The following is a 111376-nucleotide window of genomic DNA, read 5'->3' on the forward strand; positions in this document are numbered from 1 at the left end:
GGCGCATGGTCGAGACCTGCACCCCGTCGAAATCGAACGCGACCGCCGAATCGAAGGCGGCGGAAATGTTCGACGAACCCACGCCGCGCAGGCTCAGCTGGCCGCCGGAACCCGAACCGCCGACCTGCACGTTGAGAGTCGGCACGCGGCTCACCACGTCGGCGACCTGGTCGATGTTGTAGCGCGACAGCGTGTCGCCGCCGATCGCGGTGACGGTGACGGGGACTTCCTGCAGGGTTTCGTTCTGGCGGCGGGCCTGGACGATGATGACCTGCTCTTCGGGAGCCGCGGCCTCATCGGTTTCCATGTCCTGCGCGTGGGCCGCCTGCGGCATCGCGGCGAGGCACGAAAGCGCGGCCCCGGCGAGAAGCGCACGGCGCAGGTGCGCGCCGCGGGCGGATACAACTCGGGTATGTCGGATGCTCATCAGATCTCTCCCTTCGCGACGGGCCGCCCCTGGCCGGCCCCGGTTCCCCAACCCGGGCGCTTTGGATTGCGCCTCTTGGTAGGCTGTCACGTGTATGGTGGGGGTATCACGCGCTCATCTAGCAAAACCGCTAGGCAGCCTGCGAAAGTGCGGCAAATTCGTCACAGCGCGCGCCAAAAGCAGCTTTGCCGTAGCGTCACAGGCGGCTCGCCGCGCCCCTATTCGGCCGCGTCGCGGCTCTCTCCGGCCTCTTCGCTGAGCAGCGCATCGCGCGGTTCGTTGGGCCAGGTCCACTCCTCGCCGATGACCTGTTCGACCCGCAATTCCTCGGGCACGTCGTCGACCCCGATCATGCGGTCGAGCGACTGGTGGAAGGAATAGATGCGCGCCTCCTGGTAGGACAGCGGGACGCTCTTGAAGGCGGCGCTTTCCATCGATTTCTGGATCGCCTCGCCGAACTGCGTGTCCTCGAGGATGATCGGGCTCATCTGCCGCCCGTTCGGCTGCGTCTCGTCGGGCACGGTCCACAGGTCGGGCGCGGGCTCGTCGCCCCAGTCGAGCGCCATCGTCACCAGTTCGAGCCGCGTCGTCGTCAGCGAGGTCGGCCAGAACACCAGCGGCGGCACGAAGTAATTGGACAGCGGCGAGACCCAGTTGGGAAACAGCGTGTAGCTCTGCGTGCAGGTGCGGCCCAGCTCGCCCACGCTCTCGATCTGTTTCCACCCCGGCGGCGAATCGATCGCGCGCACGTGTTCGCGGTCCGTCGTGCGCGGCGGCGGGGCGAGCATCCGGGCGTGGCCATTGGGATACATGGTGTTGAGATTGCGCTTGGGATCGACCAGCGGGGCGACCGTTTCGGGATGGATGAAGGGCACATGGTAGACTTCCATGTTGGCCTCCATCGCGACCTTCCAGTTGCATTGCAGGTCGAAGGAATGGCGCGCGGCGAGGCGGATGCGGTCGAAGGCGAATTCGGCCCATTCGTCCCACAGCGGCCCCATCCACTCTTTGAGCGGCATGGCCTCGTCGTCGAAATTGACGAAGATGACATTGCCCAGCCGCTCGCAGCGCACCGGGATGAGCCCGCGGCAGCTCATGTCGAAATCGGGCGGAAAATCCTGCCGCTCGGGCACGCCGACCAGAGTGCCGTCGGTCTTGTAGGTCCAGTTGTGATAGCCGCACATCAACCGGCTCGACTTGCCGAAATCCTCGGTCACGACCGGTGCGCCGCGGTGGCGGCAGGTGTTGTAGAAGGCGCGTACGACGCCATCCATGCCGTGGACGATGACGATCGGATCGCCCGCATTGTGCCAGCGCATCCAGCAGCCCGGCTCGGGGATCTCGTCGATGTGCCCTGCGAAAAGCCAGCTCTTGCGGAACACGCGTTCCTTCTCGAGCGCGTAATACTCGGGCGAGGTGTAGCGCGCGGCGGGCATATCGGGGAGCTTGGGGAAACCGCGCGGCGGCGACGTGCGGCGGCCTTCCCATTCCATCAGCGCCTTGAGGCGGGCGATTTCGGCTGCATCCATCGGCTCTCTCCTTGCCGCAGCCATACCGCGCGCGCCCGGCCTGGCGCGACTGGCACTTTTCAAGGGGAGCCCTGCCGCCTCATCGCTTTAGTCAGTGGCGCGCGCGCGGCCGCGCAATAGGTTCGGCTGCCAAACAGACAATGCTTGGGAGAGAGGCATGACGGGAAGGGTAGCGGGCCGCGTCGCGCTCGTGACGGGCGGCGCGATGGGGCTGGGCCGGGCCGATTGCGAGGCGCTGGCAGCCGAGGGCGCGAAAGTGATCGTGACCGACCGCGAGGTCGAACAGGCGCACGCGGTCGCGGATGCGATCGGCGGCGATGCGATGGCGCTCGACGTGACCGACGAGAGCCAGTGGCAGGACGTCATGCAGGCGGTGCAGGAGCGCCACGGCGGGCTCGACATCCTTGTCAACAATGCCGGCAATGTCATCTTCGAGGACATCGAGACCGTCTCGACCGAGCATTTCCGGCTCCATCTCGACATTCACGTGATGGGCACCTTCTTCGGCTGCAAATACGCTATCCCGCTGATGAAGCATCGCCACAAGGCGGTCGGCGGGGGCGGTTCCTCGATCGTCAACATGGCCTCGACCGCGGCGCTGATGGGCTATGGCAACATCCCTGCCTACACCGCCGCCAAGGGCGCGATTTCGTCGATGACCCGCTCGATCGCGGTGCATTGCCAGGATCAGGGCTACGGCATCCGCTGCAATGCGCTCGCGCCCGGCGGGATCGAGACGCCGATGGTGATGGGCGTGTCCGGCCGCGCTGGCGAGACGCCGATGGAGATTCCCGAAGGCCCGCTGCCCGCCGACGCGCTGGGCCATCCGAAGGACGTTGCGGGATGCGTCCTCTTCCTCGCCTCGGACGAGGCGCGGTTCCTCAACGGGCTGACGATCCCGGTGGACAATGGCCTCGACGCCCGACCCCACCACTGAGGCTCCCACCACCGGGCCTCCAGCCGCCGCGCCGGGCGAGGGCAGCGCCTATCGCTGGTATGTCCTGTTCCTGCTGATCCTGACGCTGCTTTTCAGCGTTGCCGACCGGCTGGTGTTCTCGATCCTGCTCGAGGACATCAAGGCCGAGTTCGACTTTTCGGACGCCCAGCTCGGCCTGCTCGGCGGGGTCGCGTTCACGCTGACCTACGTCATCGCGGGCTTTCCCGCCGCGCGGCTGGCCGACCGCTCGGTGCGCAAGAACATCGTCGCGGGCGCGATTTCGTTCTGGAGCGCGATGACCGCGCTGTGCGGCGCGGCGACGGGGTTCTGGACGCTGTTTTTCGCGCGCACCGGGGTCGGCGTGGGGGAGGGGTGCTCCGGCCCGGCCTCGCAGTCCATGCTGGCCGACTACTTCCCCCGCCGCGAGCTGGCCCGCGCGATGGGGTTCCTGACGCTTGGCTCGACCCTCGGCACCGCGACCGGCCTCATCGCGGGCGGCTTGCTGGCCGAAGCGTTCGGCTGGCGCTGGGCCTTCGTGCTGATGGCCGCGCCGGGGTTCCTGATCGGGGCCGCGCTCTATCTCACCGTGATCGAGCCGCGCCGCGGGCGCTATGCCCCGGCGGGGATGAGCACCGACCAGACGCCGCTGGGCGAGACGATCCGCTCGCTGCTCGCCAACCGGGTCTTTCTCGGCCTTGCATTGGGCTGGGCGGTGCAGATCATGATCGGCTATGCGCTCGCCTTCTGGATGGCGCCCGCGATGATCCGCCTGTTCGAGGTGTCGGTCGGCGACGTGGCGCTCTATCTCGGCCTTGCCTTCCTGATCGGCGGCGTGCCCGGCCCGGTGCTGGGAGGCGTGCTGACCGACTGGCTGACCCGTTTCGACGAGCGTTGGCGCGCCTGGTTTCCGGGCATCGTGAGCCTTTTCTGCCTGCTGCCGCTGTGGCTCGCTTTCCGCTCGGGCGATTTCGCGGTCTTCCTTGCCCTGTTCGCGGTCGGCTATGCCATCTTCGTCGCGAGCCAGGCGCCGATCATGTCGGGCATCCAGTCCGCCGTTGCGCCTTCCCAGCGGGGTTTCGCGGTCGCGGTCGCGCTGTTCTTCAACAACCTGTTCGGGCAGGCCGTGGGCCTCTACCTGATCGGCTGGCTCAGCGACACGCTCGAGCCGGTCCGGGGCAAGGAGGCGCTCGCCCTGTCGGTGCTGGGCGTTTCGCTCGGCGCGGGAATCGTCGCGCTCGCGATCTTCGCGTGGACCGGGCGCGAAATGACTCGCTCGGGCTATGTCGATCGGATGAAGGCCGAGGGCTGAACCGGCTTCAGAAGCCGGGATGAATGGACAGCGCCCCGCCGTCGACCAGCATTTCCGCGCCCGTCATGAAGGGGCATTCGTCGCTCGCGAGGAAGGCGATCGCCGCCGCGGTTTCCGCAGGATCGGCAAGGCGGTTCATCGGAGAGGTCGCCGCCACCGCCGCCTTGAGGCCGGGCATATCGACCTCGGCGGCATCGAGGATGCCCGTCTCGGTCGCGCCGGGAATCACGGTGTTGCAGCGGATGTCGAAGCCCTGCTTGGCGCACCACGTGGCGACGGATTTCGACATGACCCGCACCGCGCCCTTGCTCGCCGAATAGCCGACATCGGTGGGGAGCGGGGCCATGGCGGTGGTCGAGGCGATGTTGATGATCGAGCCTTTCGCCCCGCCCGGATTGCCTTTCATGGCGGCAATCGCGGCGCGGCACCCGGCCATGGTCCCGGTGAGGTTCACGGCGAGCACACGGTCCCACGTGTCGTCATCGACCTCGCCGATGCTCTTGCCCGTCACCATGCCCGCATTGTTGACGAGAATGTCCAGCCGCCCGAAGGCATCGACCGCTTGCGCCACGATCTCCGGCCACAGCGCCCGGTCCGAGACGTCCTGCACGGCGAAACGCGCGCCGACTTCCTCGCACAGCGCCTTGCCCCGGCTCGCGTCGAGGTCGGTCCCGAACACCTGCGCCCCGTCCGCCGCCAGCCGCCTTACGGTGGCCGCGCCGATCCCGCTGGCGCAGCCGGTGACGAGCGCGGCCTTGCCCGACAGGTCCGGCATTATTCGGCCTGCTGCCAGATGCCCGCGCTCTCGCGGCATTTATGCGTCTCGATGAAGCGGGCGAGATTGTCGGTCCCTTCGGGCAGTTTCCAACCCACGGTGAAGCCGAAATTGGCGAAGCAGAAAACGATGAGGTCGGCGAAGGTGAAGCGGCCCAGCGCGAAGTGATCGCTTGTCCCCAGCGTCTTGTCGAACCAGCGCCATTTCTCGTCCGCCATCGCGGAAAGCTCCGCCCCGGCTTCGGGCGAGACGACGCTCATGCGCGGCTCGAACATCGGACGGCCCGCGCCCGCGCGGAAGCCCATGGTCATCGGCACGACCACTTCCTGGTCGAACAGGCGCGCCCACTTGCGCACCGTCGCGCGCTCCACCGGCGTTTCGCCGAAGAGGTTGGGCTCCGGATGCATCTCCTCGACATATTCGCAGATCGGCCAGCTTTCGGTGAGGCAGGTGCCGTCGTCGAGTTCCAGCGTCGGGATCGTGCCGAGCGGGTTCTTGGCGAGATAGCCTGCGTCCTGCCGGTTCTCGCCGGTGATGATGTCGTAATGGACGCGCTCGAAATCCTCGCCTTCTGCAAGGCCCTTTTCGACCATGAACATCCGCACGAGGCGCGGGTTGGGGCCGAGGCTGGAATAGAGTTTCATCGCGCGTTCTCTCCCTCTTTGCGTGTGGGCCAAGGCTTACGCGAAAAGCGGCTTGCCCGTCGCCCTCACAAATGCGCTAGGGGACGCGGAAGAGCATAAAGGGGATCGAGGGACCATGGATTTCACACTCACCGACGACCAGCGCGAGCTTCAGGAAACCGCGCGCAAATTCGCCCGGGCCGAATTGCCCGAACTCGCCCGCGACATGGAGGAAAAGGACTACCCCGTCCCGCGCGAGATGCTGCGGACCTATGGCGAGATGGGCTTTCTCGGCGTCAACCTGCCGACCGAATACGGCGGGCTCGGCCTCGGCCATCTCGAAGCGCTGCTGGTGCTCGAGGAATTCGCGCAGATCTCGAACGCGGTCGCTTTCCCGGTGTTCGAGGCGCTGGTCGGCCCGGTGCGCACGATCGAGCGCTTCGGCTCCGACGAAATGAAGGCGCGCGTGCTGCCCGAGGTGATCCGGGGCGAGAAGGTCGTTGCGGTGTCCATGTCCGAACCCGACGCGGGAACGGCGCTGACCGACCTCAAGACCCGCGCGGTCGCCGACGGCAACGGCTATGTCGTCAACGGCTACAAGCGCTGGACCTCCGGCGGCGGCCATTCCGACTATTACGTCACCTATTGCCGCTTCACCGACGATCCGGGCGCCAAGGGGATCGGGGCGATCCTGCTCGAGAAGGACATGGAGGGGATGCAGTTCGGCAAGCGCGAGGAATTGCTCGGCTTTCGCGGCATTCCCACCGCCGACTACGCGATCGAGGACGTGAAGGTGCCGGGCGCGAACGTCATCATCGGCGCGGGCGGTTTCGGCAAGCTGATGAGCGCCTTCGGGCTCGAACGCTGCGGCAATGCGACCCAGAGCCTCGGCGTCGCCGCCGCCGCGCTTGAGGCGGCGACGCAGTATGTCCAGGAGCGCGAGGCATTCGGCAAGCCGATCATCGACTTCCAGGCGGTGCAGTTGAAAATCGCGGAAATGGCGATGAAGGTCGAGGCCGCGCGCCTCCTCATCCACCGCGCCGCCGCCAACGCCGCGCACCAGCCCGACGGCCTGCCGACGGTCTACGAAAGCTCGGTCGCGAAATGCTACGCCAACGAGATCGTGCGCGAGGTCACCGCGATGGGCGTTCAGGTGATGGGCGGATACGGCTATCACAAGGAGTACGGCATGGAGCAGCGCCTGCGCGACGGGTTCGGCTGGGGCATCGCTGGCGGCACGACCGACGTGCAGAAGACCAACATCGCCGCGGCCCTGATCGGTCGCCGCTTCAACCAGCGCGCCTGAGCCGCGCCGGTCGGGGGAAAGGCGCTTCCGGCAGAGAGAGAGGGCTTGCGCCGCCGCGCTGCGGCCCACATTGTCGCTCGCATGGAATCGACCCTCTCTCCCGCCGCCGCTGCCCCCGGCACGAACCTGCCTTCGGACCGGATCCAGCCGGTCGCCGAGGGCGAGGAGCTGACGCCGCTGCACCCGAGCTACAAGACGGTGCTGCGGCTGCAGACCCTGTTCGTCTTCATCCCGATCCTGATCGGCGCGCTGATTGCCGAAGCCGCGCTGGCGGCGAATGATGCGCCGATACCCTCGGGCGTGATCGCCGGGCCGCTGCTGCTGCTTGCGATAATCCTCATCATCCGGATCCCTCAGCGCCGCTTCGCCGCGCGCGGCTACCAGATGAGCGCCGACCGCCTGCGCGTCGTGCGGGGCATATTGTGGCGCTCGGACACGGTGGTCCCGTTCGGCCGGGTCCAGCACATAGACGTCGACCAGGGGCCGCTCGAGCGCTTCTTCGGCATCGCCACCATGACGCTCCACACCGCGGGCACGCACAATGCCTCGGTCGATCTGCCGGGCCTCGGCGAGGAACACGCGCGCGAGATGCGCGAGGAAATCCGCGCCCATATCAAGCGCGAGAGCCTGTGACCGCAGACAGCCCCGCTTTCCCCGCGCAGCCTGCAGGCGGCGGTGTCGAGGACGCCGCGCGCAGCGGCGAGCCGAAACGCACCGCGCCCTTGAGCGTCATCGTCGGCTCGTTGTCGAGCGCACAGGGCGCGATCATCCCGGCGATCTTCGCCGCCTTCTCCACCGGCGCGGCCGGGCTGCTCATCGGGCTCGGTGTCGGCCTTGCGATCACGCTGATCGGTTCGGCCTTCGCCTATGCGCGCTGGCGGCGGCTGACCTACACCGTTGGCGAACAGGACATCCGAGTAGAAAGCGGCCTGCTGTCGCGCGCGGCCCGCTCGGTTCCCTATGAGCGCATCCAGGACGTGAGCCTCGAGCAACCGCTGCTCGCGCGGCTGTTCGATCTCGTCGCGGTCAAGTTCGAGACCGGCGCGGGCGGGGCGGACGACCTCGCGCTCGCCTTCCTCTCCAGCGCCGAGGGCGAACGCCTGCGCCAATTGGTGCGTGAGCGGCGGGACGAAGCGCAGGAGGAGGGGCCAGCGAGGCCGACCGATGGCGAGGCGCGCGCGGCGGCTGCGGAGGAGGAAGGCGAAGTCCTGTTCGCGATGGACACGGGCCGTATTTTCACCTTCGGCCTGTTCGAATTCTCGCTCGCGGTGTTCGCCGTGCTGGGCGGCCTGTTCCAGTATGCCAACAGCTTCTTCGATTTCGACGACATCGACCCCGACGTGGTCGAACAAGTGGTCGAGCGGCAGGGCGGGTGGCTGTTCGAGCTCGGCGCTTACGGGCAGGCGATCACGGCGCTGATCGGCCTTGTCGCGGTGCTGTTCATCGGCTCGGCGACCGGCATCGCGCGGACATTTGCGCGCGAGTGGGGCTTCGTGCTCGAACGCACGGCGAGGGGCTTCAGGCGGCGGCGCGGGCTGTTCACGCGGACCGACGTGGTTATGCCGGTCCACCGGGTGCAGGGACTGCAATTGGCGACCGGCTGGCTGCGCTACCGTTTCGGCTGGCAATCGCTGAGCTTCGTCAGCCTCGCGCAGGATGCGGGCCAGTCGAGCCATGTGGTCGCGCCTTTCGCCCAGATCGAGGAAATCGAGCCCATCGCCAGCGCTGCCGGCTTCCGCCTGCCCGGCGCGGACGAGGACTGGCACCGCGCAAGCGTGAAATACCGCACCGACGCGATGATCTGGGATTCCCTGTGGTTCTTCCTCGCCGCGATCATCGCCGGGGTCTCCACCGCGATTTTTGCGCCCGAATGGACCTGGCTCGCGGCGGGCGGGCCGTTCCTGCTCGGCCTGGTCAACATGGGTCTGCAGGCGCTCGCGTGGCGGTTCAAGCGGCACGCGCTCGACGATGCGCAGATCATGGCGGTGAGCGGGATCCTCTCGCCGAAAACGCAGGTCGCGACCCGGCTCAAGCTTCATTCGGTCGAGATCGCGCAGGGGCCGATCGCGCGGTGGCGTGGCTATGCGACGGTGCATCTCGGCCTTGCCGGGGGCGAGTTCGCAATTCCGGGCGTCCCGCTCGAGCGCGCGCGCGAAGTGCGGGCGAAAGTGCTCGAGACGATCGCGGCGACCGATTTCTCGCGCCTCGACGGGGCGGGGCGCTAGGCCCTGAGGTCGGCCCAGTCGGGGTTTTCCTCGAACTTCTTCGCGACATAGGAACAGTCGGGACGGATGCGAAAGCCCTCGCGCCGCGCGTCCTCGACCATGCGCCGGGTCAGCTCTGCGGCGACCCCGCGCCCGCCGATGGGGCGGGGGACGACCGTCGTGCGCGCGACGCGCACGTCCTCCTCGTCGCCCGGCTGCCATTCGAGATAGCCTTCCTCCGGCTCGCCCTCGATTTCCGCGATATAGACCCCGCCCTGTCCCTGGACGTGGTGGGTGATCGTAACCGCGCCATGTTCGTGCGCTCTTGTCATGCGTGCTGCTCCTCCTTGCCATCAACGCCATGGCGGCTAGAGGCGTTCCGTGATGACCAAGCCCTTCCTCTCCGACAATGCCGCCGCCGTCCACCCCAGGGTGTGGGAGGCGATGCGCGCCGCCGACAGCCCGGACAATCCCTATGACGGGGACGCGCTGTCGGCCGAGCTCGACGCGCGCTTTACCGACCTGTTCGGGAGGGAATGCGCGGCGCTGTGGGTGGCGACCGGGACTGCGGCGAACTGCCTTGCGCTGGGCACGATGTGCGCGCCCCACGGCGCGGTCGTGTGCCACGAGGAAGCCCATATCGAAGTCGACGAGGGCGGCGCGCCGGGCTTTTTCCTCCACGGGGCGAAGCTGATCCTCGTCCCCGGCGAGGGCGCGCTGCTCAGCCCCGAGGGCATCGCCGCAGCGATCGACCCGATCCGCGACGACGTCCACCAGGTCCAGCCGCACGCGATTTCGATCACGCAGGCGAGCGAATACGGCCGCGCCTATGCGCTTCCCGAGCTGGAGGCGCTGGGCAAGTTCGCGGCGACGCGTGGGCTCGGCCTGCATATGGACGGGGCGCGCTTCGCCAATGCCGCCGCCGGCCTTTCGCAAGATGCGGGCGAGGCCGCGCGCGCTGCCTGCGGCCCGGTCGACAGCCTCGCCTTCGGCTTCATCAAGAACGGCGGCATGGGGGCGGAGGCCGTGGTCCTGTTCGACCCCGAAAAGGCCGCCGAGGTGCGCTATCGCCGCAAGCGCGCAGGGCACCTCCAGTGCAAGGGCCGCTACCTCGCCGCGCAGGTTCTCGCCATGCTGGAAGGCGACCTGTGGCTCGCCAATGCGGCCCATGCCAACGCGGCGGCTCAGGAGGTCGCGAGCGGCTGCGGCGAGCGGCTGATGCACGCGGTCGAGGCGAACGAGCTGTTCGTGCGGCTTTCCCCGCAGGAGCGCCAGGCGCTGCGCGAACAGGGCTTCGCCTTCTACGACTGGGGCGCGGATGCGGCGCGCTTCGTCACCGCGTGGAACACGCGTGCCGAGGACGCGCAGGAACTCGGTAAGGCGATCGCCGCCCTGTGAGCGCTTCGACAACCGAAATGCTCAGCTGGAGGGTCATCCTCCCCTTCGTGCTGACCGGCGCGATCTGGGGTTCGACCTGGTTCGTCATCACCGGGCAGATCGACGGCGTGCCCGCGGCGTGGAGCGTGTTCTACCGCTTCGCCCTCGCCACCCCGGCGCTGTTCTGCGTCGCGGTGCTGATGAAACGGCGGCTGCGCCTGACAGGTGCGGAACAAAGGCTCGCGGTGCTGGTCGGCCTGTTCCAGTTCTCGGGCAATTTCCTCTTCGTCTATCACGCCGAGCTTTATGTCACCTCGGGCATCGTCGCGATGATGTTCGCGCTGCTGATGGTCCCCAACGCCCTGTTCGCGCGCCTTTTCCTCGGCGAGAAGGTGCAGGGCGGCTTCATCGCGGGCAGCGCGGTGGCGATCGTGGGCGTCTCCTTCCTTCTGGTCCACGAATGGCGGGCGAACCCCGATGCGGGCGTGGTCGGCGGCAATGTCCTGCTCGGCATCGCGCTCGCCATGCTCGGCATCCTCGCCGCCTCGGTTGCCAACGTCATCCAGGCCAACCCCACGGGCCGCGCCGTGCCGATGGTGAGCCTGCTCGCCTGGGCGATGCTCTACGGGACGCTGTTCGATCTCGGCTACGCATTCGCGACTGCGGGGCCGCCGCCTTTCCCGGCGAAGCCGACCTACTGGGCGGGCATCGCCTATCTCGCCCTCATCGGTTCGGTCGTGACCTTCCCGCTGCATTACAACCTCGTGCGCGAGATCGGCGCGGGGCGGACGGCCTACAATTCCATCCTCACCATCGCAGTGGCGATGGCGCTCTCGACCCTGTTCGAGGACTATCGCTGGACGTGGCTGACGATGCTCGGGATGGCGCTGGCGGTGCTGGGCATGGTGATCGCGCTCAGGGCCCGGCGGCAGAAGGCGATCCAGGTCGAGGAATCGGCGCGGCTTCGGAGATGATTTTTTGTTTGCCGCGCACCCATCCGGGCGCGCGGTCCTCGCTAGACGCGCAGCGGAGCTGCGCCCGCTGCGGGCGGGCGGTCGCCCTTGCGGCTGCTGCGCAGCCGGGCCTCGCTCCTCAGGTCAGGCTTGCCAGTCCCTCCAAATAGGTCGGGTATCGCGGCCTCCACCCCAGTACCCGCTTGGCCTTGCCGTTCGCGACGCGGCGGTTCTCCATGTAGAAGCCGCGCGCCATTTCGGAGAGGTGCGCCTCTTCCAGCGTTTCGAGCGGCGGCGGTTCGACGCCCAGCAGGCGGCAGGCGTGTTCGGTCACTTCATTGCCGCTCGCGGGCAGGTCGTCGCCGATATTGTAGGCGCCGGGCGGTGCGTCCTGCGTCAGCGCGGCGACCACGGCGCTGGCGATATCGTCGACGTGGATGCGGCTGAAGACCTGTCCCGGCAGGTCGATCCGCCGGGCCTTGCCCTCGCGCACGCGGTCGAGCGCGCTGCGTCCGGGTCCGTAGATGCCGGGAAGGCGGAACACCCGCGCGCCCATCTCCAGCCACGCAAGGTCCGCTTCGGCGCGGGCGTTGCGGCGGCCTTGCCCGGATTGCGCGATGGTCGGTGTGGCCTCGTCTACCCATGCGCCCTGCCGGTCGCCATAGACGCCCGTCGAGGAGAGGTAGAACAGCGGCTTGCCGGAAAGCGCCTCGCCATAGGCTTCGAGCACCGGGTCGGTTCCGGCGGAGCGGTCGGGCGGGACCGATGAGAGGACATGGCTCGCCTCGCCCAGCGCCGCGAGCACGCCAGCGCGGTCCGCGAAATCGAGATCGCCCGCGCTCCCCGTCGCCTGCACAGTCCAGCCCTTTTCGCGCAGGCGCGCTGCGATGCGTTTCGCCGTGTAGCCGAGGCCGAAGATCAACAAATGCGACATGGCCCTGCCTCATGCGGTTGGACGCGGTCGCGAATCAATCTAAATCGCGCATCATGGATGCAGCCAAGACCCCGACGAACCCCGACGGCAACACCTATGTGGCGGATGCCGCGCCGACCCCGCACGACCCGCCGGTGATACGGCGCGAGGATTACCGGCCCTTTCCGTGGCTTGTCCCGACCACGCATCTCGCCTTCGAACTCGGCCTCGAAAAGACGCGCGTCACCGCGACCCTTCGCATCGAGCGCAACCCCGCCTCGGGCGAAGCGACGCAGGAGGTGCGGCTCGACGGCGACGGCCTCACGCCGGAGCGGGTGACGATCGACGGGGCCGAAGTCGCCGATTACCGCATGGACGGGCCGGACCTCGTCCTCACGCTTCCGGGCGAGGGGCACGAGGTCGAGGTCGTCACCGAGGTCGACCCCGCCGCCAACACGCAATTGATGGGACTCTACGCCTCGGGCGGGATGCTGTGCACCCAGTGCGAGGCGGAGGGCTTCCGCCGCATCACCTTCTTCCCCGACCGGCCCGATGTCCTGTCGACCTACACCGTGCGGATGGAGGGACCGAAAGATACCTTCCCGGTCCTGCTCGCCAACGGCAACCGCACGGCGGAAGGCGAGAACGGCGACGGCACGCACTGGGCCGAATGGCACGACCCCTGGCCCAAGCCGTCCTATCTCTTCGCGCTGGTCGCGGGCGACCTTGTGGCCAATTCCAAGCCCTTCACCACCCGTTCGGGACGCACGGTCGAATGCAATGTCTGGGTCCGCCGCGAAGACCTCGCGCTGACCGACCACGCGCTCGAATCGCTCCACCGCTCGATGAGGTGGGACGAGGAGACCTTCGGGCGCGAATACGACCTCGACCTCTACAACATCGTCGCGGTCTCGGATTTCAACATGGGGGCGATGGAGAACAAGGGGCTCAACGTCTTCAACACGAAATACGTGCTCGCCGACCCCGACACCGCGACCGATGCCGATTTCGACGCGGTCGAGGGCGTGATCGCGCACGAATATTTCCACAACTGGTCTGGCAACCGGGTGACCTGCCGCGACTGGTTCCAGCTTTCGCTCAAAGAGGGCTTCACCGTGCTGCGCGACCAGCTCTTCTCGCAGGACATGAGAGGCGAGGCGGTCAAGCGGATCGAGGACGTGCGCATCCTGCGCGCCGCGCAGTTTCCCGAGGACGCGGGCCCGCTCGCCCACCCCATCCGGCCCGACAGCTACCGCGAGATCAGCAACTTCTACACCGCGACCGTCTACAACAAGGGCGCCGAGGTGATCCGCATGATGCGGACCATGGCGGGCGTGGAGCGGTTCCGGGCCGGCACCGACCTCTATTTCGACCGCCACGACGGCGAGGCCGCGACCTGCGAGGATTTCGTGCGTGCCATCGAGGACGGGGCGGGGCTCGACCTTTCGCAGTTTCGCCTGTGGTATCGGCAGGCCGGCACGCCGCGGGTGAAGGTGGCCGCCGAAGTGAACGGCGACACGCTCGCGCTGACCCTGACGCAGACCGTGCCCGCCACGCCCGGCCAGCCCGACAAGCAGCCGATGCCGATCCCGCTGCGCGTCGCGGTCCATTCGCGCGGCAACGCCCCTGACGGCGGCGCGCTGGGCGAGGAACGGCTGGTGGTGCTCGACACCGCGGAGCAGACCTTCGACCTCCCGCTCGTCGGGCCCGATCCGGTCGTCTCGATCAATCGCGGCTTTTCCGCCCCCGTCATCATCGAGCGCGAGCTGGCGCACGAGGATCTCGTCTTCCTCGCCGCCCGCGACGACGATCCCTTCGCCCGGTCCGAAGCGATGCAGGAACTCGCGCTCTCGCACCTCGTCGGCGCGGCGAGCGGGGAGCTGTCGGACACCGCCGCCGCCGAAGGGCGCGCGGCGATCGTCGCGGCGATGCGCGCGGTGCTCGCGGACGGCGATCTCGACGATGCGATGCGCGGCGAGCTGATGCTGCTGCCGAGCGAGACCTACCTCTTCGAAGCCATGGCCTCGCGCAGCGGCAAGGCCGATCCCGGCGCGATCCACCGCGAGCGCGAGGCGCTCAAGGCCGCGCTCGGCAGCGAACTGGCGGGCGAGCTCGCAGCGATCCACGAGCGCGCGAGCGGCATCGCCTTCGATGCGCCCGAGGGTCGCGGCGCGCGCAAGGTCAAGACGCAGGCGCTCGTCCTGATCGCCGCAGCCGACCCGGCCAAGGCCGCCCGCCTTGCCGCCGCGCAATACGATGCCGCCGACAACATGACCGACCGGCAGGGCGCGCTGATGGTCCTCGCAGGGCTCGACTGCCCCGAGCGCGAAGAGCGGCTCGCCGCCTTCTACGAGCGGTTCCGGGGCAATGCGCTGGTGATCGACAAATGGTTCACCCTGCAGGCGCTCTCGCTCCACCCGGACGTGATCGAACAGGTCCGCGCGCTTTCGGGCCATCCCGATTTTACTCTCAAGAACCCCAACCGCCTGCGCTCGCTCTACATGGCCTTCGCGGGCAATCCGCAGGGCTTTCACGACGCGAGCGGGGAGGGGTACCGGATGATCGCCGATGTCATCATAGAGGTCGACCGGATCAATCCGCAGACCGCGGCGCGCTTCGTCTCCCCGCTGGGGCGCTGGCGGCGGATCGAGCCGGGGCGCGCCGCGCTGATGAAGGGCGAGCTCGAACGCATCCTCGCCGCGGGCAACCTGTCGCGCGACACCTATGAACAGGTGACGCGCAGCCTCGAGGACTGAAGGTGACGCGCTTCGCCATAGAGCGCGCCGAGGCGCTCGACGGCGTCCCGCACGGCTTTTTCGGAAGCGCGGGCGGCGCGCACCAGTTCGGATATGGCGGGCCGGGCGAGGCTCAGGCCATCGCCGCGCTGAGGGCCGAAGCTGCCGAAGCGATCCGGCCCGGCGCGGTGCTGGTCGCGCCGCACCAGGTCCATTCGCCCGATGCCGTGACCGTAACGGAAGGCTGGGAGGATGCCGCCGAGGGCCGCCCGGTCGCCGATGCGGTGGTGACCGACCGGCCCGGCCTTGCGCTCGGCATCGTCACCGCCGATTGCGCGCCGGTCCTCCTTGCCGACGCGGAGGCGGGCGTGATCGGCGCGGCCCATGCCGGCTGGCGCGGGGCGAAAGGAGGGGTGATCGCGAATACCCTCGCCGCGATGGAAGCGCTCGGGGCGAACCCCGCGACCATCGCCGCCGCGATCGGGCCGACCATCGCGCAGCAAAGCTACGAGGTCGACGAGCCCTTCCGCGCCCATTTCGCCGCCGCCGACGAGCCGCATTTCGCCCCTGCCCCGCCGCGCGAGGGCACACCGCGCTGGCATTTCGACCTGCCGGGCTACGTCGCCGCGCGCCTTACGCAAGCGGGCGTGCGAAAAATAAATTATGTTGGCGGGGATACATTCTCACATCAGCAGAGTTACCACTCCTACAGGAGGGCTTCCTCGCTTGGGGAGCCGGGTTACGGGCGTCAGATCAGCGTGATCGCGCTGCCCTGACGCGAAAGCGTGAACCGGCTTGCACGTATCCGAACGGGGAATGCTCAAAACAGTGTTGGATTCGTCGTTCTTTCTGGGTAAGGGCGCGGTTCCGTCGACGATGCGGCACGATGCGTCGTGCCCGGGCAGGCGGTGCCGGGAGACATCTTGAGAGCAGATCGGCAGGCCCCTTGCGGGATCGAGCCGGCAGCAGAAAAGTTTCGAGAACCAAGCCGCGCCGGGTCGCTTCCCGCTGCGGCGAGGCGGGCAAGACAAGACCAAGGGCAAGGTAGAGACACATGGCCAATTCTGGTGCTGACATGGGTGGGGCCGCGACGGCGGATCCGAACCTGCTGGACGAGGAAGGCGTTCGCCGCCGCGACTGGATCCACATTGCCGCGCTGAGCGCGGGCGGGGTCGCCGCGATCGGCGCGGTCTACCCGCTGGTGAGCCAGATGGCGCCGTCGGCCGACGTTCTCGCCGCCTCGACCACCGATGTCGACCTCGCCACGCTCGAACCCGGCATGGCGATCAAGGCGACCTTCCGTTCGCAGCCGCTGTTCGTGCGCCGCCTGACGGCCGAAGAAGTGACCGAGGCCGAGCAGGTCGACGTCTCGAGCCTGCGCGATCCGCAGTCGCTCGCCGACCGCACCAAGGAAGGCAAGGCCGAATACCTCGTCACGCTGGGCGTTTGCACCCACCTCGGCTGCGTCCCGCTGGGCGCCGGCCAGGGCGAGGAAAAGGGCGAGTTCGGCGGCTATTTCTGCCCCTGCCACGGGTCGCACTACGACACCGCCGGGCGCATCCGCAAAGGCCCCGCGCCGACCAATCTCGTCGTGCCGGAATACGAATTCACCTCGGACACCACCATCCGCGTCGGCTGATCGCACGTAACTTCGTGCGGGCATTCACCGCCGCCAAGAAACGATAACCGACCCGACCAGCAACGCAGTAACCGAAGAGAACGCCATGAGCTTCGCCTGGGCAAAACAATACGAGCCGAAATCCGCTTTCACGAAGTGGATCGACGAGAAATTGCCGGTGCCGCGGCTGGTCTACAACGCGGTGGGTGCGGGCTATCCCGTGCCGCGCAACCTCAACTATATGTGGAATTTCGGCGTTCTGGCCGGGTTCTGCCTCATGCTGCAGATCATCACCGGCGTCGTGCTCGCGATGCAATACGAATCCGACACCGGCGTCGCCTTCGCCTCGGTCGAGCACATCATGCGCAACGTGAACTGGGGCTGGGCGCTGCGCTATGCCCACGCGAACGGGGCGAGCTTCTTCTTCATCGTCATCTACCTGCACATCTTCCGCGGCCTGTACTATTCCAGCTACAAGGCTCCGCGCGAGATGATCTGGCTGCTGGGCGTCGTGATCTTCCTGCTGATGATGGCGACCGCCTTCATGGGCTACGTGCTTCCCTGGGGCCAGATGAGCTTCTGGGGTGCCAAGGTCATCACCGGCCTGTTCGGCGCGATCCCGCTGATCGGCGAGCCGCTGCAGGTCTGGCTCGTGGGCGGCTATGCCCCGAACGACGCGACCCTTTCGCGCTTCTTCTCGCTCCACTTCCTGCTGCCCTTCGTGATCGCGGGCGTCGTGATCCTCCACATCTGGGCGCTGCACATCCCGGGTTCGTCGAACCCGACCGGCGTCGAGGTGAAGCAGGAAAGCGACACCGTGCCGTTCCACCCGTACTACACGGCGAAGGACGGCTTCGGGCTGGGCGTGTTCCTGATCATCTATTCGCTGTTCGTCTTCTTCCTGCCGAACGTGCTGGGCCACCCGGACAACTACATCGAGGCGAATCCGCTCTCGACCCCGGCGCACATCGTTCCCGAATGGTACTTCCTGCCGTTCTACGCGATCCTGCGCGCTTTCACCGGCGACCTCGCGCTGTTCGGCATCACGCTGGTCCCGGCCAAGCTGCTCGGCGTGATCGCGATGTTCGGCTCGATCCTGGTGTGGTTCTTCCTGCCCTGGCTCGACAAGAGCCCGGTGCGCTCGGGCAGCTATCGCCCGCTGTTCAAGAAGTTCTTCTGGTTCGGCCTCATCCCCTGCATGATCCTGCTGACGATCTGCGGCGGTTCGCCGGCGGAAGAACCCTGGGTCATCCTGAGCCAGATCGCCACTGCCTATTACTTCCTGCACTTCCTCGTGATCCTGCCGATCGTGAGCCAGATCGAAGTGCCCAAGCCGCTGCCCTTCTCGATCACCGAGGCGGTGCTCGGCTCGGACGACAAGCCGGGCAGCACGCCGGGCGGCGGCGACAAGCCCGAAGCCGCGGTCAAGCCGCTCCCCGGGAGCGATCCCGACGGTTCGCTCGCCCCCGCAGAATGAAACCGGTGAGGGGCGGCCCGCGCCGCCCCCGCCCCGCCTTCAACTCGACCCGATAACGAGAAAGAGTTCGGTCATGACCATCCGCCTCGCAGGCATCATCATCGGCCTCGTGATCACGGGCGTCCTCGTCCTGTGGTCGCTCCTGCCCGGTGCCCTCAATTATTCGTCGCCGGAAAAGCCGGATTACTACGCCTTCAAGGAAGAGCTGATCGCGCCCGCGGGCGGGTTCTCGTTCGAAGGCCCGCTCGGCAAGTGGGACGAGGCCCAGCTGCAGCGCGGCTATTCGGTCTACAAGCAGGTCTGCTCGAGCTGCCACTCGCTCAAGTATGTCGCCTTCCGCAACCTTGAGGAAATCGGCTTTTCCGAAGAGGAAGTCCGCGCCGAGGCGGCGAGCTGGCAGGTTCCGGGCATCGACCCCAACACCGGCGAGGAAGTGCTCGTGCCGGCCAAGCCGACCGACCATTTCCCGGCGCCCTATCCCAACGAGACCGCGGCACGGCTGGCGAACAACAACGCCTATCCGCCGGACCTTTCGCTCATCACCAAGGCGCGGCCGGACGGCGTTCACTACGTCTATTCGCTCAATCTCGGCTACAAGGAGCTCGATCCGGAGCTGCTGGAGAAGACCGGCTTCGAAACGCCCCCGGGCCTCTATGCCAACGTCTACTTCCCGAACGTGAACCTCGCCATGCCGCAACAGATCTATGACGGCCTGGTGACCTATCCCGACGGGACCGAAGCGACTGCCGAGCAGATCTCGGCCGACGTCACCGCTTTCCTCGCGTGGACGGCGGAGCCCAAGATGATCCAGCGCAAGCAGACCGGCTGGGTCGTGATCGGCTTCCTGCTGTTCATGACGGCGCTGGCCTTCCTGTCCTACAAGCAGGTCTGGGCCGGGAAGAAGCCCAAGAAGAAATAAGCGCGCAGCGCCCCGCGGCGCAGCATTGCAGGCACCGGCGCCCCATCGTCCCTTGCGGATGGTGGGGCGTCATGCTTTCTAGGGGGCAGCGCAGGCGACGGGGACAGATGATGACCGGGACGACGACCATGGAGCCGCGGCTTTCTCCGCAAGAGATCAAGGCGCTGGTGCGCACCGTGCCCGACTTTCCCCTGCCCGGCATCCAGTTCCGCGACATCACCACGGTGATCGGCCACCCGCGCGCGCTCGCCTCGAGCGTGCACCATCTCGCCGACATGGCGAAGGACGGCGGCGCCGAGGACATCGCGGGCATGGAAGCGCGCGGCTTCATCTTCGGGGCGGCGGTTTCCATTGCGCTCGGCACGGGCTTCATCCCGGTGAGGAAGCCGGGCAAGCTGCCGGTCGAGACGATCCACGTCGAATACGACCTCGAATACGGCAAGGATCGGCTCGAAATGGACCCGGGCGCGATCCGGCCGGGACAGAAGGTGACGATCGTCGACGACCTCATCGCCACCGGCGGCACGGCGCTCGCCGCGGTCGAACTGCTGCGGCGCGCGGGCGCGGTGGTCGAGCAGGCGCTGTTCGTGATCGACCTGCCCGACCTCGGCGGCGCGCGCCGCCTGCGCGAAGCCGGCGTCGAGGTCGGCACGCTGATGGAATTCGAGGGCGACTAGGCCGCAGCAGCCGCCCCTAGCCATTCCGCCGCCCCGGAACGCGCGCGCGCGCGGGGCATTGATCCCACGGGAGGAGGAGACCGAACCCCGGCATGGAATCGCAAGCACTCGTCATCGCCGCGATCGGCATCCTCGGCATCGGGGCGCAGTGGCTCGCCTGGCGCACGGGCTGGCCGGCGATCGTCCTGATGCTCGCCGCCGGCTTCCTCGCAGGGCCGGTCGCGGGCGAGCTGGGCTATCGCATCATCGATCCCGAAGCGGCCTTCGGAGACCTGCTCGATCCTGCCATCGGCATCGGCGTCGCGCTGATCCTGTTCGAAGGCGGGCTGAGCCTCGACCTCAGGGAATTGCGCGATTCCGGCAGCGCGGTGTGGCGGCTCGCCACCGTCGGCGTCGCGGTCGGCTGGGCGCTCGGCGCTTTCGCTGCGAACTACATCGCCGGGCTCGCCTGGCCCGTCGCGGTGCTGTTCGGCGGCATCCTGATCGTCACCGGTCCGACCGTCGTCATCCCGCTGCTGCGACAGGCGAACATCCAGACGAGGCCGAGCAACATCCTCAAGTGGGAAGGGATCGTGAACGATCCCACCGGGGCGCTTTGCGCGGTCGTCGCCTATGAATATTTCCGCCGCATCAACGAATTTCCCGACGCGACGCTGGTCGATGTCGTCCCGCCGCTGATCATCGCCGCGATCATCTCGGGCCTGATCGGCTATGCCGCTGCGCGCGCGGTCGCCTTCGTCTTTCCGCGCGGGGGCATCCCCGAATATCTCAAGGTCCCCGTCCTGTTCTCGAGCGTGATCGGGGTCTTCGTCTTCACCAACCAGATCGAACACGAGGCAGGGCTGGTCGCGGTGACGGTGATGGGCGTGACGCTCGCCAACACCGATTTCACCTCGCTGCGCTCGATCCATCCCTTCAAGGAGAACGTCGCGGTCCTGTTGGTGTCGGGTATCTTCATCCTGCTTTCGGCCAGCCTGACGCCAGCCGACCTCGCCTATCTCGACCCGCGCGAGCCGGTCGGCCAGCGCTTCGCCCTGTTCATCCTCGTCCTGCTGTTCGTGGTGCGCCCGGTGACCGTGCTGGTCAGCCTGCTGGGATCGCGCGTGCCTTGGAACGAGCGGCTGTTCGTCGCCTGGATCGCCCCGCGCGGCATCGTGCTGGTCGCGATTTCGGGCCTGTTCGCGCTGCGCCTCGCCGATCTCGGCTATGGCAGCGGGCAGGTGCTCACCGCCTTGAGCTTCGCCGTGGTCTTCGCGACCGTCGTCGCGCACGGCTTCAGCGTCGACATCGTCGCGCGCTGGCTCGGGGTGAAGGGCACTTCGCGCCCCGGCCTGCTGATCGTCGGTTCGACCCCGTGGACCATCGCGCTCGCCAAGGAGATGCAGGCGCTCAAGACCCCGATCATGATCGTCGATGCGAGCTGGCAGCGGCTCGGCGCCGCGCGGCGCGAGGGGCTGCCCTTCTACCACGGCGAGATCCTGAACGAGGCGACCGAGCACAATCTCGACCTCTCGCCCTACCAGGTGCTGGTCGCGGCGACCGAGAACGAGGCATACAACGCGCTCGTCTGCAATGAATTCGCGCACGAGATCGGGCGCGACAGCGTCTACCAGCTGGGCGAAAGCCGCGACGAGAACGACCGCCACTCGCTGCCCGAATCGATCCGCGGGCGGGCGCTGTTCGAAAGCGGCTTCGGCGTCGACGACGTCCAGGAACGCCAGCAGCAGGGCTGGGTCTTTCGCAAGACCAAGCTGTCCGACGCCTTCGCCTTCGAGGACGCGCAGCAGAAACTGCCCGACAGCGCCAATATGCTGCTGCTGGTGCGCGAGGGCGGAACGCTGCGCTTTTTCACCCACGCCGCAAGGCCCGAGCCGCGCGCGGGCGACGTGATCATCTCCTTCTCCCCGCCGCAGCTGAAGACGCCCGAGGAAAAGGCGGCGAAGCGCGCGGTCAAGGAGGCCGGGCGGCAGAAGGCCGAAGGAAACGCCGAGAAGGGGTCTCCCGGCAAGCCCCAGCCCGGATGACTTATATAGCGCGGGGGGACAAGGCCAAGAAAACGAAACGCACATGAGGAGCAGATGAGAACTACGAAGACCCTGGCCCCGCTGGCGCTGGCCCCGATCCTGGCCCTCGCCCTTGCCGCGTGCCAGGACAGGACCGACGACGCCGAAGACCCGCAATCCGCAAGCACGTCCGAGGCCGATGCCGCCGAAGAGGACGAGGAAGAACCGGCCCCGGTCTCGATCTTGCGGCCCGACATCGAACCGCCCGAATTGCCAGACCTGCCCGAAGTCCCGCTTGAACCGCTCGATCTGACCATCGGCTTTCCCGAGGGCGGCATGGAGCTGGACGAGGAGGCCAAGGCGACGCTCGAGCAGGTGCTCGAATCCGAACAGGTCGCGACCGGTGCGCCGATCGTGCTGCGCTCCCACACCGATTCCGAAGGCAGCGACACAGGCAATATGCGCGCGTCCGAAAAGCGCGGGGAACTGGTCAAGGCGTGGCTGGTCGAAAACGGGATCGCGGCGGATCGCATCCGGGTGATCCCCTTCGGAGAACAGAACCCGGTCGCGCCCAACGCGCTGCCCGACGGATCGCCCAACGAGGCCGGGCGGGCGCGCAACCGACGGGTCGAGGTCGCCGTGGTCCCGGTCCCCGAGGAAACCGTGCCGGACGACCCGGCGGACGCGAGCGCGGAAGACGCGGACTAGCTAGCCCAGCGCGGCGACCCTGCGCAGCACTTCCCCGGCGTATTCCGGGCGGCAGATCAGGAGGTCGGGGAGGTAGGTGTCGGCGTTGTTGTAGCGGATCGGCGAGCCGTCGATGCGCGAACAATGCAGGCCGTGCGCCGCCGCCACCGCGACCGGCGCGCAGCTGTCCCATTCGTATTGCCCGCCCGAATGGAGGTAGATTTCCGCCTCGCCGCGCACCACCGCCATCGCCTTGGCCCCGGCGCTGCCCATCGGCACGAGCTCGCCGTCCATCGCGGCACAGACGTCCTCCGCCTCGCGTGCGGGGCGGGTGCGGCTGACGAGGAAGCGCGGTTTCGCGGCGGCCTCGGCGAGCGGGGCGGGGCGGTCGGAGCGCAGCACCACGCCGCCGCCCAGCCCGGGTAGAGCGACTGCGCCCACTTTCGCCTCGCCGCCGATGGATAGCCCGACATGGACCGCCCAGTCGGCGCGCTGTTCGCCATATTCGCGCGTGCCGTCGACCGGATCGACGATCCACACGCGCTCCTTGTCGAGCCGAGCCGTGCCGTCCTTTTCCTCTTCGGAAAGGAGCCCGTCGTCGGGCCGCGCCGCGCGGATCGCGTGGCACAGGAATTCATTGGCCGTGGCATCGCCGGCAGCGCCAAGCGCCTTGCCCTCGAAGACGCCGCTCGCGCGGACCTCTACAAGGATGCGGCCCGCGACTTCGGCGAGATGCGCGGCGAGCTGTGCGTCGGTCATTCTTGCCCCCAATGCTGCCCCGTTTTCTGCGCTCACTTGAGCGGCAGGATCGCGTCGATGATGTGCTGCGCCGCTTCCGCGGGCGTCATCTCGACCGTGTTGACGATAATCTCGGGGTTTTCCGGCGGCTCATAGGGGCTGTCGATCCCGGTGAAGTTCTTGAGCTTGCCGCTGCGCGCCTTGGCATAGAGCCCCTTCACGTCGCGCTGTTCGGCGACTTCGAGCGGGGTGTCGACGAAGATCTCGATGAATTCGCCTTCGGGCAGCATCTCGCGCACCATCCGCCGCTCGGCGCGGAAGGGGCTGATGAAGGCCGTGAGCACGATCAGCCCCGCATCCGCCATCAGCTTGGCCACCTCACCGACGCGGCGGATGTTCTCGATCCGGTCGTTCTCGGTGAAGCCGAGATCGCGGTTGAGGCCGTGGCGGACATTGTCCCCGTCGAGCAGGAAGGTGTGGCGGTTCATCACCGCGAGGCGCTTTTCGACCTCGTTGGCGATGGTGCTCTTGCCCGAGCCCGAAAGCCCGGTGAACCACAGCACGCGCGGCACTTGGTTCTTGAGCGCCGCATGGTCCTCGCGGGTGATCGTGGTCGGCTGCCAGTGGACGTTCTGCGCCCGGCGCAGCGAATACCGGATCATCCCCGCGCCCACCGTCGCATTGGTGAACTTGTCGATCAGGATGAAGCCGCCCAATTGCCGGCTTTTCTCGTATGGCTCGAAAGTGATCGGCCGGTCGGTCGAGAAATCGGCGACCCCGATGGAATTCAGCTCCAGCGTCTTGGCCGCGAGGTGATCGAGCGAGTTCACGTCGATCTCGTATTCGGGCTCCTGCACGTTGGCCGTGACCATCTGCGTGCCGAGCTTCAGCCAGTAGCCGCGTCCCGGTTTGAGCGCGTCCTCCGAAAGCCACACGAAGGTCGCGCGGAACTGGTCGGAAGCTTCCGGCGGATCGCCGGCCGCCGCGATCACGTCGCCGCGCGAGCAATCGACCTCGTCTTCGAGCGTGAGCGTGACCGACTGGCCCGCGACCGCTTCGTCGAGATCGCCGTCGAAGGTGACGATGCGTTTCACCGTGCTGGTCTTGCCCGCCGGCACGATCCGCACCGGGTCGCCGGGACGCACCGTGCCGCTCGCGATCAGGCCGGAAAAGCCGCGGAAGTCGAGGTTCGGGCGATTGACCCATTGCACCGGCATCCGCAGCGCGCGGTCCTGGGCGGCGGTGGCGGCGACCTCGACGGTTTCGAGATGTTCGATCAGCGAAGGGCCGCCATACCACGTCGTGTTGTCGGACGGTGCACGGGTGATGTTGTCGCCCCGGAAGCCCGAGATCGGGATCGCGGTGAAGTCCTCGATCCCGATGTCCTTTGCAAAGGCGCGGTAATCGGCAACGATGTGTTCGAAGGTGGACTGGTCGTAATCGACGAGGTCCATCTTGTTCACCGCCAGCACGATGTGGCGGATGCCGAGCAGGTGGACGAGGTAGGAATGGCGCCGCGTCTGCTGCAGCACGCCCTTCCTCGCATCGACCAGGATCACGGCGAGGTCCGCGGTCGAGGCGCCCGTCACCATGTTGCGGGTGTATTGCTCGTGCCCCGGCGTGTCGGCGACGATGAACTTGCGCTTTTCGGTGGTGAAGAAGCGATAGGCGACATCGATGGTGATGCCCTGTTCGCGCTCGGCCGAAAGCCCGTCGACCAGCAGCGCGAAGTCGATTTCGTCGCCCTGCGTTCCGTGGCGCTTGCTGTCGCTTTCGAGCGCGGCGAGCTGGTCCTCGAAGATCATCTTCGAATCGTAAAGCAGCCGCCCGATCAGCGTCGACTTGCCGTCGTCGACGCTGCCGCAGGTGATGAAGCGCAGCAGCCCCTTGTGCTGGTGCTGGTGAAGATAGGCGTCGATGTCCTCGGCGATGAGCGCGTCGGCGACGAAACCGGAAGCGGGCGCGGCGGGGCTGGAGCCTTCCATCAGAAGTATCCTTCCTGCTTCTTGTCTTCCATCGAGGCCGACTGGCCCTTGTCGATGGCGCGGCCCTGCCGCTCGGAACCGGTGGCAAGCAGCATTTCCTGGATGATCGCGTTCATGTCAGTCGCTTCGCTTTCCGTCGCGCCGGTCAGCGGGTAGCAGCCCAGCGTGCGGAATCGGACCGAACGTTCGACCACTTCCTCGCCCTCTTCGAAACGGAAGCGATCATCGTCGACCACCAGGATAAGCCCGTCGCGCTCCACGGTCGGGCGCTTCTTCGAGAGGTAAAGCGGGACGATGTCGATCTTTTCGAGCGCGATATATTGCCAGATGTCGAGCTCGGTCCAGTTCGAGATCGGGAAGACGCGGATGCTCTCGCCCTTGTTCTTCTTGGCATTGTAGAGGTTCCACAGCTCGGGCCGCTGGTTCTTGGGATCCCAGCGGTGCGCGGCGTTGCGGAACGAGAACACGCGCTCCTTCGCGCGCGCCTTTTCCTCGTCGCGCCGCCCGCCGCCGAAGGCCGCGTCGAAACCGTGCTCGGTGAGCGCGCGCTTCAATGGCTCGGTCAGCTGGGCCTGCGAATAAAGCGCGCTGCCGGTGTCGAAGGGGTTGATGCCCTGCGCCTCGGCGTCCTCGTTCTGCGCGACGATCAGTTCGAGCCCGTATTCCTTCACCGTGCGGTCGCGGTGGTCGAGCAGATCCTGGAAGTCCCACCCGCTCGCGACGTGCAGCATCGGGAACGGCGGCGGCGAGGGGTAAAACGCCTTGCGCGCAAGGTGCAGCATGACCGAGCTGTCCTTGCCCACCGAATAAAGCATGACGGGATTTTCCGCCTCGGCCACGACTTCGCGGAAGATATGGATGCTCTCGGCCTCGAGCCGCTGGAGATGCGTGAGCGTGGTCGTCATGGGCCGCTTTCCTAGGGTATGGTGCGGGAGACGCAAACAAGTTTTTGCACCTGCACAATGAAGCGCAGCTATGGCGGAGGAGGGCCGGAAACTGCGGGTCGGGAGGTGAAGGTCGCGCGGGTAAGGGGGACTCTCAGAGCAACGAGCGCAGCGAGGACAATCGAACCCCTCTCCGGCCATGTCTCGCGCATCGGCGAAAGTATGGAGCGGGTAAGGGGGAGTCGCAGACGAACGAGCGCAGCGAGGACAATCGAACCCCTCTGGGGCCGCGTATCGTTCACGGGTGAGAGTATGGAGCGGGTAAGGGGAATCGAACCCCTCTAGCCAGCTTGGAAGGCTGGAGCATTACCACTATGCTATACCCGCCCGCGTGCCGCTTGGCAGAGCAGCGCCAATGCCACCGAAACCGCGCTGTCGTCAACGCCGATATGCGCCCGGTCAGGCCGGCCGGGGGCTTACCGCCATGTTGTCGATCAGCCGCGTGCCGCCGATCCGCGCGGCGACCAGCAACCGGGCGGGCGCGGTCCCGAGCGCATCGAGCGGCGCGAGCGAGGCCGCATCGGCGAGCGCGACGTAGTCCGGTCGGTCGAAGCCTGCGGCCTCCAGCCGCTTTTCCAGCGCCGCAAGGGCCGGGGCGACCGGTTCTCCCGCCTCGATTCCCGCCACCGTCTCGCGCATCGCGGCGGGCAGGGTCGCGGCGGCGGCGCGCTGCTCAGGCGAGAGGTAGCGGTTGCGGCTCGACATCGCGAGCCCGTCCGCCTCGCGCACGGTCGGCACGCCGATGATCGCGTCCGCGTGGGGCCGGGTCAGGTCGAGATCGCGCGCCATGGTGCGGATGACGGCGAGCTGCTGGTAATCCTTCTCCCCGAAGAAGGCCCGGTCGGGCATGACCTGGTTGAACAGCTTGGCGACCACGGTCGCGACCCCGTCGAAATGGCCGGGCCGGGCAGCGCCGCACAGCCCCTCGCTCACGCCCTTGACCGAGATGCTGGTGGCGAAGCCTTCCGGATACATCGCCTCGACGCCGGGCGCCCAGAGCAGGGCGACACCTTCGGCCTCGAGCATGGCGGCATCCTCGGCGAGCTGGCGTGGATAGGAGTCGAGGTCCTCGCCTTCGCCGAACTGGGTGGGGTTGACGAAGATCGAGGCCACGACGTGGTCGCATACCTCGCGCGCGCGGCGCACCAGCGTGAGGTGGCCTTCGTGCAGCGCGCCCATGGTCGGCACGAGCCCGACCGTCGCGCCGCCTTTCCTGAGCGCCGCGAGCGCCGTTCTCAACACATCGAGCGTGCTTGCCGTTTGCACCCGTTCCTCTCCACCTCTAAACCTTGGACCGTAACTGGCCCTTTCGCCCCCTAGGCCAGCGCAAGCCCGCTTCACAAGCCGGCGTGCGCGCGCGGGCGGGGCCGCACCAAGGGAAGCACCGCCGCCATGTCAGACGAAACCCACGACCCGAGCGCCGCCGCCCGAGGCAAGCCCGCGCACCGTATCGTCTTTGCCAACGAAAAGGGCGGCACGGGCAAGTCGACCACCGCGGTCCATGTCGCGGTCGCGCTGGCCTATCTCGGGGCGCGGGTGACGATCCTCGACCTCGACCCGCGCCAGCGCACCAGCTTTCGCTACATGGAAAACCGCGTGCGCACGATGGAACTGCGCTCCATGACCCTGCCGACCCCGGCCTGCGAGGTCTTCACCGGGGACAGCGTCGAGAAGCTGCTTGCGGCGATGGCCCGGCTCGAGGCGGACTGCGATTTCCTGATCGTCGACAATCCCGGCCGCGACGACCCTTTCGCCCGCGCGGCGGTGGAGAACGCCGACACGCTGGTGACGCCCCTGAACGACAGCTTCGTCGATTTCGACCTCATCGGGCAGGTCGACGGGGAGACGTTCAAGGTGCGCAAGCTGTCCTTCTTCGCCGAGCTCGTCTGGGAAGCGCGGATGCGCCGCAGCCGGGCGACGCTCGAGCAGAAGCGGCCCGAGATGGACTGGATCGTGGTCCGCAACCGCACCGGCCACGTCGAGGCGCGCAACATGGCGCGCATCGAAAAGGCGCTCACCGAAATGTCGAAGCGGGTCGGTTTCCGCGTGACCAAGGGGCTGTCCGAGCGCGTGATCTACCGCGAGCTGTTTCCCTCGGGTCTCACCCTGCTCGACAAGGGGCACCTCGGCGAACTGGGCACCAGCCACCTTGTCGCACGGCAGGAACTGCGCGCGCTGATCAAGGTGCTGAACCTGCCCGAATTCGCCGGGGCCGAGCCGCGGCTGGAGCTCGCCTGAGGCCATGCTCAAGGCGGCGATCATCCTCCTGCTGATCGTGATCGTCTGGCGCTGGGCGCTCGGCAGCTGGCCGTGGGACGGGCTGTTCGCGCAGCCTGGGCGCGAGCGGGAACTGGCGCAGGCGCGGCTCCTGCTGGGCGTCGGCAAGCGCGCGGGGCGCGGCCAGATCCTCGCCGCGCACAAGCGGGTGCTTGCGCGGGTCCATCCCGACCGGGGCGGCTCGTCCGCGGCGGTGCACGAGGCGAACGCGGCGCGCGACCTCCTTCTGGCCGAGCTTTCGGATGGCGGAGCGAGCGGGGCGAACGGCGACCCGGGTGCGGGCGGGGATGGCGGCGGGGGCGATTGAAGCGGCCCGCGCCGGCGCGGCCAATCCCGTCCCCACCAGCCACGGCCTCCAAGGGCGCGCCCCCGGCGCTGCGCCGGGCCGACGCATCCCCGAGCGGGACGGAGCAGCCTCTCCATTTGCGCGAGCGGCGCATCGCGGTATTGACACAAATCGCGTCCACGACGCGCGCAATCGCGCGCCGGGGCGCGTGGCGGGGGGAACAGGCGCGCGCTCGTCGGTCGGACGGCGGGGCGGGCGAACCGGCATTTCCCGCGCGCGAGAACGACATATCCGACCCCGTCCGGCGCGGGGTCGCAAGCACAGGGCAGGAAAAGAACCCGATATGAGCCACCACTTCGACCCGAGCGTGCTGCGCGAATACGACATCCGCGGAATCATCGGCCAGACCCTCGGCCCCGACGACGCGCGGGCCATCGGCCGGTCCTTCGCCACCCTGCTGCGCGAGGCCGGCGGCGAAACGGTCGCGATCGGCTATGACGGGCGGATGAGTTCCCCCATGCTCGAACACGCGCTGTGCGAGGGGCTCACCTCGGGCGGGTGCAATGTCGTGCGGATCGGGCTCGGCCCGACCCCGATGCTCTATTACGCCGAGGCTTCAAGTGAAGAGATAGATGGCGGCATTCAGATAACTGGCAGCCACAATCCCCCCAACTACAATGGCTTCAAGATGGTATTTCAGGGGCGTCCGTTCTTCGGCGCCGACATCCAGAAGCTCGGGAAAATCGCTGAAGAGGGGGTCTGGTCCAGTGGCTCGGGCGAGGTCACCGAACGCGATGTCATGGGCGAGTATGTCGAGCGCCTGCTCGAGGGTCTCGCCGGAATCGACACCGGCGAACTCTCCACCCTCAAGGTCGGCTGGGATGCGGGCAACGGGGCCGCCGGGCCCGCGCTCGAACGGCTGGCCGCACGGCTTCCCGGGGAACATCATCTGCTGTTTACCGATGTCGATGGACATTTTCCAAACCACCATCCTGATCCGACTGTCGAAGCCAATCTGGCCGATCTTCGGGCGTTGGTCGCGGAGAAGAAGCTCGATTTCGGAGTGGCTTTCGACGGCGACGGCGACCGCATCGGCGCGATCGACGGCGAGGGCAGGGTGATCTGGGGCGACCAGCTGCTGATGATCTATGCCGAGGACGTCCTCGAACGCCACGCCGGCGCGACGATCATCGCCGATGTGAAGGCGAGCCGCGCGCTGTTCGACGCGGTCGCGGCGCATGGCGGCAAACCGCTGATGTGGAAGACCGGCCATTCTCTCATCAAGTCCAAAATGAAGGAAACGGGTTCGCCGCTCGCGGGCGAGATGAGCGGGCACGTCTTCTTCGCGGACGAATATTACGGGTTCGACGACGCGCTCTATGCCGGCGTGCGCCTGATCGCGGCGAGCGCGCGACTCGGGAAATCCGTGACCGAGCTGCGCGAAGCCATGCCCGCCATGCTCAACACGCCGGAAATGCGCTTCCAGGTCGACGAGAGCCGCAAGTTCGCCGCGATCGCCGAGGTGTCCGAGCGACTCAAGACCAACCCCGGCCCCGATGTCGAGGACGTCAACGCGACCGACGGCGTGCGGGTGACGACCAAGGACGGTTGGTGGCTGCTGCGCGCCTCGAACACGCAGGATGTGCTCGTCGCGCGCGCGGAAAGCGACAGCGAGGACGGGCTCGAGCGGCTGATGGCGCAGATCGACGAACAGCTCGCGCTCTCGGGCCTCGAACGCGGCGAAAGCGTCGGGCACTGAGCGCAACGGGGGAGGGACCGCAGGGATGAGGAAGATCGTTTTCGCACTGGCGCTTTGCTCGGCGTCGCTCGGTGGGCCGCTCGCCGCGCAGGACGCGCCGGCGGAAGAAGGAGTCGATCTCGCCGCCGAGGGCGAGACGGGGGAATGGGACGCAAACGCCGATCCGCTCCGCGAGGCGATGGCGCAGATGGAGGCGCTGTTCCCGCGCGAACCCCTCACCGCGGAGCAGGAGGCGCGCCTGCCCGCCGCCGAGCGGATCGTCGCGGCGATGATCCCGGAAGGCACGATGGGCGACATCATGGGCCAGATGATGGACGACCTCGTGCGCCCGATGATGGAGATGGGCCCGTCGCCCGCGCGCGCGACGGCGGCGCGCGGGCTCGGCATGGTGCCGTTCGAGCTCGACCTCGACGACGCCGAGGCGGCCGAACTCGCCGCCCTGTTCGATCCCGCCTGGCGGGATCGCCAGGAGCGCGAGATGGCCGTCATCCCGCAAGTCATGCGCGAGATGATGACGGTGATGGAGCCGCCCATGCGCAAGGCCATGTCCGAACTCTACGCGATCCGCTTTTCCGCCGCCGAACTGGCCGAGATCGAGGGCTTCTTCTCGACCCCGACCGGGCGCCGCTATGCCAGCGAGAGCTTCGTCATGGCGAGCGATCCGCGCATGATCGGGGCGAGCATGGAGGCGCTTCCGGCGCTGATGGAGAGCATGGAGGACATCGAGGCGCGCATCGCCGAGGCGACCGGGGACCTTCCCGAACGCCGCGCCTACGAGGAACTGGACGCGGCCGAGCGCGAGCGGGTGCGCGCGCTGACCGGCCTTTCCGAAGAGGACATTCTCGCCAACCTTTCGGGCGATGCCGGGGACGACATCGGAGCGGCGGCCGAAGCCGCGGCGCTGGAAGGCGAAGAATAGGCCGACGATCCGCACGGCCGGAACGGGCGAACCGGACGCGCGAAGCGAAAAGGCCAATTCCTACAATCGCACCGACCGGCGAACTGGTAGAGAACCCCTAGACGCCAAGGCCATTCGAGGAAGCGGACCATGCGCAAACTGATCGCCGCCGGCCTGTTCGGCGCGACCCTCGCGCCCGCCGGGCACGCCGCCACCGAGCCGCAGGAGGGCGGAAACGCCGTCCAGCAGGACAAGCAGGCGGGCTCCGACACTCCGGACGAGGACAGCGTCGGGGGCTAGGACGCTCACGCGAAAAGGCCCCCGCCGCAAGGCGGGGGCCCTCTCCTCCCGTCGAGTGCGGGCGCGGTTCAGGTGCGCGCGGTTTTTGAACCGCCACCACCCGTAATCTGCTCGTCACGCTCCGCGATCCGCAGGTTGTTCTGGACGTGCTTCACGCCCGATACCTCGTGGACGCAGTCCTCGGCATCGCGCTTCTCGCCGCGGCTCCAGACATGGCCGTCGAGCGTGATCTCGTTGTCCTTCGCCTTGACCGTGATCTGCCGGGCGTCGATCGCAGGGTCGTGGGTCAACCGCTCGCAGGCGTCTTCCATCAGCCGCTCGTCCGAGCGCTTGTAATTGGCCGGGCCGTGGCCCCGGTGATCGGGTCGGGAACGATCCGCGCGGTCGTCCGACGACCGGCGCGAGCCGCGCCGGTCGTCGTCGAACGCGCCGGGGCTGCGGCGCGAATCCGAAGGCCGCTGGACCGGCGGGACGGGATCGGGGTTGCGGCGTCCGGAATGGCGCGAGCCGCCGAGGCGGTCCCATTCACGCCCTTCCATCGTGCCCCAGCGGGCATCGTCGTCATAAGGGCTGCGCTCGCCGCGCGTCGAGCGCCGGCGCAGGCGGTCGCGGTCTTCGGGATAGCTGCGCGTGTTCGTGCGGTCGTGGCGGCTGCGGCCGCGTTCGTCTTCGAAGGCATCGTCGCGATAGCCGCGCGGCCCGCCCCGGCGTTCGTCTTCGTAGAAGCGGTCGGAGCGGCCATAGCCGCGCTCGTCGAAGCGGTCGCTGCCTTCGCCGTATTGCCCGTGGCCGCGTTCGTCGCGATAGGGTTCGAACTGGCTTTCCTGGTGCGAGCGGGGCGCGTCGTCGTATTGGTCGTCGCGATAATTGTGTCGGGGGTGGTCGTTATACTGGTCTGCCATGGTCGGGGTCCTCCATCCTGCCCTTGGCGATAGCCCCGCCGGGCGGGCAGCATCCCGGCACGGGCGCCTTCGCGGGATTCGGGGACGAAGGCAGTGTTGAAACGCGCGGGGGCCGGGGCAATATCCACGCCTCGGCGCGGAGCGGACGCGATCTGGCGAAAGTCAAGCAATTGAAACATATGTTGAAATCATCGATTCCGGGCGGGCCGTTCGCGGTTCGCGGCGGGCCTGCGAGTCGCGTGCTTGACGCCTCGGCCAGTGCGCGCGGCTTGGCGGCAAGGGGGCGCGCCTGACCGCCCCGCCTTCCCCGCAGGTCCCGCCCGAGATCGCCGACTGGTTCGCGGGCCGCGGCTGGCGCATCCGCCGCCACCAGCTCGAAATGCTGGCGAAAGCGCGCGCGGGCCGCGACGCGCTGCTCGTCGCGGACACGGGCGCGGGCAAGACGCTCGCGGGGTTCCTGCCGACGCTGTGCGATTTCGCCCCTTCCGCGCTCGGTGGGAAGGCGCCGCCCGAGGGGCTGCACACGCTCTACGTCTCGCCGCTGAAGGCGCTGGCCCATGACGTGCGGCGCAACCTGCTGATTCCCGTCGAGGAAATGGGCCTGCCGCTGCGGGTCGAGACGCGCTCGGGCGATACCTCCTCGGACGCGAAGAAGCGCCAGCGCGAAAAGCCGCCGCACGTGATGCTGACGACGCCCGAAAGCCTTTCGCTGCTGTTGTCCTACCCGGAGAGTTTCGAGCTCTTCAAAGGTCTCAAGCGCATCGTCATCGACGAAATCCACGCCTTCGCCACCGGCAAGCGCGGCGATCTGCTCGCGCTCTCGCTCGCCCGGCTCCACGCCATCGCGCCCGAGGCCCGCCGCGCGGCGCTGTCCGCGACGCTCGCGAACCCACGCGCCTTTCGCGAATGGCTCGCCCCGCAGCCCGCCGACGAGACGGGCGAAATCCTCGCCGCCGACCTCGTGCTGGGCGAGAAGGGCGCGGAGCCCGATGTCGAAATCCTGCTCCCCATAGAAGAGCGCGTGCCGTGGGGCGGTCATGCCGGGCGCTGGGCGGTCGGGCAGCTCTACGAAGCGATAAAGGCGAACCGCACGACGCTCGTCTTCACCAACACGCGCTTCCTCGCCGAGTTCATCTTCCAGTGCCTGTGGGAGGCGAACGAGGATCACCTGCCGATCGGCGTCCATCACGGCAGCCTGTCGAAGGAAGCGCGCCGCCGGGTCGAGGACGCGATGGCCGCGGGCGAGCTGCGCGCGCTGGTCTGCACCGCGAGCCTCGATCTCGGCGTGGACTGGGGCGACATCGACCTCGTCGTGCAGATGGGCGCGCCCAAGGGTTCCTCCCGCCTGTTGCAGCGGATCGGGCGGGCAGGGCACCGGCTCGATACGCGAAGCCGCGCGGTGCTGGTCCCCGGCAACCGCTTCGAATTCTTGGAGGCGATGGCGGCGAAGGACGCGGTCGACGAAGGCCAGCGCGACGGCGAGGAATTCCGCCCCGGCGGATTGGACGTGCTCGCCCAGCACGTCATGGCCTGCGCCTGCGCGGGCGAGTTCCACGAGGACGCCTTGCTCGCCGAAATCCGCACCTCATTGGCTTATGCATGGCTCGGCAAGGAGGAATTCGCGCGCGTCCTCTCCTTTGTCGAGAGCGGCGGCTATGCCTTGCGCGCCTACGACAAGTTCAAGCGCATCGTGCGCAGCCGGGACGGCGTCTGGCGGCTCGCCCATCCGAACCAGGCCCAGCGCCACCGGATGAACGCCGGGATCATCGTCGATTCCGAAATGCTCAATGTCCGCTTCAGGAACGGACGCAGCCTCGGCAAGGTCGAGGAACGCTTCGCCGCGCAGCTAACGCCGGGCGATACCTTCTTCTTCGCCGGCATGAGCCTCGAGGTCGAAAGCCTCAAGGACATGGACGTGATCGTGCGCGGGGCGAAGAAGAGCGCTACCATCCCGAGCTACGGCGGGTTGCGCCTGCCGCTCACCACGCATCTTGCGACCCGCGTGCAGGAAATGCTGACCGACCGCGCGGGCTGGGCGCGCTTTCCCGACGACGTGCGCGAATGGCTCGAAATGCAGGATTACCGCAGCCGCCTGCCCGCGCCGGGCGAGCTGCTGGTCGAGAGCTTCCCTCACGGCGGCAAGCATTACAGCGCCTACTACACCTTCGAAGGCTGGAACGCGAACCAGAGCCTCGGGATGCTGATAACCCGGCGGATGGAGGATCGGGGGCTGCTGCCGGGCGGGTTCGTGGCGAATGATTACTGCCTCGCCGTATGGGGGCTGAAACCGGTGACGGATCCCGCGCCGCTGTTGTCGCCAGACATCCTGACGCAAGAATTCGTGGACTGGGTGACCGAGAGCCACCTCCTGCGCCGCGCCTTCCGCGAGGTCGCGGTGATCTCCGGCCTTGTCGAGCGGCAGCATCCGGGCAGGAAGAAGACCGGCAAGCAGGTCACCTTCTCGACCGATTTGATCTACGACGTGCTGCGCAAGTACGAGCCGGACCACGTGCTGCTGGAGGCCGCATGGCAGGACGCGCGGGCGCGGATGACGGATGTGGGGCGGCTGGCGGACCTATTGGAACGTTCCGAACGCGAGCTGGTCCATGTCGAGCTGGAACGCGTCAGCCCGCTCGCCGTGCCGGTGATGACAATGATCGGCCGCGAGGCCGTGCCGCAGGGCGCGGTCGACGACGAATTGCTGATCGAGGCCGAGGGGCTGGTTGCCGAGGCGATGCGGATCGCTCCCGGAGAAGGACCGGAGCGCGAGGCGGGGGATCAGTAAAGCGGCGGCGGCTGGAACTGGTTGCAGGGGTGCGGGGGGCGTTCGAGCGGCTCCGGTGGTTCAGGGTCCTCCATCAGGGTCATCGCTGGCTGGAACGCGATCCGCTGGAGGCGGCGGTGGAGGGCGAGTTCGTCATTGTCGAAGCAAATGCTGTCCCGCGCGATCCCCGCCTCCGTAACGCGGGCGAGCACCTGCGCGAGTGTGCCGTAGGGCGCGTCGGCCTCGGCTTTGAGGAGGACGATGTGCCGCCCGCTCGCCTCGATCCAATCCGCCAGCTCGCCGAGCGCCACCTCAGCCCCTTCGAGCCGGATCGAGGCATCCGCGCCGACCTCGACGGTGAGGTAGGGCAGCGTCTCGGGCGGGGCGTCCGGCCAGCTCCACGGCAGGTCCACCATGATCGCATGGGTCCGCACCTGCGTCATGGGCATGAGGAAGACCACCGCGACGAACAGGGAGACGAAGACCAGCGGGTGCGAATCGATGCCCGCGATGGGTTCGCCGTGGTCGAAGCGGGACCGGCTGGCGGCAGGGCGGGCGGGGCGGCGGGGCATCGCGATCTCTCCCTTGGGCGCGGCGGGCCGGAGCATAGCGCGAAAGCGGCGACCTACAAAACTGCTGGTCCCGCAGGGCCGAGATGCCGTGCGCTCCACGAAAAAGGGGCGGCGCCCTTTCGGATGCCGCCCCTTTCAAAGATTTTCGCTTTGAACGTCTCTTACTGCTGGCCGCCCACGCCGGGGCCGCCGGTGCCGAACTGGCGGTACTTTTCATTGCCGACGAAACCGAACTTGGTCACGCCGGTCTGCTTGATGATCTTCAGCACCTGAGCCGAGATCTCGTAGCTCGCCAGCGCCTCGGGCTCGAACTGGAGCTCGGGCTCGGGGGTCATGGTCGTCGTCTGCTGCAGCGTCGTCGCCAGCCGGCCGAGGGTGATCTGCTCGCCGTTCCACAGGATCTGGTCCTGCTGGGTCAGAACGAGCTTGTTCTTCACCGGGTCGATATCGGGCGGCGGACGGTCCGAGCTGTCCTGCGGCAGGTCGATGTCGACCGAGTGCGTCGCGATCGGGATGGTGATGATGAACATGATCAGCAGAACGAGCAGAACGTCGATCAGCGGCGTCATGTTCATGTCGAGCATCGGTTCGCCGTCGAGTTGGCCTCCGCTCATACCCATGTCAGTTACTCCTTGAAACGTGTCCGGTTACGATGGGGGCGATCAGCCCGGATCGACCGGGTTCGAGATGAAGCCGACGATCGGATAGCCCGCCGCCTGCACCTGGTAGATCGTGCCCGCCACGCAGCGCCACGGCGCGTTGACGTCGCCGCGGATGTGGACCTGCGGGATCTGCTCGGGGTCGGCCAGCAGCGCTTCGGGGCCGCCGGCGCGGGTCACGATCCGGTCGAGCCGCGTGAAGGCCTGGTCGTAGAGCTCTTCCGAGGTGACGGGGGTGATGTTGTTGAAATAGACCCGGCACTCGCCCGTGCGCGAGGCGCCTTCGAAACCCGGCTCGCCCGCGCTGCGACCGGCCGAATCGGTGGTGCTGACGGTGAGCTGGAGGTTCTCGACCTTGTTCTTGGCTTCCTCGCTCTCGATGATCGGGATTTCCAGCTTCTCGATCGTCTGGATCGCAACCGGGACCGCGATGAGGAAGATGATCAGGAGCACCAGCATCACGTCCACCAGCGGCGTGGTGTTGATGTCGGACATCGGGGTTTCCCCGCCTCCCATCGAAATCGCCATTGTTAATTCCTACCCTAGAGAAAACTGTCGCGGCGAGCCGTCTGGACCTGTCGGCCTCTCCTGCCTGTCGGGCCGCTCGCCGGTGGTCCGCTGCGGGCGGGAAGCGCCGCTCCCCGCCCGCACGGATCGTGGTCGGCTTACTTCGAGCCGGCCTTGACGCCGCCCGCCGTGGTGGCGGTGGTGCCGGCGTTCTTCGCCGCGGGCTTGGCGCCCGAGCTCTTCGCCGCCGCCGGAGCGACCGCCGGCTTCACCGCGCCGTCCGACGAGATGTAGGCGAGGATGTCGGTCGAGAAGCTGTTGAGCAGCTCGGCGATGCGGCGGTTGCGCGACTGCAGCCAGTTGAACGCGAGCACCGCGGGCACGGCGACGAGCAGGCCGATCGCGGTCATGATCAGCGCTTCACCGACCGGACCCGCGACCTTGTCGATCGAGGCGTTGCCGGCGATGCCGATGTTGATGAGCGCGCGGTAGATCCCGATCACGGTGCCGAGCAGGCCGATGAACGGCGCGGTCGCACCGACCGACGCGAGGAACGGCAGGCCGCCCGCGAGCGTCGCGTTGATCGAATCTTCCGAACGCTGGAGCGAGCCGTGCATATAGTCATGCGCTTCGAGGCTGTCGGTCATCTTGCCGTGCTTTTCCTGGGCTTCGATCGCGTCGTCGGCGATCTGGCGCCAGGCGCTGTTCTTCTCGAGCTTGGCGGCGCCTTCCTTGAGGCCGTTCGAGCGCCAGAACTGGCTGCGGACGGTCTTGTACTGCTTCATGATCTTGTTCTGCTCGAACAGCTTGGTGAACAGGATGTAGAAGGAGCCGACCGACATGATGATCATGACGGCGAGGATGGACCAGGCGACCGGGCCGCCCTGTTCCATCGCTTCCATGAAACCGAATTCGTTCTTCGGCGCTTCGGCGGCGGCGGCCGCGAGAGTGTAAAGGTTCATTGCGAAAAGTCCTCTTGAAAGAAATGTCCCGATGGTCGCCCGGGCCCCCGTGGCCCGCGCTCCCGTCACGCATTGTTACCGTATCTGATAGGTGATCCGGGTGCTCCAGCTGCCGGTGATCGGATCACCGGCATCGTTCAGCGCCGGTTCGAACCGGGCATAGCGCTGCATCGAACGGCAGGCGGCCTCGTCGAGGATGCTCGACCCGCTCGAGGAAGTCACCGAACAGTTCTCGACCCGGCCATTGGTGCCGACCGTGACGCGCACGCCGACGGTGCCTTCCTCCTCCTGGCGCAGGGCGCGCGAAGGATAGTCCTGGATGATCCGCGAGACCCAGCGGCTCTGGTTGCGCGGCTGCACACCACGGGCGCGCGAAGGCGGCGGCGGCGGGGCCGGCGGAGCGGCGGGCGCAGGCGGCGGAAGCACCAGCGCGGGCGGCGAGGGCGGCGGAATTTCCCGCTGCGTCACGATGTCCGGCGGCCGCGGCGAAATATTGATCGGCGGTGGCGGCGCGACCGGAGGCGGCGGGGCTACCTCCTGCGGCTCGGGCGGCTCCTCCGGCTCCTCCGGCGGGGGCGGCGGCTCCTCTTCTTCGACGTTGAAGGTATCGACCCGCTCGATCTCTTTCTTGATGGCATTGATCGCCAGGCCGACGACCATCACCACCCCGATGCCGCCGACGATCGCAAGCGCGATGAGCAGGGCGACGAGCTTGGGGCCGGTCAATCCTCTTTGTTGATCAGCGTAGGACATCCAGTCGCTTTCTCTCCATCACAAGTGCCGGCCTGAAGCCGACACACCTGTTCGCGTCCCGGCGATTGATTCCGGGGCGCGAAATCCCAAATATAGGTCCTCCCATGCCGGGAGCGGCTGTCCCCGTCTGGCGAAGTCAGACCTGACCCGGCTGGCCGCGCATGATCCGTCAGATACTCCCGCCTGCGGGTTCCATGCACGACACTGTTGCTGCACCGGCCTTGGTCCCCAACCCCGGCGCAAGCCTTGCGGGCTTTAACGACTGGCCCCTAGGCAATCAAACGCTTTATCGGTTCAGGGCGGATTCACGGCCGCGAACCTGATATGCAAAGTGATAGGACGCGGCCCCGTGCGAACCGCCGAGAGGATTGGACCCGAATGCGCTTTAACCGAAAATTAACAAATGAAAACAAGCTCATGCGCGCCTTCCTTGCGGGCTGCTCCGGGCTTGCGCTGGCCGGTCTTGCGCCGGGCGCTGAGGGATTTGCACAGGACCGTCCCGCCCCGGCACAGGCACCCGAGGCGGGGCCGACCTATGCCGATCTCGTCACTCTTGCAGAGGCCAGCGCGCTCGTCATCCGGGCCGAGATTCGCGGTCAGGCGACGGTCGAACCCGAGCGCGCGCCCGGCCTGAAGCCCGGATTCGCGCGGCTTTACCTCGAAGGCGAAACGCGCGCGCTGCTCGCCGGGAACACCGGCGTGCGCGAATCGCTCGCCTGGCTCGCCGACGTGCCGCTCGATGCGAAGGGCAAGGCGCCCAAGCTCAAGAAGAGCGAGGTCCTGCTGTTCGCCGATCCGGTCACGGGCCGCCCCGGCACGCTGGTGCTGGTCGAGGAGGAGGGGATGCTCGCCTGGACCCCCGCGCTCGAAAGCCGGGTGCGCGGCGTGCTCACCGAACTGGTCGCCCCCGACGCGCCGCCGGTGATTACGGGGATAGCCGATGCCCTGTCGGTGCGCGGCAACCTTGCCGGGGAATCGGAAACGCAGGTCTTCCTCGAGACGGAAGCCGGTTCGCCGGTCTCGATCAGCGTGCTGCGCCGCCCCGGCCAGCCGCCCGCATGGGGCGTGTCGTGGGGCGAGATCATCGATTCGTCCGCGCGCCCGCCCGAGCCGGGCACGCTGCGCTGGTATCGCCTCGCCTGCGCCCTGCCGCGCGAATTGCCGAGCAGCGCCAATCTCGCGCGCGATCCCGATGCCCGCGCGCTGGCCGAGGCGGACTATGCCTTCGTCATCGAACGGCTGGGCGCGTGCGAGCGGGCGATCACTTCCGCCGAGTGAGCGCGCGCGGCTTCGCTTGACGCTGCGCCGCGCGCGGTTAAGCGCCTCGGGCAAGCCTTCATCCTTAAAGGAGCCGAGACACGTGCCCGACCGCTCTGACACCGCCCCCTTGAGAATCGCCCCTTTGAGAATCGCGATCGCCGGGCTCGGCACGGTCGGGGCGGGGGTGATCCGGCTGCTCGCGACGAATCGCGATCTCATCGCCGCGCGCGCCGGGCGGCCCATTGCAGTGACGGCGGTGAGCGCGCGCGACCGGGCGAAGGACCGCGACGTCGATATCGCTCCCTTCGCCTGGGAGGACGACATGACCGCGCTCGCGAGCCGCGAGGATGTCGATGTCGTGGTCGAGCTCGTCGGCGGGGCGGACGGCCCGGCGCTCGCCCTTTCGCGCGCGGCGCTGAAAGGCGGCAAGGGTCTCGTCACCGCGAACAAGGCGATGATCGCGCATCACGGCCTCGCATTGGCCGAAGCGGCGGAAGGCGCGGGCGTGGCGCTCAAGTTCGAAGCCGCGGTCGCGGGCGGCATCCCGGTGGTGAAGGGCCTGCGCGAAGGGACCAGCGCCAATGCGCTGACCAAGGTCTACGGCATCCTCAACGGGACGTGCAATTACATCCTCTCCGAGATGGAGGAGACAGGCGCCGATTTCGACGAGACATTGACCGAGGCGCAGAGGCTCGGGTATGCCGAGGCCGATCCCAGTTTCGACATCGACGGGGTGGACGCGGCGCACAAGCTCGCGATCCTTTCGGCGATCGGTTTCGGCGCGCGGGTCGATTTCGATTCGGTGCGCCTCACCGGCATCCGCCAGGTGCGCGCCGCCGACATCGCTCAGGCCGACGCATTGGGCTTCGTCATCCGCCTGATCGGGGAGGCCGATGTGGAGGAAGGCGAGAACGGGCCCTGCCTGCTCCAGCGCGTGCGGCCCTGCCTCGTCCATAAGGACCACCCGCTCGCCCCCGTCGACGGGCCGACCAATGCGGTGGTGGCCGAGGGCAATTTCTCCGGGCGGCTCCTGTTCCAGGGCGCGGGCGCGGGCGATGGACCGACCGCCAGCGCCGTCGTCGCCGATCTCATCGACATCGCGCGGAGCGAGGTGAGCGCACCCTTCTCGATCCCCGTCGCCCGCCTCGCCGCCCTGCCGCCGGCGGAGCCCGGCCACCGCACCGAGCGCGCCTATATCCGCTTCACCGTCAACGACCGCCCCGGCGTGCTGGCCGAGATCACCGCGGCGATGCGCGATGCCGACGTGTCGATCGAAAGCCTGATCCAGCACGGCCGCTCGCGCGAAGGTGGCGAGGTGCTGGTCGCGATGGTGACTCACGAAGGGCCGGAGCGCTGCGTGACGAAGGCGCTCGAACTGCTCGAAGGCTCGGACAGCCTGACGGGCGAGCCGCTGGTGCTGCCGATCCTCGGGGACTAGTTCGGCCGCTTCTCGAATTTGGGCGGCGGCAGGCCCAGCGCTTCGCGGCGCTTGCGGATTTCCTCCTCGGACAATTCCTCGTCCTGCCCCAGCGGCGGGAGGCCGCGCGCGATGCGATCCGCATCGGAGCCGGCGGGCGCCTGCGGCAGCGCGCCGACGTCGATGATCAGCGCGGGCGGCGGAACCCCGCCGATGCCGATGCCCTTCCCGTTGTCGGGAATGCCGAACATATCGGGCGGAGGCGGCGCGCCCTTGAAGGCGGTTTCCTGCGCGTAGCGCTTCCTCGCCTCCTCGCGATTCGAATATTGCTCCTCGCCCGACGAGCCGCGGCGGCGGCACACGATGATGTCGCCGCTGATCGTGCCCGCATCGGCCTCGTCCTTGCATTCCTGCATCTCGGCCTCGTTGACGTCGCCGCGCGGCACGGTGATCATGATGTTGATCGGCGCAGGGCTTTCCGGCGCGCTGTCCGCTTCGAGCGCCGCCTCGCTCTCTTCTCCGCCAGTCATCGCGGTGTCATCCTGCGCGGCCAGCGGGGCGTGGGCCGTCAGCCCGGCACACCCGGCCAGCAAAATCGCGCCGATCCGGCCCCTGCCGCTCGACAAGGCGGGACGAAAGCGCCAAAGCGCGCCCGGGCGGCTCATCGAAGCCTCGCGAGGGCCGGCAAGGCAACGGACAGGGAAGAGATTGCGCATGAACACTCCGATTAGCACCGATATGCTGGCCGACAAAACCGCCAATGTCGACAACCCGATGGAGCGCGTGCTGGTGCTCGAGATGGTCCGCGTGACCGAAGCCGCTGCGGTCGCCGCCGCGCAGCTCGTCGGGCGGGGCGATGAAAAGGCCGCCGATGCCGCCGCGGTCGAGGCGATGCGCCGGGCCTTCGACGACCTCTATATCGACGGGACCGTGGTGATCGGCGAGGGCGAGCGCGACGAAGCGCCGATGCTCTACATCGGGGAAAAGGTCGGCGGCGCGCCGGGCAAGGGGCCGAAGATCGACATCGCATTGGACCCGCTCGAAGGCACGACCATCACCGCCAAGGCCGGGCCGAACGCGCTCGCCGTGCTGGCGGCGGCGGAAGAAGGCTGCCTGCTCAATGCGCCCGACGTCTACATGGACAAGCTCGCGGTCGGCCCGGGCTATCCCGAAGGGATCATCGACCTTGCCAAGTCGCCGACCGAGAACGTCAAGGCGGTGGCCGAGGCGAAGGGCGTGGACCCGTCCGAAATCATCGTCTGCGTGCTCGACCGCCCGCGCCATGCCGAGCTCATCGCCGAGCTGCGCAGTCTCGGCTGCGGCGTCGTGCTGATCGGTGACGGCGACGTGGCGGGCGTGATCGCGGTGACCGATCAGGACACGACGATCGACCTTTACATGGGTCAGGGCGGCGCGCCCGAAGGCGTGCTCGCCGCGGCCGCGCTGCGCTGCGTCGGCGGGCAGTTCAACGGGCGGCTCGTCTTCCGCAACGAGGACGAGAAGGCCCGCGCGCGGAAATGGGGCATCACCGACCTCGACCGCATCTACAAGCTGGGCGACCTTGCCAGGGGCGACTGCATCTTCGCCGCCACCGGCGTGACCGACGGCTCGCTGCTCGACGGGGTCAAGACTCGCAAGAAGGCGACCGGCGCGACCATCATGACGACGCAGAGCGTGGTGATGCGCGCCTCGTCCGGCACGGTGCGCTGGATCCGCGGAGAGCACCGGATCAAGGAACACAGCACCGCCCCGCGCGGCTGACGTGCCTGCGCCGCTTCCCCCGGTCGTCGCGGCGCTGGCGGAGCGGCTCGGCGCGCGCGCGGGTTCGGGCGGGCGCGCTGTGTTCCGCCAATCGGGCACGCTGCGCGGGCTCGGGGCGGCGCGCTGGATGCGCTTTACCGCCGAGCAATGGATCGCGAGCGACGCGCCCGCCTTTCGCTGGCGCGCGCGGGTCGGGCCGCTTGGCCTTGTCCATGTCGAGGATTCGCTGGTCGGCGGCGAAACGGTGAGCGGGGCGAGGGCGCTCGGCCTGGTCCCGCTGGCGCGGGCCCATCCCTCGCGCGAGCTCGTCGAAGGGCAGTTGCAGCGCTATCTCGCCGAATTGCCGTGGAACCCGGATGCGATGCTTTCCAACCCGGCGCTGCGCTGGGAGGAGAAGGGCGCCGGCGTGCTGGCCGTCTCGGCGCAGGCGGCCGGGGTGGAGGCGGAGGTCGAGCTCCATTGCGGCGAGGACGGCCTGCCCGCGCGCACCTTCGCCCTGCGTCCCGCGCGCGAAGGCAAGGGCTATGTGCGGCGCGGCTGGCACGGGGCGTTCGCGGACTATCGCGAAGCCCACGGGCGCATGATCCCGCACGCGGGCCGTGTCGCATGGGATTACGAGGGCGAGCGTTTCGAAGTCTGGCGCGGCCGGATCGAGGACTGGCGCCCCGGGAGATGAACCGTGCGATGATCCTTGCGGGATCCCGTGCGGGCCTGCCGCGCGCACGGTCCGTCGCTCAGCACTTGTTTACCTTCATCTTCTATGGTCCTCACCCGAAGAGCCGGAGTTGCGCAGACCCTGCACCTCCGCCTGGCTCGCACCGAATGTCAGCACGCGAAAGGCCGACAATGACGAACATGATCCGCCGAATGGCCCTCGGGGCCGCCGCAGCCGGCCTCGCGATCGCCCCGATCGCAGCCGAGGCGAACACCCGTGCCGGCGACAGCGCCAGGACCTATTCCGCGCCCGCCTCCGCTCCCGGCACCGGCCGAAAGGCCGAAGGTTCGCGCGTCGCGGGCGGGGCGGACATCTTCGCCTTCATCCTCGTCGGCCTATGGGCCACCGGCATCGCCTTCGCGGTCGCGGACGACGGCCCGGACCAGTCGCCGGGGACCTGATCGGTCACAGCGGTTCTCGCGCGGCGAGGGTGCAAGCGTCCCTGCTGCGATCGTTCCTTTCGCAGGGCACCATTGCGCGGCAACGCGCCTCTCGCAGCGCCCGACAGCCTGACGACAACCCCCGCTCGCGTGTTGCGTTTCCGTGACGCGCCGCTAGGCGTTGCGCGACCACGCGCCACACGTCCTGTGCCTTAGGGGATTCGCAGTCATGAAAATCATGTCGGGCAATTCGAACCTGCCGCTCGCCCGGGCGATCGCGGCCTATCTCGAAATGCCGCTCACCGATGCGAGCGTGCGGCGCTTCGCCGACGAGGAAGTGTTCGTCGAGATCCACGAGAACGTGCGCGGCGAGGACGTCTTCCTCGTCCAGCCGACGAGCTTTCCGGCGAACGACAACCTGATGGAACTGCTGATCTGCATCGACGCGCTGCGCCGCGCCTCGGCCAAGCGGATCACCGCGGTCGTGCCCTATTTCGGCTATGCAAGGCAGGACCGGAAGCCGGGGCCGCGCACGCCGATCTCGGCCAAGCTGGTGGCGAACCTCATCACCCAGGCAGGCGCCGACCGGGTGCTCGCGGTGGACCTGCACGCTGGCCAGATCCAGGGCTTCTTCGACATCCCGACCGACAACCTCTATGCGGCGCCCGTCATGGCCGCCGACATCCAGGCGCGCTACGGCGACCAGGACCTGATGGTGGTCAGCCCCGACGTCGGCGGCGTGGTGCGCGCGCGGGCGCTGGCGAAGCGGCTCGACAACGCCCCGCTCGCGATCGTCGACAAGCGCCGCGACCGGCCCGGCGAAAGCGAGGTCATGAACATCATCGGCGAGGTCAAGGACCGGCACTGCGTCCTCATCGACGACATCATCGATTCGGGAGGAACCCTGTGCAATGCGGCCGAGGCGCTGCTGGAGAACGGGGCGAAGTCGGTCGCGGCCTACATCACCCACGGGGTGCTGTCGGGCGGCGCGGTGGCGCGGATCGACGGGTCGAAGCTGAAGGAGCTGGTGATCTCGGATTCGATCCGCCCGACCGAGGCGGCGGAAAACTCCTCAAAAATTCGCATCCTCACCATCGCCCCGCTGATCGGCGAGGCGATCCGCCGTATCGCGGACGAGAGCAGCGTGTCCAGCCTGTTCGATTGAAGAAGGCGCGAGTCCCGGTGGGCGCGACGTAGGCCAACAGCCAATGCCGGGACCTCCCGCGCTTCCGCACGAAGGCGTGAGGCTTTCGGCCTCTTCGGCAGCTCGCAAGAAGAGGCGGAAACGCGCTATGGTGGGTCACGATGCCACTCGACCCGCATGAAATCCGCGAGCTCCTGATCGGCGCCGCCCGTGCGCGCACGCCGCTCACCTACAGCCAGGCGCTGTTCGCGCTCGGCCACAGCTTCACCCGCCCGCTGATGCGCCAGCTGTGCGCGGCGATGGACCGGATCGACGAGGAGGGCCGGCTGCGCGGTGAGCCCGATCTCGCCGTGCTCGTCGTGCGCCAGTCGGACGGGCTTCCGGGGCAGGGCTGGTGGGTGTCGCGTTCGCACCTCGCCGATGCCATGCCGGGCGAATGGCCGCTCGACTGGGAGGGGCCGGAGGCGAAAGCCTATGTCGCGCTCCACCAGCGGCTCGCCTTCGATTACTGGTCCGAGCGCTGAGGGCTATTCTTCCTCGCCCGCAGGACCGCCCGCCTTTTCCTCCTCTTCCTCCTCGACCTCGCTCACCCACCCCGCGTGCCACGGTCGCAGCGCGCCGGGGGCGATGCGGGCGAGTTCCTCCAGCCGCCGGGCGGCGCGCGCCTCGAGATTGAGGGTCAAAAGGATGCGCGGGCTCGCGCGGAATGCGTGCGGTGTGACGCCGAAGAAATGCTGGAATTCGCGGATCAGGTGCGACTGGTCGAAATAGCGCAGCAGGAAATCCTGCTCCTCGCGCCCGTCCGCGAGGCCGAGCAGGTGGCAGGCCAAGTCCATCGCCCGCGCCCGGCGCAGCACGGTGCGCGGCGTCATTCCGAAATCGCGCCGCACGATGCGCTCGACCTGGCGCAGCGAAATGTCCTGCGCGGCGGCGAAGTCGCTCGGGCTGATATTGGGGTCGAGAAAGCTCGCCGCTTCGAAAGCGGTGCTGACCGGATCGGGGCGTTTGGGGTTTGTTCTCTCGATGAAGGCGCGGATGCGGTCCTCGGCGATCAGCGCGATTTCTTCCACCGGGGCGTCGGGCGGAAATCCGTGGTTGTCGCGCCCGTCCGATAGGCCGAAGGGATCGGCGCGCTCGATCCGGTTGACCAGCGGCGCGCTGGCCCGGTCGAACAGGCAGGACAGCGCGCCGGGCCTCAACCCGATATTGATGACCTCGAACCCCCCGCGCACTGTCAGGTCCATGCGCCGCGCCTGCGGGCCGACCAGCATCGGCTCCGCGCCCAGTTGCATCTCGCCCGCGGGCGTTTCGGCGGTCCAGTCGCCCTTCAGCGCAAGGCGGCAGAAGGCGAGGTCGTTGAAGACCGAACAGGCGATCGCGCGGTCCGCATCGACGTGGACGCGGGTGACGCCGATGCGCCCGATCCACGGCGCAAGGTCGGGCGCAGGCGCGCGGTTGAGCGACAGCGGACGACCATCCGCCGTCGCGCCCGAGCGCGGCTCCACCCCTTCGACCCTGCGACCTTCGTTTGTCATACCCCCTCGTTCGTCCGCCCCCGCAAGCGACAAAATCTCATAGCAGCATAAACTGCGAGAAATGTAGGTAAAAAAGAACCGATCGGCCCAAATTGAGCTGTAAAAAACGGTTCCAACAGGATTACCTCGCGCGCGGCTTGGGCTAGGAGAGCCGCTCACCCCTGATTTTGCCCGGACCGGAAAACGCTCTCGATGACTCCAGACGACCACGCCCTCGCCCTCCGCCTCGCCGACGCCGCGGGCGCTGCGATCCGCCCCCTGTTCCGCGGCGAATGGAGCGAGGAGCGCAAGGACGACCGCTCCTTCGTGACCGAGGCCGACCGCGCCGCCGAAGCCGCGATGCGCGCGCTGATCGAGCAGCATTGCCCCGCCGACGGCATCATCGGCGAGGAATACGGCACGCGCAACGAGGGCGCGGGCCGGCAATGGGTGCTCGACCCCATCGACGGCACGACCAGCTTCATCGCGGGCCGGGCGATCTTCGGCACGCTCATCGCGCTGCTGCAGGACGGCTGGCCCGTGCTCGGCGTGATCGACCAGCCGATCGCGGGCGAGCGCTGGGTCGGCCGGATCGGCGAGGGGACGACCTTCAACGGCAAGCCCGTGCGCGCCCGCCCGTGCCGCGACTTGTCGGACGCGGTGCTCGGCACCACCACCCCGCACCAGTTTTCGGGCGACGACGTCGATGCCTTCATGGGCGTCGCCAAGGCGGTCGCGGAGCGCAAGATCATCTATGGCGGCGACTGCTACAATTACGGCCTCGTCGCATCCGGCCATGTCGATCTCGTGGTCGAGGCGGGGCTCAAGCTCTACGATTTCGCCGCGCTCGTTCCCGTCGTCGAAGGGGCGGGCGGCACGATGAGCGACTGGATGGGCAATCCCCTGGACCGGGATTCCGACGGCCGCGTGATCGCGCTGGGCGACCCGGCGCGGCTCGACGACGTGCTCGAGGCGATGGGGTGAGGGCTATCATCCGCCGCGCCGCCGCCCTGCTCGTCGCCTTGGCCTGCGCCGCGGGCCAGCCTGCCTTCGCCGAGCCCGAATCAGCGCGCGTCTTCGTCCTCGAAGCCGATCTCGAAGGCATCGAAGGCGATGCAAACGCCGCGATGGATAACGCCCTCGTCTTCGCCCGCCGGCGGCTGGAGGTCGTGGGCCGTCCCTTCCGGATCGAGCGCGAAGGCGCGCGCCGCGTCGCGGTGGAGATCGCCGCGCCCGATGCCCGCGACAGGATCGAGGACGTGTTCGGTATCCCGCCGGACATAGACATCCGGCTGGTCGCAGAGCGCCCCTCCGGCCAACCCGAAGCCGACTGAGGCACCTCCTGCGCTTTCGTCCGTTGGCCTTCACATGGAAAAGACAATCGCGATAACCGGGGCGGGGCAGGGCATTGGCCGGGCCTGCGTCCTCCATTTCCTCGAAAAGGGCTGGCGGGTCGCCGCGCTCGACATCGACGCGGAGGCGTTGGCCGAACTGGTCGGCGAAGCCTCGCCGAAACGCCTGCTGACCCTGCCCTGCGACGTCGGATCGGAGCGCGAGGTGGCGATAGCCTTCGAGGCGATCGCCTCGTGGACGAGCACCGCTCCGCTCGCGGCCCTCGTCAACAACGCGGCCATCGCCAATCCCTTCTGCGGGCCGCTGGAAGACCTCGACCTTGCCGACTGGCAGGCGTGGCTCGACGCGAGCCTCACCGCCGCCTTCCTCTGCTCGCGCGCGGCGCTCCCGCTGCTGCGCGAGGCGGAGCGGCAGACGGGCGAGGCGGCGAACATCGTCAACATCTCCTCCACCCGCGCGGTGATGAGCGAGCCCGAAAGCTTCGCCTATGCCGCCTCCAAGGGCGGGATCGACGCGCTGACGCACGCGATGGCGGTCTCATTGGGCCCGCAGGTGCGCGTGAACGCGATCCGCCCCGGCTGGATCGAGACGAGGGACTGGCAGAAGGAGGCCGAGCGGCAGGAGGTCGAACACCGCGAAAAGGACCGCGCGCAGCACCCGGCGGGCCGTGTCGGCAGGCCGCAGGATATTGCCGAGGCGGTCGAATACCTGATCGGCGCTGGGTTCGTGACCGGACAGCACCTCACGGTCGACGGCGGGATGACGGTGAAGATGATCTACGAGGAGTAAGGGCGTCGGTTTTTAATGGCATCGGCAGCGGAAGCGGACTTGCCGCTGACGACCCCATTTCGGACAATTGGCGCTGTGCTGACGCATTGCAGCTTTTGACTTTTTCTCGCATGCTGGCTTGATGAATTGGACAACACGAACCTTTGCATTCGTCGCCCTAATCGGCGCGGCTGTTTGGGGCGCAGCATGTCGGGACTTTACTGCCGGATCGGCGTCTGCTCCAGAGGGCGACAGCGCGGTATCGGTGACCATTGCGCAACTTCGCTCAAGTCCTGGCGACTTTGCAGGGAAATGGGTCAAGCTCACAGGCCAGCTAAGCGAGTGCTATGGCTGGGAGTGTTCATTGTGCCCCGACACGATGAACAATGATGTTCGCAACGAAGACAGGTGTCTTCCGCTCAGCTTCCGCCCCTTGATCGAAGGCACGGGGTTTGGTGCTGCTGAACAGGAGAACGTATTTCGGTTCTCGAAAGTCGTTTTGGTGGCGACGTTCGATCCGTCATGCTGGGAGGAAGGGGGCTGTCTGGATCGCCAGACGGTTCTGCGTGAAGCTGAAGTGATAACGGTCCGCGAGCGACGCGCGGGATCTGCCGGCCTTTGGCTGCAAGGTAGATCGACACTGACGGAGATATCCGGGGACGAAGCGATCAAGCTGCGGTCGGCGGCACAACTCGCAGGCTATCCAGATGGCCCGCCGATCAAGGTTTTTCAATCTGGAGGTTCGGATCGCAGAACGGTGGTCTGCTGGTCACCTGTTGGTGCGAATGACGAGCCCGGTGCTTGGCCTACGTCGCTGGAGGGAGCTCTCTACGCCAAAAGCACGCTCGACTTCTTTCATTGCAACGAAGTCAAGAAGGTCGGCGAGCAGCTCGTCCTGCAGGTATAACCGTATCGGCCTCTTCGTCCGATCGGATGCAAGCAGCCATTCGCCTATCCACCCACATCCGGTCATTGGGACAATCTTCGGCGAAAGCCTGCTAGCTGCCGGTCCTTCTTAAAGCGGTGAGGGCCAGACCTTCGACAAGCTCAGGATAAGCGGATAGTGCTGTTCGCAGCATGACCCAGCCGACCTACCTCTTCTTCTACGGCGTGCTGCGCGAAGGCGTGGGCGACTGGCCCTTCCTTGCCGGGCTCGGGATGGGCTCTCAGGCGAGCGTCGAGGGCGCGCTCTTCGCCATTCCCGATGCCAAGGGCTGGTATCCCGCGCTGGTGCTCACGCGCGCGGGCCACGCGACCAACGTGGTCGGCTCGCTGCACGATGCGGGGGAGGTGGACCTTGCGGTGCTCGATGCCTTCGAGGGGCCGCAATACGAACGCATGGCGGTCCCGGTCGACGGCTGGCAGGCGGGCGGGAACGAGGCGCAGGCCTATGTCTGGACGGGCGAGCTTCCCGAGGGCGCGGAGCCCATCCACCACGGCGATTTCGTCCGCTGGCTCGCGGAAACCGGGCGACGGGCCTACGCGGGCGAATAGGGGCTTTCCTACTGGCCGGAGCCGCGTCATGCTCCGCCCCGGGCCTTCCCGGCGCGCCGCGATGCCGAAGTCACTGCGCACCGAACCACCGCGTATGATCGGCGCGAACTATCGCCCCCGAATCGCTTGCAAACCTGCGCGAAACCGCTATGTGGCGCTCCTTCGCCGACACAGATCGTAGCGTTCGGCCTGGCGACAAGGGCTGCCAGGGCTGATCCGATGTGTCTCTGAACTCAAGGAGATGAAAATGCCCAAGATGAAGACCAAGAGCGGTGTGAAGAAGCGCTTCAAGATCACCGCGACGGGCAAGGTCAAGCACGGTGTCGCGGGCAAGCGCCACCGCCTGATCAGCCACAATGCGAAGTATATCCGCCAGAACCGCGGCACCACCCTGCTTTCCGAGGCCGACACCAAGACGGTCAAGAAGTGGGCGCCCTACGGGTTGGATTGATTAGCGTCTGACGACGCTGCCAAGCCTGCCCTCGCCCCCGCCCTTCCGCCCTTGATGGTATCCTTCCGGGTGGAAGGGCGGGGGCGAGGGCAGGCTTGGCCCATGTGACTGAAAGGAACACGAAGACATGCCTCGCATCAAACGCGGTGTTACCACCCGCGCCAAGCACAAGCGGATCCTCGACCAGGCCAAGGGCTATCGCGGTCGCCGCAAGAACACCATCCGCGTCGCCCGCCAGGCGGTCGAGAAGGCCGGCCAGTACGCCTATCGCGACCGCAAGGTGAAGAAGCGCAATTTCCGCGCCCTGTGGATCCAGCGCATCAACGCCGCCGTGCGCGCCGAAGGGCTGACCTATTCGCAGTTCATGCACGGCGTGAAGCTCGCCGGGATCGAACTCGACCGCAAGGTGATGGCCGACCTCGCCATGAACGAGGAAGCCGCCTTCAAGGCGATCATCGCCCAGGCCAAGGACGCGCTCCCCGCCTGATCCGGCTTGTTCCTTCAGGGAGCATGAGACGGGCCCCCGACCGCCATGGCGTCAGCCGTGGCGGCGGGGGCCCGCTTCGTTCCGGGCGCGCGGCACGCGGCGGCCTATTGTAAATCCGCGCCATCTGCGGCACATCTTCGCGCATGGGGGATATCGAACTCGTCGGCGAACCGGCCCGTTCGACCGGCGGCGCAATGCCGCTGGTCCGCAGCCGCTTCCACCCGCCGCCCGAACGGTTCGAAGGCTGCTTCACGACTTTCTACCACCTCGATCTCGACACCGGCACGGGCGGCCCGGTCGAGGATTACCTCCAGCCCGAATGGAGCAATATCCGCTTTTTCGCCGGTGCCTGTCCCGAGGCCGAGATCGGCACCTCGCGGGTCGAGGACACGCGCTTCACCGCGACCGGGCCAAGCTCGCGCCCGTGCCATTTCCGGCTCGGCACTTCGCGGATGTGGGGCATCGGGTTCCTGCCCGTCGGCTGGGCGCGCTTCATCGAGGCCGATGCCGAGAGCCTCGCCAATGTCGTGTGCGACGGCGCGGCCCATCCCGCCTTCGCCCGCTTCGCCCCGCTCGCCGGGGTGCTGTGCGATCCCGAAGCCACGCTCGAGGAGCAATACGACGCGATCCTTGAGGCGATGGACCGGCTGATGCGGCCCAATCGCGACGAGCCCAAGATCGTGCGCGTCCACCAGGCGCTGGTGTCCGGCGAATGCGCGACCGTTTCGCAGCTCGCCGATGCGGGCGGCATGAGCATCCGCACGCTCGAGCGGGTCTGCGCGCGCTATTTCGGCTTCACGCCCAAGCTGCTGATGCGCCGCCAGCGCTTCATGCGTAGCCTCACCGCGTTCATGCTGCGCGAAGGCTCGCGCTGGACCGAGGCGATGGACGGGGAATACCACGACCAGGCCCAGTTCAGCCGCGAATTCCGCGAGTTCATGACGATGAACCCGAGCGAATACGCCGCGCTCGACCACCCGATCCTGTCGGCCTTCATGGAAGCGCGGGCAAAGGCGTGGGGCAGCGCCGCGCAGACGCTCGACAAGCCTGCGCGCTAGGCGGTCGCAACCGGGCTAACGGGACTTGTCACTTCATTCCGGCCAGGCGGCGGATAGGATGGCAAGGCACGCGGGCGAGGCGATGGGAAGGAGGGGCGAGACATGACAGGACCAGCGGCCGGGCCGTCGATCACGGTGCGCTTCGCCCTGCCGCGCGAAGAACTGCGGCCCTTCGTGACGACCTATTATTACACCGAGGCGCGCTGTTCGAAGCGCGAGCCGGTGCTCGAGGATTACCTCCATCCCGAATGGCCCAACCTGCGCTTCATCGCGGCGAACCCCTGCGAAAGCGCGATCGGCGCGGAGGACCTGCGCCCCGTGCCCGCTTTCGCCGCGACCGGGCCGACCAGCCGCCCGACCCGTTTCCGTCTCGGCTCGGGAAGGATGTGGGGGATCGGCCTGATGCCGCTCGGCTGGGCCGCGCTGGTCGAGGCGCAGGCTGGCGATTATGCCGACCGCTTCGTCGATGGAGAGGCCGATCCCGCCTTTGCCGCCTTCCATCCGCTCGCGCGTGAGCTGGCGGGAGGGGAGACGGGCTTTGCCGAAGGGCTCGCGCTGATCGAGGCGCACATGGACCGCGTGCTCGCCGCTCGCGAGGCGGGCCGCGCGGCCGACCATGCCGCGATCCGGGCGGTCAATGCGGCGCTGGTCGATCCCGAACTCGCCAGCGTGGCCGAACTCGCCGAGCGTGTGGGCATGAACGTGCGCTCGCTCGAACGGCTCGCGCGGCGCGCCTTCGGCTTCACGCCCAAGCTGCTGCTGCGCCGTCAGCGGTTCCTGCGCAGCCTCGCCCAGTTCATGCTCGACCCCTCGCTGAAATGGCTCGAGGCGCTCGATTGCCAGTATCACGACCAGGCCCACTTCGTGCGCGACTTCAAGCGGTTCATGGGCATGAACCCGAGCGTCTACGCCAGGCTCGACAAGCCCTTTCTCGTCGCCGCCGCGCGGGCGCGGATGGAGATTGCGGGGGCGGCGGTGCAGGGGCTCCACCGGCCCGAAAGCAGCTCCTGACCGCTAAACCGGGCCCGCGCGGGCAAAGGCGCTTTGCATGGCGGGCGATTTGCCGCTAGCGGACCCGCTCGTTTCCGACAAACTGCCGATCGAACCCGAATCCATGACCGACCTCACATCCCGCAAGGACGAAGCGCTCGCCGCGATTGCCGCCGCGAGCGACCTCGCGCAGCTCGACGAAGCGCGCGTCGCCGCGCTCGGCAAGAAGGGCTGGGTGAGCCTCGAGCTGAAATCGCTCGGCCAGATGAGCCCCGAAGAGCGCCAGCAGGCCGCCCCCGCGATCCAGGCGGTCCGCGGCGAAATCGCCGATGCGATCGCGGCGAAGAAGGACGCGCTCGAAGCCGCCGCGCTCGAGGCGCAGCTGGCGAGCGAGACGATCGACCTGACCCTGCCCGCACCGCAAGCGCCGCGCGGCACGGTCCACCCGGTCAGCCAGGTGATGGACGAACTGGCGGAGATCTTCGCCGATCTCGGCTTTGCGGTCTCGACGGGGCCGGAGATCGAGGACGACTGGCACAATTTCACCGCGCTCAACATGGACGAGAGCCATCCGGCGCGGGCGATGCACGACACCTTCTATTTCCCTGATGCGGCGCCTGATGGCGGGAAGATGCTGCTCAGGACTCACACCTCGCCGGTGCAGATCCGCTCGATGGTGGAGCAGGGCGCGCCCTTGCGGATCATCGCGCCGGGGCGGGTCTATCGCAGCGACAGCGACATGACGCACACGCCGATGTTCCACCAGATCGAGGGACTGGTGATCGACAAGGACATCCACCTCGGCCACCTGAAATGGACGCTGGAGACCTTCCTCAAGGCGTTCTTCGAGCGCGACGATATCGTCCTGCGCCTGCGCCCGAGCTATTTCCCCTTCACCGAACCGAGCGTCGAGGTCGATGTCGGCTATTCGATGGAAGGCGGCCGCCGGGTGGTCGGTGGCTCGGGCGACGATCCGGGCCATGCGTGGATGGAAGTGCTCGGCAGCGGCATGGTCAACCCGCGGGTGATCGAATTCGCCGGGCTCGATCCGGCCGCATGGCAGGGCTTCGCCTTCGGGACGGGGGTGGATAGGCTCGCCATGCTCAAATACGGAATGGACGACCTGCGCGCCTTCTTCGACGGGGACCCGCGCTGGCTTGCGCATTACGGCTTCTCGCCGTTCGACCAGCCGACGCTTTCCGCAGGCGTGGGAGTGCGGCCATGAAGTTCTCGCTCACCTGGCTGAAGGATCACCTCGAAACCGAGGCATCGCTCACGGAAATCCTCGCCGCCCTGAATGCGATCGGGCTCGAGGTCGAGGGGGTCGAGGACCCGTCCGAAAAGCTCGCCGGTTTCCGGATCGCCCATGTGCTGACGGCGGAAAAGCATCCCGATGCGGACAAGCTGCAGGTGCTCACCGTCGATGCAGGCCCGGACGTGAACGATGGCAAGCCCCTGCAGGTCGTGTGCGGCGCGCCCAATGCGCGTGCGGGGATGAAGGGCGTGCTCGGCCTTCCCGGCGCGGTGGTCCCGTCGAACGGCATGGAACTGCGCAAGGCGGCGATCCGCGGGGTCGAATCGACCGGCATGATGTGTTCGGTGCGCGAGCTCGACATCGGGGATTCGCACGAGGGCATTCTCGAACTGCCCGAGGACGCGACGACGGGGCATCCCTTTGCGGACTACCAGGGTTCATCGCCGGTGATCGAGGTCGCGGTGACGCCGAACCGGCCCGATTGCATGGGCGTCTACGGCATCGCCCGCGATCTTGCGGCGGCGGGGCTGGGGACATTGAAGCCGATCGCGATTCCGGATTTCGAGGCTTCCGGCGAATGTCCGGTTGAGATCCGCACCGACGACCCCGAAGGCTGCCCGGCCTTTTACGGGCGCATCATCAAGGGCGTGACCAACGGCCCCTCGCCCGACTGGCTGCAGCAGCGGCTCAAGAGCGCGGGACAACGGCCGATCTCGCTGCTGGTGGACCTCACGAACTACCTGATGCTCGCCTATGGCCGCCCGGCGCACGCCTATGACTGCGCGAAGCTTTCGGGCGCGGTCCATGCGCGGCGGGCAAAGCCGGGCGAGAAGGTGCTCGCGCTGAACGAGAAGACCTACACACTCGACGACAGCATGGTCGTGATCGCGGACGAACGCGAGGTCCACGACATCGCCGGGATCATGGGCGGGGAGAATTCGGGCGTTGCGGACGATACAACCGACGTCCTGCTCGAAATCGCGTATTTCGACCCGGCGCGCATCGGCGTTACCGGTCGCAAGCTCGGCCTCGCCTCCGACGCGCGCACGCGGTTCGAGCGCGGGGTCGACCCGGCCTTTCTCGACACCGGACTCGACCTGTTGACCGGCCTGATCGTCGAACTGGCAGGCGGGCAGCCGAGCGAAGTCGTGCGCGCCGGTTCGCCGCCGTCCGAACCCAAGCTCGTCGCCTTCGATACCGGCCTGACGCAGCGTCTGGGCGGGGTCGATGTGCCCGAGGATGAGCAGAAGCGCATCCTCGAAAGCCTCGATTTCAGCGTCGACGCCGAGTGGAACGTGACCTGCCCGCTGCGCCGCCACGACATCGAAGGCCCGGCCGACCTCGTCGAGGAAGTCGTCCGCATCCACGGCCTCGACAAGGTCGAAAGCGTCGCCCTGCCGCGGGCGGAAGGCGTCGCCCGCCCGACCGCCACGCCGCAGCAGGTGATGGAGCGCCGCCTGCGCCGCGCCGCCGCCGCGAGCGGGCTCGACGAGGCGGTGACGTGGTCCTTCCTTCCCGAAGCCGAAGCCGCCCATTTCGCGCCCGAGGGCGAGGCGCTGTGGAGCCTCGAAAACCCGATCAGCGAAGACCTGAAGGTCATGCGTCCCTCGCTGCTGCCCGGCCTTCTCATGGCTGCCAAGCGCAACGCCGACCGCGGTGCGGCGGCGACCCGGCTGTTCGAATTGGGGCGGCGCTACTTCCGCTCACAGGACGGGACCAGCGACGAAAAGCCGACGCTGGGCATCGTTCTTGCGGGCGAGAAGACGCCGCGCGGCTGGGCCACCGGCAAGGCCGCGATGTTCGATGCCTTCGACGCCAAGGCCGCCGCGATGGCCCTGCTCGAGGCGGCGGGCGCGCCCATCGGCAATCTCATGGTGATGGGCGAAGCGGGGCCGCAGTTCCATCCCGGCCGGTCTGCGACGCTGAGGCTCGGCCCGAAGAACGTGCTCGCCCGCTTCGGGATGCTGCACCCGGCAACGCTCCGCGCCTTCGACATGGACGGACCCGTCGCGGCGGTCGAACTCTTCCTCGACGCCATCCCCGCGAAGAAGGCCGCGAAAGGCCCGGTGAGCTTCGCCCGGCCCGGTTTCACCCCGCCCGCGCTGCAGGCGGTGACGCGCGATTTCGCCTTCCTCGTTCCCGACGACGTCGCAGCGGGCGACCTGCTGCGCGCGGTCCAGGGCGCGGACAAAGCGAACATCGTCGCCGCGCGCGTCTTCGACCTCTTCACCGGGGAGGGCGTGCCTGAGGGGAAGAAGTCGCTCGCGATCGAGGTGACGCTTCAGCCCACCGACAAGAGCTACAAGGACGCCGAGATCAAGGAGATCGCCGACAAGGTGGTCGCAGCGGCGGCCAAGCTGGGGGCGGAACTGCGCGGCTGATCCCGCGCCCCGAATGCCATGTCCAACCGCCGCACCTTCGCCATTATCTCGCACCCCGACGCGGGGAAGACGACGCTGACCGAAAAGCTGCTCCTGCAGGGCGGCGCGATCCACCTCGCGGGCGAGGTCAAGGCGCGCGGGCAGGCGCGGCGGGCGCGGTCGGACTGGATGAAGATCGAGCAGCAGCGCGGCATCTCTGTCACGTCCTCGGTGATGACCTTCGAAAAGGAATACGAAGGCGAGACGATCACCTTCAACCTGCTCGACACGCCGGGGCACGAGGATTTTTCCGAGGACACCTATCGCACGCTGACCGCGGTCGATTCCGCCGTCATGGTGATCGACGCGGCCAAGGGGATCGAGCCGCAGACGCGCAAGCTCTTCGAGGTCTGCCGGTTGCGTTCGGTTCCGATCATCACCTTCGTCAACAAGGTCGACCGCGAGGGCCGCGATCCGTTCGAGACTCTCGACGAGGTCGCCGATATGCTCGCGCTCGACGTGAGCCCCCAAAGCTGGCCGATCGGGATGGGCGGTCAGTTTCAGGGTATCCTCAACTTCGCCGACGGCACGGTGGCGCGCCCGGAAGGTCCGTCTAGGGAATTCCTCGGCACACGCGACGAGAGCCCGGACATACCCGAGAACTTCGCCGAAGAGGCCGAACTGGCGCAGGTCGGCTATCCCGAATTCGACGGGCAAGCCTATCGCAACGGCGATCTCACCCCGGTCTATTTCGGCAGCGCGCTCAAGAATTTCGGAGTCACCGAACTGATCGACGCGATCGCCGCGCACGCGCCCCCACCGCGACCGCAGCCTGCGGGCGAGGGCCATGTCGCGCCGGACCGCGACGAAGTGACCGGCTTCATCTTCAAGGTCCAGGCCAACATGGACCCCAACCACCGCGACCGCATCGCCTTCATGCGGCAGGTGTCGGGCACGTTCAGACGCGGCATGAAGCTGACGCCGTCGGGCCTCGGCAAGCCGATCTCGGTCCATTCGCCGATCCTGTTCTTCGCGCAGGACCGCGAGCTTGCCGACACGGCGGAGGCGGGCGACATCATCGGCATCCCGAACCACGGCACGCTGCGCGTGGGCGATACGCTCTCTGAGAAGAACGAGGTGCGCTTCACCGGCCTGCCCAACTTCGCGCCGGAAATCCTGCGCCGCGTCCAGCTCAAGGATCCGACCAAGACCAAGCAATTGCGCAAGGCATTGGACGACCTCTCCGAAGAGGGCGTCATCCAGGTCTTCTATCCCGAAATCGGTGCGAACCACATCATCGGCGTGGTCGGCCAGCTCCAGCTCGAGGTGTTCGTCGACCGGCTCTCGGTCGAATACAAGGTCGAGGCCGCGCTCGAACCCGCGCCTTTCGCCACCGCGCGCTGGATCAAGGGGGACGCCAAGGCGCTCGCCGATTTCGAAAGCTTCAACCGGGCCAACCTTGCGCGCGACCGCGACGGCGACCTCGTCTTCATGGCGAAAAGCCCGTGGGACGTGAATTACCAGGTCGAAAAGAACCCCGAGCTGACCTTCTCCGCGACCAAGGAACGGTAACGGAGGTTCTCGCCGGTTGCGGGCGGCGTGCAATCGCGGCATGGCGGGCGCATGAACGGCATGGGACCCACTTCGCAGACCTTCATCTCGCAGCGCCTCCGCCTCAATTACGAGGACTGGGGGACCGGCGGCAGCGGCGACAAGCCGACGCTGGTGCTCGTCCATGGCGGGCGCGATCATGCGAGGAGCTGGGACTGGACCGCGGAGGCATTGGCCGCGGATTACCGCGTCGTCGCGATGGACCATCGCGGGCACGGCGACAGCGATTGGGTGTCGGACGGCAATTATTCCGCCGGCGACATGGTCTACGACCTAGCGCAGCTGATCCACCAGCTTGGCGTCGGGCCGGTCGCCATCGTGTCCCATTCGATGGGCGGCAATGTCGCGCTGCGCTATGCCGGGACCTTCCCCGACATGGTCACGAAACTGGTCGCGATCGAGGGGCTGGGCCCTTCGCCGGAATGGCGCGACAAGCAGCGCGCCACGCCCTATCCCGAGCGCCTCGCCGAATGGATCGAGAAGAAGCGCAAGGCGGCGGGCCGCATCCCGCGCCGCTATGACAGCATCGAGGCCGCCTTTGCCCGGATGATCGAGGAGAACAGCTACCTCACCGAGGAACAGGCCCGGCACCTGACGATCCACGGGGTCAACCGCAACGAGGACGGGACCTACAGCTGGAAATTCGACCCCCACCTCAACGTCTGGCCGATCGAGGATCTGGCCGACGAATTCCTCGAACAGACCTGGGCGGCGATCAAATGCCCGACCCTGCTGCTCTACGGGGCGGACAGCTGGGCATCGAACCCCGAAAAGGACGGGCGCATAAAGCATTTCAACACGGCGCGGGTGGTCGAGTTCGAGCAGGCGGGCCACTGGCTCCACCACGACCAGTTCGACCGCTTCATCGCGACCATTCGCGATTTCCTGGCCGAATAGGAGAGACGATCATGGCCGACTTCTTCGATGCGCTCGAGCCCAAGCACGTCGCCATGATCGAGAAGCAGCCGGTCTTCTTCGTCGCCACCGCTGCGGCGCAGGGGCGGATCAATCTCAGCCCCAAGGGCTATGACGCCTTTCGCGTGCTGTCGCCTACGCGGGTCGCCTATCTCGACCTCGGCGGGTCGGGCAACGAGACTCACGCGCACCTCGTCGCCGATCAGGCCGATGCCGGGCGGATCACGGTGATGTTCTGCAATTTCGAGCAACCGGCGCTGATCCTGCGCATTTACGGTCGGGGCACGCCGGTCCTGCCGCAGGACGAGGGCTGGGAGGAACTGGCGCGCCATTTCACCCTGCTGCCGGGCACGCGGCAGATCTTCGACATCAAGGTGGAGAGCGTGCAGACGAGCTGCGGTTGGGGCGTGCCCTTCATGACGCTCGAGGGCGAGCGCGACACGCTCAAGAAAGCGCACCGCCAGGCCGATCCCGACAAATGGGCGGCCAAGGCGGCAGCGCGCACGACCAGCATTGACGGTCTCCCGACGCGCGCGACCGATCGTTTCATATCGGGCGCCCAGTAGGGAAACATTCAAGCGCCTGGCCGAGGCAATGCGCAATTTGCGCGCGCAGCCTGCCTAAAATGTAACCACAAGGTTAAGTTTTGTGCAGGCGCGATGCTGCGCGTGCGAAGAATCTGCCCGATTCTGCGCGATTCCCCTGCCTGGCGAAACTGGCACGGCTTTTGCTGACCGAACTGTGACCGGAAACATCCGGGGAATAACAGGGGTCAGGGATGAAGTTCATCATCGCCATAATAAAACCGTTCAAGCTCGATGAAGTGCGCGAAGCGCTCGGGGCCATCGGTGTCGCAGGAATGACCGTGTCGGAGGTCAAGGGCTTCGGTCGCCAGAAGGGCCAGACCGAAGTCTACCGGGGCGCGGAATATTCCACCAATATGCTGCCCAAGGTGAAGCTCGAGATCGCCGCGAGCGACGAGGTCGCCCAGCAGGTCGTCGAGACCATCCAGCAGACCGCCAACACCGAAGCGATCGGGGACGGGAAGATCTTCGTCCTCGATCTCGCTTCGGCGACCCGGATTCGCACCGGCGAATCGGGCGAGACGGCACTGTGAGAAGGGGGCAGACGATGACGCGCACTATCAGGATTTTCGCCGCCGCAACGCTCGCCTTCGCCGCGAGCCAGCCGGCTTTCGCCGCCGCTCCGGCGGTTCCGAACCCGGGCAACAACGCCTGGATGATGACCGCTACCCTGCTGGTTCTGCTGATGATCCTGCCGGGCCTCGCGCTGTTCTATGGCGGGCTGACGCGGCAGAAGAATATGCTCTCGACCATGACCCAGATCGGCGCGACCGCGTCGCTCGCCATGATCATCTGGGTCATCTGGGGCTACAGCCTCGCTTTCGGCGACACGAGTTACGAAGGCACGCTCGGCCTGTTCATCAGCGGGGGAAGCTATTTCCTCGCCGGGACCGACATGACGAGCACGGCTGCGACCTTCACCGAGGAGGTCATCAGCAAGTATGTCTTCATCAGCTTCCAGATGACCTTCGCCGCGATTACCGCCGCGCTCATCCTCGGCGCGACTGCGGAGCGGATGAAGTTTTCCGCCGTAATGGCCTTCGTGCCGATCTGGCTGACGATCGTCTATTTCCCGATCGCGCACATGGTCTGGGCGGGCGGCGGCCTGCTGTTTGAAGACGGCGCGCTCGATTTCGCGGGCGGCACGGTCGTGCACATCAACGCGGGCGTCTCGGGCCTCGTCCTCGCCTATCTCCTCGGCAAGCGCCGCGGCTGGCCGGCAGAGCCGATGCCCCCGCACAGCCTGACGCTGACCATGGTCGGCACGGGCCTGCTGTGGGTGGGCTGGTTCGGCTTCAACGCGGGCTCGGCTTTGGAGGCGGACGGATCGGCGGGCCTTGCCATGATCAACACCTTCGTCGCGACCGCGGCAGGGGCGCTCGCCTGGATGGTGATCGAGCGGGCTGCGGGCCACAAGGGGTCGGCGCTGGGCTTCTGCTCGGGCGTCATCGCCGGCCTCGTCGCTGTGACCCCGGCGGCGGGCAATTCCGGCCCGTTCGGCGCGATCCTGCTCGGCATCGTGTCCTCTGGCGTGTGCTACGTCTTCGTCGCCAGCGTGAAGGCCAAGCTCGGCTATGACGACGCGCTCGATGCCTTCGGCATTCACGGGGTGGGCGGGATCGTCGGCGCGATCGGCACGGCGGTGGTCTACCAGCCCTTCCTCGGCGGCCCCGGCGACGGCTCCACTCCGCTCGGCGAACAGCTCTGGATCCAGATATTCAGCGTCCTCGTCACCATTGCCTGGGCCGGCCTCGGGACGATCATCGCTGGCTTCATCGTCAAGGCGACCATCGGCCTGAGGGTCTCCGAAGAGAACGAGGTCGACGGCCTCGACATCACCGAACACGGCGAGCGCGCCTACAACTAGGAGCGCAGCCCGCACAAGCTTGGCGGGGGAGGTTCTCTCTCTCCTCTCTCCCTCCCCCGCCTCCCCTCGTTCCTCCTGCGAACGAACGACTGAAAAGGGCCGGAAGCGGACAACCGCTCCCGGCCCTCTTTTCATCCGCGATGCGGCGATCAGGCGGCTTCGGCGGCCTTTACGAAATCGGCGCAGCGTTCACCGATCATGATCGAGGGCGCATTGGTGTTGCCGCTCACGATCTTCGGCATCACGCTGGCATCGGCGATCCACAGTCCGTCGAGCCCCTTGAGCTTTAGGGTAGGGTCCACCACCGCCTCGTCGTCCGAGCCCATCCGGCAGGTGCCGACCGGGTGATAGACCGTGTCCGCCCGGTCGCGGATCAGCGCGTCGAGCGCCGCGTCGTCGTCGAGATCGATCGGGTGTCGATCGCGCGGCCCGAAGTCGGTGAGCGGCGGAGCTTCGGCGATACGGTGCGACAGGCGCACGCCTGCGCGCAGGACCGCCATGTCGCGCTCGTCGTCGAGGAAGTTGGGATCGATCACCGGCGCCGCCGCGCTGTCGCGCGAGCCGAGGCGCACCGTCCCACGGCTTTCCGGGCGCAGCACGCAGGCATGGAGCGAAAAGCCGTGTTCCTTGACCTTCTCGCGCCCGTGATCCTCGAGTACGGCGGGGACGAAGTGCCATTGCACGTCCGGCGCGGGACTGTCCGGCATGACGGTCCAGAACCCGCCCGCCTCGGCATAGCAGGTGGTCATCGCGCCCGTCCGCTTGCGGCGGTGTTCGACCATCGCGCCGAGCATCTTGAGCGTGCCCTTGAGGCTCCCGCCGAGCGGCACGTCGCTCTCCGTCTCCCAGCCGGAGACGTAGTCGATATGGTCCTGCAGGTTCGAGCCGACCGCCGGGCGGTCGAGCACGACCTCGATCCCGTGCTCCTTGAGGTGCTGGGCGGGACCGATCCCCGACAGCATCAGGATCTGCGGCGAATTGAAGGCGCCGGCTGAAAGGATCACGCCGCGCCGAGCGTAGAGCATTTCGGAGCGGCCGCCGCGCCTGACGCGCACGCCTGTTACCCGGCCGCCCTCGATCTCGAGCCGATCGACCAGCGTGTTCGTCCGGATCGCGAAATTGCCCTGATGGCGGATCGGCTCGACATAGCCGCGCGCCGCCGACCAGCGCTCCCCGTCGCGCTGCGTCGTCTGGTAGAGGCCGAAGCCTTCCTGCCGCTCGCCGTTGAAATCGTCGTTACGGCGCAATTGCAGCGCGGCGGCGCTTTCGACGAAGGCTTCGGAGGTGGGGTTGGGCGAGCGCTGGTCGGAAACGAACAGCGGCCCGCCCGCGCCGTGCCACGGATCCTCGCCGCGCTCGTTCGATTCCGAGCGCCGGAAATAAGGCAGCACGTCGTCATAGGCCCAGCCCGTGCAGCCCATCTCGGCCCAGTTGTCGTAATCCCACTTGTTGCCGCGGATATAGACCATGGCATTGATCGCGGAGGACCCGCCGAGCCCCTTGCCGCGCGGCTGGTAGCCGATGCGCCCGTTAAGGCCCTTCTGGGGAACCGTTTCGTAGCGATAATTCGACGCCTGCGGGATGAAGGGCATGAAGCCCGGCGTCTTGACGAAGATGTTGTCGTTGCGCCCGCCTGCCTCGAGCAGGCACACGCGGCGCGTTCCGTCGACGGCAAGGCGGCCGGCAACCGCGCTGCCGCCGCTGCCGCCGCCGATCACGATGTAGTCGAAAGTCTCCATGTTCTCTCCTCTGCGGAGAAAACTAGGCGGCTTCGCGCGGCTCCGCAATCGGGTTTCGGTTCGCCACTGGTTCTGCGCCGCCCGCACCCGCGCCGGTCCGCTCGCGCCAGCGCTCGCGGATCATGTCCGAGGTTTCGCGGCTGCCGTCATGGCTCCAGCCGGGCTCGCGCAGGAGATAGGACAGCTTGTGTCGCCACGGTGCGCGAATGATGTCGCCGATCATCCCGATCCATTCGTGGAACACCGCCCACAGCAGGTTGAAGCTGCCCAATTGCTTGATGATGCCATAGCGGATCGGCTCGTCGTCGCGTTCCGGCTCGAAGGTTCCGAACATCCGGTCCCAGACGATGAAGACGCCGGCGTAATTGCGGTCAAGATAGCGCGGGTTGGTCGCATGGTGGACGCGGTGGTGCGAGGGCGTGTTCATCACCGCCTCGAACCAGCGCGGCATACGCCCGATCGCCTCGGTGTGGATCCAGAACTGGTAGATGAGGTTGAAGCCCGCGCAGATCGCGATCATCGCCGGGTGAAAGCCGAGCAGGACCAGCGGTAGGGCGAACAGGAAGCCGAAGGTGAAAGCTCCGGTCCAGCTTTGCCTCAGGGCGGTCGAGAGATTGTAATGCTGGCTCGAATGGTGGTTCACATGGCTCGCCCACATCCAGCGGATGCGATGGCCTGCGCGGTGAACCCAGTAATACTTGAGATCATCGAGCACGAAGCACAGCGGCCACGCCCACCACACGGCCCACCACTGCTCGCCGAAATCGAACACGCGGTATTGGTATGCCTCGATGAAGACATAGAGCGCGAAGCCGCCGAACAGCGCGCCCGCAACGGTCGAGCCAAGGCCGAAGGCGAGGCTCACCAACGTGTCCTTCGGCTCGTAGGCATCGGGCCGCTTCAGCCGGGCCCAGATCATCTCGGCGAGGACGAGCACGACGAACAGCGGCACGGCGTATTGGGTGGGCGAAAAATCGGGCATCACCTATCGTCTATAGCATCGATCCGCGCCTGCCAGGAAGCGGGTTCGTCGAGCGCCAGCCGGACCCTGCCGAAGCGCCGCTCGCCGCAATCGACCTCGAGCGCGTCGCCGTCCAGCCGGGTGCGCGCTCGGTCGGTCAGGATGCGCCCGGCGAAGCGGTTGCCATGGCGCTTGATCAGCATGACCCGGCCTTCCGCATCGCACGCGAGCGCCCCAGCCCCGTCGCGCGCGAGTGCCGTCTCCACCGCCTCGAACCCGTCGACCACTTCTCCCGCTGTGCGCTGCACGTCCGCTGCAGTCTCCAGCCGTGGCGTCCCGCCGAGCTTCATCAGCGCGGCGAGCCCTGCAAGGAAGAGAATGGCGAGGAGCGAGCCCAAAGTTTGAAGGAAGAGCGGTGGGATATCCATTGTCGAAATTTCCGCTCGCCGCTTGGCACGGAGCGCGGCCTGCGGCAAGCAGCAGGGCGAGGAGACACGTCATGAAATTGCCCGTCGCAACCTTCGCCACCACCGCCCTTGCCGCGCTGGTCCTGTCGCACACGCCGCTCGCCGCCGACAGCGCGCCGCGCGGCCCCGACCCTGTCGATCTGGTCGCCGCCGAGCAGGATCGCACCGTGCGGGTCGCGAGGGCTTTGTGGGAATTCGCCGAGGTCGGCTATCTCGAAACCCGCTCGACCGAGCTGCTCCAGAGCGAACTCGCCGCCGAGGGTTTCCGCGTCGAGGCGGGCATCGCCGACATCCCGACTGCCTTCGTGGCCGAATGGGGCGAGGGCGGGCCTGTCATCGCGATCCTCGCCGAAATGGATGCGCTGCCCGGAATCAACCAGTCGGACAGCCCCACACGCGATCCCATCGAGGGCAAGCACGCAGGCCATGCCTGCGGGCACAACCTGTTCGGGGCGGGCTCGCTGACGGCGGCGATCGCGGTCAAGAACTGGCTTGAGGAAACCGGCACGCCGGGGCGCATCCGGCTTTACGGCACGCCGGCCGAGGAAGGCGGCTCCGGCAAGGTCTATATGACCCGCGCCGGGCTGTTCGACGATGTCGACATCGCGATCCACTGGCACGGCGACGACGAGAACAGCGCAGCGGCGCGCACCAGCCTCGCCAACCGTTCCGGCAAGTTCCGCTTCACCGGCCTTTCCGCCCATGCAGCGGGCGCGCCCGAACGCGGGCGCTCGGCGCTCGACGGGGTCGAGGCGATGAACATGATGGCCAACATGATGCACGAACACATCCCGCAGGACGCGCGGATGCACTATGTCATCACCAGCGGCGGCAACGCGCCAAATGTCGTGCCCGATTACGCCGAGGTCTTCTATTACGTCCGCGCACCCCAGCCGGATGGGGTGGAGGCGATCTGGCAGCGGCTCGAGAACGCCGCGCGCGGTGGCGCGATGGGCACGGGCACGAGCGTCGAGTGGGAAGTGATCCACGGCAACAACCCGCTGCTCGTCAACGAGACGCTGGCGCGGGTCATGGATGCGAAGCTGCGCGAGGTCGGCGGGGTCGAATACACCGCCGAGGAGCGCGCCTGGGCCGAAAAAATCAGCGAATCGCTTGGCGAAGCGGCGCTGCCGCTTGAAAGCGCCGCCGAGGTCCAGCCCTACGGCAAGAGCCTTGGCTACGGCTCGACCGATGTCGGGGATGTTTCCTGGGCCACTCCGACTGTGGGGGTGCGCACCGCGACCTGGGTTCCGGGTACGAGCGCGCACAGCTGGCAGGCGGTCGCGGCGAGCGGGAATTCGATCGGCTTCAAGGGCGCGCAGGTTGCGGCCAAGGCAATGACGCTGATGGCGGTCGAACTGTTCACCGACAAGGAACTGCGCGATGCGGCACGAGCGGAGTTCGAGGCCGCGCGCGGGCCGGATTATCGCTACCGCTCGCTGCTCGGCGACCGCGAGCCGCCGCTCGACTATCGCAAGTAAGGCGGGCTCAGCGCGCGGCGAGCATATCGATCATCGGGCGGATCGGGCTGACGTCGTAACCTGCCTGCATGGCGGCAGCGGCGATCTCGTCCGGACTCGCCGCCCCGCTTTTCGCCTGGGCCAGCGCCCAGAGGAAGGTCGAGCGCGTGCCCGAGCGGCAATAGCCGAGCACCTTGCCCTCGGCCCCGTCCAGCGCTTCGACCATCTCGGCCACCTGGACCTCCGAAAAGCCGGCATGGCCGATCGGGATGGCGCGATAGTCGAGCCCGGCCGCGGCGGCTGCCGCCGCGATCTCTTCACCTTGAGGCGCGCCCGGATCTTCTCCGTCGGGGCGATTGTTGACGATCAGCGTAACGCCCGCCTCCCCTGCCGCTTCGATATCCTCCGGTCCGATCTGCGGGCTTGCGAACATTGTTTCGGAAAGCTTGCGGAAATCGCTCATCAATCGGCTCCTGCTGCCTTTAGCCTTGAACGGCGAGGTCATGCCGAAACGGGTTCGCCGGTGCAAGGCGGGCGGCGCCGGGAGAAATGATATTCAAAAATGTCATAAATTTGCGCGAGGATGCGGGCTTCGGGTTAATTCGTTCGCAAAGATGCCCTTTGTGCGCTATGACTCGCTGACAGCAGGTGCTGAAACCCGTCGATACGGGGCGAACACCAGCGCAGGACGCGGCTCACTGTCCCCGCGACCAGCGCTTTGGAGGGCGGGCAGTGTGACAGGATACGTACTGGACTATGGGTTACGATAGAGGACGTCGGCGCGGGCGGGACAAGCGCGACGGAATCGGCGAAGAAGGTTTCGATCCCTTCGGTGGAGGCATGGATGGGTTTCCCCCTCCTTCCGATTTCGGGAACGACCGTGGTCGAGACCGTTTCGGCGGCGGCGATCGCTTCGGAGGGGGCGACCGTGGCGGTGACCGCTTCGGGGGCGGCGGCGGCGGGCCTCGAGGCCCTCGCGGTGGCGGCGGATTCCGCGGGATGCCCGCGCAGGTGGTCGGGACCGGCAAGGGCACGGTCAAGTTCTTCAACGGGCAGAAGGGCTTCGGCTTCATCCAGCAGGAAGGTGGGGGCGAGGATGTCTTCGTCCACATCAGCGCGGTCGAACGCGCCGGCCTTGAAGGGCTTGCCGAAGGGCAGGAACTCGAATTCAACCTCGTCGACCGGGGCGGCAAGATTTCGGCGCAGGATCTGCAGATCGTGGGTGAGGTCATCGCCCCGCAGCAGAGCGGCCCGCCCAAGCGCGAGCTGACCGGCGAGAAAGCAACCGGCACGGTCAAGTTCTTCAACTCGATGAAGGGTTTCGGCTTCCTCGTGCGCGATGACGGGCAGCCCGATGCCTTCGTCCACATCAGCGCGGTAGAGCGGTCCGGCTTGTCGGCTATCAACGAGGGCGAACGTTACGAATTCGACCTGGAAGTAGACCGGCGCGGCAAGTATTCCGCCGTCAACCTCGTGCCCGTCCAGGGTTGAGGTCCGAACCCGCGGGCGGGGTCGCGTTTGACCTTGCCCTGCGGCCGATTTATTGAGCGAGCGGCGGTCTCCGACACGGGGCCGCCGTTTGTTTTTGGCCCCGTCCGCGCGCCTGCCAGACGCAGCGGCGCGGTCCGAGGAAACCAGGATAAGAGAATGTCGATCACGCCCCTCATGCCCGTCTATCCGCGCTGCGGCGTGCGCCCCGTGCGCGGGGAGCATTGCCACCTGATCGACGAGGACGGGACGCGCTATCTCGATTTCGCCAGCGGGATCGCGGTGAACCTGCTCGGCCATTCGCACCCCGGCCTGATCGGCGCGATCCAGAAACAGGCCGAGACGTTGATGCACGTCTCTAACCTCTATGGCAGCCCCCAGGGCGAAAAGCTGGCGCAGACGCTGGTCGACAAAACCTTCGCTGATACAGTGTTCTTCACCAATTCTGGCGCCGAGGCGGTGGAGACCTCGATCAAGTGCGCCCGCGCCTATCACCAGAACGCGGGCGATCTCGGCGATGCGGAGCGATTCGAGCTGATTACCTTCACCAACGCCTTTCACGGGCGCACGATGGCGACGATCAGCGCGTCGAACCAGCAGAAGATGCATCACGGTTTTTCGCCGCTGCTCGACGGTTTCAAGTATGCCGAGTTCGACGATCTCGAGGCAGCCAAGGCGCTGATCGGGCCGAAGACGGCGGGCTTCCTCGTGGAACCGATCCAGGGCGAGGGCGGCATCCGGCCCGCCTCGCAGGAATTCATGTCCGGCCTTCGCGCGCTCGCCGATGAGCATGATCTGATGCTGGTGCTCGACGAGGTGCAGTGCGGCGTCGCGCGCACCGGCAAGCTCTATGCTTACGAGCATTACGGCATAACACCGGACATCGTCGCCACGGCCAAGGGGCTGGGCGGCGGCTTCCCGATCGGCGCCTGTCTCGCCACCGAAAAGGCAGCGCGCGGCATGACCTTCGGCACCCACGGCTCGACCTATGGCGGCAATCCGCTCGCCATGGCGGCGGCTTCGGCGGTAATGGAAGCGGTCGCCAACGACGAGTTTCTCGCCGAGGTGCGCGAAAAGGGAGAGCGCCTGCGCACCCGGCTCGAACAATTCATCGGCAATTACCCGGAACTCTTCGAGCTGGTCCGCGGGAAGGGGTTGATGCTGGGGCTCAAGATGAAGGTCGAGAGCCGCCCCTTCTTCGTCCACCTGCGCGACAATCACCAATTGCTGACCGTCGCGGCGGGCGACAACACCCTGCGGATCATCCCCCCGCTGGTGATCGGCGATGCGGAGATCGACGAGTTCTTCGACAAGCTTTCCGCCGGTGCGGCGAGCTATAAAGTGCCCGAGCCCGCCTGATGAACGGCTCTGGGGGCGCACGCCACTTTCTCGATCTCGGAGATGCCGGGGCGGATGCGATCGCGGCGATGATCAACGACGCGATCGACCGGAAGGCGGCTCGCGAAGGATGGTCCAAGGGGCGTGCCGACACCGACCGGCCGCTTGAGGGCCGCGTGCTGGCCATGGTTTTCGAGAAGAATTCGACCCGGACGCGGGTCAGCTTCGATATCGCCATGCGCCAGCTCGGCGGCTCGGTGCTCATTCTCGATGCCGCGTCGAGCCAGCTCGGGCGGGGGGAGAGCATCGCCGATACCGCGCGCGTGCTCAGCCGGATGGTCGATGCGATCATGCTGCGCACCGATGACCATGGCAAGATCGAGGAGATGGCGCGCCATGCGAGCGTGCCGGTGATCAATGGCCTTACCGATCGCTCGCATCCCTGCCAGATCGTCGCCGACCTTTTGACCGTGATCGAACATGGCAAGGCCCTGCCGGGCCTCGAACTCGCGTGGTTCGGCGACGGGAACAATGTCCTGCACTCGATCCTCGAGGCGGCCGGGTTGATGAAGTTCAACGTCCGCATCGCCTGCCCCAGCGGCTATGAGCCGGATGCCGAATTCGTCGAAATGGCGCGCGCGGGGGGGGCGGAGGTTTCGCTCTCGCAGGATGCCGTGGAGGCGGCGCGGGGTGCCGATGTCATCGTGACGGACACCTGGATCTCGATGGGGCAGGCCGACGCTGCCGAAAAGCGCGCGGCGATGGAGCCGTTCCAGGTCGACAAGACCCTCATGGCCGCGGCCAAACCCGATGCGATCTTTCTCCATTGCCTACCGGCCCATGTCGGCGAGGAAGTGACCGAGGAGGTCTTCGAAAGCGCGCAATCGGTCGTCTTCGACGAGGCGGAAAACCGCATCCATGCGCAGAAATCGGTCCTGCTGTGGGGCTGCGGGTTGCTCGGCGAGGCAGGCTGAGGAAGCGAGCCGTCGATATTGGTCGCAAGAGGGGGCTTATCGCGGGGCGCGATGCGCCCCATATCCGGATGATGAAGACAGCGCCATCGACATCCACTCAACCCGAAACCTTCGCCGATAAGCTGCTCGGCTTCACGCTCCCCGGACGCAATGCGCGCGGCCGCGTCGTCCGGCTCGACGGGGTGGTGAACGAAGTGCTGTCGGCCCACGATTATCCCGCGCCGATCACGCATCTCCTAGGCGAAGCGCTGGTCCTTGGCGCGCTGATGGGTAGCCTGCTCAAGGAAGAGGGCGGGCAATTGACCATGCAGGCGCAGACCCAGGCCGGTGTCGTCTCGCTCCTGGTTTGCGATTATCGCGGGGGATCGATGCGCGGCTATGTCGATTTCGACCAGGCCGAGTTGGCCGGGCTGGGGGCCAATCCGGGCCTCTCGGCGCTGTTCGGCGAAGGCTATCTTGCGATCACTTTCGAAACAGCTGCGGGGCAGCGGTATCAGGGGATCGTCCCGCTCGAGGGCGATACCCTCGCCGAAGCATGCGAGACGTATTTCAGCCAGTCCGAGCAGGTTCCCACCATCATCCGGGTTGCCAGCCGGTCGAGCGGGACGGGGAGGGTGGCCGCGGGGCTGCTCGTCCAGCACCTTCCCGACGGCGAGGAAGGGCGCGAGCGGCTTCATGTCAGGATGGACCATCCCGACTGGGAGCACGTGCTGGCGTTGGCATCGACAATCAGCCACGAGGAACTCCTCGACCCCTCCCTTTCCATGGAAGCGATCGCCTGGCGGCTGTTCAGCGAGGACGACGAGATCCGTATCCAGCGAGGTGCCGACCTCGAGCGCGGATGCCGTTGCAGCGCCGAGTATTATCAGTCTGTCATCGCACGCTTCCCGCGAGAGGAGCAGGAAGCGATGCAGGACGAAGGGGGGAGGATCATCGTGGATTGCGCCTTTTGCTCGCGCGAGTTCGCGATTGAAATATAGCGGCTCGTCGCTATTTTGGAACGGTTCATCGCCCGATGACATATATGTGCAAGCCGGCGCACCTTCTTTGCGCGAGAGCGGAACAGTGAAAAGACGACGTTCTTCGATATCTCTCCGACCGACCGTCGTGCTGGCGGCGCTCGGCGTATGCGCTGCCGGTGTCGCGCTTCCCGCCGCGGCGCAGGGCGATGGCCTTGCCATGCTAGGCAGTCTCGCCAAGGGCGAATGGACGATCAAGTCACGCGACGGCTCGGCCGAGCGCAAGGTCTGCGTACGCAGCGGCGAGGAGCTCATCCAGCTGCGCCATGAAGACCGCAATTGCAGTCGCTTCGTGGTCGAGGATGAGCCGTCCAAGGTGACGGTCCAGTATACCTGTCCGGGGAATGGCTATGGCCGGACCAGTATCAGGCGCGAGACCGACACTCTCGTCCAGATTGAGAGCCAGGGCATTGCGTCCGGCCTTCCCTTCGAGTTCGCGGCCGAAGCGCGCCGGACGGGCTCCTGCTGAACAAGCGGCGACGCGTCTTTCCCGGGCGCGCTTGCATCGCTAAGGCCGGGAAATGACGAAATCACCTGAGGAGGACAAGCGGCCGTTGGCGGTCGTCCTACTTTCCGGCGGGCTCGACTCCATGGTCACCGCCGGGATCGCCCGTGAGCGTGGATTCGCGGTTCACGCGCTGACCATCGATTACGGGCAGCGTCACCGGATCGAGCTGGAATCGGCGAAGGGCATCGCCCGGCGGCTCGAGCTTTCGGACCACGTCGAGATCGCGCTCGACCTGCGCAAGTTCGGAGGGTCCGCGCTAACCGATGAGATAGAGGTGCCAAAGGACGGGGTCGGGGAAGAGATCCCTGTCACCTACGTGCCGGCGCGCAATCTTGTCTTTCTTGCTTTGACGACCGCCTTCGCCGAAGCCCGCGGTTCGGGCGACATCTTCATCGGAGTGAACGCACTCGATTATTCGGGGTATCCCGATTGTCGGCCGGAATTCATCGCCGGCTTCGAGCAAGCGGCGCGCCTCGGAACCCGTGCTGGGGTGGAAGGAAGCGGCTTTGCAATCCATGCGCCGTTGCAGCACATGACGAAAGCCGACATCGCCCGCGAATGCACGCGTCTCGACCTTGATCCGGCGTGGAGCTGGTCCTGTTACGATCCGACGGAAGACGGGCTCGCCTGCGGGGCGTGCGATTCATGCCGCTTGCGGAAAAAGGGCTTTGCAGAGGCTGGACTGGAAGACAGCACACGCTATGCCCGATAGCCTGCGCGACTTGACGCGCGGGAACGAAAAAGGTCGAGGGGATCGTCATTTGAGCGAAGAATTGAAGGGCCAGCCGGAGACGGCCGGTGACCGCGTGCCTGCCTACAGCTGGTACGCGCTGAGCGTGCTAGTGCTGGTATACGTTCTCAATTTCATCGACCGCCAGATTCTCTCGATCCTTGCCAACGACATCAAGGCCGACCTCGGTGTCGATGATGCCTATCTCGGGTTTCTTTACGGCACGGCGTTCGCGATCTTCTACGCCTTGTTCGGTATTCCACTCGGGCGGCTGGCCGATAGTTGGAAACGCGTTCGGCTTATGACGCTGGGACTGACGCTGTGGTCTGCTATGACCGCGCTATCCGGCTTCGCCCGCGACGCCTCGACACTCTCGGTCGCACGGATCGGGGTCGGCGTGGGCGAGGCGACCGCGAGCCCCTCGGCATATTCGCTGATATCCGACTGGTTCCCGGCAAGACTGAGGGCGACCGCCCTCGCGATCTACAGTTCGGGTCTATATATTGGGGGCGGAGTGTCGCTCGCGATCGGCGGCTTCATCGTCGATGGCTGGAATGAGGCATTCCCTTCGGGCGATCCGCTTCTTGGACTGGCTGGATGGCAGGCCGCGTTTGTGGCGGTCGGCTTGCCCGGTTTGCTGCTCGCTCTTTGGGTCGCCACGCTCAAGGAACCGATCCGGGGGGCGATTGACGGACTGACTACCCCTGAAGATCCGCATCCTTTCCGTGGCTTTGTCCGCGAACTCTACACGATCATCCCGGGCTTCACTTTTTTCGGCGCCGCAGAGCGCGGGGCGAGGAGCCTGTTCGTCAATATCCTCGTCTTCGCGGGTGCGATTGCGGCAGCTCGTTTGCTGACTGTCGCACTCGGCTCCGGTCCGGGCACCATCGTCGCACTGCTAAGCTCGTTGTTGGGCATTGCGCTGCCGGAGGTGACCGACCAGTGGCTGCTGCTTGCCATCGGATATTACGCAGTGTTTTGCTGGGCGAGCGCCTTGCGGGTGCGCGATTATCCCACTTTCGCACTGACCTGGGGCTCGCCGGCATTCCTCTGCACGATCCTTGGCTACGGGACCGTCGCTTTCATGGCCTATTCGGCTTCCTATTGGGGGGCTCCCTATGCGGAGCGGACTTTCGTCGATGTCTCCAAGTCCGAGCTCGGCTTCCTGCTGGGGGGCGGGGGCGCGTTGGGCGGTTTCCTCGGCGTGATCCTAGGAGGCCGGATGGCTGATGCCTTGCTCGAGCGGACCGCCACGGGCCGGGTTTGGGTGATCATTTTCGGCCTGCTTAGCCCGATTCCCTTCGCGGTGATCCAGTACACGACCGGCAACTGGACGATCTTCGTGCTGCTCAATATCGTGGTCGGCGCCTTGGCTGCGTCTGCGCTCGGAGCAGCTGCCGCAACCAGCCAGTCGCTTGTGCTTCCGAGAATGCGCGGGACAGCGACGGCCACCTTTTTTCTGGCGACCACGCTAGTGGGATTGGCTCTCGGGCCCTATCTGGCGGGCTACGTCTCGGCAAGAAATGAGGGCGACCTGTCGGTGGGTGTGCTCTCGACGCTGTGGATCACGCCTATCGGACTTATCCTGCTGACGGGGGCAGTGCGGCTTGTGCCGGGGGCCGCCGCCACGATTGCCGACCGCGCCAAGGCTGCGGGCGAGCCTTAGGACTCCGCCTCCTGCGCGCAGGAGGCGGCTTTCAACCCAGAGATCAGGCCCTTTGTGAGAGGGTTAAAGAGGCGAAGGCCAGCCTGAAATTGGGTAGCTCGGTTGTGTAGCGCAAAGGCCAAAGGGATCCTAAGCTAACCTAAGGCGTAACCTTACTCCACGTGAGCAAACCGCAAAAAAAAGAGGGCCGGATTGCTCCGGCCCTCCCTTTAAACGTTCAGTCGCGATCGACCTTACATGCCCGAGCCCGGACCGTAGGTGATTTCGACGCGGCGGTTCTGCGCCTCGCGGACACCGTCGGCGGTCGGAACGCGCGGCTGCGACTCGCCGAAGGCTTCGCTCGTAATCCGTCCGCCCGGGATGCCTCGGCCTTCGAGATATTCGCGGACCGAATCGTTGCGGCGGGCGGCGAGCGCCATGTTGTAGGTGACGCTGCCGGCACGGTCGGTGTGACCCGCGAGCATGACATTCGCGGTACCGCAATTGGCATAGGCGGTCACGGCGCTGTCGAGGATCGTCGCCGCTTCAGCCGTGATCATCGATTCATCAAAGTCGAAGAAGACGATGTACGGACCCGTGTTGCACGGCGGCGGCGGCGGCGGCGGCGGCGGCGGCGGCGGCGGGGGAGGCGGCGGCGGCGGCGGCGGGGGAGGAGGCGGCGGCGGGGGAGGCGGCGGAGCTTCCTCGCCGCCGAAGTTGTAAATGATCGAGCCAAGGATCGAGTGCGAGCTCAGGTCGGTTTCGAACGGAAGCCCGCGAGTGTCGATGATGTTGACGTCTTCGGCATTGAAATAGCGATACTTCAGTCCGACATCCCAGCTGTCGTTCAGCGGAGCGCGGACGCCAGCCAGAAGCTGCCACGCGAGGCCCGTATCGGAGTCATCAAATGCGCCGGGGCCGCTCACTTGGACCGTGCCTTCGAGATCGACGCGCGCGATACCGATGCCGCCGCCGAAAAAGCCCTGAATTCCGTCATCCGAGCCGAAGTCGAACAGTCCGTTGAGCATGAAGCTCAGCGCATTGAATTCGCCAGCGGCGGGCAGGCTCTGCTGAAACGCGACTGTGCCCGGAGCACCGACAGGACCTGTTTGAAGACCGACCGTGCCTGCGGACAGGTCTTCAATGTCGGCAGCGCGGTAGCTAGCTTCGGTCTCGAGGCGGAACGCACCGAAATCATAACCGACGGCAGCGCCGAAATCGTAGCCTTCGCTGAGATCGGCCTGAGCGTCGCTCGGGTTACCGTCCACATCGAAAGTGATGTCCTCGACGATCATGGCACCACCGTCACCCTGGATATACCACTGACCTTCGCGGGCCATGGCGGGTGCGGAGAGTGCTGTCGAAGCCATCGCCATGCCAATGACGATCTTACGCATTCTAACATTCCCCTTTTTATTGCATTGAGGCACGGCGCATCTCTATCTTTTCCGTATGTGCGAGGCAAGCGGACAATCACCGCAAACTGTTGCAAGAAAGCCTCTATCAGTCGCCAAATTCCCTGCAGTTCCGCCCTTCTGCGTGCGAAGTCCCTAGGCATTCTCCGGCTCGGGGATCAGGCTTGCGCCTGCGAGAAAAGGCCCAGTGTCCTCAGTGCGTCGGTGAGTTGCGCAATTGCGGCCCGAGCCTCGAGGTCGACTACGGCCCCGCCCTGCGGAGCGATCGGTTCTCCCGCCGCGTTCCAATCTCCTTCGAAGTGAAGCCAGCAACCCACCGCTTGATCGAACACCTGCATTCCCTCGCAGGGAGACACGAAATGCCAGCCGCCGCCCACCCTCGCAGCGATCGTACGATCCTTGCCGCTCCATTCACCCGTCGCACCTTCAAGCACCCGATAGCAGGCTCCCTCGGCGGGTTCCGCAGGAGGCGCGTCGAGCGAGGCTTTTACCGTCCGGGTCATAAGCGCATCGATCAGACAAATAGTCTCGTTAACCGTGAATTCCTTCTGCGCCTGCCCGGCGAAAAGTAACGGAAATCCATGAGCTTCGGTGCGATAGGGATAGGTGATAGGGTCGGTCATGTTTATTCTCCGCAAATTCAGGAAATTCGCCCCAGCAGCAGAGGTTGCGAGTGGGAATAGGTCCCGACCTGCTTGACCCACAGGTCGGCAGGTCCATGCGCGCTGACCAGTGCGCTGCGCTCGGCAAGTGAAAAGGCAATGGCGGGGGTTTGGGTCAGCCAGGAAGCGAAGGGCGTGTCGGTTCGGCCATATCCGACGAGATAGCGTTCGCCTTCTTCGACCAAGGGCACATCGACCCAGTCTGCCCACTGCCATTGCCCCCGTGCTCTTCTGGTCCAAGTGAAGCTCCAGGAAGAGTCGGAAGCGATCGACAGAGACGGGTGGACAGGAGGCAGCGGTCGTCTGGAGGAGCCAGCATTTCTGAGCGTTGCGAAGACGGGTTCGGGATCCCCACGTCCGATTGCGGCAATACGCGTGTTCGGATTGGAGCCGACCCGCGTCGGATCTAGCGAGACGAGCGTCTCGTCCAGCAGCGCCACCGGGCATCCCGTCGGATGCGAGCCTTGTGCAAGATGCTCGGTGCCTGCCCGTCCGCGCAGCAGGCCCGACAATGTCCAGCGGGTCGGCCCGACGCGCTCCGCGTAAAGGTATTGGAGCACCTCGCCTCCGACCAAGAGCCTGTTCGCCCCGGTCGCGAGTCCGATCAAATCGGTGCTCGGGAAAAGACCGTCCTCGCTGCAGATTTCGACCTCCAGCGATGCACGCCGCTCAAGAACATGAACGCCGCCCGGTTCAAGCTGCTGGGCCAATTCTCCTGTTGTCGCCCGCATCGAGCCGGTCTTGCCGATCTCGATAAGGCTCTGACCCTGTTCGATAAAAAGGGTTGCTCCGCGCCAGGCTGCGTTCGATGCCGCTGCGGCGGCGAACATCGTAGGCGCATCAAGTCGGGACGGGCCTGCGGGCGGGAGTTCGAAGACATCCAGCACTGTCTTGGAGATCGGAAGATCCTCGGCCGGGCTTGCATAGCCGGGATCGCCCTGTGGCTGATTGCTCAGATCCGGAGCAAGCCTCTCCAGGCCCAATTCGATACCGCTTTCGTGCCATTCCCAGCTGCGCACCAGCCACGATCCAGGCTGGTCGGGGAGGCGCACGACACCTCCCGGGCGAAGGTCAGGATCGAGTTCGCTGCAAAGCCAGGAAAGACGTTGATTGCTCCATCGCGCGCGATGCGCGCAGGCGTTCACCAAGAGCTTGGCATCGTTCGCGCTCAATGTGGCCGGCAGGTCGAGAACGTTCTCGCGCCCTTGCGCGCGCGCCCCGCTCGACCTCTGGACCCCCGGCTGGTAGTCGCGCGCTTCATCGTAGTAGCGCAGTGCCACCGGTTCGAGATCCAAGGTTTCGCCGCGATGTTCGCGACGATCGGCCTCGCGCCCCCGCTCCTGGGAGGCCAGCTGTTCGGCAAGGACCGGAGCATCCGCAGGGATCTTTGCACGGGCCGAAAGGTGAAGGCGATCGCCCGCGAGTGAAATGGCCAGCGGATAGACCCTATCGATCGCGGCAAGTGTCGTAGCGATCGGTCCGCCTTCGTCGGCCAGACCGCGCGCATGGGGCACGAGCAGGTCATCATTTTCCATTGCGGCCTGCGGGAGAATGCGGTCGAGCCGTACGGAGGACTCTTCCTCGCCGATGACCTCGAAGGTGAGCGCCGGGATGCGGTTGCCGAAATCGGCAAGCTGCAGATCCTCGAACACGACATAGGCGAGATCGCGGAAACCGGGAACCTCGATGCCCCTGTCTGCGGCTATCAGTGGGTCGACCGGATCGTCGCCGAAACCTCGATGGGTGCGCATCGTGCCTTCGATCTTGAGGTCGCCCGCAGCGCCGCGCAGCAGCTTCCCGTCGGCCCATACGCGCCGCACCTCGCGGATCGGCGTGCTTGAGACGGCGACCGCAAAGGAAGCCGAGTAGCTGAACGTGGTTGTCGACGGCTTGCCCTTGCCGCCTCCCTCGGTCGACTTGGACTCGACGAGGTCGGTGGCCCAGATGATCGTACCCGCCGTCCGCATCCGGCCGAATTGACGCGGGATCGGCGTCCCATAGCTAGAGGTCGTGACGGCGAGTTCCTTGAGCCGCGGACCTGTGCGGTTGCCGCCGCCCAACACCGCTTGGTCCGCCTGGCGCCCGATGAGCGCTCCGATGGCCCCGCCGACCGGGCCGCCGAGTGCGGTTCCGAGTGCTGTCAGGACGAGTGTGGCCATCCTTCAGATTCCCTTTCGCGGCGACAGCCGCCATTGGATTATGGGGTCAAAGCGATCGGGCAAAGGCTCGCTGACCACGCGGCGTAGCCCGGCATGGGCGTGTATCGCGCGGCGACCATGCTCGACCACCATCAGGTGATGCTGGCTCGCTGCAGGGGATGTCATGACGATGTCTCCCGGCTCCGGAGATGTCGACACAGGCTCGAGGCCGGAGCGCTTCGCACAGTGTATCCAGCGCTCGATCGAATGGTTTCGCAGGGCGTAGCCGTCGGGGACAAGCGGTTCTCGCCCTGTCGCGGAGAGGCAGGCGGCAACGAGGCCCACGCAATCGAGCCCGGTCGCCGGGTTCCTTCCGTGAAGGAGGAACGGGCATCCGATCATTGACCGGGCCGCTTTGACGAGAATGAGTGCGTCGGCGTCCTTAACGCTCATGCGCCGGAGCCATACCGGGCGAGCAGGTCATTGCCGGGCAGGAAAGGCTCGCCGCGAAAATTGATCGCGTTGCCGAAGCGGGAGGCGCAGGTCGCGAGCGTGTGATCGCATCCCTCGCGCAGTTCGGCGCGGGTTCCGGGTGGCGTCCCCTGAATGAGCGGGCGGTCGAGCGTCAGCCACTCGTCCGCGGCATCGACAACGCCGAACACGATGCCGGTTTGCGGTCCGTCGAGGAAACGCACCTGCCCATCGCCGTATTTCGACGTTTCTATGCCCGGAAACCTGACCCGATTATGATACAGATCGAGCGCTTCGAGTGTTTGCAGCGAGGTGAAGCGGTATGCGGAAAGCCCGCAGCCCCGCCCACAGAAGGCCGCTCGGCAGGTCGGGCTGGTCCGCGGAACGATGTCGCGCTCGAGTACCTGCTTCGCAGATTGCAATTCAGCTGCGAAACTGAGGCTGTCGCTTTCGATGCGGCCCAGCTGTCCGGCATAGAGCGTTCGCCATTGGCGGCTTTCCCAGTCGACGATCCCGATCTCGATTGCGGCACGATCGAACAGGCCGGCTGCAAGATCTCCCGCACGGATGGAATCATGACTCAGCACGCCTTCGACTTCGGCGCTGTCGGCGGAAAGGTCGGCGGTCAGGCGGATGGCGGCGGGGACCATCCCGGGGGCTGCCTGATGCCGTATTCCGCCGAAGGAGAGGTCGCGATCATGGCTGGTGAATCCAAGCGTCACTCCGTCCACGCGATAGACCCGCCAGAAGGTTGCCGCCGTATCGAGTTCGCGGTCGAAGAAAACCCGCATCAGTCCGCCTCGCGCAATTCGATCAGCGGGATGCTCGGCGCTTCTCCGGCGGAGAAATTCACGCCGGCGATGTCGATCCGGTCCTCGGCGAAGCGTACCGGCACGTCGAAAAGGAATCCGGCCCGCACTTCCGTGCCCTCGGGTGGTGCTGTGGTGAAGCGGATGATCCCGAACGGTTCGAGGGTCCAGTCGTTGTTAGCCACACCGCCGACGCTGACGATGAGGCTATCGCCGCGCGGCCGCGTGATAGGTCGGGTCTGCGGTTCCGGGCCCGTGCCATAGGATTTCACCAGCTGGAAATCGGCCTTCAGCCCGTCTCCGGTTCCAAGCAACTGGTCGAAGGCAGTCGGAGTGCCGGTCATCCCGTTCGAGCTGTGATCGAACGGGTCGCTGACCCTGAAGCCGCGCGCAGCGCCGTGGCGAGCCCGGAAGAAGGCTATGAGTTCGGCCAGCTCCGCTTCCGAGCGGATCCCAGGCCCGACATCGAAATGCATCCGCGCATCCGACCATAGCGCATTGCGGCGTTCGTGCCCTGATGCCGTGACCGAAATCGAGGTTGAGAACTCCGGTGCAACGGCGGTGCTGCGCCCTAGCGCAAAGGGATAAAGCACGTCGTCGAATGATTGCATATCGCTTGTCCCGGTTGGAGGAAGGCGAGTGTATCCGTCGCGCGCAACCTGAGGCAGCGCCCAGACAAAGGTGGATTCGATTCCGCGTGCTGCTGCTTCATCGATGCCAGCGTCGATTCGAGACCAGAATTCCTCGGCATCGAGGGGATCGAGCACGAAGCCTGCGAGGTAATCCTGTTTCGCGAGCGGATAGCCGAGCTTCGCATCGATGAAGGAATAGGCTTGACGGCGCAGCGCGTCCGCACCGGAGGTCAGCCAGTCATAATCCTCGAGCTGGAGGCGGTCGAAGGCCGGTTCGGCCCAGCCCTGCGGGAGGTTCGCCCGATGGAGCTCCGGCATCGAGGGATCGAGGATGGTCGGCGTGAAAGCCAGTAGCAGGATTTCGGCAGGTCCGCTCGCCGCTTCGCGCACCGAGGCGGCGAGGTCGGCCGTCGATGCGGCCAGCACGGTGCCCGCCGCATCGAGCAGGTCGATTTCGTCCTGGCCGAGCGCTCCTCTCATGTCCGCTATTACCGGAGGATCCCCTCCGAACACGACGATCGCGGCATCATCGTAGAGGCAGATCTCGCCGCCGGAGGTGACCCACCACCAAGGTTCTCCGATCTGGAAGCGGACGGGCTGACTGGTCGCTTCCAACAGGCCGACGAAGTTCCGGGCGACGGCCGCAAGCCAACCGATGGCTTCCCCGTTGGCGGGGGAGAGAAGGGTCGACGGCGGTATCCACCCGGTAAGTGCCGGATCGCCGCTCGCAGCCCGCTGTTTCCAGCCTGACGGGCAATAGGCATCGAACAGTTCGTAGGAGAGCGAGACGATAACTTCGAGGTCGATCTCTCGCGCCCTTTCGAGAAAGGCCATGTGCCATGCGGCGGCAGGTTCGCACAGGGCACCGGAAGGTTCTGCGAGGAGCCCCCCCTCGCTCGTCCTTTCGAGCCTCATGAAATGGCTCATCCCGACATAGTGAACGATCTCTGACCGATAGCCGAGCGCAATGATATTGTGCAGCAAACGGGTCGGGGTCTGGTTGTAGGCGTCGTCATAAGCTGTCGCCATTCTTAGTCCATGGACGGGCAGACGTACGTCGCCCGTCTCGAGCATGGCTCGGCCACCGTCCGCGACGATATCGGACATGATGACGTGCCCGTTCGCGCGCTGGGCCAGCGGGGCATCGCTGCCTGGGGAGTGGCCGGGGGCGACGATCGAGATGAACATCCGGTCGATGTCCGAGGGATGGATCAGCGCACCGGGCAGGACATAGCCGCTTTCGAGCTTGGAAAAGGGCAGCGTGATGCGCGCATCCGTCGGCGAACCCTCGGCGTAGTTCCAGAGCCTGACATACCAGGTGGCGGGTACGCCCGCCGCGTCACGGCCTTCGATTGTCAGCGTCGGCCCGTTCGGTTCGTCGAGCGGGATCACCCCGGTGCTGCGCCATCGAAAGCTCAGGGTCGTGTGCGCATAATCCAGGTCAGTCGCATAGGCGAGTAGGGGATGGTCGAAGCGATCGACGCTTTCCCAGATCAGTCCGACGAGTTCGCCTTCGTGATGGAGTTCGACATCGACGCGCAGTGCGTCGGTGCCTTGCGTCACGACCGAGGCCATCGCGGGGCGCGGGAAGTCGACCGTCCAGAAACGCGGGTCGAACCGCTGGATGAAGCTCGCTTCCTGCGATCGCCGCTCGCGCGCCAGCCAGAATGCCATATGCCGCGTCCCTCCTTAGGTCTGTTCGATCGCGCGCCGGACGGCACTTGCGAGTTGCCGGGACGATCGGCGCATCGCTGTCGGGGCAGCCGTTTCGGGCGGGGTATTGAGCTGGATTGCGACGCGAACGTCGCGTCCGCCGCTCCCGCCCACCCGCTCGCTTTCGATGCGGCCGGACGAAGTGGGGATGAAGATTTCCGGCCCGCTCTCTCCGACAAGGAAGCCCCGGCCAGGAGACACCGGCCCCCCCGTCGCGCGACCAGGCAGGCCGAGGAGTGCGCCGAAGGACTGTACGAGAAACCCGCCGAGGCCGCCGCCCGACCCGCCAAACAGGTCGCCGAAACCAGATTGCAGGGCATGGCTCGCTATCTCGTCGAAAGCGCGAAACGCGAGGCGTTTGAGATCGTCGAATCCCAAACTCCCGCGCCGCAGGGCGGACAGAAGCCCTCGTTCGAGCGTCGCTCCGGCGCGGTCGAAACTGTCGATCAGGCTGCCGTCGATCGATCCGCGCACGGCCTCGAGATCCGCGGTGAATCCCTCGGTGCTCGCCCTGAGGTCGATCACCAGTTCGTCAAAAGTGTCAGCCATCTCGGTCTCGTTCCATCATCTGGCGGATTTGTTCGCGGCTCGGCGCCTCGGCCTGGCCGATGCCGTGCGGGATATGCAGTGCTGCCGCCAGTTCGCGCGGCGTCGACGCCCAGAATTCTCCTGGGCTCCAGCCGAGCGATTGCGCGGCGACGGAGCTGCAGCGCGCTGCCGCTTCGCCGAACGAGCCGCTCATCCCCGCCCCTGAAGAACCTGCGCTAGGATCGTGCGTACCGGTCCGGTCGCGGCGACGAGGCCCATCGCAAGCACTGCCTCGCCGACCTTGTCGCGCGGTGGGCGGTTTTCGTCCGCGAGGCAGTGCCATAGCAGGGCGGCGATTTCGCGGGCCGTCAGGGCGCCTTCGGAAGCCCGCTCCACCAGTGCGAACAGCGAGCCGATTTCCTCTTCCGCCGCGACAAGGTTCTCGAAGCTCGGTCGCAGGACATGAGCAGTTCCGTCGATCTCGAGGCTTGCCTCCCCGCGCAACCGATTAGCGGGCCGCGTCATGCGGGCACCACCGGGCCCGAGCTTTCGAGCTGGAGCGTATATGCGCGCTCTCCGTTGAAATCGCCCGAATAGTCGAGCCGCTGGACGAGGAAGCGGCCGCGCAGGCGTTCGCCGTCCTCGAAGGCGAGTTCATAATCGTCGAGCGTTCCGGCGAGCGCATGGCCCCGCACCCGGCTTTCGGCTGCGCTGCCGAGAAATATCCCTGCCGCGCTGACTGAAACGGACCGCGTCCCGGCCCCGGAAAGCAGGTCGCGCCATCCGCCCGACTGCTTGTGCGTTACGACGACCGTATCGCCGTTGATCGACATCTGCGTGGTCCTGAGACCGGCGACAGTTTCGTAATTGGGCGAGGCGCTGCCGTCGCCGATTTTGAGGAGAAAAGCGGAGCCGTTCTGGGCGGGCATTGGTGGTTACTCCTGAGAAGGTTCGAGGATGCGAAAGCGGAATTCGAGCAGGCCGCCCCTGAGATTGCTGGCGCGCGCTTCGCTGCGGGCGCGCAGAAAACGGACCGAGGCGATCTCGAAACCGACTTGGGCCGTTGGCATGGCGAGCACCCTGTGCTCGATCGCTGCGAGCAGGTCTGAATCGGCATCGGGATCGTCGGTGCGGCTCTCCAGTTCGAGCGCGATGCGTACCTCGCGCCCGGGCCGGTCCTTGGTGCCCCAGTCGGTCGATGCGCTTGCTGCGATTCCCACCCAGGGGGCGCTCGCGGATAGCGGGCTTTCCTCCTCGATGGCATTGATCGCGGCAAGCGCCGGATCCTCGCGGAGCCACTCCACAAGCCGAGCTCTCAATCGGTTTTCCATGGTCAATCCTGTGCAAAGCCGGGCCAGAGGTGGGCGGCCGAACGCCAGTCGGGCTTTGGGCTGTCTGCAGCGTCGTACGAATGCGTCGTCCGGATCGTGCGCAAGCGTCCTGCATATCGGGCCAATTGACCTATCAACGCATCGACATTGCTGTCGGCTTCGATCACGCCAGCCTCGGTCGGCGCCAGGGACGCCAGAGTGCCGTCACGCTGGCCGGCGCGGCGATGCCGGGCTTTTCGGATTTCGTTTGGGCAGGGCGGTCCCGTTCGCGGAAATAATGTGCGGCGAGCCGCACCATACCCTGGCGCAGCGGGGCGGGAAGATCGGCCCATTCAAGCGCCATTCCGGCATGGAAGCGGATCGCGACGATGCCGCCGTCGCCGCGGGCCGAGAATTCGATCCGCGCTGCGCCTGCGGGCTCCAGCGTGAATTCGTAGTCGTCCGAATCGAGCGGGCTGCGAGTGGCATCGGTTGCGATCCGCTCGACCGATGCCAGAGAGCGTACTGGTTCCGCGCCGAGCCGCCATGTGCCCGGCAGAAAGAGGGCTTCTTCCTCCACCAGCTGGGCGAGGGGCATCTGTCCGGTGAACGCCTCGCAAAGGGCGTGACTGGCCTCAAGCAGCCCGACGAGCATCACGTCATCGGTCGGCCTGCTGATCCCGAGCCAGGCCTTGAGTTCGGCAAGGGCATCTCCGGCGAGGCTGGCCGGCTGCACGACGGTTCGTCGCATTGCGGTCTCCCAAGGGGAAAGAAAGGAGTAACTGGCAAAGGCGCCCGCACCGCGGGGGTATTGCGGTACGGGCGCGAGGCACCGGGACGCGCGGGCAAGGGGGAACCGGCGCGCCCCGGCACGGGCGGGCAGCGTCAGGCCTCGATCTTGAGCAGCTTGATCGCGTTGCTGTCGAGCACCTGGCCGCCGATCCGGCGGGTCGCATAGAAATGCACGAACGGCTTGTTCGTGAAGGGGTCGCGCAGCACCTTGGTCGCGCTCTGTTCGGCGATCAGATAGCCGTGGCGGAAATTGCCGAAGGCGATCGGGAAGGCGCCTCCCTCGATATCGGGCATATCCTCGGCTTCGATTACCGGATAGCCGAGCAGCCGGTCAGGCTGCCCTTCCACCAGACCGGGTTGCCAAAGGAAGGCTCCGTCCGAAGTCTTGAGCTTGCGTACCGCGGCGAGGGTCGCGGAGTTCATCACGAAGCACGCGCCCTGCCGGTGACCCGCCTTGAGCGCATGGATCAGGTCGATCAATTTGGCATCGGGCTCGGCATCGAAGCCCGCCGCATTGCCCGATCCGATGTACTGCAGCTGCCCGAAGGCACGGGTGTCGTCCTCGGCGAGGCTGGTCGGTGCGGTCAGGAACCCTTCCGGCTGGTTTGTCCCGGTCCCCCGGATGAAGGCTTCGCCCTCGGCGCGGGCGAACTCGGCGGCGATTTCGGCTGCGAGCCAGGCTTCGAGATCGAAACCGACATCGTCGAGCATCGCCTGGCTCGCGGCCGGATTGGCATAGAGATCACCGCAGGGCGGCGCGATTTCGCTGAAATTGGGGGTGCCGGTGTCCGGCCGCGCCGCGGTCTCGCTGACCCAGCCCGACGCGATCCCGCCGGTCGCGACGAGCTTGCGGTAGCCCGACGTTCCGGTCCGCACGACCTGAGCGATGTTGCGGATGGGGCTGATCTCGGCGAGCTCGCGAGCGATGACCGCATCGAGTTCGCGCGGGACGGCGTAGCCTCCTTCGCCCGGCGTCGCACCGCTGATCGATTTGATCTCGTGCTCTCGACCGCGCCGCAGGTAGCCTTCGACGAAACCCTTCACCTCGGGGCTTTCGGTTTCGCGTCCTGCGATCGAGGGCCTGCTCGCCGCGCGTGCCACCTTGTCGAGACGGGCCTTCACCTCGTCGACATCGCCGCGAAGTTGGCGAATATCGGCTTCGGCCCGGTCCTGGCGGGCGACGATGTCGAAGCTTTGCTCGAGCCGGTCGGCCGGAGCGACGGCGGGCACGCTGTCGGAGTTCACTGGAGTTTCCATATATAAACCTTTCTGTTGGAACGAAAAAAGCCGCTCGCAAGCGGCTGTCGGGGAGGTTGAGGAAGGAAGAGGGCGTTTCAGGCGACCAAGTGGACCCGCGCGCCATGCTGGAGCGGGTGGGTGACGAGGCTGACCTCGAACAATTCGATTTCGAGCAGTTCGCGACCAATTTCGGATCGCTTGGCCTGGCGTGCCCGATAGCCGAAACTGAGCCCGCTGACCTTTCCAAGCACGAGAAGCTTCGCCGCCCGCGAATGGACCCGGTCGACCCGGGCGATGACCCTGAGGCCGCGATCATCCTCCGCGATCTGCTCGATTTCGCCGATCGCCTGGTCGGGGCGATGCTGCCATAGCAGCGGGAACGGGCGATCGCGGCGGGCAAGCGAATTCATGAACGCGCCGCGCCGGATCACGTCGCGGTCGCCGTCGCTCACATCGAAAAGCCCGGCATAGCCTGCGAAGCGCAAGGTGGCGGGAGCGTTCACAGGACGTCCCACACGCCGAGGCGGAAAGCGATCCCGATCAGCAGCAGGGCGAGTGCTGCGCGAATCGCCCATTCGACGAACGCCTTCCACGCGCTGGCCTTGGCATCGCGCCAGGCCTGCAGCAATTCGCGCAACTCGCCGAGATCGCCCTCGGCCTGCGCATCGTCGAGCCCCAGGCGTTCGAGAATCCGGTCGGCGGCGAGTTCGCTCGTCTCCTCGACGATCGCGCGGAGCGTGACCAGTTCGGCGCCTTCCTCGTTGGCCTGCTTCATCAGGGTGGCGAGCATCGCGGGACGGGTCATGGGGCATTCTCCTCAGCCGAAAATCCGAGCAATCTCCGCTTTTCCTCGCGACTCAGGAAATCGGCATCGCTGACCTGTTTCCAGAGCCGCTCGCGGTCCTCGGAAAGCGCGGTTATCCGATCGAGGTCGATCGCCACCGAGGCTTCCGGGAACCATGCCTCGAGCCCCTCGCCGAGCGCCGAGAAAAGCTTGTGGGCGAGCGGCAGCAAGGTCAGCCGCCACAGCGCCCGGTTCGCTTCGCGATAATTCGAATAGGTGTTGTCGCCGGGCAGGCCGAGCAGCATCGGCGGAACCCCGAAAGCGAGCGCTATCTCCCGCGCGGCGGCGCTCTTCAGCGTCGCGAAATCCATGTCCGCCGGAGACAGCGCCATGCTCTGCCACTTCAGCCCCCCATCGAGCAGCAGGGGGCGCCCGGCGTTGAGAGCCCCGGAGAAGGCTCGCTCGAGTTCTTCTTTCAACCGGTCGAATTGGTCCCTGGTGAGGCACGCCCCATCCTCGCCCTCATAGACGAGCGCGCCGGAAGGCCGCGCCGCGTTCTCGAGCAGCGACTGGTTCCAGGCCGTGGCCGCGTTATGCACGAGGATCGCCCGGTATGCCGCCGCGAGCGATCCCGCCCCGAGATGGTCGTCGAGCGGATGCATGGCCTTGATCTGGATGATCGCCGGCCAGCCGTCCTCGTCCTCTGCCGGGATCGTGATGCCTTCGCCACCGACTTCGTAACGGTACGCCTGCGGCCAGCCATCGGAGCCCGCGACGATCGAGACGCGGTCGGGCCGCAGCGCGAACAGTTCGACCGGTTTGCCCGATGCGTCCTTGAGTATCTGCACGTAGCCATTTCCGTGCAGCAGGACGTGCGCCGCGAGGCTTTCGACCAGCGGCTGGCCTGCGCTCGTAGCGTTGACCAGTCGGGCAAGGTCCGGGTTGCTGCAGGCTAGCGGGGCCTGCCCGATGCCCTCCGCCACTATCCGGACTGCCCGCTGCGCGATAGGGTTGGCGAGATAGGCCGCCTCGACTGCACGGCGATAATCGAACGCCCGGACGGTTTCTCCGGGCCCGAAGGCGGGCAGGCATCCCTGCAGGTATCCGGGAACAGCGGCACACGGTTTCGCTCCCCGCCCTTGAAGGCGGAGAGCAGCGCGTCGAGCAGAGCCATGGTAATTCCTTCTTGTTTTCCGGTCGCGGGCGAACCGCTTAGATCTGGCTGACGCGCGGGCGGGCTGCGCGCGTCAGCATCAGTTCGGTAAGCGCCCAGACGAGTGCATCGGCACGGTCGGGACTGCGGCCGGGGCCGACATATTCCCCTCCGAGCATCAATCCGCACAATTGGTCCTCGAGCCGGGCGAACATCCCGCGATGCCGGACCCTGCCTGCCCCGTAGAGCGCAGCGACAGGTTCGGCGCGGGCGACCTTGCCGCGGCTGGCGTGGACCAGCTTGATTGGCAGGGCGCGGTCGGCGGCGCGCAGGACGCTTTCGACCATTGATCCGCCCTGGTTCGCTTCGGCCACCACCCGGTCCGCCTCCCAGCCCTCGGCCGCAGCCGCGACCGCGGCGGCCCAGCGATCAGGTGTCGCATTGCCGATCGAGCAATCCGCCAGCACGCGTGACAATCCGTCGGTGCCGAGCGCGGCGACGATGATGCCGCATTCGTCGCCCTCTGCCGAAGCCGGCGGGTCGACCGCTACCACCACCCGTCCATGCGCGGGGCAGTCACCGCTTTCTCGTACGGCATCGAGCAGCGTGCGCTGCCACAGGGCTCCGTCGATGTCGCGGACCATTTCACCGCCGATTTCCTGCCGGGCCAGTTGGCTCCCCGCGAATTCGGCCTCGATCGCTTTGAGGAACCGCTCTGGCAGATTGGCCGCGTTATCGTGCGTCGATCCGCGGGTGACTACCGTGGCTCCGTCCTTTTCCTGCTCAAGCAGGCGTTCGACCAATGGGACGGGCCGCGGTGTCGTCGTGACCGCGATCCGCTGTTCCCGCCCAAGGCGTAGCCCCATCAACAGGTTGTCCCAGCACCGCGTCGCGCGTTGGTGTGAAACCGGCCACTTGCCGATCTCGTCGCACCAGGCGTGGCTGTGCTGGGGCCCGCGCAAGGCTTCCGGCTCAAGCGCGCTGTAAAGGCGCGCCTGCGCCCCATTGGCGAAGCGCAATCGGCGCAGCGATGGTTCGAACAGCGGTCTGCGATCGGGCGGGCAGCAGGCGAGGATTCCGCTTTCGCCCTCGACCATGACGGCCCGTGCCTCTTCGAGCGAAGCCGAGATGAGCGCGATGCGCGCCTGCGGATGCTCTTCCGCGACCGCCCGCACCCATTCGGCCCCGGCCCGCGTCTTGCCGAAGCCGCGACCGGCCATTACCAGCCAGACCCGCCAGTCGCCGGGAGGAGCGAGTTGGGCCGGACGTGCGAAAAGGCGCCAGTGATAGGCGAATTCGCTGCGTTCCGCGGCAGTCAGCCTGTCCGCCAGTTCCACGGTCCGCTGCGGGGCGGCGTGGGCGAGGCATTCGAGCGGTTCGGTCATCGGTCCGGTTCCGGTTCGGCCGCGTCCTCCGCGATCCGCTGCCTGATGTCGGCGATCTTGCGGTCGATCGAGGCCCTGATTTCGGCAGCGGTGACCTCGCGCCGTCCCGCTTGCGAACGCGCAGCGTCATCGCGGTGAAGAGCGAGCAGGCGGATCGCGGCGGCGAATTCGTATTTCGTGCCCTCCCGAGCAAGCAGGTCGCCTTCACGCAGTCTGCGGAGCATCTCCATTTCCAGGTCTTCGTATCCCCGCTCGAGTGCGAGCGCCCAAGCGTTGGCGAAACCGGGTTCGTTCCGGCGCGCACGGTATACTCTTGCCTTCGAGACTCCGGCGCGCTCGGCGGAGCGTGCGACGCTGGAGCTTTGTTCGAGATGGGCGATGAACAGATCCCGCCAGCGGGGATGGACGCGTTCGTGGGCCTTGCACCCGGTTCCTTCCGGGTGCGGCGTTTCCTTCATCCAGGAGCCTCTTTGGAAATCAGAGCGGGGAGGGGCGCGACAGGAATGGCTGACGAGGACGTGCCCGCCGAATCGACACTATCGCGATACTGATATGTGTTAACCCGATAGCGTCACAGTGTCAATATAAAATAACCGATATGGTAAACATATGCGTCTTGCGTGGGGCCGCGTGCTGGCCTACTGCCCACGCCGCCCCTCAAGGAAAGGCCGCATCTCTTGGCTTGGTTGCGCAGGCTCTATAACTGGACGATGGACAAGGCCGCGCACCGTCAGGCGCAGTGGTGGCTGGCGTTCTTCTGCTTCATCGAGGCGAGCTTTTTCCCGATACCGCCGCATCCCCTGCTTGGCCTGATGTGCCTTGCTGAGCCGAAGAAGGCGCTGCGCTTCGGCATCATTGCGACACTTGCTTCCGTCGCCGGCGGGATGCTCGGCTATGCGATCGGTTGGGGGCTTTACGGCAGTGTCGGTGAATGGCTGATCGCGACTCTAGGTTACGCCGACGTCTTTCCGGCGGCCCAGTGCCGGTTCGCGGAGCTTGGTCCATGGGCGGTGTTCCTCGGAGGGGCGACACCGGTGCCGTTCAAGCTGATGACGCTCACCGCGGGCTTCATGGAGATGGCCCTCGTGCCCTTCATCCTCGCCAGCCTCGCCGGGCGCGGTCTCGTTTTCGTGGTCGTCGGCGGGCTGTTCAGGTTCTTCGGCGCTCCGATCAAGGCCTTCATCGAGCGCTATCTCGGCCTGGTGACGACCGCCTTCGCGGTGCTGGTCGTTGCAGGCTTCGTCTTCGTCACGCAAATACGCGGAGCGGACGACGAGTCACCGGCGGGCGAACAAGCCTGCGAAATCGCTGTCCCCGTCGATCAGGGCACCGACTGACCGGTAGGGTTCAGGAAATGATCCCGACCGCCTTGCCGGCGCGTTCGAACATCGCGAGGATAGTTTCGACTTCTTCGCTAGAATGCTCGGCGCAGAGCGAGCAGCGCAGCAGTGTCATGCCCGCGGGCGTTGCTGGCGGCCGCGCTAGATTGACGTAGAGCCCTTCTTTCAGGAGCGCTTCCCACATCATTGCGCCCTGCTCGAGATCGGGCATGATCACCGCGACGATCGCGCTTTGCGGTTCGTTCGTGCCCAGCTTGAACCCCAATTCGGTCAATCCAGCGTGGAGGCGCCTCGAATTCTCCCACAGGTGCGCGCGCTTGTTCGCGCCGTGCATCAGCTTGCGGATCGAGGTCGCCGCGGTCGCCACCACGCTCGGCGGCAGGCTCGCGGTGAAGACATAGGGGCGGCAAACCAGCCGCAGGATCTCGAATTTCGGATGGTTCGACACGCAGAAACCGCCGACCGTGCCGACGCTCTTGGAGAACGTGCCGATGATGAAATCGACATCGTCGATGACACCTTGCTCCTCGCACACGCCGCGTCCGTTTTCGCCAATAAAGCCCATCGAATGCGCTTCATCGACCAGCACCATGGCGCCATATTTCTTGGCGATCGCGACCATCTCCTTGAGCGGTGCGACATCGCCGAGCATCGAATAGACGCCTTCGAGGATGACGAGCTTGCCGGCGTCCTGGGGAATGCGACGGAGGCGCTTTTCCATCGCCTCTATGTCGTTGTGCTTGAACGGCACGACTTCGGCCTTGCCCATGGCGCACCCGTCGTAGATCGAGGCATGGCTGTCGATGTCGAGGACGATGTAATCGCCCTTGCCTGCGATGGTCGAGATGATGCCGAGATTGGCCTGGTATCCGGTCGAAAAGACCATCGCGTGGTCCATCCCGTAGAATTCGCGCAGCGCGTCCTCGCATTCGCGGTGGCCCTGATAGGTTCCGTTGAGAACCCGGCTGCCGGTCGTGCCCGATCCGTAATTGTCGAGGGCTTCCTTCCCTGCCTCGAGCACGTCGGGGTCGAAGGTCATGCCCATGTAGTTGTAGGTGCCGAGCAGGATCGTGTCGCGCCCGTTGCAGATCGCCCGCGTCGGGCTCAGCACCTTTTCCATGACGAGGCTGAACGGATCCTCGACCCCGCGTGCGAGCAGCGCTTCGCGGGTCTGGATAATGGGGTCGAACTTGGCGAAAAGGTCGCGTTCGCTTCCCGAGCCGCCGCCGGGGGGAGGAGTCATGTCATTCATGGCGACGCCTTCTATCAGCTATCCTGCAGCTTGTGGACCGCGCTGACGAGCTGTCCGTAGGTCTCGATCTCGGCCTGCTGGTTCATACTGATGATGATGTCGAATTCGTCCTCGATCGCGGCAACGAAATCCATCACCGTGAGGCTGTCGAATTCGAGATCCCCGGCAAAGGTGGTCGCGGGCGTGATCTCGATGCCCTTCTTGTTGAAGGGCTCGATCAGTGCGCGGATGCGCTCGTCGACATCGGCTTCGGTCATCGGGGGAGGTTCTTTCTCGCTGGAGGGGCGCACGGTTCCGTAGCTTCGTGTGCAAAGCGGCTCGATGCGCGCCTTGTCAAGCCCGGAACCGGCTGGCACATCGGTGGGCGTTGCAGATCGGGGGCGGCAAAGGTGGACCAGGCGGGCAATGCGGCGGATGCCGGGCAAGGCAGGGACAAGGGAGATGCAAGAGAGCCGGATTGGTCCGCCAACGCGATCCATCTCCTGCGCACCACGCAGATCAACACACTGACCTTGTCACAAATGGCCGACCAGAAGGCCAACATCATGATCGGTGCGACCTTCGTGGTTTTTTCGCTGTCGGTCACGCGCCTTATGGGCGAAACGATCACCTTTGCCACCTTGTGCCTTGCGGCAACGGCCTTCTTCTCCTCCCTGTGCGCGGTGATTGCGGTTCTCCCAACCGTCGGGGTTCTGCCAAGGCGGGATGAGCAGCAAAACCTGCTTTTCTTCGGGCACTTCGCTGTACTCGACGAAGAGCAGTGGAAATCCCGCCTGCGCGAAGAACTTCAAGACGATGGCGCCGTGTTCGATACGATGATGCATGACATCTACCAGAACGGTCGGGTTCTGCACCGGCGCAAGTATCGCTTCCTCGCCTATGGCTACCGGATCTTTCTCGGCGGTCTCCTGCTCACCATGATCGTCTTTGCCTGGGAATATTCGGCCGAGGCGTCGGCGCTGGCGACCTAGTTCGGCAGCAGCGCCTTGACCGCACTCATGAAGGGGCTGATCGATACCGGCTTGGCGAGATAGCCTGATGCACCGGCGGAACGGATGCGATCCTCGTCGCCCTTGGCCGCGAAGGCCGTGACGGCGAGCACCGGGATTGCCCGAAGCGCCGTGTCGCGCCGTGCGGCCTCGATCAATTCGACACCGGAAATCCCCGGGAGCTGGATATCCATGATGATAAGATCGGGCGTCATAGCTCGCGCCGTCTCGAGAACCTTGCCCCCGTCCGCAACCGGCTCGACTTCGAAACCGTTCGCCTTGAGCACGTCGCAGAACAATTTCCGGTTGAGGTCGTTGTCCTCGACCACCATTATTCGCTTCGTCACAGTCACGCCCCGTTTTGCCCTGCGAGCGAGCGTAACCCTACCTGGAGGTCGCTACAATCCCGGATCGCCCCGAAACCGCGCCCGGCCGCGCCGCCCTGAGCGCGCAAACGCTCGCCCTTGCAGCGCTCGGCTGGGTGCTGGAGGACGACGAACGCGCGGACCGGTATCTCGAACTGACCGGGCTCGATCCCGATTCGCTGCGCGCAGGGCTGGGCGATCCGTCCGTGCTCGGCTCGGCACTCGATTTTCTCGCCAATCACGAACCCGATCTCCTCAGGGCGGCCGAAGCGCTGGCCGTAACGCCCGAGGAACTGATTTCTGCCCGGAAGGAACTGACCCGATGAGCCGCCCCCTGATCATCAGCGACTGCGACGAAGTGCTGTTGCACATGGTCGCGCATTTCAAGCAATGGCTCGAGGAAAGCCAGGGGGTCGATTTCAACCTCGAAGGCCACGATTTCGCCCATGCGTTGCGGTGGCAGGAGAGCGGCGACCTGCTCGAACCGGCGGACATCTGGCGGATGCTGGGGCGTTTTTTCGATCGGGAGATGGACCGCCAGACCCCGATCCAGGGGGCCGTGGAAGGGATCAACGCGCTTGCCGAACAGGCCGACGTGGTGATCCTCACCAATCTCGTCGACGAACGGCGCGACAAGCGGGCGGACCAGCTCGCCGCGCTCGGCATCCATGCGCGCGTCTTCACCAACCAGGGGCCGAAGGGGCCGGCCCTGAAGAAGATCGTGGAGGAATTCGCCCCGAGCCGCGCCGTGTTCATCGACGACCTAGCCCAGCACCATGCTTCGGTCGCCGAAGTCGCGCCCGAGGTCGTTCGCCTGCACATGTGCGGCGAACCGATGATTGCAGGGTCGATCGACTGTGCGCACAAGGCCGGTCATGCCGAAGCGCGGATCGACCGTTGGGACGAAGCCTTGCCCTGGCTGTTCGACCGAATAGAGGGGAATGCGATATGACGATCGAGAAACGACTGGCCGAACTGGGGCTGGTCCTGCCCGAGCCCGCCGCCCCGGTCGCAAGCTATGTTGCGGTCGTCCACGAAGGCGGGTTCGCCCATGTCTCGGGACAATTGCCGTTCATCGACGGAGCCCTCGTGACAGGACGGCTCGGAGACGACCTCACTCTTGAGGACGGGATCATGGCGGCGCGCGCCTGCGGCATGATGATCCTTGCGCAGCTGAAGCAGGCGGGGCTGCTCGAACGGGTCGAGCGCGTCGTGAAGCTCGGCGCCTTCGTCAATTCGACGCCCGATTTCACCGACCAGCCCAAGGTCGCCAATGGCGCGTCCGACCTGATGTTCGAGGTTTTCGGCGAAAAGGGCCGCCACGCCCGCGCCGCGGTGGGCGTGCCTGCCCTTCCTCTGGGCGCGGCGGTGGAAGTCGATGCGGTGATCGCCGTCTCGGGATGACGCGTCGCACCGCTCCCGACTGGCTGACGCAGTGGGAATATGCCCACCGTGGGCTGCACTCGCCGGGAGTGCCCGAAAACTCGCTCGCCGCCGCCGAAGCGGCAATTGCGGCGGGCATGGGGATCGAATGCGACGTCCAGCGCAGCTTGGACGATCACCCGATGGTCTTCCACGACTGGGAGCTGGAGCGGCTGACCGGAGTGGCGGGAGCCACCGAAGAAAGGCTAGCCGAGGAGCTCGAGGCGCTCGGACTGATCGGCTCCGATCAGAGCCCCGTCCGGCTGGCGACGTTCCTCGAGATCGTTGCCGGGCGCGTCCCCGTTCTCATCGAGATCAAGTCAAGGCGCGGCTACGATGTCGAGTGGAGCTGCGTGAGCGTCAGTCGCCTTCTGGACGCCTATTGCGGCCTTCACGCCGTGATGAGCTTCGATCCGCGCGTGTCCCGCTGGTTCCGCCGCCATGCGCCGCATACGCCCTGCGGCCTGGTGATGCGCGAAGACGGGCGCGGGAACACCCAGAAGGCTTGGCAGAGGCGCCTGGCATTGTGGCTCGCGAAGCCCGATTTTCTCGCCTATCACATCGCCGCGTTGCCGAACCGCTGGGTCGCGGTTCTTCGCGCCGGTGGTCTGCCGGTCTTGACTTGGACGGTCGATTCCTCAGCAACGCGTGCGCTCGCCGTGCTCCATGCCGATGCCCTCATCGTCGAGGGGGAGGGCGTAGCATGAGCGACAGCTCCCTGACCGTTCGCCTTGCCCCTTCGGTGGGGGAGTTCGACGCAGCCGAATGGAACGCTCTCGGCGGCTATCGCAATCCTTTCGTCAGCCACGAATTCCTGAGCGCGATGGAGGACTCGGGCAGTGTCGGCGAAGGCACGGGCTGGGACCCCGCCCCGATCGTCGTTACCGACGCTCAAGGCCGCCTTCGTGCCGCCTTGCCGAGTTATGCCAAGGGACACAGCCAGGGCGAATACGTTTTCGACCACAGCTGGGCCGATGCGTGGCATCGTGCCGGGGGGCGCTATTATCCCAAGCTCCAGATCGCCGCGCCCTTCACCCCGGCGAGCGGTCCGCGGCTGCTGCTGTCGGAACCGGCGCTCGCGCCCCATCTTCTCAAGGGCGCGGAAACCGTCTGCCAGCAGAACGGGCTTTCCTCGGCCCACGCCACCTTCATCGAAGAAGATCAGGTCGCGCTGTTCGAGGACGCGGGCTGGCTGATCCGCAACGACATCCAGTTCCACTGGCTCAATCGCGATTACGCATCCTTCGACGATTTTCTCGGCGAACTCGCCTCGCGCAAGCGCAAGAACCTGCGCAAGGAACGCGCTGCCGCGCAGGACGGGCTGCGGATCGAGCGGCTGAGCGGCGGCGACATAAAGCCGCATCACTGGGACGCCTTCTGGATTTTTTACCAGGACACCGGCGCGCGCAAATGGGGCACGCCCTATCTCACTCGGGCGGCGTTCGACCTGCTCGGCGAGCGGATGGGAGACAGAATCGTGCTGATCCTCGCTTTCGACGGGGAGGAGCCGATCGCGGGTGCGCTTAACTTCATCGGGCGCGAGGCGCTCTACGGGCGCTATTGGGGTTGCACCCGCGACGTTAAGTTCCTGCACTTCGAGCTGTGCTATTATCAGGCGATCGACATTGCGATCGAACTCGGCCTGCCGCGCGTCGAGGCCGGAGCACAGGGCGGGCACAAGCTGGCCCGGGGATACGAGCCGGTGAAGACATGGTCGGCGCACTGGATCGCCGACCCCGGTTTCCGCGCGGCGGTGGCGGATTTCCTCGAGCGTGAGCGAGCGGGCGTCGCCAGCGACCAGCTGTTTCTCGGCGACCGCACGCCTTTCAGGAAGGCGGGCGAGGACTGACCGGTCAGGCGGCCCGGGCGCGCTCCTGCGCCAGCCACTGGCGGGCGCGACGCTGTGCCTCGGCGATTTCGCGTGCGGTCATTTCCTCCGAGATGTCGGCCCGGCTCCACGCAGCTTCTTCATGCCCGCGTGCGGCGGCGAGGTTAAACCACTTGTGCGCTTCGACAAGATCGGACGGCGCGCCGCTGCTGGCCGTCGAATAGGCGACCCCGAGATCGAACAGCGCCGCTACATCGCCCTGCGATGCCGCCGCCAGCCGCTCGGCCAGGGCAAGGTCGTGGTCGGCCGCTTCGGCCGGTCGGCAATCGGTCCCCTTAATCGGTGCGAGTTTCATTCTTCACTCCCCGTTCTTCGCGAAACCGACCCCCTTGCGGCTCGCTCGGCTTCAGAAGTCAGGGATCGTGGTCAATAATTGGTTAACGGACCCACGTTTTTGTTATTCTCGCCGGATGTGGTGCTTGCGCCTCGGCGATGCCCGGCAGCCCGGACGCGATTCGGCTTGTGCCTCAAACAGGGCTTCCCTATAGGCGCGGCGAGGCTTCGGCTGTCCGGAAGGCGTGGCATCGCAACTGTGCCGGCGTCGCCGATCCGGGGCGGCACTGCAGGAACTCGCGGGGACAAGAGCAGCACATGGGATCGCCTACGTCGGACGACATCGACATTCTCGAAAAGGCCAAGCGTATGCTCGAGCCGGATTACGTCCCGAGCGAAGACGAAGAATACATGAACGAGCGGCACCAGGCCTATTTCCGGATGTTGCTGATCGAATGGAAGCGATCGATTCACAGCGCCGCCGGCCAGACCCTGCAATCCCTCCAGGACGGCCCGATCCGCGAAGCCGACCTGAATGACCGCGCCTCGAGCGAGACCGACTGGGGAATCGAGCTGCGCACCCGCGATCGCCAGCGCAAGCTGATCGCCAAGATCGATGCCGCGCTGCGCCGCCTCGACGAAGGCGAATACGGCTATTGCGAGGTCACCGGCGACCCGATCGGATTGAAGCGTTTGATCGCCCGCCCGGTCGCGACCATGACGGTCGAAGCGCAGGAAGCCCACGAACGGCGCGAAAAGGTGTCGCGGGACGATTAAGTATTCACGTGTCCGCCTCAAGTCGTTTCAGTCTGGTACAAGCCAGCTGCAATGGTAAATCTTGGGCCTTCTTTTAAGATTCCGTTTACCGCGTTGCCATAACCCCGGGAGCGCGGGTCGAAGTGGGTCGTCCCGCTGCTTGCGACCCGGAATGGTCGTAGCATATCCGCAAAGAATGGCCGGGCCCTGACATGGGTCCGGTGGAGGCGAACCGAAATGACCGGTGTCGATACGCGCAGCGTTTCCCGTGACAGCCTGTTCCTTCTAGCGGACCTGAGGCTCGAGGAATCCGACGAAGTGCATCGGGTGCGTGTGCGCAACCTGTCTGACGGCGGTATGATGGGCGAAGGCAGCGTGCGCGTCCAGCGTGGCTACCGCGTCAAGGTCGACCTGCGCAATATTGGCGAGGTCTGCGGCAGCGTCGCCTGGGTCCAGGATGAGCGTTTCGGGGTCGCTTTCGACGAAGAGATCGATTCGCAGCGCGCGCGGCGGCCGGCCGGGAGCGGTGCGATGGGTGCGGCCGATTCCTATCCTTCCTACGCCCACCGCGCCCCGCAGCTTCCTGACCCGGCGACGCTGCGCAAGGTCTGAAGCCCGACCCCTTTCGCGGTCGGCGGGATTTGGCCGCTGAAACGCAAACGGGGCGGTGCTAACACCGTCGCGATGCGATTCCTCTCCTGCCTCTTCCTCATGCTCCTAGTGATCGGCTGCGGCCCAGCCCGCGACGATGGCCCGATCGACGTGGCGGTAATCGGCGGCGCCGATGGCCTCTTCGCCGAAGGTGTGCGCCTTTCTTCCGCTGCCCAGCACTTGCGCGCGGCCACGGCGGAGGGCCTGGTTTCGCTCGATCCGACGGGCCAGGTCGTTCCCGCGATCGCCGAACGCTGGATCGTTACCGATGACGGGCTCAGCTACATCTTCCGCCTGCGCGATTCGAACTGGCCCGACGGCGACCCGATCACCGCGACCGATGTTCGTCGGATCCTGCGCTCGAACCTGCGCGCACTCGAAGGCACGTCGCTCGGCCTCGACCTTGCCAAGATCACCGACGTGAGAGCGATGACAGGCCGCGTGGTCGAGCTTCGCCTGTCGAGCCCGATGCCCGAATTCCTGCGCCTTCTCGCCCAGCCCGAACTCGGTCTCGTCAGGGGCGGGAGCGGGACCGGCCCCATGATCATGTCGCGTGACGAGGACCAGCCGCTTGCAAGGTTGAGCGCGCTCCCGCCGGAGGCGCGCGGCCTGCCCGCGCGCGAGAACTGGGAGGACTTCGCCCGACCCCTGACCCTGCGGGCCATGACTGCCGAAGCGGCAGTCGAGGCGTTCCAGTCGGGCGAGGTCGATCTCGTGCTCAACGGCACGCTCGCGACCTTCCCGCTGGCCGAACTCGGCCCGCTGTCGCGCGGCACGATCCAGGTCGATCCCGCGATCGGCATGATGGGTCTGGTGGTAACGGACAACAGCGGCCTCCTCGCCGAGCCCGAGCGGCGCGAGGCGCTTTCGATGGCGATCGACCGTGCCGCGCTGATCCAGCCCTTCGGTCTTGGCGGCTGGCAGCCGACCGAATGGATCGTCCCGCCGGCACTTTTCGATCAGCCCGCCCCCTATCCGGCTAGCCGCTGGCCCGACCTCGATCTCGAGGAGCGCCGCCGCGTCGCCGCCGATCGGATTTCCGCCTGGGCCGAGGAGACGGGCGAGGAACCTCTCGTGCGCGTCGCCCTGCCGAAAGGACCGGGCAGCGCCCTGTTGCTGCGCGGGCTTGCGCGCGCATGGGAGACGATCGGCGTGCGGGTCGAGTGGGCTGGCGAGGGGGAATCCGCGGACCTTGTGTTCCGGGACCGGGTGGCGCGCTATTCCTCACCCCGTTGGTTCCTGAACCAGCTCAATTGCGAGCTCGAAATCGGGCTGTGCGTGGTGGATGCGGATGCGCTGGTAAGGGAAGCCCTTTCGCTGCGCGATCCTGCGGAAAAGCGCCGGGTTCTTATCGAGGCGCACGAGGCGCTGGTCCAAGGAGAGGTCTTCATCCCATTCGGCCAGCCGGTGCGCTGGTCGCTCGTCCGCGGTGCGATCGGGCCTTATTCGGCGAACCAGTGGGGCCTCCACCCCTTGTTCCCGCTCACCCAGCCCACCACATAAGGGGTATGGAACGAACGCCGAACGAAACCCTGCGCGCCCGGCCGATGACGCTGTCGCTGCCGACCGGGACCGATCCCGCCTCGATCCGGCAGCGGGTCGAGGCGCTCGAATTCCTGCTCGAACGCAGCCTGCGCGTGCCCGGCGTCAAGGTTCCGATCGGCCTCGACGGGCTGATCGGGCTCGTGCCCGTTCTCGGCGATATCATCACCACGGCGCTCGGCGCCTACATCGTGTGGGAAGCCCGCAATCTCGGGCTGTCGAAATGGCAACTCACCCGCATGGGCGCGAATGTCGCCTTCGACACCTTGCTCGGGCTTGTTCCGCTGGTCGGCGATGCGGCGGACTTCGTCTTCCGCTCGAACACTCGCAACCTGAAGATCCTGCGAAGGCATCTCGACAAGCACCATCCCGAAACGCGGGTTATCGAGGGCTAGTTTCCTCGCCCGCCCGCCTGCGCTAGGGGCCGGGCATGAGCCGCGACGTCACCTATTCGAGCTATCTCGATCTCGACCGCATCCTTGGCGCGCAGCACCCGGCATCGGGCGCGCATGACGAGATGCTCTTCATCATCGTCCACCAGGCGAGCGAGCTTTGGCTGAAGCTGTTCCTGCACGAACTCACCGAAGCGCGCGAGCGGATCGAAGCGGACGATTTGCGTCCGGCGTTCAAGATGCTCGCCCGCGTCGCGCGCGCCCAGCAGCAGCTGATCCAGAGCTGGGACGTTCTCAGCACGATGACCCCGCACGATTATTCGCGCATTCGCCCGCACCTCGCCTCGTCGAGCGGGTTCCAGTCGGCGCAGTACCGGATGATGGAATTCATGCTCGGCGGGCGCGATGCGAAGCACGTGCGGCTCCACCGCGGGAACGAGGACTGGGCAGAGCGGCTGGACGCGGAGACGAACCGCGCGAGCCTCTACGATGCCGCGGTGCGCCTGCTCGCCCGGCGGGGCTTCGATATTTCGGCCGAGGTGCTCGAACGCGATGTCGGGGTAACGTGGCGGCACGATGCCAGCGTCGAAGCGGCATGGGCGGAGATCTATCGCGAGCCACAGGCACACTGGGACCTCTACGAACTGGCCGAAAAGCTGGTCGATCTCGAATACCATTTCCAGCGCTGGCGTTTCGGTCACTTGAAGACGGTTGAGCGCATCATCGGCTTCAAGCGCGGCACTGGCGGCACGCCTGGCGTTCCCTATCTCGAAGGCGTTCTGAAGCAGGCATTCTTTCCCGAATTGCTCAGCGTCAGGACTGCGATATGAGCGGGCGGATTCGCGACATCTCGCAAGCCCTCCATCCCGGTCTGCCGGTGTGGCCGGGCGACACCGCTTTCACGCAGGCGCGCACATGGCAGATGGAGGAGGGCTCGCCGGTCAACGTCTCGGCGCTGACCCTTTCGACCCATTCCGGCGCCCACGCCGATGCCCCGCTCCATTATGCTGCCGATGCGCCCGACATCGCCTCGGTCGATCTCGCGCCCTACCTTGGCGAGTGCCTGGTAGTCGATGCGCGCGGGGTAGGGCCGCTGGTCGAGGTCGGGGACCTGCCGCACCTTCACGGCGCGGACCGCGTTCTGTTCCGGACCTTCGACGCCTTTCCGCACAAGCACTGGCCCGCCGCGCCGACCGCAATCGCGCCCGAGACGATCGAGTGGCTCGGCGTTCAGGGCGTCCGGCTGGTGGGGATGGACGGCCCCTCGCTCGACCCGCTCGATTCGAAGGATATGCTCGCGCACAAGGCAGTCCTGAAACACGATATGCGCGTGCTCGAAGGGCTGGTGCTCGATGACGTCGAGGAGGGGCGCTACGAACTCATCGCCCTGCCGCTCCCCATCGTCGGGGGCGATGCTTCGCCGGTGCGGGCCGTGTTGAGGGACCTGCCATGACCGCTGCCGAGCGCGCCCGCGCACTCGATGCGGCCGATCCGCTTGGCGTCTTCCGCGAGCGTTTCGTTCTTCCCGAAGGAGTGATCTATCTCGACGGCAACTCGCTCGGCGCTCTGCCGCGCGCGACCATGCCGGCGATGGAGCGGGCGGTGCGCGGCGAATGGGGCGAAGGGCTGATCCGTAGCTGGAACGAGGCTGGATGGTTCGAGATGGCACAGCGAGTGGGCGGCAAGATCGCGCCGCTGATCGGCGCTGCCCCGCAAGAGGTCATCGCCTGCGATTCGACCAGCGTGAATCTGTTCAAGCTGATAGCCGCGGCGCTTGAGATGCGTTCGGGGCGCAAGGTCGTACTGTCGGAGCCCGGCAATTTCCCGACCGACCTTTACATGGTCGCAGGGCTGGAACGGCAGGGTCTGGCCGAACGCCGTCTCGCCCCGCGCGAAGGGCTGCTGGAGGCGCTGGATAGAGACGTTGCGCTGCTGATGCTGACCCATGTCCATTACAAGACCGGTGCGATGCACGACATGGCGGCGCTGACCCGCGCGGCACACGAGGCGGGGGCGCTGGTTTTGTGGGACTTGTCGCACTCGACCGGGGCTGTGCCGGTCGACCTCGCCGGTGTCGGAGCCGATTTTGCGGTCGGCTGCGGCTACAAGTATCTGTGCGGGGGGCCGGGCGCACCCGCCTTCGCCTTCGTCGCCGAGCGGCACCACGCTGACCTCGCGCAGCCGCTCACCGGCTGGTTCGGCCATGCCGCGCCCTTCGCCTTCTCCGACGATTACGAGGCCGCTCCGGGCATCGAGCAATTGCTGTGCGGAACCTCCCCGGTGCTGGGCCTGACCGCGCTCGAGGTGGGCGTCGACCTGATCGCTCGGATCGGCATCGAACGCCTTTATGCCAAGTCGCGCGCCCTATCCGAATTCTTCCTCGAATGCCTCGCCGAACGGGGCATCGACCTCGACCTCGTCAGCCCCGACGACAGCGCGGCGCGAGGGAGCCAGCTGTCCTTTCGCCATAACGAGGCCTACCCCGTCTGCCAGGCGCTCATCGCGCGCGGCGTGATCGGCGATTTCCGCGCGCCCGACATCCTGCGGCTGGGCTTCGCCCCGGCCTACCTGTCCTTCGCCGACATCGCCGAAGCGGCCCGCCACCTCGCCGAAGTTCTGGAGAGCGAGGAATGGCGGCGCGAGGAATTCAACCGCCGTTCCGCCGTCACCTGATCGCCCGAGTCGCGCGGGCGCTGGTTGACGTAGTCCATACACTCCCAAGTCGGTGGCAGGGGGCATGGCCGCGCGCGATTTCGGCTTTGGCAGCAGCGACGGGCAAGATTGCCCCGGGGACGAAGCTAGCGCGCAGGCGCGATGTAGGAAATCGGCCCGTCAGGCTTCGAGTTCGATGTCCCAGTAGAGCCAGTCGCGCCACGTCTCGTGGAGGTAGTTCGGCGGGAACTGCTTGCCATGCTGCTGCAATTGCCAGCTGGTCGGCCGGATCGGCTTCATCCGCACCGGCATTGCCGCCTGCTTCGGCGTGCGCCCGCCCTTTTTCATGTTGCACGGCGCGCAGGCGGTGACGATGTTTTCCCACGTCGTCTTGCCGCCGAGCCTGCGCGGCAGGACGTGGTCGAAGGTGAGGCTTTCCCCGCTCCCGCAATACTGGCACTGGAAGCGGTCGCGCAGGAACACGTTGAAGCGGGTGAAGGCGGGAAATTCGCTCTGCTTCACATATTGCCTGAGCGCGATCACGCTCGGGATTTTCATGTCGAGGCTGGGCGAGTGGACCTCGCGGTCGTAGCTGGCGACGATGTCGACCCGGTCGAGGAAGACCGCCTTGATCGCGGTCTGCCACGGCCAGACGCTCAAGGGGTAATAGGACAGCGGCGTATAGTCCGCATTGAGCACGAGCGCGGGACAGGCCGACAGGTTGCGCGTCGGGTCTTCGTCGCTGCTGCGGAACCGCGCAGCCCTTTCGATCAGATCGGCGTGAAACACGCTAGGCGTTCCTCCCTGATTGAACGAAGCATGGCGTGGCAAGGAAAAGAGTCAATGGCGTGACAGGCGGCTTATCCCCGGCGGCAAGCTGTGGGTCGGCTGTGGATAAGTTGTGTAGGCTGAGCTCCCGGGGGCCAGCAGAGTGGGGTTTCCATCCTGCTTGTGGCAAAAGGCGCGCGCTGTGGAAATCGTCACCCGCTTCGCCCCCAGTCCGAACGGCCCGCTCCATCTCGGCCACGCCTTTGCCGCGATCGTCGCCCACGACCGGGCGCGCGAGGCGGGCGGGCGGTTCCTGCTGCGGATCGAGGACATCGACGGCCCGCGTTCGCGGCCCGAGCTCGCCGACACCTTCCGCCGCGATCTCGAATGGCTCGGGCTCGAATGGGAGGAGGTTCCGGCGCAATCGACCCGGCTGGACAGCTACGAGGCGGCCGCCTCACGGCTGCGCGACAAGGGCCTGCTCTACCCCTGCACCTGCACCCGCCGGGAAATCGCCGCCGCCGCCACGCGCGAGGGGCCGGAAGGCCCGGTCTATCCCGGAACCTGCAAGGGCCGGACGGTCGATCCGACACTGCCCGCCGCGCTCCGGCTCGATGTCGAGAAGGCGCTCGCGCTGACCGGCGAGCTGCGCTGGTATGACGAGATCGCCGGCGAACAGCGCGCCGATCCGGCGGCGGGCGGCGACCCGGTGATCGTGCGCAAGGACCTGCCCGCAAGCTACCACCTCGCCGCGACGCTCGACGATGCGGCGGACGGGGTGACCGTGGTGACGCGCGGGCTGGACTTGTTTGCCGCCACCCACGTCCACCGCCTGCTGCAGGCGCTGCTCGACCTGCCCGTTCCCCGCTGGCATCATCACCGCCTGCTGCTCGACGAGGAGGGCCGCAAGCTCTCGAAAAGGCGCGGCTCGCCCGCGCTTTCCGACCGGCGCGAGGCGGGCGAGGACGGATTGATGCTTGCCCGGCAATTGCGCTTGCAGCATTTGCAGGCTGGAACCTGACCGCGAAAGGCCCATTTTCACCTCATGGAATATGTTCTCGTCCCCGCGCTCGTCATCCTGTGCATCATGGTCCTCGTGTCCCTGATCCGCGGGGTCGTGGCCTTCCTGAAGACCACCAAGATCGACCTTGAATCGGGCGAGGGCGAAACCGCGACCGATATGCAGCTCGCCCAGAACAAGGCGATGTTCGCGCGAATCAAGTATCAGGCTCTCGCGATCGTGGTGGTCGCGATCATTCTCGCCATCGCGCGGTAGACGCGCGCTAGACGGAGACGGCCCAAGCGCATAAGCCTTGCGCCCATGGTCAAGCTCAACCGCATCTATACCCGCACCGGCGACGACGGCACGACCGGGCTTGTCGACGGCTCACGCATCCCGAAACATTCCGTCCGCATCGAGGCGATCGGCATGGTCGACGAGGCGAACAGCGCGATCGGCCTTGCCGTCTGCGCCATTGCGGACGAGGCGCACCGCGCATTGCTGACCCGCGTGCAGAACGACCTGTTCGACCTCGGCGCGGACCTCGCGACACCCGCCGAGGACGGGGATTTCGCTCCGTCCGAAATGGTGCTGCGCATGGTTCCGGCGCAGGCCGAATGGATCGAGGCGCGGATCGATGAACTCAACGAACGGCTCGAACCGCTCACCAGCTTCGTCCTGCCCGGCGGGAGCGAGGCAGCGGCCCGCGTCCATGTCGCCCGCGCCACGACCCGCGCGGCCGAACGCGCGATGACCGCGCTCGCCGGGGAAAGCCCGGTCAATCCGGCGGCGAGCGCCTATATCAACCGCCTGTCCGACCTCCTTTTCGTGCTCGCGCGTGTGCTCAACGACGATGGCTCCACCGACGTCAAATGGGTCCCCGGCGCGAACCGCTAGCTATCCGCTGGCCTTTGGCGCCGCCTGCCGCTAACAGGCGCGGCACTTGGATGCTGCAGCTGCGAAGGAATTGAAATGCGGAACGTCGCCGTCATCGGGGCCGGACAGATGGGCACCGGGATCGCCCAGACCGTCGCCCAGCACGGAATGAAGGTCATGCTCGCCGATATCGACCTCGAACGGGCCGAAGCGGGCAAGGCCAATATCGAGAAGGCGGTGACGAAGCTGGTCGGCCGCGGAAAGATCGAGGCCGATCATGCCGAAGCCTTGCTCGCGCGGATCACGCCGGTTGCGGACTATACCCCGATGGAAGCCGCCGACCTCATCATCGAAGCGGCGACCGAAAAGGAAGAGATCAAGCAGGCGATCTTCGAGAACGCCAGCAAGGTGCTTGGTGAGAATGCGATCATGGCGAGCAACACGAGCTCGATCCCGATCACCCGCATGGCGAACCATTCGCCCGATCCCGAACGCTTCATCGGGCTGCATTTCTTCAATCCCGTGCCGGTCATGGGCCTGATCGAGGTCATTCCGGGCCTCGCCACTTCGCAGGAGACGACCGACGCCGTCACCGCCTTCGCGCGCGGGCTGGGCAAGGAAGTCGTGCTGTCGCAGGACGAACCGGGCTTCGTCGTCAACCGCATCCTGCTGCCGATGATCAACGAGGCCGTGTTCGTGCTCGGCCAGTCGACTGCGGGGATCGAGGACATCGACAAGGGCTGCCGCCTCGGCCTCAATCACCCGATGGGGCCGCTGCAGCTCGCGGATTTCGTCGGGCTCGACACCTGTCTCGACATCATCAAGGTGCTCTACAAGACCACCCGCGACAGCAAGTATCGCCCCGCGCCGCTGCTGGTGAAATATGTCGAGGCCGGCTGGCTCGGGCGCAAGACGGGGCGCGGTTTCTACGATTACAGCGGCGAAGCGCCCGTGCCCACGCGCTGAAGCGGGGGCGCTGGCAAGTAAGGGGCCAAGGAACATCGGGGCCTGGCTATCCGTTGGTTTTGCAAAGGAGATTTTGCATGACCGACCGCAAGGAAAACCCCGTCAGCCAGGAACAGCGCCAGTCGGGCCTCGCGCCCGAGACGCATAACGACGAACAGGACGACCACCGCCGGCAGGCGCAGGAAGTCGCCGAGGAAGCGCAGTCGGACGAAAGCGGCGAACCCGGCGGGACCGAAAGCCGCAAGCCCGCCTCACCCGGCATCGACAATGTCGCAGGAAACGAAACCGATATGGTCGAGGAGATGCGCCGGATGGAAGACACCGGAAAGATCGACCATTCCGCTTATGCGGGCGAGCCGAACCACGACGACAACACCGGGAAATACGACGGCAAGGAGCGCTGAGCGCGCCTCCTCGGCGCGCCGCATCAGCGGGGCGGGCCGCTCCCGACCTTCGCCCCCGGCTCGAGATCGGCGGCGATCGCTCGGGTCTGTGCGCTGGGCTGGTTCTTCGGCCCTTCGCCCTTGGGCGGATCGCCGATGCCTGCCGGGCCGGGGCGCCGCTTTGCCTCGACCTTGGATTCGAGGATGACGAAATCCTGTGAGCCCGGCTCGGTCGAGCGATCGGGCAGCGGGTCGAACCCGCGCGCATCGTCGATCAGCGCGTCAAGCGGGGCGGGCTCGCTCCGCGGGTTGTACCAGTCGTCGCCCGGCGCGTCCCCGGCAAAGCCCTGCGCGGCCGGCTGGGTCGCCGGGACCTTCGGTTCGACCTTGCGCTCGACCGCCGATTCCTCGGCCAGCGTGGAGGTCATGTCCCCCTGCGTGGCGGCGAAGATACCCGCGCCCACCACCACCATGCCCGCAAATGCGAGCGCGGCCTTGCTGTTCTCGAAAATGGTCCTCGACATGGCGGAATGAGACTAGCGCGGGCTTGGTTAAGGTTTGGTGGAGGTTGCCGCGCGCTTGAGGTCATAAAGCAGGTCGAGCGCCTCGCGCGGGGACAGGGCATCGACATCGAGATCGCGCAGGCGAGCGGCGATGCGCTCCTCCCCGCTCGGCTCGGGCGGGGCCGAGGCGGCCGCTGCGAAGAGCGGCAATTCGCCCAGGCCGGCCGCCAGCCCGCCGGTTTCGGTGCGCGCCTGTTCAAGCTTTTCGAGCACCTGTCCCGCCCGCTCGACGACTTCCTTCGGCACGCCCGCCAGCCGCGCGACGGCGAGCCCGTAGCTGCGATCCGCCGGACCCTCGGAGAGTTCGTGGAGCAGGACGAGGTCGCCCTTCCACTCGCGCGCGCGGACATGGTGGAGCGAGAGAGCCGGGCAGCTTTCGGCGAGCCGGGAGAGTTCGTGGTAATGGGTCGCGAACAGGCAGCGGCAGCCGATCCGCGAGTGGACCGCCTCGACCACCGCCCAGGCGAGCGCGAGCCCGTCATAGGTCGATGTGCCGCGCCCGACCTCGTCGAGGATGACGAAGCTGCGTTCCCCCGCCTGCGCGAGGATCGCGGCGGTTTCGACCATTTCGACCATGAAGGTCGAACGTCCCCGCGCGAGGTTGTCGGACGCGCCGACGCGGCTGAACAGGCGATCGACCAGCCCGATCCGGGCCGAGGTCGCGGGCACGAAGCAGCCGGCCTGCGCCATCAGAACGATCAGCGCGTTCTGGCGCAGGAAAGTCGATTTCCCGCCCATGTTCGGCCCGCCGATCAGCCATAGCCGGTCTTCGCCCGAAAGCGCGCAGTCGTTCGCGACGAAGCGTTCCCCCGCCTTCGCCAGCGCCGCCTCGACGACCGGGTGCCGCCCGCCGCGGATGTCGAGCACAGGGTCTTCCTCGATCTCGGGCCGGCACCAGTCGCCCTCCGCCGCGCGCTCGGCATTGCCCGCGGCCACGTCGATCCGCGCGAGTGCCGCCGCGGTCCGCGCGATCGCCTCGCGCGCGGCGTGGACTTCGCCCACCAGTTCCTCGAAATGCGCCTCCTCCGCCGCCAGCGCGCGCCCGCCCGCTTCGGAAATGCGCGAGGCTTCTTCGTGCAGGGCGAGCGAGTTGAACCGCACCGCGTCCTTCATCGTCTGGCGATGGGTGAAGCCGCTGTCGGCGGCCATGAAACGATCGGCATGGCGGGCGGGCACTTCGATGAAATAGCCCAGCACGCCGTTGTGCTTTATCTTGAGAGAGGGCGTTCCCGTCTCCTCGCGGTAGCGCGCCTCCATCGCCGCAATCGCCTTGCGCGCGTTGCCCGACACCTCGCGCAGTTCGTCGAGCGCGGCATCGTAGCCGCCGGCGATGAAGCCGCCATTGCCGCGCTCGGTCGGGGGGGAGGCGACGAGCGCTCGCGACAGCAGGTCGGTGAGCGCGCCATGGCCCGAAAGCTCAGGCAGCAGGCGGTCGAGGAGGGCAGGGCGGTCGGGTTCTCCCGCTAGCCATTCATGCAACCGCGCCGCTTCGGCGAGCCCGTCGCGCACCTGCCCCAGGTCGCGCGGGCTCCCGCGCCCCGCCGCGATCCGCCCGAGCGCGCGCCCGATGTCGGGCAGGGCGCGCAGGCTTTCGCGCAGGCGCGCGCGTTCGATCGGGCGGTCGAGCCAGAACCGCACCAGCGCGAGCCGCGCCTCGATTTCCTCCCGGTCGAGCAGTGGGGCCGACAGATCCTCCGCCAGCAGGCGCGATCCGGCCCCGGTCGAGCAGCGGTCGAGCGCGGCGGCGAGACTGCCCGCCCGTCCGCCGGTGGTGCTGGACAAGATTTCGAGGCTGGTGCGGGTCGCCTCGTCCATCGCCAGCCCCGCGCCGCCCGTGCGCCTGACCGGCGGCAGGAGCAGTGGCAGCCGCCCGCGCCCGGCGTGGTCGAGATAGGCGACCAGCCCGCCCGCCGCCGCCAGCATGGGCCGGGTGAAATCCCCGAACCCGTCGAGCGTGGAGACTCCGTGGACCTTGCGTAGCGCTTCCGCCCCGCCATCGCTCGAAAAGGCACTCTGCGGATGTGTCGCGGCCTCTTCCATGCCGGGCTCGTGGACGAAGGCGAAATCCTCCGGCACCACGATTTCGCTCGGCCCGAGCCGGGCGAGTTCCGCACCCAGCATTTCCGGCGCGCATTCCTCGAGCACCATGCGACCGGTCGAGATGTCCACGCTGGCGATCCCAATGACCCCGCGCACTTCGGCGAGCGCCACCAGCAGGTTCGCCCGGCGCGGTTCTAGCAGCGCCTCCTCGGTCAGCGTGCCAGCCGTGACGAAACGGACGATGTCGCGCTTGACCAGCACTTTCGAAGAGGGCGTGCCCTCGCGCTTCGCCCGCGCCTTGGCTTCCTCGGGCGTTTCGACCTGTTCGGCGATCGCGACCTTGCAGCCCGCCTTGATCAGCCGGGCGAGATAGCCTTCCGCCGAATGGACCGGGACGCCGCACATCGGGACCGGCTCGCCCCCGTGCTCGCCGCGCGTCGTCAGCGCTATGTCGAGCACCTGCGAGGCAGTCTTCGCATCCTCGAAGAACAGCTCGAAGAAATCGCCCATCCGGTAGAACAGGAGCGACCCGCCCGCCTCCTCCTTGAGCGCGAGATATTGCGCCATCATCGGGGTCGGCTTGCCCGTGGCTTTCGAGGCGGTGCTTGCGGCCATGGCTTTCGACTAGCACCGCGCAAGCGATTCGGAACGAGGCGTGCCCACGCTTTCCCCTGTTCCCTCCGCCCTTCTCTGAAGCGCACCGCACAAGAGCCTATCGTTTCCGGCAAGGCCGGGCTAAGCGGCTGGGACGCGAAGGATCTGGTGCATTTGGAGGGATACCGGCATGGCCGATGAAGCAGAGGGCGCGCCCAAGGGCGGCTTCACCACGCGCGAGGCGCTATTCTACCATGAGACGATCCGGCCCGGTAAGCTGGAAATCGTCGCGACCAAGCCGATGACCTCGCAGCGCGACCTGAGCCTCGCCTATTCGCCGGGCGTCGCCGCCCCGGTCGAGGCGATCGCACAGGATCCGAAGCTGGCCGCACGCTACACGGCGAAGGCGAACCTCGTCGCGGTGATCTCGAACGGGTCGGCGATCCTCGGGCTGGGCAATCTCGGCGCGCTCGCTTCGAAGCCGGTGATGGAAGGCAAGGCGGTGCTGTTCAAGCGCTTCGCCGACGTCGATTCAATCGATATCGAGCTCGCGACCGACGACCCCGAGAAGTTCATCGAGGCGGTCGCGCTGATGGAGCCGACCTTCGGCGGCATCAACCTCGAGGATATCAAGGCGCCCGAATGCTTCATCATCGAGGCCGCTCTGCGCGAGCGCATGAACATTCCGATCATGCACGACGACCAGCACGGCACTGCGATCATCACCGCGGCGGGCCTGCTCAATGCGTGCCACCTGACCAATCGCGACATCAAGGACGTGAAGGTCGTGGTGAACGGCGCGGGCGCGGCGGCGATCGCCTGCACCGCCCTCATCAAGGCGATGGGCGTGTCGCCGCAGAACGTCATCATGTGCGACCGCTCCGGCCCGATCACGCCCGACCGCGACAATGTCGACCAGTGGAAGAGCGCGCACGCGACAGCGACCGATGCGAAGGATCTCGAAGAGGCTCTCGAAGGCGCGGACATCTTCCTCGGCCTGTCGGCGGCGGGCGCGTTGAAACCCGAATGGGTCAAGAAGATGGCGGACAAGCCGATCATCTTCGCTATGGCAAACCCGGTCCCGGAGATCATGCCGGACGAGGCGAAGGAAGTCCGACCCGACGCGATCATCGCCACCGGGCGCA

At 66.6% G+C, this 111376-nt stretch carries 119 protein-coding genes, 1 tRNA gene and 1 pseudogene (2 of these 121 running past the window's edge); 72 read left to right on the forward strand and 49 right to left on the reverse strand.

Features of this window, described 5'->3' with window-relative positions; genetic code table 11:
• Both G9473_RS13825 and G9473_RS13830 read right to left on the reverse strand, forming a co-directional pair.
• A protein-coding gene (locus G9473_RS13825) for a TonB-dependent receptor (RefSeq protein WP_291133991.1) crosses the window boundary here: on the reverse strand, nt 1-427 show its 5' end (the start). 1997 nt of this gene lie to the left of the window's left edge; only the first 427 of its 2424 coding nucleotides appear in the window; it begins with the start codon at nt 425-427; its stop codon lies beyond the left edge, outside the window.
• Between the two features lie 218 nt (nt 428-645).
• Nucleotides 646-1956, reverse strand: coding sequence for an SRPBCC family protein (locus G9473_RS13830; protein ID WP_291133993.1), 1311 nt, complete (start codon nt 1954-1956; stop codon nt 646-648).
• 157 nt (nt 1957-2113) lie between these two features.
• Between G9473_RS13830 and G9473_RS13835 the strand changes: the two genes are divergently transcribed.
• Both G9473_RS13835 and G9473_RS13840 read left to right on the forward strand, forming a co-directional pair.
• Nucleotides 2114-2893 carry an SDR family oxidoreductase gene (locus G9473_RS13835; protein WP_291133994.1) on the forward strand — a complete coding sequence of 260 codons (780 nt, stop codon included), beginning with the start codon at nt 2114-2116 and terminating at the stop codon, nt 2891-2893.
• Nucleotides 2865-4202 carry an MFS transporter gene (locus tag G9473_RS13840; protein WP_291133996.1) on the forward strand — a complete coding sequence of 446 codons (1338 nt, stop codon included), beginning with the start codon at nt 2865-2867 and terminating at the stop codon, nt 4200-4202. The genes G9473_RS13835 and G9473_RS13840 overlap by 29 nt, the downstream gene beginning before the upstream one ends.
• 7 nt (nt 4203-4209) lie before the next feature.
• Here G9473_RS13840 and G9473_RS13845 read toward each other — a convergent pair whose 3' ends face one another.
• Both G9473_RS13845 and G9473_RS13850 read right to left on the reverse strand, forming a co-directional pair.
• Nucleotides 4210-4977, reverse strand: a complete 768-nt coding sequence (locus G9473_RS13845; protein WP_291133998.1) for an SDR family oxidoreductase — start codon at nt 4975-4977, stop codon at nt 4210-4212.
• Nucleotides 4977-5621, reverse strand: a complete 645-nt coding sequence (locus G9473_RS13850) for a glutathione S-transferase family protein (RefSeq protein WP_291134000.1) — start codon at nt 5619-5621, stop codon at nt 4977-4979. The genes G9473_RS13845 and G9473_RS13850 overlap by 1 nt, the downstream gene beginning before the upstream one ends.
• A 115-nt stretch (nt 5622-5736) precedes the next feature.
• Between G9473_RS13850 and G9473_RS13855 the strand changes: the two genes are divergently transcribed.
• The 3 genes from G9473_RS13855 (at nt 5737) to G9473_RS13865 (ending at nt 9131) form a co-directional block, all read left to right on the forward strand.
• Entirely contained in the window at nt 5737-6906 is a 1170-nt protein-coding gene (locus G9473_RS13855; RefSeq protein WP_291134001.1) for an acyl-CoA dehydrogenase family protein, read from the forward strand.
• A gap of 81 nt (nt 6907-6987) precedes the next feature.
• Complete coding sequence (locus G9473_RS13860; RefSeq protein WP_291134003.1) at nt 6988-7539, forward strand: PH domain-containing protein; 552 nt, start codon at nt 6988-6990, stop codon at nt 7537-7539.
• On the forward strand, nt 7536-9131 hold the full coding sequence (locus G9473_RS13865) for a PH domain-containing protein (protein ID WP_291134005.1): 1596 nt from the start codon (nt 7536-7538) through the stop codon (nt 9129-9131). The genes G9473_RS13860 and G9473_RS13865 overlap by 4 nt, the downstream gene beginning before the upstream one ends.
• On the opposite strand, the gene G9473_RS13870 is transcribed toward G9473_RS13865, so the two are convergent.
• Complete coding sequence (locus G9473_RS13870; protein ID WP_291134007.1) at nt 9128-9442, reverse strand: GNAT family N-acetyltransferase; 315 nt, start codon at nt 9440-9442, stop codon at nt 9128-9130. The two genes, G9473_RS13865 and G9473_RS13870, sit on opposite strands and share 4 nt — an antisense overlap.
• Nucleotides 9443-9494: 52 nt before the next feature.
• Here G9473_RS13870 and G9473_RS13875 point away from each other — a divergent pair, with 52 nt between their 5' ends.
• Entirely contained in the window at nt 9495-10508 is a 1014-nt protein-coding gene (locus tag G9473_RS13875) for a low specificity L-threonine aldolase (RefSeq protein WP_291134008.1), read from the forward strand.
• A complete protein-coding gene (locus G9473_RS13880; protein ID WP_291134010.1) occupies nt 10505-11461 on the forward strand; it encodes a DMT family transporter in 957 nt (318 codons plus the stop codon). The genes G9473_RS13875 and G9473_RS13880 overlap by 4 nt, the downstream gene beginning before the upstream one ends.
• Before the next feature lie 118 nt (nt 11462-11579).
• Here the strand turns inward: G9473_RS13880 and G9473_RS13885 are convergent, their stop codons facing one another.
• Nucleotides 11580-12374, reverse strand: a complete 795-nt coding sequence (locus G9473_RS13885) for an SDR family oxidoreductase (RefSeq protein ID WP_291134012.1) — start codon at nt 12372-12374, stop codon at nt 11580-11582.
• 53 nt (nt 12375-12427) lie between these two features.
• Here G9473_RS13885 and pepN point away from each other — a divergent pair, with 53 nt between their 5' ends.
• From pepN to G9473_RS13925, 8 genes are all read left to right on the forward strand, one after another.
• Entirely contained in the window at nt 12428-15109 is a 2682-nt protein-coding gene (gene pepN, locus G9473_RS13890; RefSeq protein ID WP_291134013.1) for an aminopeptidase N, read from the forward strand.
• 2 nt (nt 15110-15111) lie between these two features.
• Nucleotides 15112-15864: a peptidoglycan editing factor PgeF gene (gene pgeF, locus G9473_RS13895; RefSeq protein ID WP_291134014.1), complete on the forward strand. Its 753-nt coding sequence runs from the start codon at nt 15112-15114 to the stop codon at nt 15862-15864.
• A gap of 299 nt (nt 15865-16163) precedes the next feature.
• Complete coding sequence (petA, locus tag G9473_RS13900) at nt 16164-16727, forward strand: ubiquinol-cytochrome c reductase iron-sulfur subunit (protein ID WP_291138488.1); 564 nt, start codon at nt 16164-16166, stop codon at nt 16725-16727.
• An 85-nt stretch (nt 16728-16812) separates the two neighbouring features.
• A complete protein-coding gene (locus G9473_RS13905) occupies nt 16813-18183 on the forward strand; it encodes a cytochrome b/b6 (RefSeq protein ID WP_291134016.1) in 1371 nt (456 codons plus the stop codon).
• A gap of 73 nt (nt 18184-18256) precedes the next feature.
• On the forward strand, nt 18257-19102 hold the full coding sequence (locus G9473_RS13910) for a cytochrome c1 (protein ID WP_291134018.1): 846 nt from the start codon (nt 18257-18259) through the stop codon (nt 19100-19102).
• A gap of 107 nt (nt 19103-19209) precedes the next feature.
• Nucleotides 19210-19779 carry an adenine phosphoribosyltransferase gene (locus G9473_RS13915; protein ID WP_291134020.1) on the forward strand — a complete coding sequence of 190 codons (570 nt, stop codon included), beginning with the start codon at nt 19210-19212 and terminating at the stop codon, nt 19777-19779.
• A 92-nt stretch (nt 19780-19871) separates the two neighbouring features.
• Nucleotides 19872-21803, forward strand: coding sequence for a sodium:proton antiporter (locus G9473_RS13920; protein ID WP_291134022.1), 1932 nt, complete (start codon nt 19872-19874; stop codon nt 21801-21803).
• A gap of 54 nt (nt 21804-21857) precedes the next feature.
• Nucleotides 21858-22490 carry an OmpA family protein gene (locus G9473_RS13925; RefSeq protein WP_291134024.1) on the forward strand — a complete coding sequence of 211 codons (633 nt, stop codon included), beginning with the start codon at nt 21858-21860 and terminating at the stop codon, nt 22488-22490.
• Here the strand turns inward: G9473_RS13925 and G9473_RS13930 are convergent, their stop codons facing one another.
• From G9473_RS13930 to panC, 5 genes are all read right to left on the reverse strand, one after another.
• Nucleotides 22491-23228 (reverse strand): 3'(2'),5'-bisphosphate nucleotidase CysQ, encoded by a 738-nt coding sequence (locus G9473_RS13930; RefSeq protein ID WP_291134026.1) that lies wholly within the window; start codon nt 23226-23228, stop codon nt 22491-22493.
• Between the two features lie 32 nt (nt 23229-23260).
• Complete coding sequence (gene cysN, locus G9473_RS13935; protein ID WP_291134028.1) at nt 23261-25192, reverse strand: sulfate adenylyltransferase subunit CysN; 1932 nt, start codon at nt 25190-25192, stop codon at nt 23261-23263.
• Entirely contained in the window at nt 25192-26097 is a 906-nt protein-coding gene (gene cysD, locus G9473_RS13940; protein WP_291134029.1) for a sulfate adenylyltransferase subunit CysD, read from the reverse strand. The genes cysN and cysD overlap by 1 nt, the downstream gene beginning before the upstream one ends.
• Before the next feature lie 292 nt (nt 26098-26389).
• Nucleotides 26390-26463 (reverse strand) — tRNA-Gly (locus G9473_RS13945).
• A 72-nt stretch (nt 26464-26535) separates the two neighbouring features.
• Entirely contained in the window at nt 26536-27402 is an 867-nt protein-coding gene (panC, locus tag G9473_RS13950) for a pantoate--beta-alanine ligase (protein WP_291134031.1), read from the reverse strand.
• Between the two features lie 126 nt (nt 27403-27528).
• On the opposite strand from panC, the gene G9473_RS13955 reads away from it, so the two are divergent.
• From G9473_RS13955 to G9473_RS13975, 5 genes are all read left to right on the forward strand, one after another.
• On the forward strand, nt 27529-28374 hold the full coding sequence (locus tag G9473_RS13955; RefSeq protein WP_291134033.1) for a division plane positioning ATPase MipZ: 846 nt from the start codon (nt 27529-27531) through the stop codon (nt 28372-28374).
• Nucleotides 28375-28378: 4 nt separating this feature from the next.
• Nucleotides 28379-28720, forward strand: coding sequence for a molecular chaperone DnaJ (locus G9473_RS13960; protein ID WP_291134034.1), 342 nt, complete (start codon nt 28379-28381; stop codon nt 28718-28720).
• 322 nt (nt 28721-29042) lie between these two features.
• Nucleotides 29043-30458 carry a phosphoglucomutase/phosphomannomutase PgmG gene (gene pgmG / locus G9473_RS13965; protein WP_291134036.1) on the forward strand — a complete coding sequence of 472 codons (1416 nt, stop codon included), beginning with the start codon at nt 29043-29045 and terminating at the stop codon, nt 30456-30458.
• A gap of 25 nt (nt 30459-30483) precedes the next feature.
• The gene (locus G9473_RS13970; RefSeq protein ID WP_291134038.1) at nt 30484-31377 is read left to right on the forward strand and encodes a DUF2059 domain-containing protein; all 894 of its coding nucleotides are present in this window, start codon (nt 30484-30486) and stop codon (nt 31375-31377) included.
• A gap of 129 nt (nt 31378-31506) precedes the next feature.
• A complete protein-coding gene (locus tag G9473_RS13975; RefSeq protein WP_291134039.1) occupies nt 31507-31656 on the forward strand; it encodes a hypothetical protein in 150 nt (49 codons plus the stop codon).
• A gap of 68 nt (nt 31657-31724) precedes the next feature.
• Here G9473_RS13975 and G9473_RS13980 read toward each other — a convergent pair whose 3' ends face one another.
• Nucleotides 31725-32558, reverse strand: a complete 834-nt coding sequence (locus G9473_RS13980; RefSeq protein ID WP_291134042.1) for a BON domain-containing protein — start codon at nt 32556-32558, stop codon at nt 31725-31727.
• A gap of 289 nt (nt 32559-32847) precedes the next feature.
• On the opposite strand from G9473_RS13980, the gene G9473_RS13985 reads away from it, so the two are divergent.
• Entirely contained in the window at nt 32848-35343 is a 2496-nt protein-coding gene (locus G9473_RS13985; RefSeq protein ID WP_291138491.1) for a ligase-associated DNA damage response DEXH box helicase, read from the forward strand.
• Here G9473_RS13985 and G9473_RS13990 read toward each other — a convergent pair.
• The 5 genes from G9473_RS13990 to G9473_RS14010 form a co-directional block, all read right to left on the reverse strand.
• Entirely contained in the window at nt 35337-35894 is a 558-nt protein-coding gene (locus G9473_RS13990) for a biopolymer transporter ExbD (protein WP_291134043.1), read from the reverse strand. The genes G9473_RS13985 and G9473_RS13990 overlap by 7 nt on opposite strands.
• Nucleotides 35895-36055: 161 nt before the next feature.
• On the reverse strand, nt 36056-36514 hold the full coding sequence (locus tag G9473_RS13995; RefSeq protein WP_291134045.1) for a biopolymer transporter ExbD: 459 nt from the start codon (nt 36512-36514) through the stop codon (nt 36056-36058).
• Nucleotides 36515-36556: 42 nt separating this feature from the next.
• A complete protein-coding gene (locus tag G9473_RS14000) occupies nt 36557-37081 on the reverse strand; it encodes a biopolymer transporter ExbD (RefSeq protein WP_291134046.1) in 525 nt (174 codons plus the stop codon).
• Between the two features lie 137 nt (nt 37082-37218).
• Nucleotides 37219-38022, reverse strand: coding sequence for a MotA/TolQ/ExbB proton channel family protein (locus G9473_RS14005; protein WP_291134048.1), 804 nt, complete (start codon nt 38020-38022; stop codon nt 37219-37221).
• A gap of 75 nt (nt 38023-38097) precedes the next feature.
• The gene (locus G9473_RS14010) at nt 38098-38748 is read right to left on the reverse strand and encodes an energy transducer TonB (protein WP_291134050.1); all 651 of its coding nucleotides are present in this window, start codon (nt 38746-38748) and stop codon (nt 38098-38100) included.
• Nucleotides 38749-39192: 444 nt separating this feature from the next.
• Between G9473_RS14010 and G9473_RS14015 the strand changes: the two genes are divergently transcribed.
• Together G9473_RS14015 and G9473_RS14020 are read left to right on the forward strand one after the other, a co-directional pair.
• Nucleotides 39193-40053 (forward strand): hypothetical protein, encoded by an 861-nt coding sequence (locus G9473_RS14015; protein ID WP_291134051.1) that lies wholly within the window; start codon nt 39193-39195, stop codon nt 40051-40053.
• Between the two features lie 82 nt (nt 40054-40135).
• A complete protein-coding gene (locus G9473_RS14020) occupies nt 40136-41473 on the forward strand; it encodes a homoserine dehydrogenase (RefSeq protein WP_291134053.1) in 1338 nt (445 codons plus the stop codon).
• Here G9473_RS14020 and G9473_RS14025 read toward each other — a convergent pair.
• A complete protein-coding gene (locus tag G9473_RS14025) occupies nt 41470-42117 on the reverse strand; it encodes a hypothetical protein (protein WP_291134055.1) in 648 nt (215 codons plus the stop codon). The two genes, G9473_RS14020 and G9473_RS14025, sit on opposite strands and share 4 nt — an antisense overlap.
• A gap of 49 nt (nt 42118-42166) precedes the next feature.
• Here G9473_RS14025 and glpX point away from each other — a divergent pair, with 49 nt between their 5' ends.
• From glpX to G9473_RS14050, 5 genes are all read left to right on the forward strand, one after another.
• Nucleotides 42167-43213 (forward strand): class II fructose-bisphosphatase, encoded by a 1047-nt coding sequence (gene glpX / locus G9473_RS14030; protein WP_291134057.1) that lies wholly within the window; start codon nt 42167-42169, stop codon nt 43211-43213.
• Nucleotide 43214: 1 nt separating this feature from the next.
• On the forward strand, nt 43215-43889 hold the full coding sequence (locus G9473_RS14035) for a DUF6544 family protein (protein ID WP_291134059.1): 675 nt from the start codon (nt 43215-43217) through the stop codon (nt 43887-43889).
• A gap of 191 nt (nt 43890-44080) precedes the next feature.
• On the forward strand, nt 44081-44329 hold the full coding sequence (locus G9473_RS14040) for a hypothetical protein (protein WP_291134060.1): 249 nt from the start codon (nt 44081-44083) through the stop codon (nt 44327-44329).
• Nucleotides 44330-44537: 208 nt separating this feature from the next.
• Nucleotides 44538-45473: a ribose-phosphate pyrophosphokinase gene (locus G9473_RS14045; RefSeq protein ID WP_291134062.1), complete on the forward strand. Its 936-nt coding sequence runs from the start codon at nt 44538-44540 to the stop codon at nt 45471-45473.
• A 140-nt stretch (nt 45474-45613) separates the two neighbouring features.
• Nucleotides 45614-45976 carry a ribose-phosphate pyrophosphokinase gene (locus G9473_RS14050; RefSeq protein WP_291134064.1) on the forward strand — a complete coding sequence of 121 codons (363 nt, stop codon included), beginning with the start codon at nt 45614-45616 and terminating at the stop codon, nt 45974-45976.
• A 3-nt stretch (nt 45977-45979) separates the two neighbouring features.
• Here the strand turns inward: G9473_RS14050 and G9473_RS14055 are convergent, their stop codons facing one another.
• Nucleotides 45980-46987, reverse strand: coding sequence for an AraC family transcriptional regulator (locus G9473_RS14055; protein ID WP_291134065.1), 1008 nt, complete (start codon nt 46985-46987; stop codon nt 45980-45982).
• A gap of 192 nt (nt 46988-47179) precedes the next feature.
• Between G9473_RS14055 and hisN the strand changes: the two genes are divergently transcribed.
• The 16 genes from hisN to G9473_RS14135 all read left to right on the forward strand — a co-directional run bounded on the left by hisN (nt 47180) and on the right by G9473_RS14135 (nt 62159).
• Entirely contained in the window at nt 47180-47950 is a 771-nt protein-coding gene (hisN, locus tag G9473_RS14060) for a histidinol-phosphatase (protein ID WP_291134066.1), read from the forward strand.
• Nucleotides 47947-48300: a hypothetical protein gene (locus G9473_RS14065; protein WP_291134068.1), complete on the forward strand. Its 354-nt coding sequence runs from the start codon at nt 47947-47949 to the stop codon at nt 48298-48300. The genes hisN and G9473_RS14065 overlap by 4 nt, the downstream gene beginning before the upstream one ends.
• Before the next feature lie 34 nt (nt 48301-48334).
• Nucleotides 48335-49108, forward strand: a complete 774-nt coding sequence (locus tag G9473_RS14070; RefSeq protein ID WP_291134069.1) for an SDR family oxidoreductase — start codon at nt 48335-48337, stop codon at nt 49106-49108.
• Nucleotides 49109-49229: 121 nt separating this feature from the next.
• The gene (locus G9473_RS14075; RefSeq protein ID WP_291134071.1) at nt 49230-49994 is read left to right on the forward strand and encodes a hypothetical protein; all 765 of its coding nucleotides are present in this window, start codon (nt 49230-49232) and stop codon (nt 49992-49994) included.
• Nucleotides 49995-50164: 170 nt separating this feature from the next.
• The gene (locus tag G9473_RS14080; protein WP_291134072.1) at nt 50165-50581 is read left to right on the forward strand and encodes a gamma-glutamylcyclotransferase; all 417 of its coding nucleotides are present in this window, start codon (nt 50165-50167) and stop codon (nt 50579-50581) included.
• A gap of 247 nt (nt 50582-50828) precedes the next feature.
• A complete protein-coding gene (gene rpmI, locus G9473_RS14085) occupies nt 50829-51032 on the forward strand; it encodes a 50S ribosomal protein L35 (protein ID WP_291134074.1) in 204 nt (67 codons plus the stop codon).
• A 127-nt stretch (nt 51033-51159) separates the two neighbouring features.
• The gene (rplT, locus tag G9473_RS14090; RefSeq protein WP_291134076.1) at nt 51160-51519 is read left to right on the forward strand and encodes a 50S ribosomal protein L20; all 360 of its coding nucleotides are present in this window, start codon (nt 51160-51162) and stop codon (nt 51517-51519) included.
• Between the two features lie 143 nt (nt 51520-51662).
• A complete protein-coding gene (locus G9473_RS14095; RefSeq protein ID WP_291134078.1) occupies nt 51663-52577 on the forward strand; it encodes an AraC family transcriptional regulator in 915 nt (304 codons plus the stop codon).
• 102 nt (nt 52578-52679) lie between these two features.
• A complete protein-coding gene (locus G9473_RS14100) occupies nt 52680-53588 on the forward strand; it encodes an AraC family transcriptional regulator (protein ID WP_291134080.1) in 909 nt (302 codons plus the stop codon).
• A gap of 103 nt (nt 53589-53691) precedes the next feature.
• Nucleotides 53692-54792 carry a phenylalanine--tRNA ligase subunit alpha gene (gene pheS, locus G9473_RS14105; protein WP_291138494.1) on the forward strand — a complete coding sequence of 367 codons (1101 nt, stop codon included), beginning with the start codon at nt 53692-53694 and terminating at the stop codon, nt 54790-54792.
• A complete protein-coding gene (gene pheT, locus G9473_RS14110; RefSeq protein WP_291134082.1) occupies nt 54789-57203 on the forward strand; it encodes a phenylalanine--tRNA ligase subunit beta in 2415 nt (804 codons plus the stop codon). The genes pheS and pheT overlap by 4 nt, the downstream gene beginning before the upstream one ends.
• Before the next feature lie 18 nt (nt 57204-57221).
• Complete coding sequence (locus tag G9473_RS14115) at nt 57222-58754, forward strand: peptide chain release factor 3 (protein ID WP_291134084.1); 1533 nt, start codon at nt 57222-57224, stop codon at nt 58752-58754.
• A 51-nt stretch (nt 58755-58805) separates the two neighbouring features.
• Complete coding sequence (locus G9473_RS14120; protein ID WP_291134086.1) at nt 58806-59690, forward strand: alpha/beta hydrolase; 885 nt, start codon at nt 58806-58808, stop codon at nt 59688-59690.
• A gap of 11 nt (nt 59691-59701) precedes the next feature.
• Nucleotides 59702-60274: a pyridoxamine 5'-phosphate oxidase family protein gene (locus G9473_RS14125; protein ID WP_291134088.1), complete on the forward strand. Its 573-nt coding sequence runs from the start codon at nt 59702-59704 to the stop codon at nt 60272-60274.
• A gap of 212 nt (nt 60275-60486) precedes the next feature.
• Nucleotides 60487-60825, forward strand: a complete 339-nt coding sequence (locus G9473_RS14130) for a P-II family nitrogen regulator (protein ID WP_291134090.1) — start codon at nt 60487-60489, stop codon at nt 60823-60825.
• Nucleotides 60826-60839: 14 nt separating this feature from the next.
• Nucleotides 60840-62159 (forward strand): ammonium transporter, encoded by a 1320-nt coding sequence (locus tag G9473_RS14135; protein WP_291134091.1) that lies wholly within the window; start codon nt 60840-60842, stop codon nt 62157-62159.
• 149 nt (nt 62160-62308) lie between these two features.
• On the opposite strand, the gene G9473_RS14140 is transcribed toward G9473_RS14135, so the two are convergent.
• From G9473_RS14140 to G9473_RS14150, 3 genes are read right to left on the reverse strand one after another with little or no spacing between them, the layout of a single operon-like run.
• On the reverse strand, nt 62309-63898 hold the full coding sequence (locus G9473_RS14140; RefSeq protein ID WP_291134093.1) for a GMC family oxidoreductase: 1590 nt from the start codon (nt 63896-63898) through the stop codon (nt 62309-62311).
• Between the two features lie 22 nt (nt 63899-63920).
• The gene (locus G9473_RS14145; protein WP_291134095.1) at nt 63921-64880 is read right to left on the reverse strand and encodes a sterol desaturase family protein; all 960 of its coding nucleotides are present in this window, start codon (nt 64878-64880) and stop codon (nt 63921-63923) included.
• Complete coding sequence (locus G9473_RS14150) at nt 64880-65287, reverse strand: hypothetical protein (RefSeq protein ID WP_291134096.1); 408 nt, start codon at nt 65285-65287, stop codon at nt 64880-64882. Before G9473_RS14150 ends, G9473_RS14145 begins: the two co-directional genes overlap by 1 nt.
• 71 nt (nt 65288-65358) lie before the next feature.
• Between G9473_RS14150 and G9473_RS14155 the strand changes: the two genes are divergently transcribed.
• Complete coding sequence (locus tag G9473_RS14155; RefSeq protein WP_291134098.1) at nt 65359-66807, forward strand: amidohydrolase; 1449 nt, start codon at nt 65359-65361, stop codon at nt 66805-66807.
• A 7-nt stretch (nt 66808-66814) separates the two neighbouring features.
• On the opposite strand, the gene G9473_RS14160 is transcribed toward G9473_RS14155, so the two are convergent.
• On the reverse strand, nt 66815-67249 hold the full coding sequence (locus tag G9473_RS14160) for a TIGR01244 family sulfur transferase (protein WP_291134100.1): 435 nt from the start codon (nt 67247-67249) through the stop codon (nt 66815-66817).
• A 293-nt stretch (nt 67250-67542) separates the two neighbouring features.
• On the opposite strand from G9473_RS14160, the gene G9473_RS14165 reads away from it, so the two are divergent.
• The 7 genes from G9473_RS14165 (at nt 67543) to G9473_RS14195 (ending at nt 74509) form a co-directional block, all read left to right on the forward strand.
• Nucleotides 67543-68277 carry a cold-shock protein gene (locus tag G9473_RS14165; protein WP_291134102.1) on the forward strand — a complete coding sequence of 245 codons (735 nt, stop codon included), beginning with the start codon at nt 67543-67545 and terminating at the stop codon, nt 68275-68277.
• A 156-nt stretch (nt 68278-68433) separates the two neighbouring features.
• Complete coding sequence (locus G9473_RS14170; RefSeq protein ID WP_291134103.1) at nt 68434-69633, forward strand: aspartate aminotransferase family protein; 1200 nt, start codon at nt 68434-68436, stop codon at nt 69631-69633.
• Nucleotides 69633-70586 (forward strand): ornithine carbamoyltransferase, encoded by a 954-nt coding sequence (argF, locus tag G9473_RS14175; protein ID WP_291134104.1) that lies wholly within the window; start codon nt 69633-69635, stop codon nt 70584-70586. The genes G9473_RS14170 and argF overlap by 1 nt, the downstream gene beginning before the upstream one ends.
• 71 nt (nt 70587-70657) lie before the next feature.
• Complete coding sequence (locus tag G9473_RS14180) at nt 70658-71566, forward strand: Hsp33 family molecular chaperone HslO (RefSeq protein ID WP_291138498.1); 909 nt, start codon at nt 70658-70660, stop codon at nt 71564-71566.
• Nucleotides 71567-71693: 127 nt separating this feature from the next.
• Nucleotides 71694-72074: a hypothetical protein gene (locus G9473_RS14185; protein WP_291134107.1), complete on the forward strand. Its 381-nt coding sequence runs from the start codon at nt 71694-71696 to the stop codon at nt 72072-72074.
• Between the two features lie 52 nt (nt 72075-72126).
• Nucleotides 72127-72825, forward strand: a complete 699-nt coding sequence (gene queC, locus G9473_RS14190) for a 7-cyano-7-deazaguanine synthase QueC (RefSeq protein ID WP_291134110.1) — start codon at nt 72127-72129, stop codon at nt 72823-72825.
• Between the two features lie 49 nt (nt 72826-72874).
• Complete coding sequence (locus tag G9473_RS14195) at nt 72875-74509, forward strand: MFS transporter (RefSeq protein WP_291134112.1); 1635 nt, start codon at nt 72875-72877, stop codon at nt 74507-74509.
• Nucleotides 74510-74742: 233 nt separating this feature from the next.
• On the opposite strand, the gene G9473_RS14200 is transcribed toward G9473_RS14195, so the two are convergent.
• The 19 genes and pseudogenes from G9473_RS14200 to G9473_RS14290 all read right to left on the reverse strand — a co-directional run bounded on the left by G9473_RS14200 (nt 74743) and on the right by G9473_RS14290 (nt 89977).
• Complete coding sequence (locus G9473_RS14200; protein WP_291134115.1) at nt 74743-75885, reverse strand: OmpA family protein; 1143 nt, start codon at nt 75883-75885, stop codon at nt 74743-74745.
• A 176-nt stretch (nt 75886-76061) separates the two neighbouring features.
• Nucleotides 76062-76526 carry a DUF2793 domain-containing protein gene (locus G9473_RS14205; protein ID WP_291134118.1) on the reverse strand — a complete coding sequence of 155 codons (465 nt, stop codon included), beginning with the start codon at nt 76524-76526 and terminating at the stop codon, nt 76062-76064.
• Nucleotides 76527-76543: 17 nt separating this feature from the next.
• Nucleotides 76544-78724 carry a phage tail protein gene (locus tag G9473_RS14210; protein WP_291134121.1) on the reverse strand — a complete coding sequence of 727 codons (2181 nt, stop codon included), beginning with the start codon at nt 78722-78724 and terminating at the stop codon, nt 76544-76546.
• Between the two features lie 3 nt (nt 78725-78727).
• Nucleotides 78728-79156: a hypothetical protein gene (locus tag G9473_RS14215; RefSeq protein WP_291134124.1), complete on the reverse strand. Its 429-nt coding sequence runs from the start codon at nt 79154-79156 to the stop codon at nt 78728-78730.
• Entirely contained in the window at nt 79153-79965 is an 813-nt protein-coding gene (locus G9473_RS14220) for a DUF2163 domain-containing protein (RefSeq protein ID WP_291134125.1), read from the reverse strand. The genes G9473_RS14215 and G9473_RS14220 overlap by 4 nt, the downstream gene beginning before the upstream one ends.
• Nucleotides 79965-82289 (reverse strand): DUF2460 domain-containing protein, encoded by a 2325-nt coding sequence (locus G9473_RS14225; RefSeq protein WP_291134128.1) that lies wholly within the window; start codon nt 82287-82289, stop codon nt 79965-79967. The genes G9473_RS14220 and G9473_RS14225 overlap by 1 nt, the downstream gene beginning before the upstream one ends.
• Nucleotides 82290-82304: 15 nt before the next feature.
• Complete coding sequence (locus tag G9473_RS14230; RefSeq protein WP_367159107.1) at nt 82305-82853, reverse strand: tail tape measure protein; 549 nt, start codon at nt 82851-82853, stop codon at nt 82305-82307.
• A 16-nt stretch (nt 82854-82869) separates the two neighbouring features.
• Nucleotides 82870-83070, reverse strand: coding sequence for a phage tail assembly chaperone (locus tag G9473_RS14235; protein WP_291134133.1), 201 nt, complete (start codon nt 83068-83070; stop codon nt 82870-82872).
• On the reverse strand, nt 83067-83381 hold the full coding sequence (locus G9473_RS14240) for a gene transfer agent family protein (protein WP_291134136.1): 315 nt from the start codon (nt 83379-83381) through the stop codon (nt 83067-83069). Before G9473_RS14240 ends, G9473_RS14235 begins: the two co-directional genes overlap by 4 nt.
• Nucleotides 83378-83785 (reverse strand): phage major tail protein, TP901-1 family, encoded by a 408-nt coding sequence (locus G9473_RS14245; RefSeq protein WP_291134138.1) that lies wholly within the window; start codon nt 83783-83785, stop codon nt 83378-83380. The genes G9473_RS14240 and G9473_RS14245 overlap by 4 nt, the downstream gene beginning before the upstream one ends.
• Nucleotides 83786-83791: 6 nt before the next feature.
• Entirely contained in the window at nt 83792-84175 is a 384-nt protein-coding gene (locus G9473_RS14250) for a DUF3168 domain-containing protein (RefSeq protein ID WP_367159108.1), read from the reverse strand.
• Nucleotides 84176-84189: 14 nt separating this feature from the next.
• Nucleotides 84190-84354, reverse strand: a complete 165-nt coding sequence (locus tag G9473_RS14255) for a hypothetical protein (protein ID WP_291134144.1) — start codon at nt 84352-84354, stop codon at nt 84190-84192.
• Entirely contained in the window at nt 84351-84917 is a 567-nt protein-coding gene (locus tag G9473_RS14260) for a hypothetical protein (protein WP_291134146.1), read from the reverse strand. The genes G9473_RS14255 and G9473_RS14260 overlap by 4 nt, the downstream gene beginning before the upstream one ends.
• 134 nt (nt 84918-85051) lie before the next feature.
• Entirely contained in the window at nt 85052-86215 is a 1164-nt protein-coding gene (locus G9473_RS14265) for a phage major capsid protein (protein ID WP_291134148.1), read from the reverse strand.
• Nucleotides 86216-86292: 77 nt separating this feature from the next.
• Nucleotides 86293-86700 (reverse strand): HK97 family phage prohead protease, encoded by a 408-nt coding sequence (locus tag G9473_RS14270; protein ID WP_291134151.1) that lies wholly within the window; start codon nt 86698-86700, stop codon nt 86293-86295.
• Nucleotides 86697-87002 (reverse strand): DUF6127 family protein, encoded by a 306-nt coding sequence (locus G9473_RS14275; RefSeq protein ID WP_291134153.1) that lies wholly within the window; start codon nt 87000-87002, stop codon nt 86697-86699. The genes G9473_RS14270 and G9473_RS14275 overlap by 4 nt, the downstream gene beginning before the upstream one ends.
• A pseudogene (locus G9473_RS14280) lies at nt 86999-88155 on the reverse strand (phage portal protein). Before G9473_RS14280 ends, G9473_RS14275 begins: the two are co-directional and overlap by 4 nt.
• A gap of 38 nt (nt 88156-88193) precedes the next feature.
• Nucleotides 88194-89519 carry a terminase family protein gene (locus G9473_RS14285; protein ID WP_291134156.1) on the reverse strand — a complete coding sequence of 442 codons (1326 nt, stop codon included), beginning with the start codon at nt 89517-89519 and terminating at the stop codon, nt 88194-88196.
• The gene (locus G9473_RS14290) at nt 89516-89977 is read right to left on the reverse strand and encodes a hypothetical protein (RefSeq protein ID WP_291134159.1); all 462 of its coding nucleotides are present in this window, start codon (nt 89975-89977) and stop codon (nt 89516-89518) included. Before G9473_RS14290 ends, G9473_RS14285 begins: the two co-directional genes overlap by 4 nt.
• A gap of 252 nt (nt 89978-90229) precedes the next feature.
• Between G9473_RS14290 and G9473_RS14295 the strand changes: the two genes are divergently transcribed.
• The gene (locus tag G9473_RS14295) at nt 90230-90856 is read left to right on the forward strand and encodes a VTT domain-containing protein (protein ID WP_291134162.1); all 627 of its coding nucleotides are present in this window, start codon (nt 90230-90232) and stop codon (nt 90854-90856) included.
• Between the two features lie 10 nt (nt 90857-90866).
• Here G9473_RS14295 and G9473_RS14300 read toward each other — a convergent pair whose 3' ends face one another.
• Together G9473_RS14300 and G9473_RS14305 are read right to left on the reverse strand one after the other, a co-directional pair.
• On the reverse strand, nt 90867-92102 hold the full coding sequence (locus G9473_RS14300; protein ID WP_291138503.1) for an aminotransferase class I/II-fold pyridoxal phosphate-dependent enzyme: 1236 nt from the start codon (nt 92100-92102) through the stop codon (nt 90867-90869).
• 23 nt (nt 92103-92125) lie between these two features.
• Nucleotides 92126-92368 carry an acyl carrier protein gene (locus G9473_RS14305; RefSeq protein WP_291134164.1) on the reverse strand — a complete coding sequence of 81 codons (243 nt, stop codon included), beginning with the start codon at nt 92366-92368 and terminating at the stop codon, nt 92126-92128.
• Between the two features lie 132 nt (nt 92369-92500).
• Here G9473_RS14305 and G9473_RS14310 point away from each other — a divergent pair, with 132 nt between their 5' ends.
• Nucleotides 92501-93082: a Pycsar system effector family protein gene (locus G9473_RS14310; protein ID WP_291134167.1), complete on the forward strand. Its 582-nt coding sequence runs from the start codon at nt 92501-92503 to the stop codon at nt 93080-93082.
• On the opposite strand, the gene G9473_RS14315 is transcribed toward G9473_RS14310, so the two are convergent.
• On the reverse strand, nt 93079-93447 hold the full coding sequence (locus G9473_RS14315) for a response regulator (RefSeq protein WP_291134170.1): 369 nt from the start codon (nt 93445-93447) through the stop codon (nt 93079-93081). The two genes, G9473_RS14310 and G9473_RS14315, sit on opposite strands and share 4 nt — an antisense overlap.
• Nucleotides 93448-93503: 56 nt before the next feature.
• On the opposite strand from G9473_RS14315, the gene G9473_RS14320 reads away from it, so the two are divergent.
• From G9473_RS14320 to G9473_RS14340, 5 genes are read left to right on the forward strand one after another with little or no spacing between them, the layout of a single operon-like run.
• The gene (locus G9473_RS14320) at nt 93504-93791 is read left to right on the forward strand and encodes a DUF3572 domain-containing protein (protein ID WP_291138506.1); all 288 of its coding nucleotides are present in this window, start codon (nt 93504-93506) and stop codon (nt 93789-93791) included.
• Nucleotides 93788-94417, forward strand: coding sequence for an HAD family hydrolase (locus tag G9473_RS14325; RefSeq protein ID WP_291134173.1), 630 nt, complete (start codon nt 93788-93790; stop codon nt 94415-94417). Before G9473_RS14320 ends, G9473_RS14325 begins: the two co-directional genes overlap by 4 nt.
• Entirely contained in the window at nt 94414-94869 is a 456-nt protein-coding gene (locus tag G9473_RS14330; protein ID WP_291134175.1) for a RidA family protein, read from the forward strand. The genes G9473_RS14325 and G9473_RS14330 overlap by 4 nt, the downstream gene beginning before the upstream one ends.
• A complete protein-coding gene (locus G9473_RS14335; protein WP_291134177.1) occupies nt 94866-95594 on the forward strand; it encodes a glycerophosphodiester phosphodiesterase family protein in 729 nt (242 codons plus the stop codon). Before G9473_RS14330 ends, G9473_RS14335 begins: the two co-directional genes overlap by 4 nt.
• Nucleotides 95591-96736, forward strand: a complete 1146-nt coding sequence (locus tag G9473_RS14340) for a GNAT family N-acetyltransferase (protein ID WP_291134180.1) — start codon at nt 95591-95593, stop codon at nt 96734-96736. Before G9473_RS14335 ends, G9473_RS14340 begins: the two co-directional genes overlap by 4 nt.
• 4 nt (nt 96737-96740) lie before the next feature.
• Here G9473_RS14340 and G9473_RS14345 read toward each other — a convergent pair whose 3' ends face one another.
• Complete coding sequence (locus G9473_RS14345) at nt 96741-97070, reverse strand: hypothetical protein (protein ID WP_291134183.1); 330 nt, start codon at nt 97068-97070, stop codon at nt 96741-96743.
• A 296-nt stretch (nt 97071-97366) separates the two neighbouring features.
• Between G9473_RS14345 and dksA the strand changes: the two genes are divergently transcribed.
• The 7 genes from dksA (at nt 97367) to kynU (ending at nt 103062) form a co-directional block, all read left to right on the forward strand.
• Nucleotides 97367-97825 carry an RNA polymerase-binding protein DksA gene (gene dksA / locus G9473_RS14350; RefSeq protein ID WP_291134185.1) on the forward strand — a complete coding sequence of 153 codons (459 nt, stop codon included), beginning with the start codon at nt 97367-97369 and terminating at the stop codon, nt 97823-97825.
• A 216-nt stretch (nt 97826-98041) separates the two neighbouring features.
• Complete coding sequence (locus G9473_RS14355; protein ID WP_291134187.1) at nt 98042-98416, forward strand: PilZ domain-containing protein; 375 nt, start codon at nt 98042-98044, stop codon at nt 98414-98416.
• Nucleotides 98417-98488: 72 nt separating this feature from the next.
• Entirely contained in the window at nt 98489-99958 is a 1470-nt protein-coding gene (locus G9473_RS14360; protein ID WP_291134189.1) for an ABC transporter substrate-binding protein, read from the forward strand.
• Nucleotides 99959-99963: 5 nt separating this feature from the next.
• Nucleotides 99964-100392 (forward strand): DUF4112 domain-containing protein, encoded by a 429-nt coding sequence (locus G9473_RS14365; protein ID WP_291134191.1) that lies wholly within the window; start codon nt 99964-99966, stop codon nt 100390-100392.
• Nucleotides 100393-100427: 35 nt separating this feature from the next.
• A complete protein-coding gene (locus tag G9473_RS14370; protein WP_291134194.1) occupies nt 100428-101219 on the forward strand; it encodes a tryptophan 2,3-dioxygenase family protein in 792 nt (263 codons plus the stop codon).
• Entirely contained in the window at nt 101216-101842 is a 627-nt protein-coding gene (gene kynB / locus G9473_RS14375) for an arylformamidase (protein ID WP_291134196.1), read from the forward strand. Before G9473_RS14370 ends, kynB begins: the two co-directional genes overlap by 4 nt.
• Nucleotides 101839-103062, forward strand: coding sequence for a kynureninase (kynU, locus tag G9473_RS14380; RefSeq protein ID WP_291134199.1), 1224 nt, complete (start codon nt 101839-101841; stop codon nt 103060-103062). Before kynB ends, kynU begins: the two co-directional genes overlap by 4 nt.
• Before the next feature lie 159 nt (nt 103063-103221).
• On the opposite strand, the gene G9473_RS14385 is transcribed toward kynU, so the two are convergent.
• Nucleotides 103222-103830: an HNH endonuclease gene (locus G9473_RS14385; protein ID WP_291134201.1), complete on the reverse strand. Its 609-nt coding sequence runs from the start codon at nt 103828-103830 to the stop codon at nt 103222-103224.
• 181 nt (nt 103831-104011) lie between these two features.
• On the opposite strand from G9473_RS14385, the gene gluQRS reads away from it, so the two are divergent.
• The 5 genes from gluQRS to G9473_RS14410 all read left to right on the forward strand — a co-directional run bounded on the left by gluQRS (nt 104012) and on the right by G9473_RS14410 (nt 107055).
• Nucleotides 104012-104830, forward strand: coding sequence for a tRNA glutamyl-Q(34) synthetase GluQRS (gluQRS, locus tag G9473_RS14390; RefSeq protein WP_291134204.1), 819 nt, complete (start codon nt 104012-104014; stop codon nt 104828-104830).
• A 24-nt stretch (nt 104831-104854) separates the two neighbouring features.
• The gene (locus G9473_RS14395; protein WP_291134206.1) at nt 104855-105085 is read left to right on the forward strand and encodes a hypothetical protein; all 231 of its coding nucleotides are present in this window, start codon (nt 104855-104857) and stop codon (nt 105083-105085) included.
• Between the two features lie 45 nt (nt 105086-105130).
• Entirely contained in the window at nt 105131-105706 is a 576-nt protein-coding gene (locus G9473_RS14400; RefSeq protein WP_291134208.1) for a cob(I)yrinic acid a,c-diamide adenosyltransferase, read from the forward strand.
• Between the two features lie 75 nt (nt 105707-105781).
• Entirely contained in the window at nt 105782-106651 is an 870-nt protein-coding gene (locus G9473_RS14405; RefSeq protein WP_291134212.1) for a 3-hydroxyacyl-CoA dehydrogenase NAD-binding domain-containing protein, read from the forward strand.
• Nucleotides 106652-106728: 77 nt separating this feature from the next.
• Nucleotides 106729-107055 carry a hypothetical protein gene (locus G9473_RS14410; protein WP_291134214.1) on the forward strand — a complete coding sequence of 109 codons (327 nt, stop codon included), beginning with the start codon at nt 106729-106731 and terminating at the stop codon, nt 107053-107055.
• Between the two features lie 23 nt (nt 107056-107078).
• Here G9473_RS14410 and G9473_RS14415 read toward each other — a convergent pair whose 3' ends face one another.
• Nucleotides 107079-107558, reverse strand: a complete 480-nt coding sequence (locus tag G9473_RS14415; RefSeq protein WP_291134216.1) for a hypothetical protein — start codon at nt 107556-107558, stop codon at nt 107079-107081.
• A 27-nt stretch (nt 107559-107585) separates the two neighbouring features.
• Nucleotides 107586-110207, reverse strand: coding sequence for a DNA mismatch repair protein MutS (gene mutS / locus G9473_RS14420; RefSeq protein ID WP_291138509.1), 2622 nt, complete (start codon nt 110205-110207; stop codon nt 107586-107588).
• 214 nt (nt 110208-110421) lie between these two features.
• Between mutS and G9473_RS14425 the strand changes: the two genes are divergently transcribed.
• A protein-coding gene (locus G9473_RS14425) for an NADP-dependent malic enzyme (RefSeq protein ID WP_291134219.1) crosses the window boundary here: on the forward strand, nt 110422-111376 show its 5' end (the start). The gene runs 1319 nt beyond the window's last position; the window shows 955 of its 2274 coding nt (coding positions 1-955); its start codon is at nt 110422-110424; its stop codon lies beyond the right edge, outside the window.

The organism is Erythrobacter sp., assembly GCF_011765465.1.
Classification (GTDB): domain Bacteria; phylum Pseudomonadota; class Alphaproteobacteria; order Sphingomonadales; family Sphingomonadaceae; genus Erythrobacter.

Coding starts and splice junctions, on each gene's coding strand:
- G9473_RS13830 (WP_291133993.1), bottom strand. CDS start 1,956: ATGGATGCAGCCGAAATCGCCCGCCTCAAGGCGCTGATGGAATGGGAA.
- glpX (WP_291134057.1), top strand. CDS start 42,167: ATGAACACTCCGATTAGCACCGATATGCTGGCCGACAAAACCGCCAAT.
- G9473_RS14305 (WP_291134164.1), bottom strand. CDS start 92,368: ATGACCGAAGCCGATGTCGACGAGCGCATCCGCGCACTGATCGAGCCC.
- G9473_RS14150 (WP_291134096.1), bottom strand. CDS start 65,287: ATGGATATCCCACCGCTCTTCCTTCAAACTTTGGGCTCGCTCCTCGCC.
- G9473_RS14125 (WP_291134088.1), top strand. CDS start 59,702: ATGGCCGACTTCTTCGATGCGCTCGAGCCCAAGCACGTCGCCATGATC.
- pheS (WP_291138494.1), top strand. CDS start 53,692: ATGACCGACCTCACATCCCGCAAGGACGAAGCGCTCGCCGCGATTGCC.
- G9473_RS14295 (WP_291134162.1), top strand. CDS start 90,230: ATGGACAAGGCCGCGCACCGTCAGGCGCAGTGGTGGCTGGCGTTCTTC.
- G9473_RS14225 (WP_291134128.1), bottom strand. CDS start 82,289: ATGGCATTCTGGCTGGCGCGCGAGCGGCGATCGCAGGAAGCGAGCTTC.
- G9473_RS14015 (WP_291134051.1), top strand. CDS start 39,193: ATGCGCGCCTTCCTTGCGGGCTGCTCCGGGCTTGCGCTGGCCGGTCTT.
- G9473_RS13980 (WP_291134042.1), bottom strand. CDS start 32,558: ATGGCAGACCAGTATAACGACCACCCCCGACACAATTATCGCGACGAC.
- G9473_RS14055 (WP_291134065.1), bottom strand. CDS start 46,987: ATGACAAACGAAGGTCGCAGGGTCGAAGGGGTGGAGCCGCGCTCGGGC.
- G9473_RS14325 (WP_291134173.1), top strand. CDS start 93,788: ATGAGCCGCCCCCTGATCATCAGCGACTGCGACGAAGTGCTGTTGCAC.
- G9473_RS14005 (WP_291134048.1), bottom strand. CDS start 38,022: ATGAACCTTTACACTCTCGCGGCCGCCGCCGCCGAAGCGCCGAAGAAC.
- G9473_RS14275 (WP_291134153.1), bottom strand. CDS start 87,002: ATGACCCGTCCCGCGATGCTCGCCACCCTGATGAAGCAGGCCAACGAG.
- G9473_RS14080 (WP_291134072.1), top strand. CDS start 50,165: ATGACCCAGCCGACCTACCTCTTCTTCTACGGCGTGCTGCGCGAAGGC.
- G9473_RS13845 (WP_291133998.1), bottom strand. CDS start 4,977: ATGCCGGACCTGTCGGGCAAGGCCGCGCTCGTCACCGGCTGCGCCAGC.
- G9473_RS14220 (WP_291134125.1), bottom strand. CDS start 79,965: ATGCGGGTTTTCTTCGACCGCGAACTCGATACGGCGGCAACCTTCTGG.
- G9473_RS14075 (WP_291134071.1), top strand. CDS start 49,230: ATGAATTGGACAACACGAACCTTTGCATTCGTCGCCCTAATCGGCGCG.
- G9473_RS14165 (WP_291134102.1), top strand. CDS start 67,543: ATGGGTTACGATAGAGGACGTCGGCGCGGGCGGGACAAGCGCGACGGA.
- G9473_RS14050 (WP_291134064.1), top strand. CDS start 45,614: ATGCCACTCGACCCGCATGAAATCCGCGAGCTCCTGATCGGCGCCGCC.
- G9473_RS14335 (WP_291134177.1), top strand. CDS start 94,866: ATGACGCGTCGCACCGCTCCCGACTGGCTGACGCAGTGGGAATATGCC.
- G9473_RS13870 (WP_291134007.1), bottom strand. CDS start 9,442: ATGACAAGAGCGCACGAACATGGCGCGGTTACGATCACCCACCACGTC.
- G9473_RS14410 (WP_291134214.1), top strand. CDS start 106,729: ATGACCGACCGCAAGGAAAACCCCGTCAGCCAGGAACAGCGCCAGTCG.
- G9473_RS14180 (WP_291138498.1), top strand. CDS start 70,658: ATGAAGACAGCGCCATCGACATCCACTCAACCCGAAACCTTCGCCGAT.
- G9473_RS14395 (WP_291134206.1), top strand. CDS start 104,855: ATGGAATATGTTCTCGTCCCCGCGCTCGTCATCCTGTGCATCATGGTC.
- G9473_RS13970 (WP_291134038.1), top strand. CDS start 30,484: ATGAGGAAGATCGTTTTCGCACTGGCGCTTTGCTCGGCGTCGCTCGGT.
- G9473_RS14115 (WP_291134084.1), top strand. CDS start 57,222: ATGTCCAACCGCCGCACCTTCGCCATTATCTCGCACCCCGACGCGGGG.
- G9473_RS14070 (WP_291134069.1), top strand. CDS start 48,335: ATGGAAAAGACAATCGCGATAACCGGGGCGGGGCAGGGCATTGGCCGG.
- G9473_RS14245 (WP_291134138.1), bottom strand. CDS start 83,785: ATGCCCGCCCAGAACGGCTCCGCTTTTCTCCTCAAAATCGGCGACGGC.
- G9473_RS14365 (WP_291134191.1), top strand. CDS start 99,964: ATGGAACGAACGCCGAACGAAACCCTGCGCGCCCGGCCGATGACGCTG.
- petA (WP_291138488.1), top strand. CDS start 16,164: ATGGGTGGGGCCGCGACGGCGGATCCGAACCTGCTGGACGAGGAAGGC.
- G9473_RS13850 (WP_291134000.1), bottom strand. CDS start 5,621: ATGAAACTCTATTCCAGCCTCGGCCCCAACCCGCGCCTCGTGCGGATG.
- G9473_RS14130 (WP_291134090.1), top strand. CDS start 60,487: ATGAAGTTCATCATCGCCATAATAAAACCGTTCAAGCTCGATGAAGTG.
- G9473_RS13860 (WP_291134003.1), top strand. CDS start 6,988: ATGGAATCGACCCTCTCTCCCGCCGCCGCTGCCCCCGGCACGAACCTG.
- G9473_RS14260 (WP_291134146.1), bottom strand. CDS start 84,917: ATGCGACGAACCGTCGTGCAGCCGGCCAGCCTCGCCGGAGATGCCCTT.
- G9473_RS14290 (WP_291134159.1), bottom strand. CDS start 89,977: ATGAAGGAAACGCCGCACCCGGAAGGAACCGGGTGCAAGGCCCACGAA.
- G9473_RS13885 (WP_291134012.1), bottom strand. CDS start 12,374: ATGTCGCATTTGTTGATCTTCGGCCTCGGCTACACGGCGAAACGCATC.
- G9473_RS14285 (WP_291134156.1), bottom strand. CDS start 89,519: ATGACCGAACCGCTCGAATGCCTCGCCCACGCCGCCCCGCAGCGGACC.
- G9473_RS13875 (WP_291134008.1), top strand. CDS start 9,495: ATGACCAAGCCCTTCCTCTCCGACAATGCCGCCGCCGTCCACCCCAGG.
- G9473_RS14330 (WP_291134175.1), top strand. CDS start 94,414: ATGACGATCGAGAAACGACTGGCCGAACTGGGGCTGGTCCTGCCCGAG.
- dksA (WP_291134185.1), top strand. CDS start 97,367: ATGGGATCGCCTACGTCGGACGACATCGACATTCTCGAAAAGGCCAAG.
- rpmI (WP_291134074.1), top strand. CDS start 50,829: ATGCCCAAGATGAAGACCAAGAGCGGTGTGAAGAAGCGCTTCAAGATC.
- G9473_RS14145 (WP_291134095.1), bottom strand. CDS start 64,880: ATGCCCGATTTTTCGCCCACCCAATACGCCGTGCCGCTGTTCGTCGTG.
- mutS (WP_291138509.1), bottom strand. CDS start 110,207: ATGATGGCGCAATATCTCGCGCTCAAGGAGGAGGCGGGCGGGTCGCTC.
- G9473_RS14210 (WP_291134121.1), bottom strand. CDS start 78,724: ATGGCCACACTCGTCCTGACAGCACTCGGAACCGCACTCGGCGGCCCG.
- G9473_RS14120 (WP_291134086.1), top strand. CDS start 58,806: ATGAACGGCATGGGACCCACTTCGCAGACCTTCATCTCGCAGCGCCTC.
- G9473_RS14340 (WP_291134180.1), top strand. CDS start 95,591: ATGAGCGACAGCTCCCTGACCGTTCGCCTTGCCCCTTCGGTGGGGGAG.
- cysD (WP_291134029.1), bottom strand. CDS start 26,097: ATGACGACCACGCTCACGCATCTCCAGCGGCTCGAGGCCGAGAGCATC.
- queC (WP_291134110.1), top strand. CDS start 72,127: ATGACGAAATCACCTGAGGAGGACAAGCGGCCGTTGGCGGTCGTCCTA.
- G9473_RS14215 (WP_291134124.1), bottom strand. CDS start 79,156: ATGAGCGTTAAGGACGCCGACGCACTCATTCTCGTCAAAGCGGCCCGG.
- G9473_RS14170 (WP_291134103.1), top strand. CDS start 68,434: ATGTCGATCACGCCCCTCATGCCCGTCTATCCGCGCTGCGGCGTGCGC.
- G9473_RS13990 (WP_291134043.1), bottom strand. CDS start 35,894: ATGCCCCGCCGCCCCGCCCGCCCTGCCGCCAGCCGGTCCCGCTTCGAC.
- G9473_RS14415 (WP_291134216.1), bottom strand. CDS start 107,558: ATGTCGAGGACCATTTTCGAGAACAGCAAGGCCGCGCTCGCATTTGCG.
- G9473_RS14100 (WP_291134080.1), top strand. CDS start 52,680: ATGACAGGACCAGCGGCCGGGCCGTCGATCACGGTGCGCTTCGCCCTG.
- G9473_RS14370 (WP_291134194.1), top strand. CDS start 100,428: ATGAGCCGCGACGTCACCTATTCGAGCTATCTCGATCTCGACCGCATC.
- argF (WP_291134104.1), top strand. CDS start 69,633: ATGAACGGCTCTGGGGGCGCACGCCACTTTCTCGATCTCGGAGATGCC.
- kynB (WP_291134196.1), top strand. CDS start 101,216: ATGAGCGGGCGGATTCGCGACATCTCGCAAGCCCTCCATCCCGGTCTG.
- G9473_RS13925 (WP_291134024.1), top strand. CDS start 21,858: ATGAGAACTACGAAGACCCTGGCCCCGCTGGCGCTGGCCCCGATCCTG.
- G9473_RS14095 (WP_291134078.1), top strand. CDS start 51,663: ATGGGGGATATCGAACTCGTCGGCGAACCGGCCCGTTCGACCGGCGGC.
- G9473_RS14400 (WP_291134208.1), top strand. CDS start 105,131: ATGGTCAAGCTCAACCGCATCTATACCCGCACCGGCGACGACGGCACG.
- pepN (WP_291134013.1), top strand. CDS start 12,428: ATGGATGCAGCCAAGACCCCGACGAACCCCGACGGCAACACCTATGTG.
- G9473_RS14135 (WP_291134091.1), top strand. CDS start 60,840: ATGACGCGCACTATCAGGATTTTCGCCGCCGCAACGCTCGCCTTCGCC.
- G9473_RS14265 (WP_291134148.1), bottom strand. CDS start 86,215: ATGGAAACTCCAGTGAACTCCGACAGCGTGCCCGCCGTCGCTCCGGCC.
- kynU (WP_291134199.1), top strand. CDS start 101,839: ATGACCGCTGCCGAGCGCGCCCGCGCACTCGATGCGGCCGATCCGCTT.
- G9473_RS14155 (WP_291134098.1), top strand. CDS start 65,359: ATGAAATTGCCCGTCGCAACCTTCGCCACCACCGCCCTTGCCGCGCTG.
- G9473_RS13840 (WP_291133996.1), top strand. CDS start 2,865: ATGGCCTCGACGCCCGACCCCACCACTGAGGCTCCCACCACCGGGCCT.
- G9473_RS14140 (WP_291134093.1), bottom strand. CDS start 63,898: ATGGAGACTTTCGACTACATCGTGATCGGCGGCGGCAGCGGCGGCAGC.
- pheT (WP_291134082.1), top strand. CDS start 54,789: ATGAAGTTCTCGCTCACCTGGCTGAAGGATCACCTCGAAACCGAGGCA.
- G9473_RS13975 (WP_291134039.1), top strand. CDS start 31,507: ATGCGCAAACTGATCGCCGCCGGCCTGTTCGGCGCGACCCTCGCGCCC.
- G9473_RS13960 (WP_291134034.1), top strand. CDS start 28,379: ATGCTCAAGGCGGCGATCATCCTCCTGCTGATCGTGATCGTCTGGCGC.
- G9473_RS13855 (WP_291134001.1), top strand. CDS start 5,737: ATGGATTTCACACTCACCGACGACCAGCGCGAGCTTCAGGAAACCGCG.
- G9473_RS14205 (WP_291134118.1), bottom strand. CDS start 76,526: ATGACCGACCCTATCACCTATCCCTATCGCACCGAAGCTCATGGATTT.
- G9473_RS14000 (WP_291134046.1), bottom strand. CDS start 37,081: ATGGCGATTTCGATGGGAGGCGGGGAAACCCCGATGTCCGACATCAAC.
- rplT (WP_291134076.1), top strand. CDS start 51,160: ATGCCTCGCATCAAACGCGGTGTTACCACCCGCGCCAAGCACAAGCGG.
- G9473_RS13910 (WP_291134018.1), top strand. CDS start 18,257: ATGACCATCCGCCTCGCAGGCATCATCATCGGCCTCGTGATCACGGGC.
- G9473_RS13920 (WP_291134022.1), top strand. CDS start 19,872: ATGGAATCGCAAGCACTCGTCATCGCCGCGATCGGCATCCTCGGCATC.
- G9473_RS13955 (WP_291134033.1), top strand. CDS start 27,529: ATGTCAGACGAAACCCACGACCCGAGCGCCGCCGCCCGAGGCAAGCCC.
- G9473_RS14300 (WP_291138503.1), bottom strand. CDS start 92,102: ATGACTCCTCCCCCCGGCGGCGGCTCGGGAAGCGAACGCGACCTTTTC.
- G9473_RS14405 (WP_291134212.1), top strand. CDS start 105,782: ATGCGGAACGTCGCCGTCATCGGGGCCGGACAGATGGGCACCGGGATC.
- G9473_RS14360 (WP_291134189.1), top strand. CDS start 98,489: ATGCGATTCCTCTCCTGCCTCTTCCTCATGCTCCTAGTGATCGGCTGC.
- G9473_RS14160 (WP_291134100.1), bottom strand. CDS start 67,249: ATGAGCGATTTCCGCAAGCTTTCCGAAACAATGTTCGCAAGCCCGCAG.
- hisN (WP_291134066.1), top strand. CDS start 47,180: ATGACTCCAGACGACCACGCCCTCGCCCTCCGCCTCGCCGACGCCGCG.
- G9473_RS13835 (WP_291133994.1), top strand. CDS start 2,114: ATGACGGGAAGGGTAGCGGGCCGCGTCGCGCTCGTGACGGGCGGCGCG.
- G9473_RS14025 (WP_291134055.1), bottom strand. CDS start 42,117: ATGAGCCGCCCGGGCGCGCTTTGGCGCTTTCGTCCCGCCTTGTCGAGC.
- G9473_RS13915 (WP_291134020.1), top strand. CDS start 19,210: ATGATGACCGGGACGACGACCATGGAGCCGCGGCTTTCTCCGCAAGAG.
- G9473_RS14345 (WP_291134183.1), bottom strand. CDS start 97,070: ATGAAACTCGCACCGATTAAGGGGACCGATTGCCGACCGGCCGAAGCG.
- G9473_RS14355 (WP_291134187.1), top strand. CDS start 98,042: ATGACCGGTGTCGATACGCGCAGCGTTTCCCGTGACAGCCTGTTCCTT.
- G9473_RS14235 (WP_291134133.1), bottom strand. CDS start 83,070: ATGAGCGGCTCGTTCGGCGAAGCGGCAGCGCGCTGCAGCTCCGTCGCC.
- cysN (WP_291134028.1), bottom strand. CDS start 25,192: ATGGAAGGCTCCAGCCCCGCCGCGCCCGCTTCCGGTTTCGTCGCCGAC.
- G9473_RS14200 (WP_291134115.1), bottom strand. CDS start 75,885: ATGCGTAAGATCGTCATTGGCATGGCGATGGCTTCGACAGCACTCTCC.
- G9473_RS13905 (WP_291134016.1), top strand. CDS start 16,813: ATGAGCTTCGCCTGGGCAAAACAATACGAGCCGAAATCCGCTTTCACG.
- pgmG (WP_291134036.1), top strand. CDS start 29,043: ATGAGCCACCACTTCGACCCGAGCGTGCTGCGCGAATACGACATCCGC.
- G9473_RS14040 (WP_291134060.1), top strand. CDS start 44,081: ATGGCCCTCGGGGCCGCCGCAGCCGGCCTCGCGATCGCCCCGATCGCA.
- G9473_RS13930 (WP_291134026.1), bottom strand. CDS start 23,228: ATGACCGACGCACAGCTCGCCGCGCATCTCGCCGAAGTCGCGGGCCGC.
- G9473_RS13995 (WP_291134045.1), bottom strand. CDS start 36,514: ATGGGTATGAGCGGAGGCCAACTCGACGGCGAACCGATGCTCGACATG.
- G9473_RS14240 (WP_291134136.1), bottom strand. CDS start 83,381: ATGACGCGGCCCGCTAATCGGTTGCGCGGGGAGGCAAGCCTCGAGATC.
- G9473_RS14045 (WP_291134062.1), top strand. CDS start 44,538: ATGAAAATCATGTCGGGCAATTCGAACCTGCCGCTCGCCCGGGCGATC.